The organism is Exiguobacterium sp. s127, assembly GCF_018618695.1.
Classification (GTDB): domain Bacteria; phylum Bacillota; class Bacilli; order Exiguobacteriales; family Exiguobacteriaceae; genus Exiguobacterium_A; species Exiguobacterium_A oxidotolerans.
The window spans coordinates 1-115343 of sequence record NZ_JACSMO010000008.1; the positions used below are offsets into that span (position 1 = coordinate 1).

112 protein-coding genes, 1 pseudogene and 2 riboswitches are annotated in these 115343 nt (G+C 47.8%); of the genes and pseudogenes, 50 read left to right on the forward strand and 63 right to left on the reverse strand.

Annotated elements, in window-relative coordinates; genetic code table 11:
* Positions 1 to 93 (forward strand): LPXTG cell wall anchor domain-containing protein (locus KNP98_RS16255; RefSeq protein WP_214770648.1); only part of this gene is annotated, 93 nt, incomplete at its 5' end.
* A gap of 231 nt (positions 94 to 324) precedes the next feature.
* Here the strand turns inward: KNP98_RS16255 and KNP98_RS10905 are convergent.
* Positions 325 to 909: a DedA family protein gene (locus tag KNP98_RS10905; protein ID WP_088836134.1), complete on the reverse strand. Its 585-nt coding sequence runs from the start codon at positions 907 to 909 to the stop codon at positions 325 to 327.
* Between the two features lie 302 nt (positions 910 to 1211).
* On the opposite strand from KNP98_RS10905, the gene KNP98_RS10910 reads away from it, so the two are divergent.
* Both KNP98_RS10910 and KNP98_RS10915 read left to right on the forward strand, forming a co-directional pair.
* Positions 1212 to 2423, forward strand: coding sequence for a dicarboxylate/amino acid:cation symporter (locus KNP98_RS10910; protein WP_088836133.1), 1212 nt, complete (start codon positions 1212 to 1214; stop codon positions 2421 to 2423).
* Positions 2424 to 2567: 144 nt separating this feature from the next.
* Entirely contained in the window at positions 2568 to 3362 is a 795-nt protein-coding gene (locus KNP98_RS10915; protein WP_214802856.1) for an NUDIX domain-containing protein, read from the forward strand.
* Positions 3363 to 3721: 359 nt separating this feature from the next.
* On the opposite strand, the gene KNP98_RS10920 is transcribed toward KNP98_RS10915, so the two are convergent.
* Entirely contained in the window at positions 3722 to 4573 is an 852-nt protein-coding gene (locus KNP98_RS10920) for a VOC family protein (RefSeq protein ID WP_088836131.1), read from the reverse strand.
* Between the two features lie 121 nt (positions 4574 to 4694).
* Between KNP98_RS10920 and KNP98_RS10925 the strand changes: the two genes are divergently transcribed.
* Positions 4695 to 5051, forward strand: coding sequence for a winged helix-turn-helix transcriptional regulator (locus KNP98_RS10925; RefSeq protein ID WP_214811425.1), 357 nt, complete (start codon positions 4695 to 4697; stop codon positions 5049 to 5051).
* A gap of 172 nt (positions 5052 to 5223) precedes the next feature.
* Complete coding sequence (locus KNP98_RS10930) at positions 5224 to 5997, forward strand: nucleotidyltransferase domain-containing protein (RefSeq protein ID WP_214767724.1); 774 nt, start codon at positions 5224 to 5226, stop codon at positions 5995 to 5997.
* Positions 5998 to 6150: 153 nt separating this feature from the next.
* Here KNP98_RS10930 and KNP98_RS10935 read toward each other — a convergent pair whose 3' ends face one another.
* Together KNP98_RS10935 and KNP98_RS10940 are read right to left on the reverse strand one after the other, a co-directional pair.
* Positions 6151 to 7080, reverse strand: coding sequence for an NADP-dependent oxidoreductase (locus KNP98_RS10935; protein ID WP_088836128.1), 930 nt, complete (start codon positions 7078 to 7080; stop codon positions 6151 to 6153).
* A 104-nt stretch (positions 7081 to 7184) separates the two neighbouring features.
* Complete coding sequence (locus KNP98_RS10940) at positions 7185 to 8660, reverse strand: methyl-accepting chemotaxis protein (protein ID WP_088836127.1); 1476 nt, start codon at positions 8658 to 8660, stop codon at positions 7185 to 7187.
* A gap of 145 nt (positions 8661 to 8805) precedes the next feature.
* Between KNP98_RS10940 and crcB (KNP98_RS10945) the strand changes: the two genes are divergently transcribed.
* Together crcB (KNP98_RS10945) and crcB (KNP98_RS10950) are read left to right on the forward strand one after the other, a co-directional pair.
* Positions 8806 to 9210 (forward strand): fluoride efflux transporter CrcB, encoded by a 405-nt coding sequence (crcB, locus tag KNP98_RS10945; RefSeq protein WP_214811427.1) that lies wholly within the window; start codon positions 8806 to 8808, stop codon positions 9208 to 9210.
* Positions 9207 to 9566 (forward strand): fluoride efflux transporter CrcB, encoded by a 360-nt coding sequence (crcB, locus tag KNP98_RS10950; RefSeq protein WP_214811429.1) that lies wholly within the window; start codon positions 9207 to 9209, stop codon positions 9564 to 9566. The genes crcB (KNP98_RS10945) and crcB (KNP98_RS10950) overlap by 4 nt, the downstream gene beginning before the upstream one ends.
* A gap of 59 nt (positions 9567 to 9625) precedes the next feature.
* Here crcB (KNP98_RS10950) and KNP98_RS10955 read toward each other — a convergent pair whose 3' ends face one another.
* From KNP98_RS10955 to KNP98_RS10980, 6 genes are all read right to left on the reverse strand, one after another.
* Positions 9626 to 10480, reverse strand: a complete 855-nt coding sequence (locus KNP98_RS10955) for a DegV family protein (protein WP_088836124.1) — start codon at positions 10478 to 10480, stop codon at positions 9626 to 9628.
* A 70-nt stretch (positions 10481 to 10550) separates the two neighbouring features.
* Entirely contained in the window at positions 10551 to 11579 is a 1029-nt protein-coding gene (locus tag KNP98_RS10960; RefSeq protein ID WP_214802846.1) for an aldose epimerase family protein, read from the reverse strand.
* 179 nt (positions 11580 to 11758) lie between these two features.
* Positions 11759 to 13453, reverse strand: a complete 1695-nt coding sequence (locus KNP98_RS10965; RefSeq protein ID WP_214767722.1) for a LytS/YhcK type 5TM receptor domain-containing protein — start codon at positions 13451 to 13453, stop codon at positions 11759 to 11761.
* Positions 13454 to 13943: 490 nt separating this feature from the next.
* The gene (locus tag KNP98_RS10970) at positions 13944 to 15257 is read right to left on the reverse strand and encodes a hemolysin family protein (protein ID WP_088836121.1); all 1314 of its coding nucleotides are present in this window, start codon (positions 15255 to 15257) and stop codon (positions 13944 to 13946) included.
* Between the two features lie 36 nt (positions 15258 to 15293).
* Positions 15294 to 15692, reverse strand: a complete 399-nt coding sequence (locus KNP98_RS10975) for a MerR family transcriptional regulator (protein ID WP_088836120.1) — start codon at positions 15690 to 15692, stop codon at positions 15294 to 15296.
* A 140-nt stretch (positions 15693 to 15832) separates the two neighbouring features.
* The gene (locus KNP98_RS10980; protein WP_214767720.1) at positions 15833 to 17968 is read right to left on the reverse strand and encodes a (Fe-S)-binding protein; all 2136 of its coding nucleotides are present in this window, start codon (positions 17966 to 17968) and stop codon (positions 15833 to 15835) included.
* A gap of 400 nt (positions 17969 to 18368) precedes the next feature.
* On the opposite strand from KNP98_RS10980, the gene tnpA reads away from it, so the two are divergent.
* From tnpA to KNP98_RS10995, 3 genes and pseudogenes are all read left to right on the forward strand, one after another.
* Complete coding sequence (gene tnpA, locus KNP98_RS10985) at positions 18369 to 18767, forward strand: IS200/IS605 family transposase (protein WP_088836118.1); 399 nt, start codon at positions 18369 to 18371, stop codon at positions 18765 to 18767.
* A 5-nt stretch (positions 18768 to 18772) separates the two neighbouring features.
* Positions 18773 to 19864, forward strand: a pseudogene (gene tnpB / locus KNP98_RS10990) (IS200/IS605 family element RNA-guided endonuclease TnpB).
* A gap of 128 nt (positions 19865 to 19992) precedes the next feature.
* Positions 19993 to 20217, forward strand: a complete 225-nt coding sequence (locus tag KNP98_RS10995) for a hypothetical protein (RefSeq protein WP_214802840.1) — start codon at positions 19993 to 19995, stop codon at positions 20215 to 20217.
* An 87-nt stretch (positions 20218 to 20304) separates the two neighbouring features.
* Here the strand turns inward: KNP98_RS10995 and KNP98_RS11000 are convergent, their stop codons facing one another.
* From KNP98_RS11000 to KNP98_RS11020, 5 genes are all read right to left on the reverse strand, one after another.
* A complete protein-coding gene (locus KNP98_RS11000) occupies positions 20305 to 21348 on the reverse strand; it encodes a zinc-binding dehydrogenase (protein WP_214767718.1) in 1044 nt (347 codons plus the stop codon).
* 21 nt (positions 21349 to 21369) lie between these two features.
* Positions 21370 to 22689, reverse strand: coding sequence for an APC family permease (locus tag KNP98_RS11005; RefSeq protein ID WP_214767716.1), 1320 nt, complete (start codon positions 22687 to 22689; stop codon positions 21370 to 21372).
* A 182-nt stretch (positions 22690 to 22871) separates the two neighbouring features.
* The gene (locus tag KNP98_RS11010; protein WP_214811431.1) at positions 22872 to 23291 is read right to left on the reverse strand and encodes a hypothetical protein; all 420 of its coding nucleotides are present in this window, start codon (positions 23289 to 23291) and stop codon (positions 22872 to 22874) included.
* Positions 23281 to 23703: a YwiB family protein gene (locus tag KNP98_RS11015; protein WP_239456799.1), complete on the reverse strand. Its 423-nt coding sequence runs from the start codon at positions 23701 to 23703 to the stop codon at positions 23281 to 23283. The genes KNP98_RS11010 and KNP98_RS11015 overlap by 11 nt, the downstream gene beginning before the upstream one ends.
* Positions 23704 to 23942: 239 nt before the next feature.
* On the reverse strand, positions 23943 to 25643 hold the full coding sequence (locus KNP98_RS11020) for a glycoside hydrolase family 13 protein (protein ID WP_214767714.1): 1701 nt from the start codon (positions 25641 to 25643) through the stop codon (positions 23943 to 23945).
* Positions 25644 to 26004: 361 nt separating this feature from the next.
* Between KNP98_RS11020 and KNP98_RS11025 the strand changes: the two genes are divergently transcribed.
* The 9 genes from KNP98_RS11025 (at position 26005) to KNP98_RS16260 (ending at position 35757) form a co-directional block, all read left to right on the forward strand.
* Positions 26005 to 27444: an NAD-dependent succinate-semialdehyde dehydrogenase gene (locus KNP98_RS11025; protein ID WP_088836111.1), complete on the forward strand. Its 1440-nt coding sequence runs from the start codon at positions 26005 to 26007 to the stop codon at positions 27442 to 27444.
* On the forward strand, positions 27441 to 29066 hold the full coding sequence (locus tag KNP98_RS11030; RefSeq protein ID WP_088836110.1) for an acetolactate synthase large subunit: 1626 nt from the start codon (positions 27441 to 27443) through the stop codon (positions 29064 to 29066). Before KNP98_RS11025 ends, KNP98_RS11030 begins: the two co-directional genes overlap by 4 nt.
* 4 nt (positions 29067 to 29070) lie before the next feature.
* Entirely contained in the window at positions 29071 to 29397 is a 327-nt protein-coding gene (gene ytxJ / locus KNP98_RS11035; protein WP_029332401.1) for a bacillithiol system redox-active protein YtxJ, read from the forward strand.
* Positions 29398 to 29623: 226 nt separating this feature from the next.
* Positions 29624 to 31156: a DHA2 family efflux MFS transporter permease subunit gene (locus KNP98_RS11040; protein ID WP_088836109.1), complete on the forward strand. Its 1533-nt coding sequence runs from the start codon at positions 29624 to 29626 to the stop codon at positions 31154 to 31156.
* A gap of 128 nt (positions 31157 to 31284) precedes the next feature.
* Positions 31285 to 31581, forward strand: a complete 297-nt coding sequence (locus tag KNP98_RS11045) for a metal-sensitive transcriptional regulator (RefSeq protein WP_088836108.1) — start codon at positions 31285 to 31287, stop codon at positions 31579 to 31581.
* A 12-nt stretch (positions 31582 to 31593) separates the two neighbouring features.
* Positions 31594 to 33726: a heavy metal translocating P-type ATPase gene (locus tag KNP98_RS11050; RefSeq protein WP_214770633.1), complete on the forward strand. Its 2133-nt coding sequence runs from the start codon at positions 31594 to 31596 to the stop codon at positions 33724 to 33726.
* Positions 33723 to 33929 carry a cation transporter gene (locus KNP98_RS11055; protein WP_088836106.1) on the forward strand — a complete coding sequence of 69 codons (207 nt, stop codon included), beginning with the start codon at positions 33723 to 33725 and terminating at the stop codon, positions 33927 to 33929. Before KNP98_RS11050 ends, KNP98_RS11055 begins: the two co-directional genes overlap by 4 nt.
* Positions 33930 to 34015: 86 nt before the next feature.
* Complete coding sequence (locus KNP98_RS11060; protein ID WP_029332396.1) at positions 34016 to 34240, forward strand: hypothetical protein; 225 nt, start codon at positions 34016 to 34018, stop codon at positions 34238 to 34240.
* A 209-nt stretch (positions 34241 to 34449) separates the two neighbouring features.
* Positions 34450 to 35757: a globin-coupled sensor protein gene (locus KNP98_RS16260; protein WP_088836105.1), complete on the forward strand. Its 1308-nt coding sequence runs from the start codon at positions 34450 to 34452 to the stop codon at positions 35755 to 35757.
* Between the two features lie 86 nt (positions 35758 to 35843).
* Here KNP98_RS16260 and KNP98_RS11070 read toward each other — a convergent pair whose 3' ends face one another.
* The 5 genes from KNP98_RS11070 to KNP98_RS11090 all read right to left on the reverse strand — a co-directional run bounded on the left by KNP98_RS11070 (position 35844) and on the right by KNP98_RS11090 (position 40548).
* Positions 35844 to 36470 carry a class F sortase gene (locus KNP98_RS11070; protein ID WP_239456797.1) on the reverse strand — a complete coding sequence of 209 codons (627 nt, stop codon included), beginning with the start codon at positions 36468 to 36470 and terminating at the stop codon, positions 35844 to 35846.
* Complete coding sequence (locus KNP98_RS11075; protein WP_088836104.1) at positions 36430 to 37224, reverse strand: DUF4397 domain-containing protein; 795 nt, start codon at positions 37222 to 37224, stop codon at positions 36430 to 36432. Before KNP98_RS11075 ends, KNP98_RS11070 begins: the two co-directional genes overlap by 41 nt.
* A 734-nt stretch (positions 37225 to 37958) precedes the next feature.
* Complete coding sequence (gene speB / locus KNP98_RS11080; protein ID WP_214767707.1) at positions 37959 to 38831, reverse strand: agmatinase; 873 nt, start codon at positions 38829 to 38831, stop codon at positions 37959 to 37961.
* A 60-nt stretch (positions 38832 to 38891) separates the two neighbouring features.
* The gene (speE, locus tag KNP98_RS11085) at positions 38892 to 39731 is read right to left on the reverse strand and encodes a polyamine aminopropyltransferase (RefSeq protein ID WP_014969274.1); all 840 of its coding nucleotides are present in this window, start codon (positions 39729 to 39731) and stop codon (positions 38892 to 38894) included.
* Between the two features lie 142 nt (positions 39732 to 39873).
* A complete protein-coding gene (locus KNP98_RS11090; RefSeq protein ID WP_088836102.1) occupies positions 39874 to 40548 on the reverse strand; it encodes an NAD(P)H-dependent oxidoreductase in 675 nt (224 codons plus the stop codon).
* Between the two features lie 397 nt (positions 40549 to 40945).
* Here KNP98_RS11090 and KNP98_RS11095 point away from each other — a divergent pair, with 397 nt between their 5' ends.
* Together KNP98_RS11095 and KNP98_RS11100 are read left to right on the forward strand one after the other, a co-directional pair.
* Positions 40946 to 42502, forward strand: coding sequence for a BCCT family transporter (locus tag KNP98_RS11095; RefSeq protein ID WP_088836101.1), 1557 nt, complete (start codon positions 40946 to 40948; stop codon positions 42500 to 42502).
* A 75-nt stretch (positions 42503 to 42577) separates the two neighbouring features.
* On the forward strand, positions 42578 to 43420 hold the full coding sequence (locus tag KNP98_RS11100; RefSeq protein ID WP_251135175.1) for a metallophosphoesterase: 843 nt from the start codon (positions 42578 to 42580) through the stop codon (positions 43418 to 43420).
* A gap of 40 nt (positions 43421 to 43460) precedes the next feature.
* Here the strand turns inward: KNP98_RS11100 and KNP98_RS11105 are convergent, their stop codons facing one another.
* Both KNP98_RS11105 and KNP98_RS11110 read right to left on the reverse strand, forming a co-directional pair.
* Complete coding sequence (locus tag KNP98_RS11105) at positions 43461 to 43955, reverse strand: YwhD family protein (protein WP_214770625.1); 495 nt, start codon at positions 43953 to 43955, stop codon at positions 43461 to 43463.
* 68 nt (positions 43956 to 44023) lie between these two features.
* Complete coding sequence (locus KNP98_RS11110) at positions 44024 to 44551, reverse strand: hypothetical protein (protein ID WP_214767698.1); 528 nt, start codon at positions 44549 to 44551, stop codon at positions 44024 to 44026.
* Between the two features lie 171 nt (positions 44552 to 44722).
* Between KNP98_RS11110 and KNP98_RS11115 the strand changes: the two genes are divergently transcribed.
* Both KNP98_RS11115 and KNP98_RS11120 read left to right on the forward strand, forming a co-directional pair.
* Positions 44723 to 44908 (forward strand): 2-hydroxymuconate tautomerase, encoded by a 186-nt coding sequence (locus KNP98_RS11115; protein ID WP_029332386.1) that lies wholly within the window; start codon positions 44723 to 44725, stop codon positions 44906 to 44908.
* Between the two features lie 88 nt (positions 44909 to 44996).
* On the forward strand, positions 44997 to 45626 hold the full coding sequence (locus KNP98_RS11120; protein ID WP_088836098.1) for an NAD(P)-dependent oxidoreductase: 630 nt from the start codon (positions 44997 to 44999) through the stop codon (positions 45624 to 45626).
* An 80-nt stretch (positions 45627 to 45706) separates the two neighbouring features.
* Here the strand turns inward: KNP98_RS11120 and KNP98_RS11125 are convergent, their stop codons facing one another.
* The 4 genes from KNP98_RS11125 to KNP98_RS11140 all read right to left on the reverse strand — a co-directional run bounded on the left by KNP98_RS11125 (position 45707) and on the right by KNP98_RS11140 (position 50014).
* Entirely contained in the window at positions 45707 to 46069 is a 363-nt protein-coding gene (locus tag KNP98_RS11125; RefSeq protein WP_251133088.1) for a YciI family protein, read from the reverse strand.
* Positions 46070 to 46557: 488 nt separating this feature from the next.
* Positions 46558 to 47736: a NupC/NupG family nucleoside CNT transporter gene (locus KNP98_RS11130; protein ID WP_029332383.1), complete on the reverse strand. Its 1179-nt coding sequence runs from the start codon at positions 47734 to 47736 to the stop codon at positions 46558 to 46560.
* A gap of 123 nt (positions 47737 to 47859) precedes the next feature.
* Positions 47860 to 48711, reverse strand: coding sequence for a phosphotransferase family protein (locus KNP98_RS11135; protein WP_214767694.1), 852 nt, complete (start codon positions 48709 to 48711; stop codon positions 47860 to 47862).
* Positions 48695 to 50014: an HD domain-containing protein gene (locus KNP98_RS11140; protein WP_088836094.1), complete on the reverse strand. Its 1320-nt coding sequence runs from the start codon at positions 50012 to 50014 to the stop codon at positions 48695 to 48697. Before KNP98_RS11140 ends, KNP98_RS11135 begins: the two co-directional genes overlap by 17 nt.
* A gap of 146 nt (positions 50015 to 50160) precedes the next feature.
* Between KNP98_RS11140 and lipL the strand changes: the two genes are divergently transcribed.
* Both lipL and KNP98_RS11150 read left to right on the forward strand, forming a co-directional pair.
* A complete protein-coding gene (gene lipL, locus KNP98_RS11145) occupies positions 50161 to 50985 on the forward strand; it encodes an octanoyl-[GcvH]:protein N-octanoyltransferase (protein WP_088836093.1) in 825 nt (274 codons plus the stop codon).
* A gap of 13 nt (positions 50986 to 50998) precedes the next feature.
* Positions 50999 to 51847, forward strand: a complete 849-nt coding sequence (locus tag KNP98_RS11150; protein ID WP_088836092.1) for a DegV family protein — start codon at positions 50999 to 51001, stop codon at positions 51845 to 51847.
* A gap of 112 nt (positions 51848 to 51959) precedes the next feature.
* Here KNP98_RS11150 and KNP98_RS11155 read toward each other — a convergent pair whose 3' ends face one another.
* From KNP98_RS11155 to KNP98_RS11190, 8 genes are all read right to left on the reverse strand, one after another.
* Positions 51960 to 52370 carry a hypothetical protein gene (locus tag KNP98_RS11155; protein WP_088836091.1) on the reverse strand — a complete coding sequence of 137 codons (411 nt, stop codon included), beginning with the start codon at positions 52368 to 52370 and terminating at the stop codon, positions 51960 to 51962.
* Positions 52367 to 53890, reverse strand: coding sequence for a flotillin lipid rafts scaffold protein FloT (locus KNP98_RS11160; protein ID WP_088836090.1), 1524 nt, complete (start codon positions 53888 to 53890; stop codon positions 52367 to 52369). Before KNP98_RS11160 ends, KNP98_RS11155 begins: the two co-directional genes overlap by 4 nt.
* On the reverse strand, positions 53887 to 54408 hold the full coding sequence (locus KNP98_RS11165; RefSeq protein ID WP_088836089.1) for an NfeD family membrane protein: 522 nt from the start codon (positions 54406 to 54408) through the stop codon (positions 53887 to 53889). Before KNP98_RS11165 ends, KNP98_RS11160 begins: the two co-directional genes overlap by 4 nt.
* Positions 54398 to 54637 carry a hypothetical protein gene (locus KNP98_RS11170; protein WP_029332376.1) on the reverse strand — a complete coding sequence of 80 codons (240 nt, stop codon included), beginning with the start codon at positions 54635 to 54637 and terminating at the stop codon, positions 54398 to 54400. Before KNP98_RS11170 ends, KNP98_RS11165 begins: the two co-directional genes overlap by 11 nt.
* A 143-nt stretch (positions 54638 to 54780) precedes the next feature.
* Entirely contained in the window at positions 54781 to 55980 is a 1200-nt protein-coding gene (locus KNP98_RS11175; RefSeq protein WP_088836088.1) for a multidrug effflux MFS transporter, read from the reverse strand.
* A gap of 12 nt (positions 55981 to 55992) precedes the next feature.
* Positions 55993 to 57126 carry a YfbR-like 5'-deoxynucleotidase gene (locus tag KNP98_RS11180; RefSeq protein WP_088836087.1) on the reverse strand — a complete coding sequence of 378 codons (1134 nt, stop codon included), beginning with the start codon at positions 57124 to 57126 and terminating at the stop codon, positions 55993 to 55995.
* A gap of 58 nt (positions 57127 to 57184) precedes the next feature.
* Positions 57185 to 57940 carry a TerC family protein gene (locus tag KNP98_RS11185; protein WP_088836086.1) on the reverse strand — a complete coding sequence of 252 codons (756 nt, stop codon included), beginning with the start codon at positions 57938 to 57940 and terminating at the stop codon, positions 57185 to 57187.
* A 149-nt stretch (positions 57941 to 58089) separates the two neighbouring features.
* Positions 58090 to 58947 carry a TerC family protein gene (locus KNP98_RS11190; RefSeq protein ID WP_088836085.1) on the reverse strand — a complete coding sequence of 286 codons (858 nt, stop codon included), beginning with the start codon at positions 58945 to 58947 and terminating at the stop codon, positions 58090 to 58092.
* Positions 58948 to 59253: 306 nt separating this feature from the next.
* Here KNP98_RS11190 and folE2 point away from each other — a divergent pair, with 306 nt between their 5' ends.
* Entirely contained in the window at positions 59254 to 60159 is a 906-nt protein-coding gene (gene folE2 / locus KNP98_RS11195) for a GTP cyclohydrolase FolE2 (RefSeq protein ID WP_029332371.1), read from the forward strand.
* A gap of 174 nt (positions 60160 to 60333) precedes the next feature.
* Here the strand turns inward: folE2 and KNP98_RS11200 are convergent, their stop codons facing one another.
* The 8 genes from KNP98_RS11200 to pta form a co-directional block, all read right to left on the reverse strand.
* Complete coding sequence (locus tag KNP98_RS11200; RefSeq protein WP_214811435.1) at positions 60334 to 60780, reverse strand: GDYXXLXY domain-containing protein; 447 nt, start codon at positions 60778 to 60780, stop codon at positions 60334 to 60336.
* Positions 60777 to 61970, reverse strand: a complete 1194-nt coding sequence (locus KNP98_RS11205; protein ID WP_214811438.1) for a DUF2157 domain-containing protein — start codon at positions 61968 to 61970, stop codon at positions 60777 to 60779. The genes KNP98_RS11200 and KNP98_RS11205 overlap by 4 nt, the downstream gene beginning before the upstream one ends.
* A 129-nt stretch (positions 61971 to 62099) precedes the next feature.
* Entirely contained in the window at positions 62100 to 64079 is a 1980-nt protein-coding gene (locus KNP98_RS11210) for a methyl-accepting chemotaxis protein (protein WP_214811440.1), read from the reverse strand.
* Between the two features lie 186 nt (positions 64080 to 64265).
* On the reverse strand, positions 64266 to 64565 hold the full coding sequence (locus tag KNP98_RS11215) for a rhodanese-like domain-containing protein (RefSeq protein WP_029332367.1): 300 nt from the start codon (positions 64563 to 64565) through the stop codon (positions 64266 to 64268).
* Positions 64566 to 64659: 94 nt separating this feature from the next.
* Positions 64660 to 66036 (reverse strand): amino acid permease, encoded by a 1377-nt coding sequence (locus KNP98_RS11220; RefSeq protein WP_214811442.1) that lies wholly within the window; start codon positions 66034 to 66036, stop codon positions 64660 to 64662.
* A gap of 223 nt (positions 66037 to 66259) precedes the next feature.
* The gene (locus KNP98_RS11225; protein WP_214811444.1) at positions 66260 to 67567 is read right to left on the reverse strand and encodes a nucleobase:cation symporter-2 family protein; all 1308 of its coding nucleotides are present in this window, start codon (positions 67565 to 67567) and stop codon (positions 66260 to 66262) included.
* Positions 67564 to 68148 carry a xanthine phosphoribosyltransferase gene (locus KNP98_RS11230; protein WP_088836078.1) on the reverse strand — a complete coding sequence of 195 codons (585 nt, stop codon included), beginning with the start codon at positions 68146 to 68148 and terminating at the stop codon, positions 67564 to 67566. Before KNP98_RS11230 ends, KNP98_RS11225 begins: the two co-directional genes overlap by 4 nt.
* 76 nt (positions 68149 to 68224) lie before the next feature.
* Positions 68225 to 68324: riboswitch (purine riboswitch) on the reverse strand.
* 59 nt (positions 68325 to 68383) lie between these two features.
* Positions 68384 to 69367 (reverse strand): phosphate acetyltransferase, encoded by a 984-nt coding sequence (gene pta, locus KNP98_RS11235; RefSeq protein ID WP_088836077.1) that lies wholly within the window; start codon positions 69365 to 69367, stop codon positions 68384 to 68386.
* Positions 69368 to 69711: 344 nt separating this feature from the next.
* Here pta and hemQ point away from each other — a divergent pair, with 344 nt between their 5' ends.
* A complete protein-coding gene (gene hemQ, locus KNP98_RS11240; RefSeq protein ID WP_088836076.1) occupies positions 69712 to 70488 on the forward strand; it encodes a hydrogen peroxide-dependent heme synthase in 777 nt (258 codons plus the stop codon).
* A 93-nt stretch (positions 70489 to 70581) separates the two neighbouring features.
* A complete protein-coding gene (locus KNP98_RS11245; protein WP_204251414.1) occupies positions 70582 to 70731 on the forward strand; it encodes a hypothetical protein in 150 nt (49 codons plus the stop codon).
* A 340-nt stretch (positions 70732 to 71071) separates the two neighbouring features.
* Here KNP98_RS11245 and KNP98_RS11250 read toward each other — a convergent pair whose 3' ends face one another.
* Complete coding sequence (locus tag KNP98_RS11250; RefSeq protein ID WP_029332361.1) at positions 71072 to 71440, reverse strand: DUF423 domain-containing protein; 369 nt, start codon at positions 71438 to 71440, stop codon at positions 71072 to 71074.
* Position 71441: 1 nt separating this feature from the next.
* Positions 71442 to 72047, reverse strand: a complete 606-nt coding sequence (locus KNP98_RS11255; protein WP_029332360.1) for a trimeric intracellular cation channel family protein — start codon at positions 72045 to 72047, stop codon at positions 71442 to 71444.
* Positions 72048 to 72212: 165 nt separating this feature from the next.
* Between KNP98_RS11255 and KNP98_RS11260 the strand changes: the two genes are divergently transcribed.
* The 4 genes from KNP98_RS11260 (at position 72213) to KNP98_RS11275 (ending at position 76646) form a co-directional block, all read left to right on the forward strand.
* Positions 72213 to 73841 carry an ABC1 kinase family protein gene (locus tag KNP98_RS11260; RefSeq protein WP_214767680.1) on the forward strand — a complete coding sequence of 543 codons (1629 nt, stop codon included), beginning with the start codon at positions 72213 to 72215 and terminating at the stop codon, positions 73839 to 73841.
* A gap of 132 nt (positions 73842 to 73973) precedes the next feature.
* Positions 73974 to 74825, forward strand: a complete 852-nt coding sequence (locus KNP98_RS11265; RefSeq protein ID WP_204251427.1) for a GRP family sugar transporter — start codon at positions 73974 to 73976, stop codon at positions 74823 to 74825.
* Between the two features lie 21 nt (positions 74826 to 74846).
* Positions 74847 to 75632, forward strand: a complete 786-nt coding sequence (locus KNP98_RS11270) for a glucose 1-dehydrogenase (protein WP_088836073.1) — start codon at positions 74847 to 74849, stop codon at positions 75630 to 75632.
* A 39-nt stretch (positions 75633 to 75671) separates the two neighbouring features.
* Positions 75672 to 76646 (forward strand): cation diffusion facilitator family transporter, encoded by a 975-nt coding sequence (locus KNP98_RS11275; RefSeq protein ID WP_214767678.1) that lies wholly within the window; start codon positions 75672 to 75674, stop codon positions 76644 to 76646.
* A gap of 260 nt (positions 76647 to 76906) precedes the next feature.
* Here KNP98_RS11275 and KNP98_RS11280 read toward each other — a convergent pair whose 3' ends face one another.
* The 4 genes from KNP98_RS11280 to KNP98_RS11295 form a co-directional block, all read right to left on the reverse strand.
* Complete coding sequence (locus KNP98_RS11280; protein ID WP_239456793.1) at positions 76907 to 77653, reverse strand: thermonuclease family protein; 747 nt, start codon at positions 77651 to 77653, stop codon at positions 76907 to 76909.
* Between the two features lie 79 nt (positions 77654 to 77732).
* Positions 77733 to 78086: a thiol-disulfide oxidoreductase DCC family protein gene (locus tag KNP98_RS11285; protein ID WP_214770594.1), complete on the reverse strand. Its 354-nt coding sequence runs from the start codon at positions 78084 to 78086 to the stop codon at positions 77733 to 77735.
* The gene (locus KNP98_RS11290; RefSeq protein ID WP_214767672.1) at positions 78083 to 78733 is read right to left on the reverse strand and encodes an SDR family NAD(P)-dependent oxidoreductase; all 651 of its coding nucleotides are present in this window, start codon (positions 78731 to 78733) and stop codon (positions 78083 to 78085) included. The genes KNP98_RS11285 and KNP98_RS11290 overlap by 4 nt, the downstream gene beginning before the upstream one ends.
* Before the next feature lie 57 nt (positions 78734 to 78790).
* Complete coding sequence (locus tag KNP98_RS11295; RefSeq protein WP_088836068.1) at positions 78791 to 79057, reverse strand: DUF5327 family protein; 267 nt, start codon at positions 79055 to 79057, stop codon at positions 78791 to 78793.
* 56 nt (positions 79058 to 79113) lie between these two features.
* On the opposite strand from KNP98_RS11295, the gene KNP98_RS11300 reads away from it, so the two are divergent.
* Together KNP98_RS11300 and KNP98_RS11305 are read left to right on the forward strand one after the other, a co-directional pair.
* The gene (locus KNP98_RS11300; RefSeq protein ID WP_214767670.1) at positions 79114 to 80079 is read left to right on the forward strand and encodes a Gfo/Idh/MocA family oxidoreductase; all 966 of its coding nucleotides are present in this window, start codon (positions 79114 to 79116) and stop codon (positions 80077 to 80079) included.
* 36 nt (positions 80080 to 80115) lie between these two features.
* A complete protein-coding gene (locus tag KNP98_RS11305; protein ID WP_088836066.1) occupies positions 80116 to 81774 on the forward strand; it encodes a glycerol-3-phosphate dehydrogenase/oxidase in 1659 nt (552 codons plus the stop codon).
* A gap of 88 nt (positions 81775 to 81862) precedes the next feature.
* Here the strand turns inward: KNP98_RS11305 and KNP98_RS11310 are convergent, their stop codons facing one another.
* The 5 genes from KNP98_RS11310 to KNP98_RS11330 all read right to left on the reverse strand — a co-directional run bounded on the left by KNP98_RS11310 (position 81863) and on the right by KNP98_RS11330 (position 88247).
* Entirely contained in the window at positions 81863 to 83152 is a 1290-nt protein-coding gene (locus KNP98_RS11310) for a DUF2252 domain-containing protein (protein ID WP_088836065.1), read from the reverse strand.
* A 69-nt stretch (positions 83153 to 83221) separates the two neighbouring features.
* Positions 83222 to 84169: a peptide-methionine (S)-S-oxide reductase MsrA gene (msrA, locus tag KNP98_RS11315; RefSeq protein ID WP_214767668.1), complete on the reverse strand. Its 948-nt coding sequence runs from the start codon at positions 84167 to 84169 to the stop codon at positions 83222 to 83224.
* 71 nt (positions 84170 to 84240) lie between these two features.
* A complete protein-coding gene (locus tag KNP98_RS11320; protein ID WP_029332347.1) occupies positions 84241 to 84423 on the reverse strand; it encodes a hypothetical protein in 183 nt (60 codons plus the stop codon).
* A 56-nt stretch (positions 84424 to 84479) separates the two neighbouring features.
* Complete coding sequence (locus KNP98_RS11325) at positions 84480 to 86240, reverse strand: solute:sodium symporter family transporter (RefSeq protein WP_214811446.1); 1761 nt, start codon at positions 86238 to 86240, stop codon at positions 84480 to 84482.
* 525 nt (positions 86241 to 86765) lie between these two features.
* Complete coding sequence (locus KNP98_RS11330; RefSeq protein WP_214767664.1) at positions 86766 to 88247, reverse strand: amino acid permease; 1482 nt, start codon at positions 88245 to 88247, stop codon at positions 86766 to 86768.
* A gap of 112 nt (positions 88248 to 88359) precedes the next feature.
* Positions 88360 to 88544: riboswitch (Lysine riboswitch) on the reverse strand.
* A 171-nt stretch (positions 88545 to 88715) separates the two neighbouring features.
* On the opposite strand from KNP98_RS11330, the gene KNP98_RS11335 reads away from it, so the two are divergent.
* Complete coding sequence (locus KNP98_RS11335) at positions 88716 to 89171, forward strand: MarR family winged helix-turn-helix transcriptional regulator (protein ID WP_088836062.1); 456 nt, start codon at positions 88716 to 88718, stop codon at positions 89169 to 89171.
* 156 nt (positions 89172 to 89327) lie between these two features.
* Complete coding sequence (locus KNP98_RS11340) at positions 89328 to 90419, forward strand: GGDEF domain-containing protein (RefSeq protein ID WP_251132085.1); 1092 nt, start codon at positions 89328 to 89330, stop codon at positions 90417 to 90419.
* A 72-nt stretch (positions 90420 to 90491) separates the two neighbouring features.
* Here KNP98_RS11340 and KNP98_RS11345 read toward each other — a convergent pair whose 3' ends face one another.
* Positions 90492 to 91106: a TetR/AcrR family transcriptional regulator gene (locus KNP98_RS11345; protein ID WP_214767659.1), complete on the reverse strand. Its 615-nt coding sequence runs from the start codon at positions 91104 to 91106 to the stop codon at positions 90492 to 90494.
* A 193-nt stretch (positions 91107 to 91299) separates the two neighbouring features.
* Between KNP98_RS11345 and KNP98_RS11350 the strand changes: the two genes are divergently transcribed.
* From KNP98_RS11350 to KNP98_RS11365, 4 genes are all read left to right on the forward strand, one after another.
* A complete protein-coding gene (locus KNP98_RS11350; RefSeq protein WP_088836060.1) occupies positions 91300 to 91956 on the forward strand; it encodes an HlyD family secretion protein in 657 nt (218 codons plus the stop codon).
* A gap of 12 nt (positions 91957 to 91968) precedes the next feature.
* Positions 91969 to 93663, forward strand: coding sequence for a DHA2 family efflux MFS transporter permease subunit (locus tag KNP98_RS11355; RefSeq protein WP_214767657.1), 1695 nt, complete (start codon positions 91969 to 91971; stop codon positions 93661 to 93663).
* Between the two features lie 122 nt (positions 93664 to 93785).
* Entirely contained in the window at positions 93786 to 94328 is a 543-nt protein-coding gene (locus tag KNP98_RS11360) for a hypothetical protein (protein ID WP_159174009.1), read from the forward strand.
* Positions 94329 to 94456: 128 nt separating this feature from the next.
* Positions 94457 to 95014 (forward strand): nitroreductase family protein, encoded by a 558-nt coding sequence (locus KNP98_RS11365; protein WP_088836057.1) that lies wholly within the window; start codon positions 94457 to 94459, stop codon positions 95012 to 95014.
* A 247-nt stretch (positions 95015 to 95261) separates the two neighbouring features.
* Here the strand turns inward: KNP98_RS11365 and KNP98_RS11370 are convergent, their stop codons facing one another.
* The 3 genes from KNP98_RS11370 to KNP98_RS11380 are packed head-to-tail and all read right to left on the reverse strand — an operon-like array spanning position 95262 to position 98234.
* Complete coding sequence (locus tag KNP98_RS11370; protein ID WP_214805681.1) at positions 95262 to 96467, reverse strand: CDP-glycerol glycerophosphotransferase family protein; 1206 nt, start codon at positions 96465 to 96467, stop codon at positions 95262 to 95264.
* 31 nt (positions 96468 to 96498) lie between these two features.
* The gene (locus KNP98_RS11375; RefSeq protein ID WP_159174012.1) at positions 96499 to 97524 is read right to left on the reverse strand and encodes a ribitol-5-phosphate dehydrogenase; all 1026 of its coding nucleotides are present in this window, start codon (positions 97522 to 97524) and stop codon (positions 96499 to 96501) included.
* Positions 97521 to 98234 (reverse strand): IspD/TarI family cytidylyltransferase, encoded by a 714-nt coding sequence (locus KNP98_RS11380; protein ID WP_029332336.1) that lies wholly within the window; start codon positions 98232 to 98234, stop codon positions 97521 to 97523. The genes KNP98_RS11375 and KNP98_RS11380 overlap by 4 nt, the downstream gene beginning before the upstream one ends.
* 327 nt (positions 98235 to 98561) lie before the next feature.
* Between KNP98_RS11380 and KNP98_RS11385 the strand changes: the two genes are divergently transcribed.
* The 3 genes from KNP98_RS11385 to KNP98_RS11395 all read left to right on the forward strand — a co-directional run bounded on the left by KNP98_RS11385 (position 98562) and on the right by KNP98_RS11395 (position 103149).
* Positions 98562 to 100307 (forward strand): CDP-glycerol glycerophosphotransferase family protein, encoded by a 1746-nt coding sequence (locus KNP98_RS11385; RefSeq protein WP_214811484.1) that lies wholly within the window; start codon positions 98562 to 98564, stop codon positions 100305 to 100307.
* Positions 100304 to 101365: an acyltransferase family protein gene (locus KNP98_RS11390; RefSeq protein WP_214805679.1), complete on the forward strand. Its 1062-nt coding sequence runs from the start codon at positions 100304 to 100306 to the stop codon at positions 101363 to 101365. The genes KNP98_RS11385 and KNP98_RS11390 overlap by 4 nt, the downstream gene beginning before the upstream one ends.
* A gap of 587 nt (positions 101366 to 101952) precedes the next feature.
* Positions 101953 to 103149, forward strand: a complete 1197-nt coding sequence (locus KNP98_RS11395; protein ID WP_214811448.1) for an MFS transporter — start codon at positions 101953 to 101955, stop codon at positions 103147 to 103149.
* 99 nt (positions 103150 to 103248) lie between these two features.
* Here the strand turns inward: KNP98_RS11395 and KNP98_RS11400 are convergent, their stop codons facing one another.
* The 3 genes from KNP98_RS11400 to KNP98_RS11410 form a co-directional block, all read right to left on the reverse strand.
* Positions 103249 to 103581 carry a hypothetical protein gene (locus KNP98_RS11400; protein WP_088836054.1) on the reverse strand — a complete coding sequence of 111 codons (333 nt, stop codon included), beginning with the start codon at positions 103579 to 103581 and terminating at the stop codon, positions 103249 to 103251.
* A 172-nt stretch (positions 103582 to 103753) separates the two neighbouring features.
* On the reverse strand, positions 103754 to 104206 hold the full coding sequence (locus KNP98_RS11405) for a DUF4385 domain-containing protein (protein WP_088836053.1): 453 nt from the start codon (positions 104204 to 104206) through the stop codon (positions 103754 to 103756).
* Positions 104207 to 104259: 53 nt separating this feature from the next.
* Positions 104260 to 104886, reverse strand: a complete 627-nt coding sequence (locus KNP98_RS11410; protein ID WP_088836052.1) for a TetR/AcrR family transcriptional regulator — start codon at positions 104884 to 104886, stop codon at positions 104260 to 104262.
* A gap of 110 nt (positions 104887 to 104996) precedes the next feature.
* On the opposite strand from KNP98_RS11410, the gene kynU reads away from it, so the two are divergent.
* Genes kynU through kynB form a run of 4 tightly spaced genes read left to right on the forward strand, consistent with a single transcriptional unit; the run spans position 104997 to position 109164 of the window.
* Complete coding sequence (gene kynU / locus KNP98_RS11415; RefSeq protein ID WP_214811450.1) at positions 104997 to 106274, forward strand: kynureninase; 1278 nt, start codon at positions 104997 to 104999, stop codon at positions 106272 to 106274.
* 10 nt (positions 106275 to 106284) lie between these two features.
* The gene (locus KNP98_RS11420) at positions 106285 to 107667 is read left to right on the forward strand and encodes an amino acid permease (protein WP_214770570.1); all 1383 of its coding nucleotides are present in this window, start codon (positions 106285 to 106287) and stop codon (positions 107665 to 107667) included.
* A 20-nt stretch (positions 107668 to 107687) separates the two neighbouring features.
* Entirely contained in the window at positions 107688 to 108527 is an 840-nt protein-coding gene (kynA, locus tag KNP98_RS11425; protein ID WP_214811452.1) for a tryptophan 2,3-dioxygenase, read from the forward strand.
* A 13-nt stretch (positions 108528 to 108540) separates the two neighbouring features.
* A complete protein-coding gene (gene kynB, locus KNP98_RS11430; protein WP_214802768.1) occupies positions 108541 to 109164 on the forward strand; it encodes an arylformamidase in 624 nt (207 codons plus the stop codon).
* Positions 109165 to 109421: 257 nt separating this feature from the next.
* Here the strand turns inward: kynB and KNP98_RS11435 are convergent, their stop codons facing one another.
* A complete protein-coding gene (locus KNP98_RS11435; RefSeq protein WP_214805670.1) occupies positions 109422 to 110069 on the reverse strand; it encodes a cyclase in 648 nt (215 codons plus the stop codon).
* A 150-nt stretch (positions 110070 to 110219) separates the two neighbouring features.
* On the opposite strand from KNP98_RS11435, the gene KNP98_RS11440 reads away from it, so the two are divergent.
* Positions 110220 to 110723: a hypothetical protein gene (locus tag KNP98_RS11440; protein ID WP_214802765.1), complete on the forward strand. Its 504-nt coding sequence runs from the start codon at positions 110220 to 110222 to the stop codon at positions 110721 to 110723.
* Positions 110724 to 110782: 59 nt separating this feature from the next.
* Here the strand turns inward: KNP98_RS11440 and cydC are convergent, their stop codons facing one another.
* Positions 110783 to 112498 (reverse strand): thiol reductant ABC exporter subunit CydC, encoded by a 1716-nt coding sequence (gene cydC, locus KNP98_RS11445; protein ID WP_214770554.1) that lies wholly within the window; start codon positions 112496 to 112498, stop codon positions 110783 to 110785.
* Positions 112495 to 114225, reverse strand: a complete 1731-nt coding sequence (cydD, locus tag KNP98_RS11450) for a thiol reductant ABC exporter subunit CydD (RefSeq protein WP_214811454.1) — start codon at positions 114223 to 114225, stop codon at positions 112495 to 112497. Before cydD ends, cydC begins: the two co-directional genes overlap by 4 nt.
* A 211-nt stretch (positions 114226 to 114436) precedes the next feature.
* Here cydD and KNP98_RS11455 point away from each other — a divergent pair, with 211 nt between their 5' ends.
* Both KNP98_RS11455 and KNP98_RS11460 read left to right on the forward strand, forming a co-directional pair.
* Entirely contained in the window at positions 114437 to 114919 is a 483-nt protein-coding gene (locus tag KNP98_RS11455; protein ID WP_214811457.1) for an Rrf2 family transcriptional regulator, read from the forward strand.
* A gap of 14 nt (positions 114920 to 114933) precedes the next feature.
* The gene (locus tag KNP98_RS11460; protein WP_214811460.1) at positions 114934 to 115317 is read left to right on the forward strand and encodes a nuclear transport factor 2 family protein; all 384 of its coding nucleotides are present in this window, start codon (positions 114934 to 114936) and stop codon (positions 115315 to 115317) included.
* Positions 115318 to 115343: the final 26 nt, after the last annotated feature.

Sequence of the window (115343 nt, forward strand, 5' to 3'; positions counted from 1 at the left end):
AGCAACAACGCAACAACAGGTGCACTCGCACTCTTCGGTCTTGCACTCGGTGCAGCTGGAATCGTCGTGGCACGCAAACGTCAAAACGCGTAAGTTCACTTAATCAACTTTATTCAAACGAAAGACACGTTCCGCATCGGCGAACGTGTCTTTCAGCGTTTAGACAAACGCTTATGAAGAGTGAACATGCGATATCGAGATGCAATTCGTTCGCGCTGCCCTGTCTCGCTCGAGGAAAGCAACGAAAAAAGACGCTTGATCTCCCGATAGCACTTTGTCTATCGTGTTTTAAGTTATTAGGAGAGTGCTCCCCCATGTTCTTGTTCACTCAGCGATTGCTTCTTCTTTCTCGAGGCGGTGTCGCCGTCTCGCATGTACGATGGAGGCACCCGCAATGATTAATATGACGGCAAGGATAATAAAAATCATACTCGGATTCGTCATAATCCATTCCCAAAGCTCCGACCATGTCACGGCTTGACCAATCCGAACGATGACAAATGTCCAAAGACCCGTATATAAACCGGCGGCTAAAAACGTCATCCCGAGGTATCGTGGAAGTGGGTATGCAAGCAATCCTGCAACATAATGGATGGGATGACGTACCCCTGGTAAAAAGAACGAGAGCCCGATCGCCCACAAACCACGACGATCTAAAATCTCTTCTGCCCGTGTCAAAAACTTTACTTTCATGAATTTCTTGATGAGTGGAATTTCACGGAAGAAACGAGCGAGTAAATAAAACCACGCGAAGGAAATGAAAAAAATTGGCCACGCAGCGAGCCATATGAGGACCGGATGTACCCCTTCTTTGATTCGTAACGCTGTATATCCCATCATCAATACATCATCCGATAGCGGAGTAAACATGATTCCTCCGGCCAGGCGGACGAGTGCCATGATATCCATTAGTTCATCACTTCCTTTTTTCTCTATACAGAGAGTATGCCTGATTTTGACGTTTTTGAGTAATCTTTGTTCACAAAGTATTTTGAACGGAAAACTATTTTACATTTTAATTTTTTCGTAAGTTGATGCAGACACGCACTGTAAAGTGGCTGTACTAAAGCGTTGAAGCGTTTATTGCATAAAATCATGCAACCGATTTCTATATTTCGAATAATCAGAATGATTAAAACGCTGTAGTAATGCCATTTTAGATGTGCGAAAATAGCTTCAATTCAGTTAGACAATTTCATTATTAAGAAAGGATGATTGGTTTGAAGTTTAAAATTGGTCTGCTCGGTCGTATTGTCATCGCCATCGTATTTGGAATTATAGTGGGTAGCCTCGTCACCGAACGCTTCGATTGGATCGTCCGTTCTTTCGTCACATTCAATGGGATTTTTGGTCAGTTCTTATCATTCGCTATACCCTTAATCATCCTTGGTTTCATCATTCCGGGTATCGGTGAACTTGGAAAAGGCGCTGGAAAGCTTGTCGGAATCACAGCTCTCATCGCTTATCTCTCGACAGTCGTCGCCGGTTTACTCGCATATGGTACAGCAGTCAACTTGTTCCCGCGCATGCTCAGTGGTTCATTCGCAAACATGGAGAACCCGGAAGAAGCACTCTTAAAAGGCTTCATGGAAGTTGAAATTCCCCCTGTCTTCGGCGTCATGACCGCTCTTGTCATGGCCTTCGTCTTCGGAATCGGAATCGCAGCAACTAGAAGCGAACGTCTGCTTGAACTCTCGATTGATTTCCGTAGCATCATCGAACTGATTATCGGCAAAGTCATCATTCCATTACTCCCGTTTCACATCGCAGGAATTTTCATGAATATGACATATGCCGGTCAAGTCGCAGAAATTCTTTCTGTGTTCGCACTCGTTTTCGTCGTCATCCTCGTTCTTCACTTCGTGATGATCACATTACAATATACGATTGCCGGTATCGCCAATAAACAGAATCCGTTCCGTCTTTTGAAAACAATGATGCCTGCCTACTTCACAGCCATCGGGACACAATCTTCCGCAGCGACAATTCCTGTCACGCTACGGCAGACAAAAGCAAATGATACCGATGAAGAAGTCGCAAACTTCGTTGTTCCGCTTTGTGCGACCATCCACCTTGCGGGTTCGACGATCACGTTGACGTCAATCGTCATCGCGATTCTTTACTTGAACAACATGCCGGTCACGTTCGGTGCGATTTTCCCATTCATTCTCGCCCTCGGTGTGACGATGATTGCAGCACCAGGCGTTCCCGGTGGTGCCGTCATGGCCGCAACCGGCTTGTTCGTCTCCATGCTCGGCTTTGACCAGACCATGGTCAGCCTCGCGATTGCACTCTATATCGCACAAGACAGTTTCGGTACAGCAGCAAACGTCACAGGGGACGGTGCGATCGCGAAAATGGTCCACGCCATCAAACGCCATACATCAATCCTTGATGACAAAAAAGAACGAGATATCGCTTAATCCCAAAAACGGCTTCGCTCTCCGCGAAGTCGTTTTTTTGTTGTGCTCGATTCGTTTGAAAAAGAAGGGAATCCGCTTACGATAAGAGAAGTGTAATAAAGAACCTGAACGTATATCTGCTTGTATGATAGAGGAGGAATTTTCATGTTACATCGCCGGAAGACCTATACGATTCGCCCGGAACGACTACAGGAATTTACCGAGTTCTTTCACACCTATCTCTTTCCCCTACAAATCAGTCACGGTGCCCGTCTCGTCGGTCGCTGGGTGACGGAATCGGAAGATGAAGTCATCGCCATTTGGGAATATCGCGATCGGGAGCACTATGAGCAAGTCGACCGTGATGTCCGTAACAGCGCCTTACGCCGGGAAGCGATGAAGAAACGCGCCCGCCTCGGGAAAAACCTCTACATCAAATCGACGGAAGATTTCATGACGGCGACAGGTATCTACACACCACCCCGTGCAATCGTCAGCGTCACCGCCTACATCACGAACGATGCTGGTGAAGTCTTGCTTGTCCGCAACCTCCATCGTGGCGACACGTATGAGCTACCCGGTGGACAAGTCGAAAACAATGAATCGATTCTCGATGCCGTCAAACGTGAAGTCAAAGAAGAAACCGGTGTTGACGTCACGATCGACGGCATTACCGGCATCTATCAAAATATATCAAGTCACATCATCTGCGTCGCCTTCCGTGGGACGTACGTCAGCGGTGAATTGCAAGCACAAGAAGGCGAGACGACGGACGTCGGCTTCTTCCCTGTCACGCGTGAGAACGTCGACACCTATATCAAACGTGAGCATTTCCAAATCCGCGCACTCGATGCGATGAATCCCGTTTACCTGCCGCATGCCCTCTATACCGTCCGACCGTATGAACTCGTCAGTCGTTACGATGGCAATGCCCCGTCTGCTTTATCCGGACAAAATTAACTGACAAAAATGGACCCTCTCCAATGAGAAGGTCCATTTAAGCGTGTAGACAAATTCTTATGAAGCGTGTACATGCGATATCGAGGAGCAATCCGTTCGCGCTACCCTGTCTGCATGACTAGATTTCTGTCACGATATTACTTGAAAAGCGTCACGTTTCGTTGACTCCTGCGGGAAAAAGTGCGTTCTTAACGCACTTTCAGAGGCAGGCAAGACCCTGCTCGTTGTCCGTGAGGATCAAGGAGCAACGGCTTGCGCCTCGCCCGAGGAAAGCAACGAAAACAGACGCTTATCTCCCGATGGCACTTTGTCTATAGCCTGAAATGGACCCTCTCTGTGATGAGAAGGTTCATTTTTCATTATTTCGTAACCAGTCGTGCCGTAATGCCGGCATCATCCGTGACGTACACCGCGTCTTCCGTCCGCTCTACTCGGTAGAGCGAAGCATCGATCGCAGCAACCGCTTTTTCTAACACGGATGCACTTGGATAAACGAGCGTCCAATAATCCAGTCCGACGGCGTCGCCCGGTGCCTTTGGCGCGTCCGCTCCTGCCCACAGGTTCATCCCGATGTGGTGATGATAACCACCCGCTGCAACAAATAAGGCTTTCATCCGTGACGCATCGGTCGCCACTTCAAAACCAAGCGTGTCGACATAAAAGGCGCGTCCGGCTTCGAGTGATTTGACATGGAAATGGACATGACCCATGACCGTATCTGCCGGCATTCCGTACCAGTCTTCTTCGCCTGCCTCAACGAGCATGCTTTGCCAATCGACGGGGTCTGTCGTCATCTTGACGTCCCCGTTCGCCTCATAAGACCATGTCTCCCGTGGACGATCGGCATAAATCTCAATCCCGTTCCCGTCCGGATCGGATAGATAAAACGCTTCACTGACGAGATGGTCGCCTTGACCAAGATCAACGTCATTTGAAATCAAGTTGCGGATGACGAAACCAAGTTCTTTTCGACTTGGCAATAAAATCGCGAAATGATACAGTCCCGCGACTGAATTGGGTGCGAGACGTCGTGCATCTTTCTGCTCCTCCAGCACGACGAGTGGTGTCATTTTCGCACCAAGCGTCGCCGTGTTCCCTGTCTGTTCGAGTACCGTTAGTCCGAGCAGGTCACGGTAAAATGAAATCGATTGGTCTAAATCCGTAATCCGTAAGCTGACCGGTCCGAGCGTAATCTCTGAATGGATTGTCATATTGTTATTCCTCCTGTACGTTCACTTCATAGGTTCATTATCCCCCGGAAGCAACGTGAACGGAAGTAGGCACAAAAAAGTGGTATAGTTTCTAAAAAGATACTACGAAGGAGGAACGATGATGCAAGAGACACCCATCTGTCGCGTCGAGACTGCACTCGAGATTTTGACGGGAAAATGGAAACCGTCGATTTTGCTCGAGCTCATTACTCACGGGACACTCCGCTTCAGTGAATTAAAACGACATCTACCGAACATCACCCAAAAGATGTTGACGGCTCAACTACGTGAACTTGAGCTAAATGATATCGTACACCGTGAAATCTACCAAGTCGTTCCACCCCGCGTCGAGTACTCCTTGACGGATTACGGGCGGACACTCATGCCAATCCTCAATGTGATGAACCATTGGGGCGAACAGCATGCCGTGCATATGGAACAAAAAAAACAAGAACAACATACAGCTTCTTTACGCTAAGGGTTTGAAACAGCTGATGATTTAAAGGGATGGCTTTTGAGTCAGGCCCTTTTTGTGTTGTTGATTTTTCTCTGCTCACTCGCTTTAGGAAATCAGTAAAAATGATAATGGAATAATCTCCCTTATTTCACGTATACTGAAGAAATAGACTGCTTGAAGGAGTGACTTACTTATGCACCAGCTATATGCCATCGAACAACTTACAGATCGGCTCAAACAGGATCCGACCGTTGAAGCGATTTTTTTGAAAGGCTCATTCGGTCGCGGCGAGGAAGATTTTCATTCCGACCTCGACCTCTACTGCCTCGTCGCAGAAGGGACTGTTTCGGAGTTCCTGCCTCGTCGTCTGGCGCACCTTGAAGCGTACCGGCCCGTCATTTGGCACGATGACATTTTCATCGTCGCCCCACAAATGATTGCGGTCTATGATGACTTGTTACATGTCGACCTATTTACCGTCACGACCACTTCGTTAAATCAAAAAGATGCCATCCGCGTCCTGTATGATCCAAAAAATCAGTTAGCACCGTTTATCGAAGAAACGTCTCTGACCCTGTCGCAGCAGGAATTCGAAGACGAGGCAATCGATGCCGTCTGGTTCTACTTCCAGTATCAAAAAGCCGCCGCGCGCGGCAACGGCTTATGGGCGGTCGAAATGTTACGCAGTGCGTTGACGAAGTTCGCAAAAGTCCTGTTGCACCACTATCTGCCGGAGCGGGCGCAGCTCGGACTAAAGACGATTTCAGATTACTTACCGGACGACCAGCGTGTCCCGTTCGAGGCCGTTTATGACGTCCTCGTCCCGGCGACGTATCAAGAAGCAGGACGCCGCTATATTGCGTTACTCGAGCAGGAACGCTCTTTTTTGCAGATGACATTACAGAATCAACCGGAGACACTCGTGTTACTCGACCGTCTCCTCCGCTCAGCGTCTGTTTCCCGTTGAACAAGTCGTCGCTTTTGTCGAATATTACTTAACCTACAAACAAAACTCCCTTCGGATATTGAAGGGAGTTTTGTTTGCTGTTCCGGTTATCCTAACGTAAGGTGACGTTTAGAAAACGCCCTGACTCAAAGTTCGAGTCAAGACGTTCCCGCGTCATTTCACTTTAATGACAATTTTACCTTTCGCATGCCCTTCTTCTCCGTAATCATGGGCTTGTTTCGTATCCTCAAGATCAAAGATCCGGTCGACGACGGGTTTCAGTTCACCTTTTTCGACGGCTTCCGCAATTTTTTTCATCCGTTCGCCTGTCGGCTGCATGAAGACATATTCGACGCGTGCCTTCGCCTGTTTTGCTTCCTCTTCGTTCGGCGGCGTTGAAATCGAGACGAGCATTCCATTTTCTTTAAGCATTTTGTATAGTTTGCCCTGTCCGTCTCCCCCCATCGTATCGAAAACGAAATCAAGGTCACGCACGGTTTCTGCCGGATCTTGTTGTTTATAATCGATGACTTCGTCGGCTCCGAGTTCACTGACCCAATCGACGTTCGGGGTGCTCGTTGATGTGACGACATACAAGCCGTGTGCTTTCGCGAGCTGGATTGCGACCGTCCCGACGCCACCTGAACCGGCACCGATGAAAATCCGGTCACCCGGTTTCGCATCCATCACTTCGAACATGACTTGCCATGCCGTATGCGCGACGAGTGGCAATGATGCGGCCTCCTCGAAGCTCAGGGAGGCTGGCTTTTTGACGACGAGATGGGCATCGACCGCAACATACTCGGCATATGTGCCTTGACGGGCAATATCCGGGCGGCTGAAGACTTCATCTCCGACCTTCAAATCGGTCACGTTTGCTCCGACTTCTTTGATGACACCCGATACATCCCAGCCGATGACGAGCGGCATGTCGTAACTGAGCATCTCTTTTAAGTACCCTTCACGCAGTTTCCAGTCAACCGGATTGACACTCGCTGCATGAACTTCAATCAATACGTCATCTGCACCAATTGTCGGTTGCTCAATCTCTCCTACTTTGAACTCATCCGACCCACCATATTGTTCGATATACGCTGCTTTCATCTCATCGTCCTCCTTTAATTTGTTCATTCACCTTTACTATCTTCCCATTCTGCTTATTCCACAAACGAAAAAGCACACCGCGTGTAGGGCGATGTGCTTACTCATTAACCTTCTTTTGTCGTTTCACGGAGCGTCGATGCCGTTGCGTTCAACGCATGAATCGCGTGCTGCAAGTCACGAATCTGTTCGACTTGCGACCGGGTCAGACCTGATAATTGATCACTGCTCGTCAATAACAAATCCATGAAGGCATCCAGCTGTTCTGTCGCCTGCGTGATATCCGTCAAACTACTCGTAATCGTTGCGAATTGCTGACGGGCGCCACTAATCGCTTGGACCGAATCGGATGAGTCTGATGCGATCGTCTGCAAGGCTTGCTGACTCCGCTGCATCCGTTCCTCTTGCTCACGGAGTAACGTCGTGCTCGCATTGATCGCACTTCCCGTATTCGTCACGTCACGTTCAACCCGTTCGATGATTTGATTGATTTCTTTTGATGCCTCTGCCGTTTGTGACGACAGGTTGCGAATTTCCTGTGCGACGACGGTGAACCCTTTTCCGAATTCCCCTGCCCGTGCAGCTTCGATTGAAGCATTTAAGCTCAGCAAATTCGTCTGCGTCGCGATTGCGTTGATGCTCGACGTGATCGTCACGATTTCTTGGAATCGTCCTGCGAGCTGACCGAATGATGTCACGGACTCACCCATGCTGACCGTCAATTGTTGGAGTGACTCGCCCGCTTCACTGATTGTCTCTTGACTGTTCTCGGCCGTGAGTTTTGAAGAAGAACTCCGCTCGAGAGCGCGATCGACGGCTAGTGTGACGTCAGCAATCGATTGGACGTTACTCTCATTCATTTGCCGAATTTGACGGACGGATGTCGCATTTTTCGCTGAGTTTGCCGCAAGCATCTTCATCGCGTCATCGATTTTTTCGAATGAGGCTTTTGCCGTATCGACTGTTTCACTCATATCTTCCGTGAACGTCGTCACGTCTATCGCTGTTGCCGCGGATTGGGCAAGCGTCGTCCGAGAGACTTCTGCATACGTTTCCGCTTTTTCCTGTTGACGCTGAACTTCCGTCATGACATTGCGACCGAACACAGCAACAAAGACGGCTGCTGCAAAAATCATCAAGTAAATGACAAGCGCAACGATCAAGTCGAACAGATTCGTAAACTCAACCGTTCCGATGCTTGTAAACATGACAAGTTCGAGCAGACCGAGTACTCCCGCCATCACGACAATCCGGGGAATCAAGTAGACAATCGACATGACGAGATACAGATAGGCAATCGTCCAAATGCTCTGCGTCGGCAAAGTGACGAGGACGAGCGCCAGGACCAAATAGGTCAATGTGATTTGAATGTACTTCCCAATCGGGTGCTGCCCGAAAAATTGATTCCCGGCCAGTAATGCTATCGTCAAGATGATACCACCGATCAAAAATTGATAAAAAGCTCGCATCGAGACATAATCCATCTGGGCAAAAATGAAAATCAACGGATGGGCGACTGTAATTAACGTTGGGATGAGGCGGGACAATATTTTAGTACTGAGCTGTTCGAGCGGTGACACCATCTGCAAAACTCCTTCTCTCATTCGTATACTCATCTATCGGTTTCAATGCGTGAGAGTTTTAGTGATTTGCCTATTTTACCCACTTGACGCCTTGATTCTGAACAGCGTATGTTGAAAATATGCTATAGGTAGAGGATGGGTGACAATGCTGTATGTTTTAGTCGGCCTCGCCGGTGTACTCGGTGCCTCGGCACGGTACGGTCTTAGTTTAGCAATCGGTCAACTGGCGACAGGAACGTTTCCGATTGCGACGCTCGCGATTAATTTGCTCGGTTGCTTCATTTTAGGATATGCCACACATTTTTTATTTCGGACGAACTTACTCCATCAGTATGCGATGACGGCGCTCGGAACAGGCTTCATCGGCTCGTTCACGACATTCTCGACGTTTAGCGTCGAAGCGGTCACGTTACTGCGGACCGGTCTATATGGCTTCGCCGCACTTTATGTCCTCCTTAGTCTATTCGGCGGATTATTTTGTTCGTACCTCGGTTACGCGCTCGGGACGCGCCGTCTCCGGCAGTTCGCGGCAAGGAGGGACAACACATGACGCTGCTCGCACTCGGAATCGGTGCTTTTTTCGGTGCCATCAGTCGTTTTGCACTCAGCCAATGGGCGAAGACGTTTTGGACACGCGACTTCCCGCTCGCGACATTCATCGGTAATGTCAGCGGTTCTTTTTTACTCGGTCTCGTCATCGGTCTTCATCTCGATTCGACGTGGACGTTGTTTCTCGGGACGGGATTTCTCGGTTCGTTTACGACCTTTTCGACCTTTAAGCTCGAGACGCTCCAACTGCTCCAACATGAAAATATACGGACACTCGCTCTTTACCTCGGGACAAGTTATGTCCTTGGCATCAGTGCAGCTTTTCTTGGTATCGTCTGTGCACTCGCAATAAACTAAAAAGCAGGTCTGCCTCGTCCGCTGAGCGGAGAAGGACAGACCTGCTTTATTTTTTTCATTTAATCATTCAACCAGAAAAGGCCGACTGTTTCTGCTCCGGCATGTGTTCCAATCGCTGGACCGAACGTCCCTTCAAGAATCGTCAATTCCGGAAACTTCGCTGCGACACTGCTCCGCAGATCGGCTGCCATGTCTGGCGCAAGCGTCGTCGCGACATAAATCCGGTTCTTATAGAATGTCTTCTGACGCATCGCATTTTCGATTTGTTTAATCATTTCGATATATGCTTTTTTAAGTGAACGTGCCTTTTTGAACGGAACGATTTTCCCCGCTTCGTCCGTCGTGATGATTGGCTTGATGTTGAGTAAGTTCGCGAGGAATAAATCTCCTGACGAAACCCGCCCACCGCGGCGCATCGTCTCCATGTTCCCGACGATCATATAAAAATGCGTCCGTTTCGATAAGTTCGTCAAAGCTGCTGTAATCTCTTCGACAGTCTTTCCTTGTGCTTCAAGATCCATCCCGTAACGAATGAACTCTTGTTGGTTTTCAAACGCAGTATGCGAATCGATGATATGGACTGGGAAACTTGCCGCTTCTGCAGCTGATGCAGAACTTTGGACCGTACTTGATAATCCATTCGTACAGTGCACAGCAATCGCACAATCATATCCTTCTTCTTTTAGGCGTTCATACGTACCGACGAACTCGCCGAAGATTGGTTGTGATGTCTTTGCGACCAACTTCTTGTCCGCATCAAGTGCGCGGAACAAACGCTCGACAGTGATCGTGTCTTCGTTGTAGGCAGTATCCCCGAGCAAGATTTGAATCGGTACGACATTGACGCCGATTGCGTCTGCCTCTTCCTTTTTGAAATAGGCCATACTATCGGTCACCCATGCTATTTTAGTCATTTTCTTATGCCTCCGTTAGATTCTTCTCGCTTTATCCTACCACATACGAACTTAATATTCGCGAGAAACATCACTGTATTCGGCTAAATTGAAAGGTCGTCCGCTTTTGATATCGATCGCCCGCGCGTAAGACGACGGATGGGAAATCAGGTTGATTGATGGCGTCCGGCAGTCCTTGTGTCTCAAAACAGATGCCAAGGTAAGGCGTCGCGCGACGACCGGCAATCGTAAAGTCTCCCCCTAAATGGTTGCCCGTATAGACAACGACACCCGGTTGTTCTGTCACGACACGTAACGCCCGACCACTGACCGGTTCTTCGAGGACGATTTCGCCCCCCTCTTTCAGAAGGAAGGGATGATCGACTCCGCTTCCGACCTGACGGAGCGCTTCGTCAGGGGCATGCGTCACTTCGTATAACGGCCGCGCTGTCCGAAAATCAAAAACGGTCTCATGAACGGATAAAATTTCACCCGTCGGTAACGCGTCTTGATCGAGCGGAACATAGAATGGCGCATCCATCCGCAAGCGGTGTTGCTCCACTGTCGTCTTCGCGTCTCCTGTTAAATTGAAATACGTATGGTTCGTCGGACTAAACGGTGTTGAAGCCGTCGTCGTCGCATCATACGTCAACGTCAATGCATCCTCATCCGTCCACTCGACCGTCAATCGCACATCGAGCTGTCCCGGATATCCATTCTCTCCATCCGGACTGACAAGTGACAAGTGAAGCAAATCGCCTTCAATCTCATGATCAAAAAAGCGATTCGACCAGTTGACACTCCCTCCATGTAAATGATGATCTCCTTCGTTTTGTTCGAGTAGGTAGTTCATCCCTTCGAGCGCGAATGCCCCATTGGCGATTCGTCCCCCGACACGACCAATCGTCGCACCTAAATGATGGGGATCATCTAAGTATTGGTCGAGCTCGTCAAATGCGAGAACGACATTCTCAATCTTCCCCTGCTTATCAGGTACACGAATCGCCGTGATTTTACCGCCGAGGTTCAACAGGTCGACACTGTGTCCCAATCGATTCATCAATGTAAAAGCGATGATCGGTCGTTCGCCGGATCGTCCGACTTCTTTTTTTGTAATCATCCGCTTCTTCCTCCTATATCTTATCGTTGCCTGCTTTCATTTTTACCCACCTTCTCCTAAAAAAAAACAATCCTCTTGTTGAAACGCTTCCCCGCCTAAAAAAACCGGACTCGACACCTGTCGAATCCGATTTTCACTTCAAGACGATTCCTGCTGATGCAGTCATATTGAGTTCTGAGTCAACCTTCCTCAACTACTGGTAGCGGCAAGGTTAGCACGACACGCGTTCCTTGGTTGAGACGAGAGTGAATCGTACACGTCGCGGCTTCTCCATACTTGATATCGAGCGTCCGTCGTAGTAAAAACAACGTGCTCGTCTCCGTCAAAGCATCTTCTTCGAGCCGTCGTTTCACATCTGGTCCGATTCCGACGCCGTTATCGCTGACTTCTAAGACAAGATCGTTCTCCTGACGAAAAGCACGTACGTTAATTTGTGAACGACGACCGACTTTCGAAAATGCATGCCGTAACGCATTGTCGACTAACTTCGTTAACAGGAATGGCATGATGAGCGTCTCCTCAATCGCCGTCTCGACATCTAAATCAATCGTGATATCCGCATGGGTCAACTGATTTTGACGTCGCCTTGTCCCTTCGAGAGCGAGATAGGCTTTTAAAGTCGTGATTTCGTCACGAAGTGGATGATCTTCGACCCAGCGTGCTGCCGTCAATAGTTGGAGCAAAGAGCCTAGCTGTTGTTTGACCGGCGTCCCCGGATCAGCCGTCTGATGGATTTCGTCCACGATTCCCCGTAAATAATTCGGATGGAGGAACGGTTTCATTTTAGGGAGCGAGCGTTTTTCGAGTTGCTCTTCTCGATACGTCACGAGCTCACGCGCAAACAGCTGAACGAGTTGTTCCGTCGTCTGTTCAATCGTGTCATCAAACAAATGACTCGGAAAATAACATACGATACCGGCCTTGTCTCCATCCATCTGTAAGGGATGAAACGATAGAATTTGGTTTGTCGTCCGGTCTTCGACTTGTAACGGAACCGCTTCTTCAATCCAACGTTGTACATTCGGTTGAAATCTGCCGCCGTACACAGGTGTTTCCCCCGCTTCAATATCGACGAGCACTTTTGCAGGTCCAAGTAAGACGACACGGTCAATTTTAGTTTCTTCCAAAATGGTCGTGCCAATCTGACAGGCGACGTCTGCTGTCATGCCTTCTTTTCGAAGTGGACGGATGACAGCCAACAATCGAGAGGAACGGGCACTTTCGCGAACAAACAATTCCTTTTCGAATCGGAGTTGCGTCCGTAAGATGACGATGAAGACGATAATCCCGATCGTGTTTGCAAACAGCATCGGGAAGACCGCCTGACTCGCAATCACGATGAGTTCCGACGGATCATCTGCGAGCAAGATGGCCAATCCTAAATCAAGGATAACCATACTCATGACGAGAGCAATCGGTTGTAATAATGTATATTTATCTTTCAAGCGCCAGCGACGACTGTAGAGACCACTGAGAGTACCGGCAGCGACGGCGATGAACCATCCTGTCTCTGCTCCCATCGAACCGAGCAAAAAACGATGAAACCCAACAAGGAGACCCGTCAGTCCACCGACGAAGGGACCACCGAGCAGTCCACTCGTGACGATAATCGTTAGACGCGTATCAATCAATAATTGATCATCGGTCACTGCAAGTCCAAGCAACGGATCAATCGTTTGATTCGAGGAGACGACAACTCCGGCATAGTTCATCAAAATACCCGAGACGACGAATATGCTGAGCAAGGCGAGTCGACGCGAGCGACTCGTCGATGTTTTAAAGACGTGCCGTGACGTTCGCCACTGCGACAATAAAAATGCTAGCAACGCCAGCATACCAAGCCGGCTGAGTAAAAACGGGATTAAGTCTAACACAAGGTTCCTCCCTCTAGTGAACGACACGATGAATTCTCTTTTTAGTAGTATTCAAGCCGACACGACGATTTCCCTACTTCCCGATCCGTTATTCACACACTGATATGATTTCTGAAAAATTGATTCCCGCAGCAACAAAAAAATCCCCTTGGTGATCTCAAGAGGATTTTAGACTGTAGACAAACTCTTATGAAACGCAAAAATGTGATATCGAGACGGATTGCGCTCTAAACCATCTGCATGCCCGGCTTTCCGTCACGATGTTACCTAAAAAGCGTCACGTTTCGTTGACTCCTACGGGAAAAAGTGCGTTTTTAACGCACTTTCAGAGGCAGGCAAGACCCTGCTCGTTGGCCGTGAGGACCAAGGAGCAACGGCTTGCGCCTCGCCCGAGGAAAGCAACGAAAAAAGACACTTTTATCTTCCGATATCACGTTGTCTACACGCTAAAATCCCCTTGATTGGCTCAAGAGGATTTTGCATGTTGTTCTTATTCTGCTTTTTCGAGCGGGTGCAACCACAGTTTGATTTGATTGATTTGATAGTTCTCCATTTCCATCACTTCGACAGAGAACGTCTCTGTATCGATATGTTCGCCTGGCTGCAGATCGATGTTGTGCATCTGAATCCAGCCACCGATCGTATCGACATCTTCATCGTTCGTAAACCGCAGACCGAAACGTTCTTCCAAATCTTCTAGTAAGACCGTTCCTGCGACGAGATATTCGTTGTTCGGCAACTCTTGAATTTCTTCGACTTCATCCGTATCAAATTCGTCACGGATTTCACCGACGATTTCTTCAAGTAAATCTTCCATCGAGACGATTCCCGCCGTACCGCCATATTCGTCTACGACGAGGACGATATGTGAACGGGTTTCTTTCATTTTTCGTAACGTATCCTGAAGCGACGTCGATTCTGAGACGACCGGTAAATCCTTCAAGTAATGTGTGACCGGATATTCATGTCCGTTCGCGAAATCTGTCAAGACTTCTTTGACGTTGATATAGCCAAGAATACGGTCTTTATCATTTTCTTCCGTTACCGGGTAACGGGTAAACGGATTGTCCATGAAAATTTCCATCAGCTCCGCTTTTGAGAGACGCTCTGAGATCGTCGCCATCCGCATCCGCGGGACCATCAAATCTTTGACGACGTGCTCGTCAAAAGCAAAAACATTTTGCATCAAGGCAAGTTCCGTTTGGTTGATTTCACCACTTTGGAAGCTCTGTGCCATGATGATTTTCAACTCATCTTCTGAGTGGGCTTGTTCGTGTCCAGCAGGTTTCACACCGAAAAGTCCAAGGAACAGACGTGCCGATCCATTGAGTAACCAAATGAACGGGTACATGATTTTTCCGAAAATGAACAAGGGACGTGCGAAAATCAAAGTCATTTTTTCCGCATACTGGATGGCAAGCGTTTTTGGCGCAAGCTCCCCGATGACGACGTGTAAAAATGTCACGGAAATGAAGGCGATTCCGAACGATAAGAGTGTCGAGACGGCAGCCGAGACGCCGAATTCGTCAAAGACAGGATGGAGAATCTTTTCGACGGTCGGCTCTCCGAGCGCCCCGAGTCCAAGTGCTGTCACCGTGATCCCAAGCTGACAGGCAGACAAGTAATAATCGAGATCACCGGCGATTTTTTTAGCAAGAATCGCACTCTTATTGCCTTCTTGAATCATTTGGTCGAGACGCGACATCCGAACCTTAACGACCGCAAACTCTGACCCGACGAAAAACGCTGTTAACACAATCAACAACACCACTAAAAATAAATTGATGAAAAGTATAGTATCCAAAATCCCCTAAAAAGGGGTCACCTCCAGTTATTAGTTTTACAGCTGGGCGATCAACGATGCAATCAAGGTGAGGCGACGCGATAACTCAAGACGAATCTCTTGTTTTTCGAACTCTGTCGATTCGAGCAGACGTCGCTCTAACCCTTTGACCGTATCTTGAAGCTGCTGTACTTCTTGATAAATGACATCTCCCGTTTTTTCTTCCCGTTCCGTAAATGAAGCAAGAATCTCTTGTAAGGAAAGCCGCTGTGTCTTTAAATATTCAATCTTTTGGACTTGATGGACGACATCTTCCGGATACAACCGGTAACCTGCCGCCGTTCGTTCTGACGTTAAGAGACCGAGCGACGTGTAATAGTCAATCGTCCGTTTTGATAAGCCGGTGGTCTCCGCGACCTGACCGATTTTAAGTAGCGCCTTCCCAAAGATTCTCACCCCCTTTCACAGCAATTTGTATTTTTATCATAGCATGTCAAAACCGTACAGTACAACGTTGTGCTTGCTTTGAAACATGTATTCACAAAAAAAGACCACTCGCCGGTCTTCCGTGACGAAGACGCGCAAGTGGTCATTACTCATACCGTAGCGATTGATTCTTTCATCGGTGTCCCGACGATTGAACGTTCGAGCAATTCGACGACGTCGTATGTTGCGACGGATTCATCGACTTCTTTTGCTTTCGTTCCATCGCTGAGCATCGTCAGACAGTATGGACAAGCAGAACCGATGACAGATGGTTGCACCGTCAACAGCTGTTCCGTCCGAGCGACGTTGACACGGGCTCCGACTTTTTCTTCTTGCCACATCATCCCGCCGCCTGCACCACAGCACATCCCTTTTTCCCGGTTCCGCTCCGTCTCGACGAGCGTGATTCCTGGAATTTTTTCAAGAATGTAACGGGGAGCGTCGTAGATGTCGTTGTACCGTCCGAGGTAACACGAGTCATGATAGACGACACGTTCTTTGACTTCATGCATCGGCGTGATCCGTTTGTCGTCAATCAAGCGCGCCAGTAACTCCGTATGGTGATAGACTTCGACGTCCGGACTGAGTCCGAAGTCCGGATATTCGTTTTTGAACGTGTTGTAGGCGTGCGGATCAATTGTGACGATTTTTTTGACACCATATTTTTCAAACGACTTGATGTTCGCTTCCGCAAGTTCTTGGAACAAAACTTCGTTCCCGATCCGGCGTGGCGTGTCACCCGAGTTCTTTTCATCATTTCCGAGAATCGCGAACGAGATGTTTGCTTCGTTCAGAATGCGGGCGAATGCCATCGCGATTTTTTGACTGCGGCTGTCATACGAGCCCATCGCACCGACCCAGAAGAGGTACTCGAATTCTTCACCAGCTTTTTTCTTTTCTTTCGCCGTTGGAACAACGAGTTCTTTGCGCGTTTTGCGCCAGTTTTCACGTTCTTTCCGGTTCATCCCCCATGGATTTCCTTGACGTTCGATGTTTGCCATCGTCCGTTGTATCTCCGGATCCATTTTTCCTTCCATCATGACGAGATGGCGACGTAAGTCGATGATCTTGTCGACATGTTCATTCATGACCGGGCATTGATCTTCACAGTTACGGCATGTCGTACATGCCCAGATTTCTTCTTCCGTGATGACATTGCCAATCAACGAATCGGGTACGATGTCCATTTGACCGGTTGCAGCAAGGGACGCAATCTGATTCCCTTGTGATCCGTCAAAGGCAAAGGCAGGTGCCCACGGTGATTTTTGTGTGATCGCTGCCGTCTTCATGTTGAGGTGATCCCGCAGCTTGACGATTAAGTCCATCGGCGACAGCATCTTCCCTGTTCCGCTCGCCGGGCACATATTCGTACAGCGTCCGCATTCGACGCAGGCATACAGATCGACCAATTGTTTTTGGTTGAAGTCTTCAATTTTATTGACCCCGAAACTAAATTCGGCATCGTCATCTTCCGCTTCTTCCATGACAGACAAGTCGATCGGTGCAAGGCGGCCGACTTTTGACGTCCGACCGAGCCAGACATTGGCCGTACCGGCGATTAAGTGGGCATGTTTGCCTTGCGGGATGTAGACCATGAAGCTGAGTAAGAACAGTAAATGGGCCCACCAGAAGAAGACGAACAGTCCGAATGCGACTTGTTCCGGTACCCAGCTGAACAAGAAGGCGATAGCAGACGCAACGGGTTCACCGAGTGTCGAATGATTTTCATAGACGAGGAAAAATCCGTTGCCGAATAAAACTGCGACCATCAATCCACCGATAAAGATTAAGGCGAGTCCTGCCATAAAGTTTCGTTTTAAGCGCACCAGTTTCTCGACATAGCGACGGTAGAATCCCCAAACGACCGCAACCAAGATGACGAGCATGACGATTTCCTGGAAGAACGTAAAGATTGGATAAAGTGGACCGAGTGGAATGTGTGGAAAACGTTGTCCGACTGCGAGTCCCTTCCAGATGAAATCAATCGCTCCGAACTGGACAAGTAAGAAGCCGTAGAACATCATGACGTGAATCGTCCCACTCTTTTTATCCTTAAGTAATTTCTTTTGTCCAAAGACGTTCACGAGTACCGAATTGAACCGTTCTTTATTCGTTATATCCCATTCCGCCTTTTTCCCCCGACGAATCGCTTCGTAACGGCTCTTGACGAGCGTCACGAATAGATAACCTGCATACCCGACGATGAGCAGGAAGGCAATCCAGTTAATCAGTAAAAATGTCCCCATGAAACAAGCCCCTTTCCCCCTAAAGCAGTTGTATTGAGATGAGTATAGCATATAATGAATGACTATTCATTCATTATTTTGATATTTTTGGTTACGGTTAAACATTGACTTTTCTATTAAAATTTCAGTTCAAATAGGAGGTATTTGATTATGAAAGGGATTTTGCAACATCCGAATGGTTTAGTAAAAGAAGTAAAAGCCGGTTTCTCATGGACGACGTTCTTTTTTGGGTTTTTCCCGGAGTTTTTCCGCGGTGATTTTAACTAAATTTAGCGAGAATTCTCCCACCTCTAAGCGTCTCGGGGCGAAGCCCAGCGTGTGGGAGATGAATCGCCCGTCTTGGCAAGACTTCAATCGTTTGATACAACCAGTATAACTAATCAAAAGGACTGATATATCAATGAAAATGGACACAAATAAACATTCAGTCTTTCTTCTGAATTATCATCTTGTCCTCGTCGTGAAATACAGATGCAAAGTGATCGATGACGCCATCTCGGAGTTCGCGAGACAGACGTTCGAACGAATCGGCGCGTCGTATCATATCACGCTGAACGAGTGGAATCATGACGGCGATCATATCCATGTGCTGTTCAAAGCACACCCGAACACGGAAATGTCAAAGTTTCTGAACGCCTACAAGAGCGCAAGCAGCCGACTGATCAAACGAGACTTTCCGCACGTCAAGAAACGATTATGGAAAGACATGTTTTGGTCTCGAAGTTACTGTCTGGTGACGACCGGTGGTGCGACAAGCGACGTCATCAGACATTATATCGAAAAACAAGGAAAGGAGTGATTGCTTTGCTGAAGGCGTACAAGTTTCGACTCTATCCGACGAAACCCCAACAAGAATATTTCGTGAAGACGTTCGGTTGTGTCCGTTTCGTCTACAATAAGATGCTCGAAGAACGTATCCGATTGTATGAAGATTCGAAGCTCAATCCTGACACGAAGCAGAAGCTCCCAACCCCAGCGAAGTACAAGCCCGAATTCCCTTTCCTCAAAGAAGTCGACAGTCTTTCTCTTGCGAACGCTCAGATGGACTTAAACAAGGCGTATACCAACTTTTTTTGAGATCGGTCTGTCGGGTTTCCGAAATTCAAATCGAAGCACAATGACCGGGCCTCTTACACGACAAACAATCTGAAGGGGAGCATCCGCATCGAATATCGTAAGGTGAAACCTTCTAAAATCGGTTTTGTGAAGTTGAAACAACATCGTCCGTTTGATGGTGTGATCAAGTCCGCGACGGTCTCGATGACGAAGACCCGGAAATTCTTCATCTCCATCCTTGTCAATCAAGCCGAAGAGCAATGGGTTCTAGCCAAGAATAAAGTAGGAATCGACCTTGGTTTGGAGCACTTCGCCATCATGACAAACGATGAGCGTGTTTCTGAGAAAGTTGACAATCTTCGTTTTCTTCGAAAGTCCGAAGAGAAGATAAAGAAGGCGCAACGCGCCTTGTCCTGCAAGAAAATCGGGAGTCAGAACCGAGAGAAGGCGAGGATGATCCTCGCGAAGAAGCATGAAAAGATTGCAAATCAACGTAAAGATTTTCTTCATAAGCTGTCGAAACGGATCGTTGACGAAAACCAAGTCATCGTCGTTGAGACACTAAAGTCGAAGAACATGATGAAGAACCATAAAATCGCCAAATCGATTGCAGATGTCAGTTGGTATGAGTTCGTCCGACAGTTAGAATACAAATGCAAATTCTATGGCCGAACACTTATCAAAGCGGATCAATGGTACGCCTCTACTCAAATCTGTTCTTCTTGTGGAGTAAAAGGCGAGAAGAAAACGATCGATGTACGCGAATGGACGTGTACTTGCGGCGCTCATCATGACAGAGATATTAATGCGAGTATCAACTTGTTGATATTGGCAGACTGAAAACCCTTCAGGGTGGGAACCACCCGATGAGCTTGGTAAATAACCGTAGCTAGTAAAAGTACGATCTTCCCAAGAAGCTCCCACTTCAATTTGCGAAGCAAATAAGTGGTGAGTAGTTCACATGGGGCTTGATTCAACTTGTTCTCGGTTTCATCGCAGCATTTGCGACAGCCGGCATCCTGAGTATCGTAATCAATATCGCGTTTGCTTTCCTATACAACAAGCTTTACATCAACGATTTAATCGAAAAAGGCTATCGCCCGATTGATCAGTCGTTCCAACAATCGTTACGCCAACGCGGCATCCACGCTAAACTCTTATCCGAAACAGAACGGACAGAAGCTGCGTTTTGATTTTTCTTTTTAACACATACAAAAAAACCGACAGCTTCTCACTTTCCAAGGAAGGTCAGAATCCGTCGGTTTTTTGTATAAAGTTAATTATTCGCCCGTTGGCAACAAAACGATTTTCCCAAGCTTCCCCGCTTCCTTAAAATACGTCTGCGCTGCCCCCGCTTCCTCGAGCGGAAACGTCCGGTCGATGACGGGTTCGAGTTTCCCGGCGGCAATCGCTTCAAGCATCCGTCCGTATTCTGCGCGCGTTCCGAGAACAGAACCATACAGCGTCAAGTGCTTCAAGTAAACCGTCCGGAAGTCGAGCTGTGTCTGCTGACCCCCGGCTGAACCGGAGATACAGAACTTCCCGCCATTTTTTAAGACGGCGAGTGAGGTCGCGAATAACGCGTCTCCGACGACATCGAGGACGGCATCAATGGGTCCACCGTTCGCCGCTACAATATCATCTGCCAGCTGCTCTGATTTATACGAGAGGACATGTGTCGCCCCAAACTGTTTTAACTGGTCGCTTAGTGCAAGATCTCCGACAAGGGCGATGACGTTTGCCTGAAAGACACGTGCGGCAATTTGAACGTTCAGTGAACCGACACCACCATTCGCCCCGGTCACGAGTACCGTTTGTCCCGGTTCCAGTTGGAGCTGCTCGACCATGTGCCACGCCGTCAAACCACTGACGGAGAAGACGGCACTTTTCGTGTAGTCGTCAAGCGGCATATCGTAACAGAGTTCAGCCGGCCAGACGACGTAATCCGCGTAACCCCCGTCGTATTCCGAGCCGATAAACGACATATCCTGCGCGATATGCTCCGTTCCGTCCGGTCCGCTTGAGGTAAAGGGAAACAGGACGACGTCCCGCCCGATTTGTGTTTCTTCTACTCCCGTCCCGACTTTCACGATCCGTCCGCTAATATCAGAACCCGGGACGCGTGGAAACTGAACGCCTTCCGGTTTCCAACCCGATTTTGCGTCCGTCCCGTAGGCCCCTTCACGCATCCAAATTTCTGTATTGTTGATCGCGCACGCTTTGACTTGTACGAGTACTTCTCCTGGACCGGGCTCAGGAATCGGACGCTCGACGACGGCGAGCTGGTCCACGTCCCCGTATCCTCTGACTTCGACTGCTTTCATGATCATCTCTCCCTTTCAAACTCACTCTGATTTATCGTTTGACGCATCCTCTTCATCGACATGCTTCAAGAACAGCCGTTCACCAAAGAAGACGACGGCGATGACGATCAGTGACACGACGACGACGAGCCAATCACTTGAGGCTTTGACGTAGACGAAGGCACCAAGGACAATCGCGTCAAGGATGATTGCACTGATGACGATGAATGGATTAACGCTCAACTCTTTCCGAAGATGTTTCAGCACACCGACATGAATGATGATATCCATGACGAGATATAAAATCGCGCCCATCGAGGCGATGCGTGTCAAGTCGAACAGCACCGTTAAGACCATCGCAATGACGATCGTATAAACTAACGTATGCTTTTGCACCGACCCCGGCATCCCGAAGTGTCGGTGCGGAATCAACGTCATGTCCGTCAACATCGCGAGCATCCGTGAGACAGCAAAGACACTGGCAATGATTCCGGAAATCGTCGCGAGGAGCGCGATTGACACCGTGAACCAGACACCGGCGTCACCAAGTGCCGGACGTGCCGCTTCCGCCAGAACATAATCCTTCGCATCGATAATTTCTTGGAGCGATAGACTGCTTGACACCGAGAAGGCGAGCAAGAGGTAAACGACCAGACTGATTAAAATCGACACGATGATTGCGATGCCGACGTTGCGTTTCGGATTGACGATTTCAGACCCGCTGTTCGTAATCGTCGTAAACCCTTTAAACGATAAAATCGTTAAGGCGACTGCCGCAATATAGCCGGTGATTGTGACATCGGGTGCACTCCCCGTCGTCTCCGGGACGAATGAAAAGCCACCGATGGATAACGCAATAATCGCAAAGACGACGAGTGCCGCGACCTTCAAGACCGAGGCGACAAGTGAAAAGGATTGAATGAAGGCATTCCCTGCGATATTGACTAAAAAGGCGAAGACCAACAAACCGACACCAAGTAAGGGAACGAGATAGTCGGCTTGATCCCCCGGGAATAATTGCAGTAAGTATGTCCCGAACGTCCGGGCGACCAAGCTTTGATTGATGACCATCGACAAGGCCATCAGTAAGGCGGCACCTGCTGTAATCGTTCCTTTCCCGTACGCTTTGACGAGGAACATTCCGATTCCGCCGGCAGACGGAAAGGCATTGCTCAGTTTGATGTAGGAATAGGCACTGAATGCCGTCACGATTCCACCGATGATGAAGATGAACGGAAACCATGTCCCGGACAGTTCTGCGACTTGCCCAAGCAAGGCAAAGATTCCGGCACTAATCATGACGCCTGTTCCGAGTCCGATGGCTCCTGTTAACTTGATGCTGTCTTTCTTGTATTCTGCCATTTTCCCCACTCCTCTCTATTGCAATCATTACCCTGAAAATTCTTAGGTTTAAACAGCGATCGAGAAATAGCGTGTCTGCAAACAATTTTTTGAACACAAATAGAGAGGGGGGCATCAAAACCCACCTCTCTATTTCGTCATCACCTTTAGCGTGGTAAAAAGCAATTCTGTCTAACCCGCCGTCATTCGAGACCTAACGCTTGCGGCAACTTGACTGCTTTTGTATACGCCGTCTGGTAATCTTTTTTCGCGACAGCTTTTTCGACTTGACGGAGCGCCGGGTGGTTTTCTTCTGCGAACGCACCGAGAATTGCGAGGTAGCGCTCGTAGACCGTTTCGTCCTCTTTTCGGGCGTGAAGTAACGCCGTATACAACATGACTGTATCTTCTCCGTACAGAACCGGCAATTCTTCATTGATTAACAACAATGAATCGATTGCGTCCGTCTCGACTTTCGGATTGTATTCCGTCATGACTTGTTCTGCGAGTGTCTCGAGCTGATCGCGCCACGCATTGTATTTATCCTCATCATTTTCCAACCACTCGAACCATTCCTCGTCGAGCATCTGTTCCATCTCTTTTACCGTTTGTTCAAACGCCATCTGTCTCACTCCGTTTCCATGTTAGTTCAATCGTATACGTTCCGACCGCCTGATGATTCATCATCAAGTCGTAGGTGAAGCGCATCTGTTGGTCGCGCATTTCAATCGTGTGGGTCTCCGTCTGCATCAACATCTGACCAAACTGACTTTCATATCCACTCTTTGTTTGTTGTCCTAAAATGAACACGTGGTGCATCGAGACAGGACCTTTACGGTTCAATGCAACTTGGTCATGCGACCATTTGATCGTCGTATCAATCGGTTGCTCGTCTTCTTGTACGAATTTTACCGCAAAACCGTCCTTCGTCTCGAATAGCATACCTTCTGCTTCGAGATCGACGGATTCACGCATCGCGTCATCTTGAATCGTCGTCACTTGCCGCAGCAGGACGGGATAACGTTTTGGTTTCACTTTTTATCACCTCATTGTCTAGCGTACACGATTTTTTCCTCATGCGCACGGTCGCAAACTGACAATCTACACAAAATAGCCTGACTCAAAAAGGATTCACTCTTTTCCAAATGTATCTTAGATATGTCTTAGAGCGTCAGGACCGAGATGAGGAGACATAGAAAATGCCAATGAACCCGTATCATAAACGGGATCATTGGCATTCGCTGCGTACAGGTCGGAACGTTCATCCCCGTTCCTTAACGTACCCGGTACAGACGTGCTTCGAATGGACGAAGCGCCAGTTCTGTTCCTTCGTGATAAGCCGTCACGTAGTTACCGAGAACGAGATTATCCGAATGGAGGATGATGTCCGTGTCGATGTCCGCTGCTTCACCTTTTAAGTTCGTGACGATTAAGAATTGTTCGTCACCGAGTGTCCGGGTGTAGGCGTAGACTTTTTCGTCGTCCGGTAAAATCAAATCATATTCTCCATAAATCAATGTTTCTTCTGCTTTACGAATTTGAATCATCCGTTTGTAGAAGTTAAGAATCGAATCTTCATCTGCTTGTTGCGACGCGACATTGATGTCAGCGTAGTTTGGATTGACACCGAACCATGGTGACTGCGTAGAGAAACCGCCGTTTTGCTCATTCGTCCACTGCATCGGTGTCCGTGAGTTGTCACGCGATGAGTTCCAGATGACTTCCATGATTTCTTCATGTGTCTTCCCGGAGCCCAGTTGCATGTCGTACATGTTTTTCGTCGCGACGTCATCATAATCCGTAATGTCCGGGAATTGAACGTTCGTCATCCCGATTTCCTGCCCTTGGTAGATGAATGGTGTGCCTTGCATGAAGAAGTACATCATCGCAAGCGACTTCGCACTTTCCTTCCAGTACTGCTCTTCATCTCCCCAAAGTGAAACGGAACGGACCTTATCGTGATTTTCAAGATAGAGTGCATTCCAGCCCGTTTCTTCAAGACCTTTTTGCCACTTCGTCAAAACTTGTTTCAGTTTGACGACGTCGACACCTTTTTCTGCATCTGACCGCCATAAGTCCATATGCTCGAACTGAAAGACCATGTTCATTTTTCCGTTCTCTTCGCCGACCCAAAGATCTGCTTCTTCCGGTGTAACACCATTCGCTTCACCGACTGTCATGATGTCGTACTTCGAAAACGTTTCGTCTTTGAGTTCTTCCAAGTACTCGTGGATGCCCTCAACGTTCATGTGCATCTCAAACGATGGCACGTGTGGCATCCCGAGTGGATTCGGTAAATCGGCAAATGATTGGTCTTTATTGATGTGGCTGATGGCATCGATTCGGAAACCATCAATTCCTTTATCGAGCCACCAGTTAATCATCGTATAGATCGCTTGACGCATGTCTTTGTTTTGCCAATTCAAATCCGGTTGGCGACGCGAAAAGACGTGTAAGAAATATTGTTCTGTCTTTTCATCATATTCCCACGCGGATCCGCCGAAAATGCTTTCCCAGTTGTTCGGCTCCCCACCATTGACGGCATCTTTCCAGATGTACCAGTCGCGTTTCTCATTCTCTTTTGAAGAACGGGATTCTAGGAACCAAGGATGCTCATCTGATGTGTGGTTGACGACAAGATCGAGTAAGACTTTAATATCACGTTTGTGCGCTTCTTCCATTAAGAGGTTGAAGTCTGCCATCGTCCCGAACTCATCCATGATATCTTCGTAATCACTAATGTCATAACCATTGTCGTCATTTGGCGATTTAAACATCGGACAAATCCAAAGAACGTCGACACCTAAATCTTTCAAATAATCAAGTTTTGCGATGATACCCGGAATATCGCCGATTCCATCGTTGTTTGCGTCATAAAAGCTTCGTGGGTAGATTTGGTAAGCGACAGCTTCTTTCCACCAAGCTCGTGTTAAGGTTTTTTGGGCCGTTTCTGGGCGCGGTATCATTTGTGTCATCGTATATAAATCCTCTCATCGGTCTGTCTTAGTCCATTGATTTTTTTCATCATAATTGCTCATTTGTTATAAGGGTGATCGATTCATTTCTTTTAGCGCAATCGATTGCGCAAATACTCTACCTTCATCTTATCAAATACATATGCAATGTCAACGTTCCCGGTCTGTTTCCGGCACTTCAAAGTGATGACGTTTGTTAACAATATTTCAGTCATGCATACATTACAGTTACTGAATTATCCTACACTCTTTATCGGTCGATTTCTAGCCTTTTGCATGAAGTTCTGTCGAAAGATGAATCTTTTTTTCCTCGTTCGGGTATATTCTTAACAATGCAAATAAAAAAGGGGGATTTTGTAAGATGGACGGACAATTTTTGATTGATGGAAAGTGGCTTGATCATAATCGTGAACGGACGGACGTCAAAAATCCCGCAACCGGGGAAGTCGTCGGGAGTGTCCCGAACGGAACGAAATCGGATGTCAATGACGCCGTCGAAGCGGCACGCGAGGCGTTTCCGGCTTGGTCGAAACGAAGTGTCTATGAACGGGCTGAACTGCTTGAGAAGCTTTACGAGAAGATGATTGAGAAAAAAGATGAACTCGCCCGCTTGATGACACTTGAAATGGGGAAACCGCTCGCAGAATCTGAAGGTGAGGTCCAGTATGCGGCAAACTTCGTCAAGTGGTTCGCTGAAGAAGGAAAACGTGCTTATGGACGCATCATTCCCTCGCACGATACGAACAAACGGCTTCATGTCATCACACAACCGGTCGGTGTCGTCGCTGCCATCACACCCTGGAATTTCCCTGCTGCGATGATTACACGGAAAATGGCACCGGCACTCGTTGCAGGCTGTACGTTTATCCTGAAGCCACCTACTGCGACACCACTGACTGCCCTGCGCCTGCTTGAACTTTGTCAGGAAGTCGGGATACCGGATGGCGTCGTCAATGCCGTCACAGGAAGCGGTAAAGAGCTTGGGGAATCGCTCGCAACGCATCCGCATATCGACAAAATCACATTTACAGGCTCAACAGAAGTGGGTCGGACATTGATGGCCCAAGGTGCTGAGACGATCAAAGCGATGTCACTCGAACTCGGCGGACACGCTCCGATTCTTGTTTTTGACGACTGTGACCTTGATCTCGCCGTCGCGGAAACGATCAAGTCGAAATTCCGTAATGGTGGACAAACGTGCGTCTGCGGGAACCGGATCTACGTCTCCGATTCAATCTATGATACGTTCGTCGAAAAACTGGGCGAAGCGACAGCGAAGCTCAAAACCGGGAACGGACTCGACGAAACAACGAACATCGGTCCGATGATCAATCAAGCCGGTTATGACAAAGTCAAAAAACACGTCGACAATGCGACGTCAGCCGGTGCCCGTATCGTCACAGGTGGGACTGGAACGACAGATGAAGAAAAAGATGTCTACTATTATGAAGCAACGGTCCTCGCCGATGTCACACCGCAAATGTTAATCATGAATGAAGAAACATTCGGTCCCGTTGCTCCCGTTCAACGTGTCAGCTCTGACGAAGAGGCCATCCGTTATGCAAACCAAACGCCGTTCGGTCTTGCATCTTACGTCTTTACGAATAACTATGCCCGCGCGATGCGGACGATTGAACAATTGAACTACGGTATCGTCGGTTGGAATGATGGTGTTCCCTCTGCCGCACAAGCACCATTCGGCGGTATGAAGCAGTCAGGAATCGGACGCGAAGGTGGATCGGAAGGTCTCGAAGCGTACCTTGAAACCAAATATGTTTCGATTGGAGGAATGGACGCATGAATGCGGCAGAACGGTTCGTCGCCTGCCTCGAAGCAGAAGGGGTCACGCACATCTTTGGCGTCCCGGGAGAAGAAAACATTACGTTACTCGACGCCATCAGTGAATCGGATATTACGTTCATCACGACACGCCATGAAACAAATGCTGCGTTTATGGCAGCGATGTTCGGTCGCTTAAGCGGTCGTGCCGGTGTTTGCTTATCGACGCTCGGACCAGGTGCGACGAACATGATGACGGGCATCGCAAGTGCAACGATGGACCACTCGCCTGTTGTCGCGATTACGGGACAAGGAGCGACATGGCGCCAGCACAAGGCATCCCATCAAATGTTCGATTTAGTCGAGATGTACCGACCGATCACGAAGTCGAGTACATCGGTCGTCTCAGGAGAAGTCATCCCGGAAATCGTGCGTCAAGCGTTCGCCCAGTCTTGTTGTGATAAGCCGGGTGCGACACATATTTCTTTTCCGGAAGATATTGCAAAGGCAGATGTCGATGCCAAGACACCACTTTTACGCGACAGTGAACCGGATACGTTACACCCGACATCCGTCAAAGACAGCGCGGTCTTAAAACAAATCGAACAAGCGGAACGGCCCGTCGTGATTGCCGGATTTGGAATCAACCGGAGCGAAGCGACCGCTGTGTTCCGAACGTTCGTTGAAAAGCTTGGAGCACCTGTTGTCGAGACGATGATGGGTAAAGGGGTCATCTCCTCGCAACATGCGCTCGCCGCCCATACAATCGGTTTACCGAATACCGACTACAATCAACGGATTCTTGACCAAAGCGATCTCATCATCGCCATCGGTTACGATATTACCGAGTTGCCGCCTTCGAAGTGGAATCCGGACCGGACACCTGTCATCCACATCGACACGAACCGGCATGAGATTGACCAGTATTATCCTGTCGTTGCGAACTTGGTTGGTCCGCTGTCTGATTCGTTACGTCTGTTAGCAGAAGCGATTCCGACGCGGGCCTGGGAAGGTTGGCAGGCGGACCGTGATAAGTTGCGACAAGAAATTCAAGCAACCTATTCGATGGCATTGCCCCTCCACCCTCAAAGTATCGTTCGTGCCCTCGAGACGGCGACGGGTGAAGACGGCATGTTGTTCTCAGACGTCGGGGCCCATAAAGTTTGGCTCGGTCGTCATTTCCAAACGACACGCCCTAATCAATTATTCATCTCGAACGGCTTTTCTTCGATGGGCTATGGTCTGTCGAGCGCGATTGCTGCAAAACTGCTGCACCCGGAGCGTCGGGTGCTCTGTGCTTCTGGTGATGGTGCATTCTTAATGAATGGTCAAGACCTCGAGACAGCAGTTCGTTTGAAACTCCCCATCACTGTCGTCATTTGGCGTGATGGCACGTACGGCTTGATTGAATGGAAACAACAGCAGGCTTATGGCCGGGCACCGTTTACAGAATTCGATAACCCTGATCTCGTCGAACTCGCGACGGCTTTCGGTGCACTCGGACTTCGTGTCGGAGAACACGGCAGTCTCTCAAACTGTCTCGAACAGGCTCAGAACAGTGACGGACCTGTTTTGATTGACTGTCCGGTCGATTACAGGGAAAATCTAAAGTTAAGCGAACGTCTACGGACGTATGGAGGATGATACTATGCCACAACTTAGAAAACTTCAATCGATTTCTGACTTTGATCAATTCGTTTCCGAACACGACTCGTTCGTGATTTGTAAACACAGTACGACCTGTCCAATCAGTGCCGCCGGTTTTTCTGAATACACGAAATTTGCTGACGCGACGTCAGTACCGACTGCCTACTTGCTCGTCCAAGAAGCACGGACGCTGTCGAATCACATCGCCGAACATTACAATGTTCGTCATGAATCACCACAAGTCATCTTCATCGAAAAAGGACGTGCGACTTGGTCCGCAGCTCATTATGACATTACAAATGATGCCCTAAACACGCATGTCGGCTGAGACCTTTCATCACTACTGACGGTTTACAAAAAACATCCTACTCTTTTTTAGAGTCGGGTGTTTTTTTACTTTCAACAAGCTTCAGAGCCATTCGTTCTTCATTAAAAATAAAATTACCTTTCTTAGTTATTAATGTTTGTATTTATCTTGAAATCAGATTAAGATATACAACAGATATAACGACCGTATAGAAATGTGTACCGTCAGTTCATTAAGGAGGAAAATCATGCAACACAAAAAAACTGCTTCTAATCGTCCCCCCTACGGTATCCTTTCCGTATTGATGATTGGAGCCTTCATCGCTTTTTTAAATAACACGTTACTTAACATCGCCCTTCCTTCGATCATGAAGGATCTCAACATCGAAACATCGACCGTCCAGTGGCTGTCGACTGGTTTCATGCTCGTCAACGGGATTTTAATTCCGACATCTGCTTTTCTGATTCAAAAATTTTCTGTTCGTCGTCTATTCATCCTCGCGATGACATTATTCTCACTCGGTACAATCCTTGCTGGGTTCGCAAGTGAATTCCCCGTCCTGTTGGCAGGACGAATGATTCAGGCTTCTGGTTCAGCAATCATGATGCCGCTCTTGATGAACGTCATGCTCGTCAGTTTCCCGATTGAAAAACGCGGGACGGCGATGGGCTTCTTCGGGCTCATTATGATGGGTGCACCCGCAATCGGACCGACTTTGTCAGGCTGGATCATCGAACACTATGATTGGCGGATGTTATTCCACTTCATCACACCAATCGCTTTAGTCGTTCTCGTTGCCGGAATCGTCTTACTCCGTGACGTCAAAGAACGGTCGGATGCTAAACTCGACTTCATGTCAGTTGTTTTATCCTCATTCGGTTTCGGTGGACTCCTATACGGGTTTAGTTCTGCCGGTTCTAAAGGGTGGGATAGCCCACACGTCACAATCGCGCTGACAATCGGTGTGATTGCGCTCGTTTCTTTCATCCTGCGTCAGTTACGGATGGAGCGTCCGATGTTGAACTTCAAAATTTATCAGTATCCGATGTTCGCTCTCTCATCTGCCATTTCAATCGTCGTCACGGTGGCGATGTTCTCCGGGATGCTGCTCTTACCGATCTACGTCCAAAATATCCGTGGCATTTCTCCACTCGATGCAGGGTTGATGTTACTACCGGGAGCCATCCTCATGGCAGTCATGTCACCGATCAACGGGAAGTTGTTCGATAAGATTGGCGGACGCCCACTCGCAATCACCGGTCTCTTCATCACTGTCGTCACGAGTTATTTCTTCAGTCAACTGAAGATGGACACGACGTATACACACTTAATCATCTTGTATTCACTCCGGATGTTCGGGATGTCGATGGTCATGATGCCCGTCTCGACAAACGGCTTAAACCAGTTACCGACGCGCTACTATCCGCACGGAACGGCAATGAACAATACGTTGCAGCAAGTATCCGGCGCCATCGGAACGGCATTACTCGTTACGATCATGTCGACGCATGCGAAGACACGTGGGACGGAACTTGCCGAAGAGGCCGCTAAAAACATGACAAGTCAACCGACAGCAGAGGCTGCTGCTGCGTTGAAACAACAAATCATGATGCAAGCGACACTGGACGGCATCAATTACGCCTTCCTCATTTCGACGTTCATTGCGGGTGTTGCGTTCATCCTTTCGTTCTTCATAAAACGAGCGACGCAAGCGGAAGATATCATCAGTGGTCGTTCGCGCAACGAACAAATCATCAAACCTCAAGTGTCTAATCAATAAGGTCCGACTGAATACGCCATCCCATTCGGGTGGCGTATTTTTTTAATCCTGCAAATCAATATACTTGTACCCCCTACCCCTATATGATACAGTGTAGACATCAACCAACAACAGAAAGAGGTGTTCCTATGCAACACGATCATCCACTCGTTCCCCGCTCTTCTGAAGAGCAGGACGCATTGACTAAACGTTTGAAGCGTATCGAAGGGCAAGTCCGTGGTATCGCCAACATGGTCGCTGAAGATCGGTATTGTATCGATATTTTGACACAGACGGCATCGATTCAAGCCGCTCTTCGTCAAGTCGAACTGCAAGTCATCGAACGTCATGTCAAGATGTGTATGCATGATGCAGCTACCGGACAGAAAGACACAGATCTTTATGTCGACGAACTGATGTCCGTCATCGCCCGACTCAAAAAGTAAGGAGGTATACGTATGTCAAAAACAATCGAATTGAACATCGAAGGCATGACATGCGCCGCCTGTTCAGCCCGAATCGAAAAAGTCCTGAACCGGATGGACGGTGTCGATGCGACGGTCAACTTACCACTCGAGACGGCGCGGATTGCAGTCCCCGACGAACTCGATGAACAAGCAATCATTGATAAAATCAAGAAGGTCGGTTACGGCGCGACCATTAAGTCGGCCCCTCATGAAACAGTGCAAGATCGGCGGATGCTCTATCGTTTTTTCATCGCCGCCTTGTTGTCGTTACCGCTCTTACTCAGTATGGTGTCGCACATTCCAAATAGTACGGTCCATCTGACGTTCCTGATGAATCCGTGGCTCCAGTTCGCACTGGCTACACCCGTTCAATTCATTATCGGGGCGCCATTCTATGTCGGTGCCTATAAGAGTCTCCGGAGCGGTAGTGCCAACATGGATGTCCTCGTCGCACTTGGGACGTCTGCCGCTTACTTTTATTCGGTCGCAGAAATGCTCATCCATCCGGCAATGCCGAACCTTTATTTTGAAACAAGTGCCATCTTAATCACGCTCGTCCTTCTCGGTAAAGTACTCGAAGATCGGGCAAAACAACAAACAACCGGTGCAATCAAAAGTCTCTTGTCCCTGCAGGCAACGGATGCCGTCGTCCTCGACAATGGCACGGAACGAACTGTCGCGATTGATCAGATTCAACCAGGCATGCAGATCGTCGTCAAACCGGGACAGAAAATTCCGATGGACGGGATGATTTTATCCGGTGATGCCTATCTCGATGAATCGATGCTGACCGGTGAACCGCTTCCTGCGCATAAAGGTGCCGATGATACCGTCATTGGTGGAACCTTGAATACGAATGGGAATTTGTTGATTGAAGCAACGAAAGTCGGTCAGGAGACGATGCTTGCGAACATCATCCGCGTCGTTGAACAAGCGCAGACAGAAAAAGCGCCAATCCAACGACAAGCCGACCGGATTTCAGGCATCTTCGTGCCAATCGTCGTCGCCATCGCCCTCATCACACTTGGTGCCTGGTGGTTGACGACTGGCTCATTCGCTGAAGCAATTCGTCCTGCAATCGCTGTTCTCGTCATCGCTTGTCCCTGTGCATTAGGACTCGCGACCCCGACATCGATCATGGTCGGAACGGGTAAAGGTGCTGAGCATGGTGTGCTTTTTAAAGGCGGTGCCCAGCTTGAATCGTTACAACATGTCGATGCCGTCGTTTTCGATAAAACAGGTACACTAACCGTCGGACGCCCTGTCGTCGTCGAGACGTTCGGGAACGAACAAGCACTCGACTTCGCAGCAGCCATCGAAAAAAAATCAGAGCATCCGCTCGCTCATGCCATCACGGAAGAACGTGATGTCGTGTTCGATATCGAACAGTTTCAAGTCGATGCCGGTCGTGGTGTCAGCGGGATGATTCTCGGTCGCAACATCCTGGTTGGTTCTGAACGAATGATGCGGGATCAACAGTTCGATGTCCCGGACTGGTCTTCTGCCGGCGCGACATTCGTCTATGTCGCCGTCGACGGGCACGTTGAAGCCGGTTATGCGATTCGCGATGAACTGAAGCCGACGACGAAACACGTCATCACTCAAATTCAACAGACAAAAGCAGTCTATCTCTTGACGGGTGACCGAAAAGACGTTGCCCTCAATCTAGCGACGGAACTCGGTATTCCAACAGACCATGTGTTTGCAGATGTCTTACCCATCGAAAAAGCCGATCACATCAAAGCCCTTCAAGATGCGGGACACCGCGTCGCCATGGTTGGTGACGGAATTAACGATGCGCCAGCGCTTGCGACGGCTGACGTCGGAATCGCTCTTGGTAGCGGGACGGATGTCGCCTTAGAAGCAGCTGACGTCACACTGCTTGGACACGATTTACAACAAGTCGCGACGGCGATTCGGTTGAGTGAACAGACGATGAAGAACATTCGCCAAAATCTCTTTTTCGCACTCGCCTATAATACGATCGGAATCCCCGTTGCTTTTCTCGGACTGCTCGCTCCGTGGCTCGCCGGAGCAGCGATGGCATTTAGCTCTGTTTCCGTCGTCACGAATGCGTTACGCTTAAAACGTACCCCACTCACTAAAGGAGGAACTCACTCATGAAAGAAACGACTTTAAACGTCATCGGTATGACATGTAACCACTGTAAAGCAAGTGTCGAATCAGCACTGAACGAACTGGACGGCGTCACAACGGCGACTGTTTCGCTCTCTGACAATTCAGTCACTGTCGTCCATGAGGATGTCACACAAGAACGTCTCGTCGAAACCATCGAAGAAATCGGCTATGACGTCGCGCCCGCTTAATTTTCTCAAGTCAAACTGTTGCTACCGCACAGTTTGGCTTTTTTAATTGCGGAAAAAGGGGAATGGACTAACAAGGAGGGGTTCGTATGGTACCGAAAATCGAATTCGTACAACACTTCGACGACAACAAAGGAAAACGATTTAAAATCGAACTTTGGAATCTCGGAACCTTCACATTTAGTGCCGAATCAGCCAAAGGCCCCGTCACGCGGTTTAGTTCGATTGATATCCAGTTCATTCAATCGTGCGTTAGCCGGATGCGGGCACTTAACGATGCAAAACAAGCCTTCCAAGAAGATCAACCGGTCTAACTTTCTTTCACTTTCTCTTTAAAAATACATGATGTACGATCGAACACGCTTCCGCTCATGATCCAGGATCATGAGCTTTTTTCGTTTAAGGTCAATATTTTTTAACTTCTAGAGAGTTTCCTTCTAAAAAAGATACTGTTTTTTCCTTTAGCAACCGATAAAGAATAAGACTATTACATTCTTAATTTGAAGAAAATCGGAGGCTTACTGTGCGCAACCCATTTAAAACTAAATCATCAAGCTCAACCTATCAGGCAAAAATCGGATTTCCCGATAAAAAATTCATTACAAAAACAAGTGATCCCACTTTAGCAGGACGCCTTGAATATATGGGCTACACTGAAGAACAATTGCAAACGTTAAAAGCGATGGCTCCTGTCGTCAATTCTGTATTAGACGAAGTCCTCGAACAAGTACTTGACCAACTCCTTCTCCACCCGGAAATGGTGCAGATTGCTGAAAATGCTTCGACACGTCAACGCCTGAAAAAAGTATTTGCCGACTATTTCGGTAGCCTCTTGACCGGAAATATGGACGAGAAGTTTCTTGCGATGCGAAAACGCATGGGTAAAACGCATAACCGGAATTTCGTCCCTGTTACGTGGTTCATCGCTTCTTACGCAGCATTCAACACCTTACTGATTCCTAAAGTCGTCGAGCATTTCCAGGAAGATCCGGAGCAACTTGCAACAGCAATCCTCGCGTTGACTCATGCGATGAACTTGGATGCGCAAATCGTTACAAGTCAGTATGTCGACGCACGATTAGAAGAAGTAGGTGCAGCCAATGAAGCACGCACACGACTTCTGCAAGACGTCGTCCGTGTCAGCCAGGAGGTCGCGAGTACGGTCGAACAAACAGAAGGGGCCATTCTCGAAACGAGTCAACGGGCGACACAAATCTTATCCGAGACGGATCAGACCGAGAAAACAAGTCGCAATCTCGTTGGCTTAACATCAGAAAATGAAGCACAGATGGACAAAATGGAACAACAATTCGTCCAATCGACGGGTCAAGTCAATACATCATTAACAAGCATCCAACAGTTAAAAACGACATCTGACGAAATCGTCAAGATGACACAAGGTATCGAAGACATCGCGAACCAAACGAATCTCTTAGCTTTAAACGCCTCAATCGAAGCAGCACGTGCCGGTGAGCATGGGAAAGGATTCTCTGTCGTCGCAATCGAAGTCCGTAACCTCGCTGAAAATGCGAAATTGTTAAGCAGCAGCATTAATACGCTCATCCAAAAAAATAATGTCAACATTACTCAACTCGTCTCACAGATGGAAGACATCACACGTTCGAACTCCGCCTCTCGGACAGAACTGCAACAAGTGAAGAGTGGGATTCACACAGTGAAAAAAGAGATGGAGAATTACTTGGAGATGTTCGGGCGCAATAAGAACGACTTAGGCCAAATCGTTCAGACGATTCAAGGAATCAGTCAAACGACACAAGGTCTCTCGGCTTTGACAACGAACCTCGTCGCAGCATCGGAATCGAACGCGTAAGTTTTTTTGATTTGTTCAGGTTGAGCTTCATCTAAAAAAAGACCAACCCATGACGGATTGGTCTTTTTTTGATTCCGTATTGCTTGTTACTCTTCCACTTGATCGGCGGTTACGACTAACCGTTCATCATACCCTTTTGATTTCGTAAACGTTCCGATACACGAAATCAACGTCAGGCGTTTAGCGACCGTTGCCCCAAAAATCGAACCAACGGGTGCTTCATCTACAGGATAGGAGGTTACGTTTGTCACCACGTAAGATATCGTCTGCCCTGCTTTTGATCGTAACTCGATTCGTTGTCCTTGTTTCATCTTTGCTAAATCGTAAAATACAGCGGGACCTTCCGTGTCATCTAAATGACCTGCGAGGATGACATTTCCGGTTTGGTTCGCCTCCGCGCCGTATCGGTACCAACCCACTTGATCGGTTTTTTTCGGAACATCCATCCGCCCTTGCTTGTCTTTACCCACGATTTCAACCTTTGCTTGCACGTCAATCGCATCAATCGATAGTGTCGCCGGGATAAAACTAGCCGTTTCACGACTTTCTTGTACGGATTCAGGTATTGCTTGCTCGATTGCAGGTGTCGCTTGCTCGACTGGCTTCGAAGGAGGAACAGATTCTTCTGTTCCTCCACATCCAGCGAGAATGAGAAAGATCAGAAAGAAACTGTTACGCGTTTTGTTTACGGCGAATGACATAACTTGTTCCAACTAGGGCCGCTCCAGCAAGTGCTACAAGTGCCCAAGTCGTTGCCATTGAAGATGTGTCTGCTGATCCACCAAGTCCTGTGTCTGGCATCGCAGCCATTTCACCGCCATCTGGAATCAAGAGCACATCAAACGCGGGTTCTCCTTCAAGAAGACCGATTGCAAGCGCTGTATAGTTTTTACCGCTATCTAATTTAACACCGTCGAGTGCTTTTACAACATCCATCGCGCCCGCTGGTCGTACTTCAAGATCATACGTGCCGGCATCGAGTGTTCCATAGTCTGAGACTTTCGAGAATTCAAGGTCACTGAAGAGTGCGTCTCCACCTTTAGGGGCGACATCAACAGCTGGTGCGTCCGGTGCAAAGTGCGCGACACGAACCATTGATTTTCCATCTTCACCTTGACCATTGTCTTCCATGACAGCGAGTTTAATATCTGCTAATTTACCGATTGCCGCGACTGAGTAAAATTTTCCGGCTTCAATGTTGAGTGTTTGAGAAAGTACAGGATCTTCTGTTGTTCCTGCAGCGAAGACTTCAACTTTATGTTCTCCTGCCGGAAGAGTGAGATAGTCTGTGACAGCTTTGAATTCCGCTCCTGAGACAGCTGTTTCGCCATCGACGGCAATATCAACTGCCGGAGCATCTGGTGAAGCGTGAATTACACGCACCATTGCGTCATCTGCTGCACCTACCGGTAGCACGAATAGTGCAAACAAAAACGCAGCGGTAACGAACGATATGAATTTCTTCATCATTTTTTCCACCTCTCGTGTCATAATGTATTTCGCTTCTCAAGCCAACCTTTCATTCTAGAATAAAATATTTCATTCGCGGTGACATCTTGAATTTAAACTAATTTGCAGTACTTTGTAAATATTCCGATGTGCTGAGAGTAACAGTTGTACGCTATCCCCTTTCGGAGTCTCCAGCATCTCACTACCGTATTCCATTCACCCCACCTTCTTTAACTGAAACTGATAAACTGTACAAATGAAGAAATGTACTGCCCATCCTATGTCTTTTTAGACGCATCATGTTTTTCAGCACCACATGGATCGGTTTATCGATCATATGATTCAAGCGGCAATCTTTCGGGATGTTGTAAAAAAAAACAGGCAGGCGTCTATATGATTACACTACCCTTTGCTAAGCATTTGTAACGTCCGAATGTAGATTCGAGACGGATTGCGCTCTAAACAATCTACATGCCCGGCTTTCCGTCACGATGTTACCTAAAAAGCGTCACGTTTCGTTGACTCCTACGGGAAAAAGTGCGTTTTTAACGCACTTGCAGAGGCAGGCAAGACCCTGCTCATTGTCCGCTAGGATCCAAGGAGCAGCGGCTTGCGCCTCGCCCGAGGAAAGCAACGAAAAAAGACGCTTTATCTCCCAATAGCACGTTGTCTACAGTCTGAAAAAAGTAGCGTACAAGGACAACCCCTTGTACGCTACTTTTTTACATATCCCGCAATCATTTCAGACAAATTTACTTAATGAAACCAATCATCATTTCACGTAAGACTTTCGCAGCGGCAATCGCTGTCATGTCAGACTGATCATATGCCGGGCAGACTTCAACGAGATCGGCTCCGATGACGTCGACGTCAGCACGTGAAATCATGTGGACGACTTCAAGTAACTCTTTTGTTGTCACGCCGCCGATTTCCTGTGTACCTGTTCCTGGTGCAGCAGACGGATCGAGGACGTCGATATCAATCGTCACATAAACTTTTTTACCGGCAAGCTTCGGCAAAACAGTCTTTAACGGTTCAACGATTTCATACTTGAACAAATTGTAACCGGACGTCTTCGCCCACTCGAATTCTTCTTTCATCCCTGAACGGATGCCGAATGAATAGCAGTTTTCCGGTCCAATCAAGTTGGCGATTTTTTTGAGTGGTGTCGAATGCGAGAGCGGTTCACCTTCATACTCGTCACGTAAATCCGTATGTGCGTCAAAATGTAAGACGACGAAATCATCGTAGTGTTTATCAAAGGCTTTAACGACCGGCCACGTCACGAGGTGTTCGCCCCCCATACCGAGCGGGAACTTACCTGCCGTCAGTAACGAATCGACATACTCTTCAATCATGTCGAGTGACTTTTGGGCATTGCCGAACGGCAACGGAATGTCACCCGCGTCAAACAATTTCGCATCGGCGATATCGCCGTCTAAATACGGACTATATTCTTCGAGACCAAGTGATACTTCACGAATCCGCGCCGGGCCAAAACGTGATCCCGGGCGGAAACTGACCGTCCAGTCCATCGGCATGCCGTATAACACACCTTTTGCATCTTCGTGAGTCGGTTGACTCGCAATAAAGACTTTACCTGAATATGCTTCATCAAAACGCATTTCTATTCCTCCAGTCATAGAAAGGAGTGTCCCTGAAAACGGAACACTCCTACTTTGAAATTAAATCGTTAAATCTTTGACGAACTTTGGCAACGCGAACGCTGCTGTATGAAGTTCCGGTGTATAGTACTTCGTTTCGATTTCATGGAAACGCTCTGGTGCAACAGCGAGTGGATCATGTTTTTTCGATCCAATCGTAAATGTCCACAGACCGCTCGGGTACGTCGGAACGTTCGCGATGTATAGTTTTGTGATTGGGAAGATTTCTTTGACGTCACGTTGTACATCACGGATCAAGTCTGGTGTAAACCATGGGTTGTCCGATTGTGCGACGAAAATACCGTCTTCTTTTAATGCTTTCGAGATTCCAGAGTAGAATCCTTTTGTGAACAGGTTGACGGCAGGACCGACCGGCTCTGTCGAATCGACCATGATGACATCGTATTCGTTGACCGCTTCCGCGATGTGCATGAATCCGTCACCCACAATGACTTCGACGCGTGCGTCGTCTAAACCACCTGCGATGTTCGGAAGGTATTTCTTCGAGTACTCGATGACCTTGCCATCAATTTCGACGAGAACTGCTTTTTCGACCGATGGGTGTTTTAAGACTTCACGGATGACTCCGCCGTCTCCCCCACCTACGACGAGAACCGATTTCGGGTTCGGGTGTGTGAACAATGGGACGTGTGCGACCATTTCGTGATACACGAACTCATCTCTGTCCGTTGTCATGACCATCCCGTCAAGTAACAACATTGTACCGAACTCGTCCGTCTCAACCATCTCCAGGCGTTGAAACTCCGTTTGTTCGCTCTCATAAACGTGGTTGACACGGAATGTGATACCGTAATCTTCCGTTTGGTGTTCCGTGAACCATAACTTTAATTTTTGTTCCATTTGCGATAGAACCCCTTTCTTTCTCAAGACAAAAGTTGTTCGTATGCGAGTGGCGTTTACGGCGCTTCTTAATCATACAAATGCGAGTATACCGAATTTTGAAAGAAACTTCTATATAATTCGAAAAAAACTATCTGAGTGTTTACTCGACGAAAGTGACGATTTCATCCAAGTCACGGCGTTGTTTCGCACGTTTCGGTTCATCCGCCCGGTAACCGAACGCTACCATGACAGGAACCGTAAATACAGTCCGGTCGAGTAAATCATGGTCGACTAAGATTTTTTCAATCGCCTCTTGATCAAATCCTTCAATCGGACATGAATCGATTCCGATTTGTGCTGCCGTCGACATCATGTTTCCGAGCGCGATATAGGCCTGTTTCGCTGACCAGTCTTCCATCGCTTTTTCATTATTCCCGATTTTAAAGTCTTCTTCGAGGAAAAGACCATACCGCGTCGTCCGCCCTTGTTTTGCCTCGTCTGACAAACCGAGTGCGTCCATCATGTGCGTGACATGCGGACCATCTGGTTGCATTTGCGCACCTGTCCGTGCAAGGAAAATGACATAATGGCTCGCTGTCGGCAATTGTCCTTGGGCACCCCACGAGACGGCACGAAGTTCTTCACGCAATGCTTCATTTTGGATGACGAGCATGTTCCAAGGCTCATAACCAAATGAACTTGGGGAGAGACGCGCGGTTTCTAAAATAAATGCGAAGTCTGCTGGTGTGATCTTTTTCGAAGGATCAAATGCTTTCGTCGCATGACGTGATTGAAAGGCTGCTAAAATAGCTTGTTTTTTCTGTTCGTGACTCATTGTTCGATTCCTCCAGTGATTTTGATCGATTATTTCACAACGATAGCAAATCTGAAATGACCCGTCTGCTATTCTGCTTGATATTAAATGTTACAAATCAATCTTTTCGGGAAATACTAGAGAAACAAAAGAAAAATTAGATTTTTTCATTTTTTTCAAAAATCGCTATGCAAAGCCAGTTCAAACGACTTTACCACCCTTTTTTTCTAGAAATCCCCATCTTTCATTACCCACAGCATTTGCCATCCTTACTATAAGTTTGTTACGGTAGTAACTTGCGTGATAAGGTTTTGTTTTTGAAGTTACGGGTATTACTAATCGTTGTATAGCAATTTTTCAGTATTTACAACATGAAACAAAACAAACATGTAAAATTCGAAAGAAGGTGTTGACCACGATGGAAAATAATCGAAAAAGCAAGATCACGAACGTCTTTATTGTATCCGTCATTTTCTGTGTGCTCTTTACCATATGGGGAATCTTACCTGAATCACTCATTGGTGCCGCAAATCTTGGCAACGTAACAGCAGTCGCACAAAACTTTGTTACAAATGGCTTCGGCTGGCTCTACTTATTCGGTATGAGCGTCTTTTTATTAGTTGCAATCTTCCTCGTCTTCTCGCGTTTCGGTTCTATCCGACTCGGAAAAGACTCTGATCGCCCTGAATATAACCTGATTTCTTGGTTCGCGATGCTCTTTAGCGCCGGTATGGGGATTGGGCTTGTCTTCTGGGGTGTTTCAGAGCCATTGACACACTTCCATACACCACCGGTTGCGACGAGTGACCCGACTGAAGCAGCACGTCTTGCGATGCGCTATTCATTCTTCCACTGGGGACTTCACCCATGGGCACTTTATGCAATCGTCGCTTTAGCAATCGCTTACTCGACATTCCGTAAAGGACGTCCTGCGACAATCGGCGATACTGTCGCTTCACTTATGAAACCGAAATATGAAGCTGCAGGTAAAGGGACAGTTGAAGTTCTCGCGATCGTCGCAACAGCATTCGGTGTTGCCACTTCACTTGGACTTGGCGCCCAGCAAATCTCGGGCGGTTTACATTTCCTCGTCGGAGGTATTCCAAACTCGTTCATGACCCAGCTCCTGATCATCCTTGTTGTTTCAGTCCTTTATATGATTAGTGCTGCTTCTGGTCTCGATAAAGGAATTGTTCGCCTCAGCCACGCGAACCTTGTTCTCGCGGCGCTCTTGATGGTCGGCGTCTTGTTCCTCGGACCATTCAGTTTCATCATGGATTTATTCGTTCAAACAACAGGTGCCTATTTACAAAACCTGCCGATCATGAGTTTCCGTGCCTCAGCCTTCAACCCGGACGAACGTTCATGGATTAACGGCTGGACGATTTTCTACTGGGCATGGTGGATTTCTTGGTCACCATTCGTCGGTACGTTCATCGCACGTGTTTCAAAAGGACGGACGATTCGTGAATTCGTTCTCGGTATCTTGCTCGTCCCAACAATTTTCGGACTGCTCTGGTTCTCTGTTTTCGGTGGATCAGCAATCTGGAACGAACTTTTCAACAGCGTAAACTTAATTGATACAGTTAACGATAAAGGTGTCGAAACAGGTATGTTCGCCTTGTTCGAGACATTTGGTACACTTGGTACGATTCTTAGTATCGTAGCTGTCTTCTTGATTACGACATTCTTCATTACGTCAGCTGACTCAGCAACATACGTACTCGGAATGCTCTCTTCAGGCGGTAGCTTGATGCCAAGCCTTCGAATCAAATTGACATGGGGTGTCATCCAGTCTTCAATCGCAGCTGTTTTACTTTATGCCGGTGGGCTGAGTGCTCTCCAAGCTGCCGCGATTTTAGCCGCCTTCCCGTTCATCTTCGTTGTCGGGATGATGGTCATTGCCTTGTTCATTGATTTGTATAACGAACCTGAAGAAAAGAAAGCATCTGATGATTTAAAAAAAGAAGCATAATCATGTCAGGCACCTCTTCCGCGATGCGGACTGAGGTGCCTTTTTGGTATGCTTAGTGAAGAGAGGAGTGAGGTCTTGCGCGTCAGAAAACGTTGGTTCGTTTCATTAGGGGTTCTTGTCATAGGCGGTTGGTTTTTATATCAAGAAAATAATGTGATTGAAACGACCGCAATCACGATTGAAACAGAACGACTGCCAAAAGCATTCGATGACTATACAGTCGTCCAAATCGCTGACTTACATGGGAAATCCTTCGATCCAAAACAAACGAAGCTACTCAAAAAAATTACTCAAGCACAGCCTGACCTCATCGTGATGACCGGGGATTTAATCGACTCTCGCCGAAACGGAGAAGCCGCTGCGCTGACTTTGATGAAACAATTGACTGCGAACTATCCTGTCTATTTCGTCACGGGAAACCATGAAGTTCGTCGCAACTTGACCCTTTTACCAAAACTCGAAGCGATTGGTGTACAAATTTTACGGAATACGGCAGTCCCGCTCGAATATAACGGTGCAAACATTGCTCTACTCGGCATCGACGACCCAACGACGACACGCTGGAGCGAAGGTCTCCAAGAGTCTGACGGAACTCGGAAAAGCCTCGCCTCCGCACAAGAAGCTGTCGATCGATCGACGTTTCAACTCTTACTCGCCCATCGTCCGGAATATGTACCGCTCTATGCGGAGCGGCAAATTGATCTCGTTCTGTCCGGTCATGCTCACGGCGGTCAAATCCGACTTCCCTTCACAGATGGCTTGTATGCACCTGGACAAGGATTTTTCCCGAAACGGACGGCCGGTCAATATACAGTGGATACGACACAACTCATCGTCAGTCGCGGTCTTGGCAACAGTCTCTTCCCGTTTCGGTTGTTCAATCGTCCCGAAATCGTTGTCATCACTTTAAAGTCATGATAAAAAATCGCCGCCTCCTAGGAGACGGCGATTTTTTTAGTTATGCGAGTGCATCATGTAACTCAGGCTCTGCGTTCGCCCACATTTCCGGTTTATGTGTCATCAGGAATTCACGAAGCAGTCCTTTTGACGTATCGTCCATCTGATCGACGACGATGCGTCCCTTGAGTGACTTGTCCATCTTATTGACGTGATCAGCTAAGATTTTAAACCCGCGCCGTGTTTCGACATCGACTAATAAATCGCATGCTGCGACGCCTCCATAATAAAACCCTTCTGGCTTACGTCCTACCGTGACCCAAACGATCCAGTACAGTTTCCCATTCGGTGCGTCCGCTCGATCCGTCGTGAACTTAATCCGCTTCTCAATCGCTGCTTTCGCATGCATGGCACCCATATCGATGTATGCTTCGCCGTCCTCTGGCGAGATGATGACCGGTGACATACTGTTCAAACTGAGTGTCCCGACGCCAAATCCACCATGTCCGTCTGTTGAATTATCTGAAATGATATTGAAGTTAATCTTCTTTTCCATCTTTACTCGACCCCTTTTACAGCTGTTGCCTCTATCATACCGCATTCAACTGCTGACGCAAGTCCCGCTTAGCGTTTCACTTGTTCCAGCTGTTCTTTCGTCACACGCCGAATCGTCGGCAGACGGAGACATTCAAGTGAGGTCAATTCTTCATGCACAGGTGGATTTGATTCTTCCAAGCGTGTCAATGCCCGGTCGTAAAGTGTCTGTGCCGCACGACCAAACAAAATCACGCGTTCAAGCGACGAGCAACGAGACCGAATCGCCCGCAGTTGTTTAGCAAGCTCCCGGACACGCTCCTCGACTTCTGTTTCAATCTCAGGCGGTAACTTCCGATTTTGGAACAAGGGCTTAAAGCGGTCATCCTCTTCAAGCAACGTCACCATTCCATACCGTTTCGCTTCCGGCGTACCAACGAGTGCCGCTAATTCTTTATCCGTCACAAGTCGACCAAACGGAATGCTTTCATCAAAAATGACTTCTGCGACTTCCAAACCCTTCGTCCCCGATAGTGGATACGTCGTGTCCTCTGGTAATGCCCGGTCGAAAATAAGCAATGTATGAATCTTTTTTCGTATAACAGATTCCATTTCCATTGGTGTCACCTCTTCATCCTAAGTTTTCCTCTCGACTACTTCTCTTTTACATGCCCCCACTCCTGTCTTATACCCGTCTTTTCGTGTTTCGATGTCGCTGTTTGACGGCTCCCCTGCTCCATACGGTATACTGAGGGCGTATTGCCATTATGTTTTTAGGAGGAACGATTTATGCCTTACGTTACCGTTAAAATGCTTTCAGGACGGACTGTCGAACAAAAACGTGCACTGATCGAAAAAGTAACAGAAGCTGTTTCAGAAACAGTCAATGCTCCAAAAGAAAACATTACCGTCTTCATCGAAGAAATGGAAAAGACGGACTATGGACAAGCAGGCGTCATGTTTGCCGATAAATAAGGAACTAAAAAAGGATGGACGATGCGTGTTGCTCGACCATCTTCTTTCTTATACCTATAACACCATGAACGAGAGAGGATGAATTATGATGGCAACGCTTAGCCTTTTAGGGGCAACGGGACGGACAGGGCGCCCATTGCTCGATTTATTGTTACAAGCCGGTCACAATGTCCGTGCGCTCGTCCGCTCGACCGATCACATGTTACCGGAGCACCCGCAATTGACGATCATTCAAGGAGATGCAACGGAAGTAACAGATTTAGAGAACGTCATTCAAGGTTCATCTGCCGTCTTCAGTTGTCTTGGTACGGATCAGCAACATGTTCTTTCAACAGCGATTCCCCATCTCGTCACGAAAATGAAGGAACAACAGATCGAACGGATCATCTTCATCGGGACGGCTGGCATTCTCGATGCCTCAGAAGAACCCGGGAAGTACCGCTTCCAGTCAAGCGAATCGCGCCGCCGTTCGACAGTGGCTGCTGAAGATCATTTGAAAGCTTATTTGACATTAAAGGATGCTGACGTTGACTTCACTGTCATCTGTCCTACTCAATTGACGGAAGACGATGAAATCAATGATCTCTTAATTGAAGCACCCCGCTTCACACAGGAGACAGGACCGATTCCTCGCCGCAACGTCGCCCGTTTTGCTTTTGAAGCCTATAACGAACATCTCTTCAGTCGTAAGCGCGTGGGGATTGCTTCCCATCAATGATTTCAAAAATCAACATGACGATGAATCCCGTGCGCCGTCAGGCATGCTGGATTCATCGTCATGTTTTAGTTTGCTTACTTTCAATCAAACACTTGTCGTAGTTCAATTTCCCCTTCACCGTGCCCTTGCGGATCCGGCATCCGTAGTGCCCAGTCGATTGCTTCTTTTCGTGACGCGACATCGATCAAAATAAATCCAGCAATCAATTCCTCTATTTGCATGAATGGTCCTTCCGTAACGATCGGTCGATCTCCAGGTCCACGATAAGAAAAGCGCATCCCGTTCGAGCTCGGATAGAGTCCTTTCGCCATCACATGTACCCCTGCATCGCGTAACGCTTGATTGTACTCGGACATCGCTTCCATAAGCTCAGGACTTGGACGCTCACCCGCTTCTGCACGCTTTGATCCTTTAACGATCAACATAAATAGCACGTTCAGCATCTCCCTTTCTCGAAAGTCGCTAAAATGATGTATTAACCAATTCCACCATCCCCTTCTCCGCAAACCAAGATGAGTCTAACCAAATCAATTCTTGTGGCGGATGTTTCCGACATCCTCGCTTTCCAGGTAAGCCTGGAGAGAGCAACGAAAATAGATGACGCTTGTCTGGTCCACAATTTTTTTCTACAATCTAAAATACCCGCCGACAAAAATGTCAGCGGGTAGAAAAACTCTTATGAAGCGCGAACATGCGATATCGAGACAGATTGTACTCTAAACCGTCTTTCCTGATTTCCCACATGGTATTCCCTAAAAAGCGTCACGGTTCGTTGACTCCTACGGGAAAAAGTGCGTTTTTAACGCACTTTCAGAGGCAGGCAAGACCGAGGAAAGCAACGAATAAAAACGCTTGCAGTTCCCAATATCGACTTTTTCCACAATCTAAAATACCCGCCGACAAAGATGTCAGCGGGCATGTTAAGTTCTCATTAGATGATGACACTGACGACGATTGCTGTCAGAACACTGACGAGCGTCGCACCGTACAATAATTTAAGACCGAAGCTCGCAGCGACACTGCCTTGGCGATCGTCGAGTCCTTTAACTGCACCCGCGATGATCCCGATTGACGAGAAGTTCGCGAATGAAATCAAGAAGACCGATACGATTCCGAGTGTACGCTCTGAGAATTCTTTCGTGTACTCAGGAAGACTGAGCATCGCGACGAATTCGTTCGTGATCAATTTCGTTGCCATGATGCTACCAGCACTGACTGCTTCTGCCCATGGAACACCCATGATAAAAGCGAATGGCGCAAAGATGTACCCGAGAATTTCTTGGAACGAGATACCAAGAACCATCAAGAAGATGTCGTTGACCATCCCAATCAATGCGTTGTATCCGATTAACATCGCACCGACGATGATTGCGACTTTAAATCCATCCAAGATGTATTCGCCGAGCATCTCGAAGAACGTTTGTTTCTCTTCGACGATTTCTAAGATATCTTCGTTTGGATCGACCGTATACGGATTGATGATTGAAACAATCATAAATCCACCAAAGAGGTTTAAGACGATGGCCGTAACGACATATTTCGGTTCCACCATTGTCATGTAAGCACCGACGATTGACATTGAAACGGTCGACATCGCCGAAGCACACAATGTATAGAGACGGTTTGCCGGTAATTTACCGATTTGTTTTTTGACTGTGATGAAGACTTCAGATTGACCGATCGCTGCCGAGGCGACGGCGTTGTATGATTCAAGTTGTCCCATGCCGTTAATCTTCGACAAGACAAATCCGATTCCGCGCATTAAGAGCGGGAGGATTTTCGTGAACTGTAAAATTCCGATTAATGCTGAGATAAAGACAATAGGAAGAAGAACGTTGATGAAGAATGGCTGTGCCCCTTCATTCGCAAGTCCACCAAAGACAAAGTTAATTCCGATTGCTGCATAACCAAGTAACTTTTCAAAGACACTCGCTACACCGCGGATGATAATATAACCGAACGACGTGTTCAATAAGATGAATCCGAGAACGAGCTGAAGCACTAGCATGACCGCAAGCGGTTTCAATTTGATACTTTTACGATTGCTGCTGACGAGTAGAGCTAGTCCAAAAACGACGACCAGTCCGAGTAACGCGATTAAATATTTCATGAAGTACCCCTCAATCTATTAGTTGTTTATCAGTTGTACATAAGTACGATGTCTGACGTTTAATCTCTGTCCCAAGTACTAGAATAATCAACATTCGTCAGAACTGCAATAGGTAAAGTTCATTTAGTAACCGCTTTCGTTATTTTCATAAACTTTCAAGACAAAGTTTTCCAGGCGTTTCCGAACATTGTCCTGACTGAGGTTTCGCTTTCCATATGCTTCCCACCCCGGATATACAGTAATTGTTTCGGGTCCAAAATCGAAAACAGCATTTAAGTCCCATCTCCGATCGTAAGTAAGCCCGCTCATCGCCTGATAAAATTTTAAAAACCGGTCCGCAACTTCGACGGACTCGAGTAAAGCAAGGTTCAGCCGGCAATGCGCCACGTCTGCTTCAATCGGTCCAACACATGCACTCACCCAATCAACTACGTTATACTTTTCCCCTAAATCGTATAACACATTAACCGGATGGAAATCACGATGGATGAATCGAATCTGTTCACTAGGCGCTGGTGCTGGTGCACTTGCCCAGTCCCAGGCGGCGATTTCGGTTGCCCAGGTCGGAACGACACGGGTTTTACTATAGGGTTTATATACATACGAAGTTTTTGGGACCGGTAAGCGATGAATTGCGACTAACGTCCGTGCCAGTCGCTCCACATACAGATCGTCAAGTGGCGTAAGTTGCACCACCCCTTGGACATACGTCATCTGAAGCCAAGGTGGAATCTCGCCGATCCACGCTTCTTGATACTTGAGGACGCGCGGTGCAAGCGGCCCCGCCGTCTTTAGCGCAAAGACCTCGTGCGCGACGAGGTCCTGTTCTTGTTGCAACCAGTTTGGATTCGTATGGATTCGGATAACACTGTCGCCCGCCCGTACGACGAGCGACGAGGTCGCCCCGGGTAAAACTTCCGTCTCAATTCCGGACAACCCGACCTGTTCTAAAATCTGCTCAATGACTCGTTTCATTTGAGTATCCTCCGAGCAACAGTTGATCAATCTGCATCTTTTCATTAGCGAACTCACGTAAGTCATACAAGATTTCTTGCGGATAAAACAACTTTTCATCCGTCTGTCTTGAATTCGCGATCGCTTCGACGAGTGGGGAGACTTGTGAGATTTCTTTTTTCTGCCCGTCTTTCATTTGGAGCATGATCGGCTGTTTACTGATTTCTCCGTTCTCTCCATATAAATCATACGGAAGGCGACTTAATTTATCTTCTAACAAGTAATATGCCGGATCGAGTCCGATTTTATTGAACAGTTCTGCTAGTTTTTCATGGATTGCTTCCCGCTTTTCTGGTGGGTAGTCGACGTACTTAAATAATTTTCGATTGACGAACCGACGTGACAAGTCACTAAGAATCGCATCGTGTTCTTCCATCCATTGTTGGAAATAGAAATAAACAATCGTTTCATCAAGCGCGAGGTAATTCTTCAACGCCATCGTTTGGTCAAATAACGGAATCAAATGAACCGGATGGATGTCAAACACATAACCCGAGGTATACAGTTCCTTCGCCCGCTCGAGAATCGCTTTTAATAAGTAATCGCTCGATCGTGTGACCGGGTGCAGATAGACTTGCCAGTACATCTGATACCGGCGCATGATGTAGTCTTCAATCGAGTGCATGCCTGATTGTTTGACGACCATCTGATTGTGTGCGGGACGTAAGACACGCAACATGCGTTCTAAATCAAACTTCCCGTAACTGACACCGGCGAAATGGGCGTCACGCAATAAGTAATCCATCCGGTCGACGTCGAGTTGCGAACTGATCATCGTCACGAGCAACTGGTTCGGATGCGTCTTATTGATGACGGAGGCGACTTCTTCCGCAAAGCCTTCGCCAACTTGATCGAGGACTCGTTTGATTTCCGTATCCCCGAGAATGATTCGTTCCGTCCACTCCTCGTGATCGACACCAAAGACATTTTCGAAGGCATGGGAAAAGGGTCCGTGCCCGACGTCATGAAGCAAGGCTGCGACGAGCGTCAGCTCGCGGTATTGGTCATCCCAGTCAGCACGACCGTTAAAGACGTCAATCAGTTGGCGTGTAATCTCATACACACCAAGCGAATGATGAAACCGTGTATGCTCCGCTCCGTGAAACGTCAAAAAGGATGTCCCGAGTTGTTTGACCCTGCGAAGCCGTTGAAACTCCTTTGTTCCAATCAGTTGCCAAATCAATTGGTCGCTGACATAAATATAACGATGAACCGGATCTTTAAAGACCTTAGTTTCTCTTAATTGACCTAGTGACTGATACATGTCATTCTCCCCTTCATCTGGTCGTTCTCTTCGTTGTTTTCAATTTAGGGGCAGTCTGTTCCTGTCAGACTATCCGCTTCTTACATAAAGTTTACACTGGCTATGCTATAATGATGTCGCAAATCTACAAAAAAAGGAACGAGCCAATGGGAATCGAACTCTTAAAACAAGAACAATATCGTATTTTTGATCAAACGTCACTCGGAACGACATTTCATGCCACCCAATCGTTCGCGATGGACGACACGCTTTGTGCCTCCGTCGCAACAGAAGGTGCGGCACTTCGTTCTTGGGTGCACCACGAAACGGTCGTCCTCGGGATTCAAGATGCCCGTCTGCCTCACTTAACAGAAGGAATCGACGTCTTGAATACACACGGCTTTCACCCCGTCGTCCGAAATTCGGGCGGACTCGCGGTCGTCCTCGATGCAGGTGTCTTGAACATTTCGCTTGTCCTACCAGAACGGGGCGGCATTGATATCGACAGCGGCTACGAAGCGATGCTCGCCCTTGTGCAGCACATGTTCAGAGACGAAACCGATGCGATCGTCGCTGGCGAAGTCGTCGGCTCATATTGCCCCGGCTCTTACGACCTTTCGATATTCGGTAAAAAGTTCGCCGGGATTTCGCAACGACGTGTCCGCGGGGGGGTCGCCGTTCAGATTTATTTATGTGTCAACGGAAGCGGGAGTAAGCGCGCAGCACTCGTGCGCGACTTTTATGAAGCCGCCCTGCAAGGCGAGGAAACAAAATTCACGTATCCTGTCATCATTCCGGACACAATGGCCTCTCTTGAGGAGTTACTTCAACTTCCGCTTACGGTCGAACAGTGTTTACTCCGTGCTTACCGTGCCTTGATGGCACTCGGCACAAATTTAGTCCCGTCCGTCCTCGATGAAGTCGAAAATGAACGATTCGGTGTAAACCTGGGCCGGATGCTCGAACGAAACGAAAAAGCCCTAGGTAAGTAAAGGAGAGAACGCAATGGTACGATTCATTACCGATAGTGGTGCCGATGCACCGCAAGAATTATTAGATGCCCATGACATCACAATCATGCCGTTCGGTGTATTGATTGGAGACGACACGTATTTTGACGGCGAAACGATTTCGCCGGAGGAGCTCTATGCTAAAATGCGTGACGGTGCTGCGCCAAAAACTTTCCAAGTCGAGGTCACGCGGATCGCGGAAGTCTTCAAAGCACACTTCGAACAAGGGGAACCGTTCCTCTATCTCGCTTTTTCAAGTGATCTATCCGGCACCTATCAAACGGCAACGATGCTCGCAGAAGAACTCGCCGAACAATATCCCGATGTTCCGTACGCCGTCATTGATACGAAAACAGCATCGACCGGTCAAGGACTCTTCGTCCTTGATGTCGCGACCTTCGCGAAAACACATACGTTTGACGAAACAAAAGCCTATGCAGAACAAAAAGTGAATTCGATCCGTCACTTGTTCACGGTTGAATCACTCGAGTACCTGATGCGTGGTGGTCGTGTGTCACGTGCGAGTGCCTTCATCGGTGGATTATTATCGATTCTGCCGCTCTTGACGGTCGAAGACGGTAAGTTGATCCCGAAAGAAAAGATTCGTGGTCAGAAAAAGGTCATGAACCGGATCGTCGAATGGATGGAAGAAGCGCGTCCGATGATTGACGGACACCGCATCATCATCGGTCACGGTGACTCGATTGAACGGGCCGAGATGCTCAAACAATTGATTGAAGCCCAGTTCTCTCCAAGCGAAGTCTTGATTACGATTGCCGGAGCGGCCATCGGTTCGCACACCGGACCGGGACTGCTTGTCATCGGCTATGATTTGCCGGCCTGACAGCCGCTTGATTTTATCCACACTAAAAAATCCGAATGATTCCCCTCTTCTTTATCAGAAAAGGTTGGATCATCCGGATTTTTTTGTTTTTAAAACCTGTCATTTCACGGTTTCATCGTCTCGATGCATACGGTGTCCGCTCTGTTCTCGGTTCAAAAAGTCCGAGCAACAAAAAGCGGAACAATACATACACAAACAAAAGCAATGTCACCAGTTCAAAGAACAAATAGCCGACATCTTGCAAGGACAGTCCTGTCCGGATTCCGTTCCACAAGTAGGCCAGATCTATTGTCAACAGACCGATTAGACCGGCAGCGAGCGCTTCCGCCCGTGTCAGCGGATGGTGAAGCGAATAGGAAACCCGCTTGACGTTGAAGATGTTCTGGATTCCGTCCTCTGATGTATAGCCTTTATACAGCGCGAACGCCGAACCGATTGCTACGAGGAAAAGTGCCGAAAGCGGGGCAACCAGATTTACGATAACCAGCAGAAACAGCATCGGCAAGACAACGTTCGGTTTCATTCAGACTTCGTTCCCGACGCGACCGGTTCCCCTTGATTCAAGTTGACCGTCAACGGTTTGGCTGTCCCTTTTCCAGAAAAGTTCTCAATCAATTCTTTGACATCGATTCCGGAAGAAGCCTTCAACGTCTCTTGGAGTGACGCCATCAAGTCCGTCGCATAACCCGTCACACGGTTCGCACCGCCACCTTCACCGTTCCCTGTATCGACGACCGTGATCTTGTCGATGTTACCGAGTGGTGCTGCGATTTCTTTCGCATACTCCGGCATCATGCGAATGACCATGTCGAGAATCGCCGCTTGTCCGAATTGTTCGAAGGCTTGGGCAATCTTCTCTTTTGCTTCTGCTTCCGCAAGACCTTTCAGGCGGATGATGTCCGCCTCGGTTTCCCCTTGTGCCCGCTCGGCGTCGGCTTTTGCGAGACCATCAAGGCGAATCCGTTCCGCATCGGCCTTCGCTGACGCTTCAATCCGGTATTTCGTCGCATCGGCTTCTGCATATTGTTTCGCCCGGTCCGCTTGTGCTGCCTGTTCGATCGAGTACCGATCGGCATCGGCACGTTTTTTAACTTCTGCGTCGTACTGTTTCTCGCGACGGAGAATTTCACGTTCTTCGAGTTCGATTTGTTTTTGCCGTTCGATGATTTTGATTTGCATTTGTTGCTCTGTGACTTCTTGTTGCGCGCGTGCATTTTCTAAGTCGTAGGCTTGGTCGGCTTTCGCCTTCGCGATGTCTTGTTCGCGACGATAGTCTGCCATCTTCAGCTGGTTTTCTTTTTCCGCTTCCGCGATTTCAGTCGCGCGCTCGAGCTCTGCTTTTTTCGCATCTTTTGAAGCTTCCGCCCGCTTGATCCGCGTTTCTTTTTCAGCATCCGCCGTCGCGATATCAGCGTCACGGCGTACTTGCGCGATGCGTGGTTTCCCGAGTGATTCGAGATAACCGTTTTTATCGCGGACATCTTTAATCGTGAACGAGACGATGATCAGTCCCATTTTCGCGAGATCTTGTGACGCGACACGTTGCACTTCTTGCGAAAATTTATCGCGGTTCTTATAGATTTCTTCGACCGTCATCGATCCAAGAATCGACCGCAAGTGACCTTCGAGGACTTCCCGCGCCTCACTTTCACGGTCTTCCTTTGATTTCCCGAGGAATTGCTCGGCTGCCGTCGCGATTTCCGAAATCGAGCTGCCGATTTTAATGATTGCCGTTCCATCCGCCATGACCGGAACACCTTGTTCCGTATAAACTTCAGGCGTTGTTACTTCGAGCTTGCTCGACAGTAAACTGAGCGGTGTCGCCTGTTGGAAGACAGGCAAGATGAATGCCCCGCCACCGCGAATGATTTTAACGCGGTTACCGGATTCATCCGTATTGACACTTGGACTATTTCCGAGATAACTCCCCGACACGATTAACGCTTCTTCTGGCCCAACTGTCCGATACTTCGTGATAAATAGAGCAACAAGCGCTAAAATGAGCGCGCCGGCGATAATCGCCACAATAATAACTGGATTCACGTAAACATCTCCTCTTTCCATTGGTTCGGGTAGGTCATGACGTGCGCCACCCCTTGTTTGATTTCAATGATGATGACTTTCGTTCCTTGATCGAGTGGCGGTCCTTCAAATAAAACGGCTGATTTTGAAATCCGTCCGGAGACATCATCGACTAAAATTTCTCCATATCCGTCACTCGGGATCGATAAAATGACCGTTGCACTTCTTCCTTCTAGCATCTGCTCGGAAAAACCCAGCGACTGCTCGGCTTCGGCAAGCGGTACAAAAATGAACAAGTGCACTAAGGTCGTCAAAATAAGACTGATGAATCCACTGAGCAATAAGATCATCAATGAGCTCATGGCTGTTAAATGCTCAAGTCCGAATCCGAAAGCCGACGTTAAAATGACGAATGATAAAATCAACGTCGGATGAAAAATTTGATCGACGCCCGGAACCAGGTCCGAGAACACGACCGATAACAAAACGCCACATCCTGCTGCTGCCAGTGCATAGAGATACAACGTACTAACGTCCATCTTCTGTCACCTCGATAAAAGCACTCGAGCCATAAAGCTGATGATAAATCCGTTTGTATTCATGCCGGTTTTCTTCATACAGCAGGTGTGCCAGCTCACGCTCACGCGGACTGGTGTCTTCTTGCAAACGCCGTGCATACTTTTTCTGTGCCGCGTAATGACGCGCTAGCAAACTTTCGAGTGCTCCTTGACTTGGCGTGGCCGCGACAGGTTGACGTCGTTTTCTCATCTTCGTGCTCCTTTCCTGTTTAATCCGTTCAGTTTTATGTACGCTAGTTTTTGGAAATGGTTTCAAAAACCAATTTCCTTTTTCCATTTTTCATGCGGATAAACAAAAAAACCGAAGAGCAATGCTCCTCGGTTTTAATCCGTTTACTTTTTCCGTTTAACAATCAAAACATAGTAGATGACGAGTGCTGCACAATCAAGTGTCATGATAATCAACCCCATCGGTAAAGCCGAGTCCTCGCCCATGATTCCGACGAGTGGTGAAACGAGTGAACCGACGAGCATCGGCAAGAGACCGAGCAAAGCAGATGCGCTCCCTGCCGTCTTCCCGTAGTTTTGCATCGCAAGTGTAAAACCAAGCGTTGAAATCAGACCGACGCTCGACACAACGAAGAAAAGTGGAATCATGACAAAAATCAAGGCATCGGATAAGGTCAAGCCGAGGAACAACAAGATGCTTGCCGTCGCAACAATCATTAAGGCAATCCGCATCAATTTCTCACTATCGACGCGACCGGCGAGTCGTCCTGCGATTTGAGCCGCGATGATGATTCCAATCCCGTTCAAGCCGAACAGGAAACTAAACTGTTGCGGACTCGCACCGTAAATGTTTTGTAAAACGAACGGCGAACCGGAGATATAGGCGAACATCGCACCCATGACGAACGCTTGTGCAAAGGCGTAACCGATGAACACGCGGTCCGTCAATAAACGACCAAACGTCCGAACCGTCGTCGCGAGATTCCCTTCGACCCGGTGATGCACCGGCAGTGTTTCCGGTAACCGGAAAGCAACGGCAAGCAGCATCATCGTACTTAAGATGGCCAGTAAATAAAACACCACATGCCAATCACCGAAACGTAAAATTTGTCCACCGATGACTGGTGCTAAAATAGGAGCCGTCCCGTTAACAAGAGATAAAGCAGCAAAGAACTTCGTCAATTCCGGTCCTTCAAACAAATCACGAACGATCGCGCGCGAAATGACGATGCCGGAAGCACCAGCCGCCCCTTGCACAAAACGAAGTGCAATCAACACTTCGATCGTCGGAGCAAACGCACATGCAAGCGAGGCGAGGAGATAGGCGACGAGTGCGAGCATTAAGGGACGTTTCCGTCCGCGGACATCGCTAAGCGGTCCGACAATCAATTGACCGAGCGCCATGCCAAGCATACATGCCGTCAAACTCAATTGAATCATCGACGCACTCGCCCCGAATGAACGGGACATGTCGGGGAAAGCAGGTAAATACATGTCGATCGAGAGCGGACCGAGTGCTGCCAATGAGCCTAAAATTAAAATCAAGGTAAGTCGTTTCGTTTTCACGAGTGAAACATCTGCCATCCGATTTCCTCCTTAAGTCGTTACGTAATCCAAGTCGTGCAAGACATAGGCGAGGAAAAAGACGACAGATGGATTTTCGTAAGCCGTCTGGACTTTCTTCAGTTGCGCCCGGTAGCCTGTCTCATATTCCACTCCGTTCAACTTGCGTTCCATATTCATTTTAATCAACGCATCGAGCTTATCGACGACATCTACCATCTGTCCTTCATACGTATCATCTTTCGCTTCGACGAGAAAACGATAAAATTCTGTTCGCATCACGTCAGGTAATAATCCAATCAACGCCTCCCCTTCTGCCCGTTCATAGGCCTCAAAGGCAGCTGCCGTGACCGGCGTCGCATGTTTGACCGGTCCGAGGACGTCCCCTGTCGTCCCTTCGACTAAATCGTGACAGAGCAAACGCGAAACGACTTCAGCCGTATCGATCGTAACCCCGTACTTTTTCGACTCGATCAGACCGTTGAACAAGCCGAGGGAAGCCGCCCGAAACGCATGTGTCGCGTCATTGTCATCAATCGTATTGAAGCGCCCTTTCCAGCGTCGAATCGTATCCATCATCAATGCATTGTCAATGAAATGTGCCATCTCGTCTTCGGCAAAGACGGATGTCGTCAAGCGACGGATGGCATATAACGGGTGTTCGAGTAAATAGTTTTTCAGTTCAAGCGTTTTTGCTTCAAAGAACGGTGACGCCGTCATCCGTGCTTCCCGTCTTGCGAACAACATCGCGTCGAACGTATCGATCGCTTTAACGATTTGCCCTTCAATCGTGTCATCTTCGGCATGGACGAGATAGTCTGTAAATTCTGTTTGAAGCGATTTTGACAATAAGGCGACGAGTTTCTCACTCGCCTGTTGCTCCATCGCCTGAATGTGATCATGAAGTGTCGGCTCTTTTTTCGTCCGGTGTTTGATTGGACCGGTGATCACTTCGTTCATATCGTGAAACAGTGCCTTTCCTAATAAGCGGAGGCGATCGATTTCAACGGGTTGCTGCTCTTGTTCGATATAGCTCGCCATTAAACTAAATAGAGCGACGCGAAAACTATGACTTGCGGCGTTGTCTTGAAAACGCGGAGCATACTCATCCCAACGTGGTACGTTCTGCATCCGTGTCAGCATTCGAATAAAGTTACCGTTTTGCATGAAATCTCCCCCAAAATCAAAAAGGACAGAGGAGTTGTGACCCTGTCCAATTTTTGTATTATTTTTCTTCTTTGACACCACTTCTAAACCAGCCGATGACAAGAATCAGTCCGAGAACGACCCAGAAAATCGTCTGCCAGAGCGTGCTTTCCGGAAACTCGTGCGGTAAGACATGAATGGTCGGGTGTGCAAGCGTCATGATGACGAGCTTAACCCCGACCCAAGCGACGAGCCAAAATGCTGCTTCTTCAATCCCTGGTCGTTTTTGGAGTAAAACAACGAACCAGCTTGCGAAATATCGCATGATGACAAGTCCGATGATCCCACTGAAGAAGACGACCCAAAATTGTCCCGTGTTCAGTCCACCAATCATCCCGCCGACCATCGGTAATGTCGTCGCCATGGCAACGGCCGCGAGTGTCGAATCGACGGCAAACGCTAAATCAGATAATTCGACCTTGACGACCGTCCACCAAAAATTCGGCGATTCTTTTTTGGATGCCATCGCATCCGGTATTTGATGTTTGTTTGATCGTGCCTCGACGATTCCTTTAAAGGCGACATAAAAGAGGTACGCTGCACCAAGTGCCTGTAACTCCCAAACAGTCGCTAAGTACGACGCAAAGAAAATCGCGATGAAACGAAGGACGAGTGCCCCGATTAGTCCGTAAAACAACGCTTTTTTTCGTTGATCGTCCGGTAAAGGACGAACGAGTACCGCCATGACCATCGCATTATCAGCCGACAGCAATCCTTGTAAGATGATCAGGACGAGCCCGACCGTCGCATACTGCGTAATTAATCCAATATCCATAAAAACGAATCCCCTTTTTGTTCACTAGGTTCATTATAATCTTTGTACCTGTAAAAGAAAAAGACGGAAGCTTGAACCTTGTGTTTCTATCTTCCCCCTTTTTTCGGAGTTCACACTAAAAAAGACCCTCCAGTCGGAGAGCCTTTCGCTTAAAGATGTTGATCCACTTTTTTCTCAGCATCTGGATTTGGTTTTGTTTTCGGTGAAGAGAACCAACCCCAAACTGCGAGACCGACCATGACCGTCCAGAAGAACGCTTGCCATGGCGTACTGTGAGCAAAGCCTTCCGGTAACTTCATCGCTTCAAAGATTGTTCCTTCAATCGATGCGTGATATTTCGGATGCTCAAGGGCAAGAACGGCGAGCTTGACTCCGACCCAAGCGACGATTGCGAATGCCGCTGTTTCAAGTCCAGGACGTTCTGCGAGTAGTCTGACGAAGACGCGCGCTGCGAAACGCATCAAGACGACACCCATCAAACCACCTGTCAGGATGACGACGAAATGTCCGGCATTCAATCCACCAATTTCATTTGTCCCCCAGTCAGGTAATGCGACGGCGAGTGCGACCGCTGCAAGAATCGAATCGACGGCGAATGCAAGATCGGCGAATTCAATTTTAGCGACTGTTTTCCAAAACTCCGCTTTTGAGACGGGCTCATCCGATTTCGGTTCTTGATCGAGCTCACTGTCTGCCCCATGGTTTTCACCGAGCCGTCGTGCCTTGACCGTTTTATAAATATGCCGTAACCCCATGATAAGCAGGTATGCTGCACCAAGTGCTTGAATCTGCCAAATATCAACGAGGAACGAAATCGCGAACAATGCCGCGAAGCGGAGGACGAACGCTCCTGCCAAACCATAAAATAAAGCCTTTTTCTGTTGTTCGCCTGGTAAGTGTTTTACCATGACGGCGAGGACGAGTGCATTATCTGCTGAAAGTAGTCCTTCGAGTGCGATTAAAACGACGACTACCCAGGCATATTGTAGTACTAACTGCCAATCCATCTACTTCATTCCTTCCTATCTTATAAGTTTCACAAAGGCATTAACTAAAAAAAGATTTACGCGTTCATATGAACATATACTATCCGATTCAGTACAGACTTGCAAGTGTCCCTTATGATGAGTTTAGCAAACTGTTGATTCTGAGCCTTGCTAGTTTCGTTTTGCTAGCAGTTCATGATAAAATTCATATCAACAGTTCAACATAGTGCAAACACATTTGCGGAATCATCAGAGTTGCTCGTCTCTAGCATTCCTGTCATGTTATTACTATTGATAAAATACAAAAGGACAAAGGGGCCAATTGAAATGTCTACCTACCCGATTACACTACCAACAAAAGAAGAGCGTCATAAGCTTTTCGGTTCTGTTCCCCCTGTTAAAGGAACAAAACCTACTGAAAAAGATAAAATGGTTGATCTTCAAAATACACCAAAGAATTTCTTGTTTGCACTTGATGCAGTCGGTATTTCAAACGTCAAACATCCTGTCGTCATCCAAGATGGTGACAAAACGCAGGCCACTGTCGCGACGTTCGAGCTTTCGACATCACTCGTTCAAGACCGTAAAGGCATCAACATGAGTCGCTTAACGGAGCAACTCGATCAGTACCATCAAGAAGGATGGGTCGTCACGAACGAATCACTGATTCAGTTCGCGCGCGATTTAGCCGAGCGGATGGAGCAGTCTGAAGGTCAATTAACGATTCGCTACCCATGGTTCTTCACGCGTAAAGCACCGGCAACTGGACTCAGCGGTCTGATGAATGCCGAAGTCTGGCAAACGGTCAGTGTCGATACGGAAACGAATGAAGCAACGTTGACGGTCGGGTTAACGATCAATGTCACGACACTCTGCCCATGTTCAAAAGAAATCAGTGAGTACAGTGCCCATAATCAACGTGGTTACGTCACGATGGAAGCATCGCTCCGTGACGAGGCAGATGACTTTGACTGGAAACAAGAATTACTGGATGCGGCTGAATCAAATGCATCAGCACCACTTCACCCGGTCCTCAAACGTCCGGATGAAAAACGTGTTACGGAGATGGCTTACGAAAACCCACGTTTCGTCGAAGATATGGTCCGTTTAATCGCGGCTGATCTCTACGAAATGGATGCGATCGCAACGTTCTTCGTCGAATGCCGAAACGAAGAAACCATTCACCAACACGATGCCATCGCTCGAATCACGTTCGATAAAGACGCACAATAAGTCCTATACCACCCTCGCCCTAGATGACCTCTTCGTTGTCTAGGGCGTTTTTTCATTAACCGGATGCACTTTTTTGAAACGCCTGGAAGCAATGAAGAAATCGGCATGACTTGAAACAATATTAAAAATGAGAGGAAGGACCTAGTAACGGTCCATCCTCTCATTTTGTTTTTTTTACTCGTTTCGGAGCAATAAGTCCGTCGCCCGGATGGTTCCCCATGGCGAAACATCGGCTTTGACTTCTAATTTTTCCGCATCCTCATACCCTTTTCCTGTACCTTGTTCGACATAATATTGAGTCAGCTGAGAAATCGTCACGTATTCATCGTAATACTCACCAGCAACCGAACCGAAAAAGCGGTCATTCGAGATTTTATCAATTCTTGCATATCCATCTTCCCCCGTTATAAACGTAACGTAGACAAGTCCTTGTTTGACAGAAGCATCCGGTTTTAAATCTGGATACTGCAACATGACGTACTCCCCGTAAATCGGATCAAATGGATCAAACGGCTCTGCCCGGAAGCGATAACTCTCTCCGAACCACGAAATCGCATAAAAACTGAGTACGACAAGCAAAACAATCAGTGTCTGAATAAACGCAAACCCGTACTTTTTCATGCCGACTGACCTCCTTCACGACGTCGTTGCATCCACCAGAGCACACCGGCAATCAAGAACACGAGTAAGGCCCCGCCTAGGAAAAAGAGTGACATATTCAGACGATTCCAAGCATAAATGAAGTAAACCGTCAGTTGAACGGTAATGAAATAAACGAACGGAATCAGTAAGCGATGACCGGTTCGTTCTCGCTCAATCAAATAAACGAATGCCATCACTTCAACTAAAATCGCCATCAAGATCGCTTGTTCCTCGAACCATAAGAGTCCGACCAAACCGAGCGGGACGATGAAAAGGAGCGGACGGTAACGTACATAAATCAAACTTCCGACCGCGGCTGCGGCAAGTACAAGTAAAATCGCTTCGACGAGCGAAATCGGAGCAGTTGTCGTTTCTGCGCGGACAGATAGATAGATTAGTGAGTTAATGGCTGCCGTGACTAAATAGAGCGCGTAGAGGAGCGGGCGCTTTTGCTCCTCCCGAACAAGTAACAGTAATGGAACGAGGAAAAATAAAGTCCAAATCGGCCAAAGAATACCTTCGTAGGAAACGAGGAAAAACAATTCCAACCCTGCGAAGTAGAGGAGCAACCAGCTAAAAATCAGTGATGGAAACGTTTGACTGAAATAGAACCAGGCTACGGATATCAGAATCAAACAAACAAATGATGTCCAGTCGAGAAACGTAGCGTACTCGCTCCCGAAGCTGCCGATTCCCGTAAAAATATTCAATCCCGCCAAAAAAGCGACGACAGCGTAGGCAGCGTGACGCCAAACGAAAAAATGACCGAGTGCCATAAGAAAGATTACCCAGGCAATGAATGAGCTTTCAAGCGACATATGAAAACTTTGGACCGTGACAATCAATGCACCGAGCAACGCGAGAATCCCGAGTATCCGGAACGCCACCGGATTCCAAATCGTCCGGCGTTCGGAAATATCAGCTAGCACATAACAACTGATCATGATGACAAGAACGAGTCCGATTTTGACCAATGCCGGAATGACTTGCCAATTGGCCGCTAAAAAACTGAGTAAGGCCAAGCCGACAAACGTCAAGCCGACAATCAACAGTAAGGGCGTCCGCTTTTTGACTTGGTGTTTGTGTTCGTACGCTTCAATCCGATCGACGGTTTCTGCATCAAGCAATCCTGCTTCCTGCCATTCTTTCAACTTTGTCAATCGCGCCATCTTTCCACCTCCTAGGACTCAACATTACACTTATATTTTTCCCGTTTTCCTATCGCTTCAAGCAAATTCACAATAAAAAAAGCGACTACGTCCAGCTCAGTTTCGCTGACGTAGTCGCCTTCTTCTGGTTTAAACGCGGAATTGCGTCACCATTTCTTGTAGTTCTTCTGCCATATCCGACAATGCTTTCGCGGATTGCGAAATTTCTTCCATCGAACCGAGCTGTTCTTCCGTCGTCGTCGCAACACGTTCGGATGCTGTCGAATTTTCATCCGCAATATGAGCGATTTCCGTTGCCGAAGCCGACACTTCTTGGACGTTCGCCGCGATTTCTTCGACCGTCGCTGTGACATCTTCGATTCGTGGCGTCATCTCTTGTGTCCGTAACATAATTTTCTTGAAACGTTCCGCTGAATCTTCTGTCGTCTCAAGTCCGGCTTTCGTATGATGCGATACTTCTTTCATCAAGGAAACCGACCGTTCTGTTTCCTGCTTGATGTTTGTAATCAGGCCCGAAATTTGTTTTGTCGACTCTTGTGACTGTTCGGCTAGCTTCCGAACTTCACTCGCGACGACCGCAAATCCTTTGCCATTTTCGCCGGCCCGTGCTGCTTCGATCGCTGCATTCAAGGCAAGCAAGTTCGTTTGGGCTGCAATCCCGTTGATGACATCGACAATCTTTCCGATTTCGTTTGAGCGATGAGCCAAGGATTGAATGACTTCACCGAAGTTTTCGACCGATGCATCAATCGCTTTCATCTGTGTCACATTTTTCCCGACCGCAATCGTTCCGTCTTCTGCTTCGAGTGCTGTTGCCCGTGATAGCTCGGAGACGTTCGTCGAACTCTCTGCGATTCGCATGACACCTGACGTAATCGCTTGGAGTGATACAGCATTTCCTTCGAGTTGACGTTTCGAGTGGTCAGCACCTGCTGCCATCTGTTGGACGGAACCTGCGATTTGCTCGGAAGCTGCTGTCGTTTGCGCTGCGTTCGCCATCAATTCTTCTGAAGACGCCGCAACTTGCCCAATCGATTGATCGAGGTTCGTCACGATCGACCGGAGTGATGTGACCATGACATTAAAACTTTGGGCCACCTGACCGATTTCGTCATTGGATTCGACGATGACTTGCTCCGTCAAATCACCTTCTTTAATCCGATCGGCACTTTCCGTCAAACGACTTAACGGACGGAGGATCGAACGGAGAATAAAGTAGAGTAAGACAGCTGCTAACAAGAACGTTCCAGCGATAACGGCAAGCGTCGTCCAAAGAATGCCCGATGTTTCATTTGCAATTTCTTTATCGTACAGTGTTCCGGCGACTTTCCATCCCGTCAGACTGTTCGTCATATAGTCCATTTTCTTTCCTTGATTCTCAAACTCATAAGAAAACTGACCATTTTTTCCGGCATAAAGGGATGTGACCCAGTCTCCAGATGCCTTTTCTCCAGCCTTCTTCGTCGGATGTGTGACGAAATTCTTATCGGAGTCGAGAATCGTGACATAACCTTCTTGACCGATTTTAACTTTTTTAGCAATTTCAGAAATTCGATCGACATCCACGTCGACAGCAATGACGCCACGTCCATTCCCACCTGTTTGTGAAAGGGTGACCATCATCTTCCCTGAAGCTGCGTCGACGTATGGATCAGTAATGACGACTTTCCCACCGGCGTCCTCCGCCGCCTGATACCACGGACGTTCTCGTGGATCATAGTCATCTTCAAATGACTGCTCCGGATAGATAGTCATATCACCTTCCGTCGTCGCGTAATAAATATTTGCCGCTTGCGGATGTATATCGAGATATTCCATCATCTTTTCTTTCAATGCTAAATTTTGTTTCCCTTTTTGATAGAGGATTCCATCAATCCGGTCCGCAAAGAACGCGACATCTCGTCGTACGGGATCAATGATATTGGTGATTTCATCGTTCATCCGGTCAACACCGGCATGTGCTGATTGCAGGATTTGATCTGTGATTTTCTGTTTCGCTTGATTGTATGCAACAAAACCAATCAATAACGATGGAATCAATAATAAGAGTAAAGATGTAATAATTAGTTTCTGCTTGATGCTAATCGTTCGTTTTTTTGTCTGTTCCATACATGACTCCTCTTCCCGATATGTAAACTCATTGTTCTAATCTATATATCGGTCAGAACGTGTCATTTTTCACAACTAAATGAAAAAGAAGGTAATCCATTTTCATGAATTACCTTCTTGGACTACCTATAAAGTGATGCGGAATAACTTCGCGAACAGAACGTTTGAGAAAAGAACACTATCGCTTTACGCTTCTTGATCGCCCTTCCAGTTCATCATCCCGCCTTCGACGTTGACGATGTCGTAGCCATACTGTTCGAGGAAACGTCCGACGTTCTCGCTGCGTCCACCTGCTTTGCAAATCAGGTAGTATGTTTCACCTTCTTGCAGCTCTGTATAGCGTTCACCGATTTCAGACATTGGTAAAAAACGGACGTTCGGGATATGACCCGCGTCATATTCATCCTGCTCGCGCACGTCCACGACGTGGAGTACTTCACCGGCTTCAAGCTTTTCTTGTAACTGATCGACATGGATTGTTTTCATCGTAAGTTCCTCCTCTTGTTTCATCTTTGTTCAGTGTAGCAAAACTGACGTCGAAACAGAACAAAAGAGACCGGCCGAAGCCGGTCTCCCTGATTCATTCCCCTGATGCCCGGTCGAACGAGCGTCGTGTCTGTTTATGCATCCCCCGCGCATGGTAGACCGCAATCAAAATCACATACCAGAGTGGTCCGACGATGAGCGCAATGCGTGTACTCGCATCAAACGCCATCAAGACGATGACGCCAGCTAGCGCGAGCAAGGCGATGTAGTTCGCGACCGGGAAGAACGGAACAGCAAATTCTGCCGTACCATAGACTTTCCGAGCCCGCATTTGCGAAATCAAAATCATCGCCCATGTCCAGACGGCTCCGAACGTCGCGATACTCGTCACGATTGCAAAAACACTTTCCGGTAAGAAGTAGTTTAAGGCGACACCGACGAGCAGCGCGATTCCTGAAAGAATCGTTGCGATTGCTGGGACTCCGTTCTTCGAAATCTTCGCGAACCGTTTTGGTGCTTCTTCATTTTGTGCCAGGTTCATCATCATCCGTGCCGTCGAGAAAATACCCGAGTTACATGACGACAATGCCGCTGTCAGGACAACGAAGTTGATAATGCCGGCAGCTGCCGGAATGCCCAGTTGATCAAATAGTAAGACAAATGGGCTACTGTTATTTTGTCCGACTTGATCCCATGGATAAATCGACAAGATGACGAATAGCGCACCGATGTAGAAAATCAAGATCCGTAAAAAGACGTTGTTGACTGCCTTACGAATCGTTTTCTTCGGATTTTTAGCTTCCCCAGCTGTGACCCCAATCACTTCAATGCCTAAGAACGCAAACATGACCATTTGCATCGCCAGCAGGACTCCCCCGAACCCGTTTGGCAAAAATCCACCATGCGACCAAAGATTAGAAATCCCGACCGGTGTACCCCCGTTGCCAAGTCCGACGACAATCGTCAATGTCCCAAGAATAATCATCGCAACAATCGCGACAATCTTAATCAAGGCGAACCAAAATTCGAATTCGCCATAAAATTTGACGGCAATGAAATTAATGCTCGTCATAAGTAGTAATGCTGCAAGCGCCCAAATCCAGCGTTCCGACTGCGGGAACCATTCCTGCATATAAATTCCGACTGCTGTGATTTCTGCCATACATGTAAAAATCCACAGAAGCCAATAATTCCACCCGGTCAAAAATCCAGCGAGTGGACTGACATATTTCCGGGCGTATTCAGCAAAGCTTCCCGCCACCGGTTCACGTACCGCGAGCTCCCCAAGTGCCCGCATGATGATGAAGATGATGATACCGCCGATTAAATAACCAATCAGAATCCCTGGTCCTGCCAACTGAATGGCTTTTGCCGAGCCTAGGAAAAGTCCAACGCCGATTGCCGCCCCCAGCGACATCAACGTAATATGACGCTCTTCCAGTCCCCGATTTAGCTCTGTCTGTTGCTTCATTTGTACGACGTCCTTCCTGTCTCTCTATCGTTCTTAGCAGTTCCCCAAACCGCTACGTTGTCAGTATAAAGAAGAGGTGTCTGATTTGTAAACGTTTTCAAGTGAGATTTACCACTTTCTTCCCATACTCGAAATATTCTGATTTGTGTAACGTTCTCTCATCACAAAAAAGAGACCTCCATCCGAAGATGCAGGTCTGCTCGTAACACAATCGTTCTACTATTTACTCAGCTTTTGCGAATTGTTCGTCTTCTGTACGCTGCTTGCGATCAGCCAAACGGAACAAACCATTGAGAAGCAATGCCGTCAACGAACCGGCGACAATCGGACTATCCGTCAAGACGCGGATTTGTTCCGGTAAACCGGATACGATCGCTGGGTTCATACTGATGCCGAGTCCGACGCCAAGCGATAAGGCGACTGTCAAGACGTGGTCGTTTTTTGCGAAGTCGACGCGAGACAGAATTCGAATTCCGCTTGCGGCAACCGTCCCAAACATGATGAGCATTGCCCCACCAAGCACTGGTTTCGGAATCAGTGTCGTAAAGGTGGCGACTTTCGGCAAGAAACCGAGAATCACTAAAAACAACCCGGCAAAGATGATGACTTTTCGTGTTTTGACGCCCGTCAGTTGAACAAGCCCGACATTTTGACTGTAGGTCGTGTATGGAAAACTGTTGAAAATCCCGCCGATGATTGTCGCAGCACCCTCTGCCCGGTAACCGCGTGCTAAGTCTTGCTTCGAGAGTTTTTTATCCGTGATTTCACCAAGCGTCAAGAAGACGCCTGTCGATTCAACCATTGAGACGAGACCAACGAGCGTCATCGTCAAAATCGCCGTGATATTAAACGTCGGTGCACCAAAGTAAAACGGTGTAATCATTTGGAACCACGAGGCGTCAGCGACTGGACTAAAATCAATCATCCCCATGCCGAACGCGACAAGTGTTCCGATGAGTACCGCAATCAAGACAGCGGCTGCCTTCGAAAAAACGGTGCCGTAACGATTTAAAATCAAGATTAAAGCAATCGTTAATCCGGCGAGACCGAGGTATCGGAAGTCACCAAAATCTTTAACGCCTTGTCCGCCACCGATATCATTGATGGCCGCCGGAATGAGTGATATTCCGATAATCGTCACGACGGATCCGAGCACGACCGGTGGAAATAAAATCGCAATCCGGCTAAAGAGTCCGGAAATCAATAAAATGATGATGCCGCTTGCGATTAATGCGCCGTAAATCGCCGTGATGCCCTGCATGCTACCGATCGCAATCATCGGTCCGACTGCCGTGAACGTACATCCGAGCACGACCGGCAGTCCGACACCGGTATACTTCGTGACGAAGACTTGGAGTAACGTCGCGATTCCACACATGAATAGGTCAATCGCGACAAGATACGCGAGGCCTTCTCCGGATAGTCCGATTGCACTGCCGACGATCAACGGAACGATGGCTGCTCCTGTATACATGGCAAGGACATGTTGGAGTCCGAGCCCTGCCGCTTTAAAATTCGATAAGGATTTCATACGTTCACCGAGCGGACGAACGTCGCTTTCCCGTTCTCTAATTTTTCAATTCGCGCGAGCGATTCAACACGGAATCCTGCATCAAGTAACTTCTCTCGCCCCGGTTGGAATGATTTTTCGATCACGATTCCGATACCGACGACTTCTGCTCCTGCCTGCTCGACTAATTTAGCAAGACCGAACGCCGCTTCCCCGTTCGCTAAAAAGTCATCGATGATCAGCACACGTTCACCTTGCTGTAAGTATTTTTCAGCGACCGTGATCGTACTCGTCTGCTGTTTCGTAAACGAGTAGACTTCTGCTGAAATCGTTCCTTCGTTTAACGTCAGTGACTTCGTTTTTCGTGCATAGACCATCGGTACACCGAGACGAAGCGCCGTCATCATCGCCGGTGCGATTCCACCTGCTTCAATCGTTAAAATCCGCGTAATGCCTGCGTCTTGAAACCGATGCATGAATTCATAAGCAATTTCCCACATCAATGTCGGATCGACTTGATGGTTAAGGAATGCATCGACTTTCAAGACTTGATCGGACAGGACGATTCCTTCTTTGTTAATCATTTCTTCTAAACGTTTCATAGCTGAGTTCTCCTTTATTGACGAAAAAAAACGTACAGCGCTACCCCCGGGGGCAGCCACTGTACGCCAAAAAAGAGAGCAGTAACTCACCACCCGTAGTCGGATCGTTACGGCGATCCGGTAGAGACTCGTGGGCCAATTCCCACTATTATACGAGCGTTGCTATACGTTTATGATTCGTGCATGATGTGTTTCATTTTACGATGTTCTCTGAAAAAGTAAAGACTTTTCCGTTTTATGCGTTTGCTTCAACTGCTTGAGCTGCCGTGATGATCGCAAGTTTGTAGACATCTTCTTCGTTACATCCACGTGAAAGATCGTTGACCGGTTTGTTGAGACCTTGGAGAATCGGTCCGATCGCTTCGAATCCACCAAGACGTTGTGCGATTTTGTAGCCGATGTTTCCTGACTCAAGGCTTGGGAAGATGAAGACGTTGGCTTGACCGGCAACATCTGATTCTGGTGCTTTTGATTTTGCGACGCTCGGGACGAACGCTGCATCAAATTGTAATTCTCCATCGATTGCAAGTTCAGGCGCACGTTCTTTTGCGAGACGTGTTGCTTCGACGACGCGTTCTGTTTCAGGTGATTTTGCTGAACCTTTTGTCGAGAAGCTGAGCAATGCCACTTTCGGCTCGATGCCGAATGTTTTTGCTGTTTTTGCTGATGCGATTGCATTTTCTGCTAAGTCGTTTGCGTCAGGTGCGATATTGATTGCGCAGTCAGCGAAGACATACTGCTCATCATCACGAACCATGATGAAGACACCCGATGTTTTCTTATAGCCTTCTTGCATTTTGATGATTTGAAGTGCCGGGCGGACTGTATCGCCAGTCGCGTGCATCGCACCCGAGACGAGACCTGCTGCTTTACCTGTATGCACGAGCATCGTTCCGAATGTGTTGACGTCCTTTAAGATGACTTCACGTGCTTGTTCTTCTGTCGCTTTTCCTTTACGGCGCTCGACGAATGAAGCAACAAGTTCTTCCATCGCATCGTACGAAGCCGGGTCGATTGTTTCAAGATCCGTTACGTCGATTCCGTTCGCCGACGCCGTCTCTTCAATCTTCACGCGTGGTCCGATAACGACTGGTGTGACGAGACCATCTTTTTTCAGGCGGACAGCAGCACCAAGAACACGTGCGTCGATTCCTTCTGGGAAAACGATTGATGGTTGGTGTGCTTTTACTTTTGTCTCAAGCATTTCGAATAATTGCATGATTTTCTCTCCTTTTATGTCAATCAAGTGTCGGTTTCTATTCCTTATACATTCCATCGTTCATTATACACAGTTCTGTTTCGTTATTAAAACAATTTGCAAAAAACTTCTTTTACCCATTACACGGAGCGATTTTTTATCACTATTACAGTTATTTCTAGGAATAGTACAGAAGGCGCTTAACGCGTTTTAGCACACCCTTTTACTTCATACCCCGATTCGTGTTACTTCATGTCTCTATCCCTAATGAGAGACGGTTGTTTTGTTGCGATGAACCGTCCGATCTATGATAAGATTAGCAATGGAGAATGTACTTTTCATTATAGATTTCAGGAGGTTTTTTCATGGAACATCGAACATCAGAACCAACTGCTACACAGCAAGCCGCCGAAACTCTCGACGGTTGGTATACATTACATGATTTCCGCCGGATTGACTGGTCGCGCTTAAAACAAGTCGAAACAACTGTCCGGACGAAAATGATCAACGAATTCCAAACGTTCTTAGCTGAGCTCGGACAAGTCGAAGAACAAAAAGAAGGCAGTCATGCCCTCTATACGATCATCGGTCAAAAAGCAGATCTCGTTTTGATGGTCCTTCGTCCGACAATGGAAGACATCCAAGCCGTCGAAGTGAAGATGCAAAAACTCGACTTATATGACTATCTCATCCCGACGTATTCATATGTCTCCGTCGTCGAACTCGGCACATACCGTGGATCTGGCGAAGGGAACCCGTATGAGAACCCGTATGTACGCGACCGTCTCTATCCAATCTTGCCAAAATCGAAGCACATCTGTTTCTATCCGATGAGTAAATCTCGTCGCGATGGCGATAACTGGTACACGCTTTCGATGGAGAAACGGAAAGAGCTCATGTACCGTCATGGTATGATCGGGCGGAGCTACGCTGGGAAGATTCAACAGATTATCGGTGGATCAACTGGCTTTGACGATTGGGAATGGGGCGTCACCTTGTTCGCGAATGATATCCTCCAGTTCAAAAAAATCGTCTATGAAATGCGTTTTGACGAAGTGAGTGCAAAATACGGTGAATTCGGTGAGTTCTTCATCGGCAACCGTCTTGAGTCAAGCGAGCTCGAAACACATTTCGCGCTTTAATATGCTAAAAGACGTTTCATAGAAAAACCCTATGGGAATATACTCTTTGCGGCCATAAAAGATGTACGTTTTATACGTTAAGGAGGAATGATCATGGGGAATGCTATGAACCGGTCAACGCGATCGCGTGAGTTGCAATTCGCTGTGCTTTCAAAAGAGCTAAAGCCAGTCGCACAACGTGTACTGGATCGCTATGAGCAAGCATTATCGAAGCTAAATAAAACACAACCAATAAAGCATTGAGGCAGTTGCTTCAATCGTAATCGGTCAAGAGGCAGTGATGTCTCTTGACCGTTTTTTTTATTTCGATGGCGTAATCGTCGTAAAAAGACAAAAAAAAGAGAGTGGATATACATCCACTCCCAGTGTGTAGACAAACTTTGAACATGCGATATCGGGAGGCAAAACCCTGCTCGTTTTCCGTGAGGATCAAGGAGCAACGGCTTGCGCCTCGCCCGAGGAAAGCAACGAAAAAAGACGCTTTCAACTCCCGCTAGCGCGTTGTCTACATCCTAAGAGAGTAGCTATAAAATCCACTCCCTTACTTTCGTTTAACGACCAACTTTTCAAGTCAGTCGATGGATCATAATCCCTTATACGCACCAATCGCAACAAAAATCCATGCTGCGATGAACAGAACGCCGCCAATCGGTGTGATTGCACCGAGTTTTGTAATCCCTGTCAGCGCCATGACATATAAACTGCCGGAGAAGAAGACGATTCCGGCGAGCATCAACCAACCTGCAAGCGAAAATTGTGAAATCGAAACTTTCAGTAACATGCCACCGAGTGCCAAAATCCCAAGTGAGTGCACCATCTGATAGAGGACACCCGTCTGCCAGTTCGCAAGCATCCGCTCAGATAACATATCTTTTAGCGCATGCGCTCCGAACGCACCGAGTGCGACCGCTACCATCATCGATAAAGAACCAATCATGATTAATACTTTCATGTCATTCTCCCCCTAAACGTCGTGCCGGTAAATTCCATTCATAATAATAAGATAGCATACGTAAAATCGTAATGAGTCCCAGCAATGTGAACAAATGCAGAGGATTCGTCAGTTGGAACCGATCGATGACGAGCGCGGCCATGACGGCCCACATCGCATAGATTTCCTTATGCAGGACAAGCGGTTTGCGTCCGGCGAGTAAATCCCGGATGACACCACCGCCGACACCCGTTAAAACAGCTGCTGAAATCGTTGCTGAAAGAGGTAAGCCTTTTGCAGATGCCATGAGTGCACCCTGGATCGCAAATGCGGATAAACCGAGTGCATCGGCGAGCACGCCCCACCGTGACCAATGTGGTAAAAATAATTGTGGTAAAACAAAGATTAATAATGCGACTAAAATCGCGATCAAGAACAATCCGCCTTGCGACCAAAGTGCCGAGACGGGTACACCAATCAACAAGTTCCGGATTGCACCGCCTCCGAACGCCGTAATCAATGCCAATAACCAAACCCCAAACAAATCATATTTTTCTTCCATCGCGACGATCGCGCCACTCATCGCAAATGCGACCGTTCCGATGATATTTAATAAGTCCCAGGACATGCACACATTTCACCTTTCCACATTGAAATTCCATTACTTACTATACTCTCTTTTTGCGTCGCGTCCACCTTATTTTTACGATTCTTTTTTCAGCCGTTTGTAAGTGACGTTTTTAGGTAAAGTAACCTATACTGAAACAAACTGTACAGGAAGCTAGGTGACCGTATGAAACGTTGGGCGCTCTACCGGATTTTCGTCATCGTGACGATGTTCGCTCGTTATATTTGGACTATCTATCGATTCACCCGGAAAAACCGACCAGGTACGAATACTGAAGAATTCGAGCGCATCATGATCACGATTGCGCGTGATTATAAGAAGAAAGCACTGCGTCTCGAAGGACTCCTGATTAAACTCGGGCAGTTTTTATCGATTCGTGCCGACTTATTCCCACCAACCGTTTTAATGGAGTTAACTGAACTCGTCGATAAGGTCCCATCGAGCAAACTCGGGGAATCTCGAAAAATCATCGAGGAAGACTGGGGCATGCCGATCGAAGACGTCGTCGATAATATCAGTCCTCGCCCCATCGCATCTGCTTCAATCGGAGAAGTATATAGTGCGACACTCAAATCGAACGGGCGAAAAGTCGCAATCAAAGTCCAGCGTCCTAACATCGAACGAATCATTAAAACGGATTTCCGCGCGATGCGTCTCGTCATCGCGATGCTTCGACGGACGTCACTCAATAAATCGACTGATCTCCAAAGTCTTTATCGCCAAATGGTCTTCGTCATCGGAGATGAACTGAATTATCGGACCGAATTAAAAAATGGTCTCTACTTTAAAAAGATGTATGAAACGAACCCTGTCATCTACATTCCAGACTATTATGAAGAACACTGTACGAATCGCGTCTTGATGATGGAGTGGATTGACGGTACACGGATCACGGACCTCGAGTTTTTAGCAGAACATCAAATCGATCGTGACGAACTCGCGCGTAACCTCTTCCTGAATGCGGGTGAACAGTTGCTGTTCGGCGGGAAATTTCATGCCGATCCCCACCCGGGCAACGTCCTCGTCCAGGCAGACGGAAAAATCGTTCTGCTCGACTTCGGGATGATTGGTGCGACGACCCCGGACGACATGCGGGCGATTCAAGGAATCTTACAGTCGTTCGTCACACTCGATTACGATGCAATCGTCGACGGTCTGGAAGACTTACGTTTCTTATTACCGAACGCCAACAAACAAAATATCCGTCAAGCGATTGAAAAAGCCGTCAACTTTTACCTTGAAAGCGATATGGAGAACGTCGATACGAAATTAATTGAAAAAGTACTGTCTGATATTGAATTACTCGTTCGGAATGAACCGATTCAATTACCGGCCGAGTTTGCCTTTTTCGGTCGTGCCGCTTCAACGATCCTGGGTATCCTGCAAATCCTCTCACCAAAAATCAACTTGCTTGAACTTGCTAAACCGATGGTCCGCCGTTGGCTGGACGAAGAAGGGAAAAATCAGAATCGTTACTTACAGATTGCAGGGTCTTACGGCGCACGTCTTCTCGCCTTTCCTCGCCTAGTCAATGATGCCCTCAGTGAACCAACACGCTGGCGGTTGTTCGAACAGCAAAAATTCTCACGCGTCGCGAATATGGAATCGCTTAAAATTCGTCAGTGGACCAGTTCACTCGTCGGAATCGTCAGCTTACCTGTCAGTTACGGTGGCTATTTCTTAAGTCAGTATGACTTGATGGGGATTTCCTTAACGATTGCTGTCGTCGCCCTCTGGAACGCTCGACGAATCGGACGACACATCGTCCGCATCGCTGACGAACCCTTTAAATAATAATTTTCACGTCCCATTCGTGGGGCGTTTTTTATTTTAAGATAATATTCGTTAGCCATTAGAGGTTTTTCGGCGGGATTCCCGGGGTACATCTTCAAGTAGATAGAACAAATGGAAGAGGTGAATCACTTGATTGATATTTTAATTGCCATCGTTCCTGCATTGATGTGGGGGACGTTGCCTCTCGTCGTTTCAAAAATCGGCGGTTCAACAGAACAACAAATTATCGGGACAACACTCGGTGCGTTAGCATTCGCCCTCGTGACGTTCTTATTTATCAGTCCAGAACTGTCGATGACGGCCTGGATTGCCGGTCTTTTCTCCGGTGCTTTTTGGGCACTTGGTCAAATGAACCAATTTGCTGCTTTTAAACAAATGGGTGTTTCGAAAACGATGCCGATTTCGACCGGGATGCAACTCGTCGGAACATCCTTGTTTGGCGTCCTCGCTTTTGGTGAATGGTCAAATACATCCGCACTTATTCTTGGAATTAGCGCTTTAGTACTGATTGTCGCCGGTGCTGCTTTTACATCGTATAAAGAAGATAAGAGCAAGAAGGATGAAAACATCGGAAAAGGATTGCTTCTACTCGTCATCTCGACGATTGGTTATGTCGGCTATGTCGTCATCGCCCGTTGGTTCAACATCAATGGTTGGGAAGCCGTTTTACCACAAGCAATCGGGATGGTCGTCAGCGCCATTTTACTTTCATTACGCAAAGGGAATTTGTTTGCGAAACAGACGTTCACAAATGGCCTTGCCGGTATCATGTGGGCTGTCGGGAATATTGCCCTATTGCTCGCAACGGCACGTGTCGGCGTCGCAACAAGCTTTTCGTTATCACAAACCGGTGTCGTCATCTCGACAATCGGCGGCGTTCTGTTCTTGAAAGAAGCTAAAACGAAAAAAGAAATGACGTTCGTTATCATCGGCTGTACTCTCGTCGTAGCGGGCGGTATCATGATCGGGTTTACAAAACAATAATCTAAAAGGGAGTCGATTTTCATGTATAATAGTCTAAACGGAAAAGTAGCTATCGTCACAGGCGGTTCAATGGGAATTGGCGAAGCCGTCGTCCGCCGTTACGCGGAAGAAGGTACAAAGGTCGTCATCAACTATCGGAGCCACCCGGAAGAAGCGGATCAGATTGCTGAAGACATCAAGCAAGCCGGTGGAGAAGCCATTACGATTCAAGCTGACGTATCGAAAGAGGACGACATGATTCGTCTTGTTAAAGAAACAGTTGACCACTTTGGTCGACTCGATATCTTCGTCAACAATGCCGGTGTCGAAATGCCATCACCGTCGCACGAAATGTCCCTCGAAGACTGGCAAAAAGTCATTGATGTCAACTTAACCGGTTCATTCCTCGGCGCACGTGAAGCCTTGAAATACTTTGTCGAGAACGACATTAAAGGGAACATCATCAATATGTCGAGCGTTCACGAAATCATTCCATGGCCAACATTTGTTCACTATGCGGCAAGTAAAGGTGGCGTCAAACTGATGACGCAGACGCTCGCGATGGAGTACGCACCAAAAGGCATTCGAATCAATGCGATTGGGCCGGGAGCGATCAACACACCAATCAATGCAGAGAAATTTGAAGACCCGGAACAACGTAAAGAAGTCGAAAGCATGATTCCAATGGGGAACATCGGGAAGCCTGAAGAAATTTCCGCTGTCGCTGCATGGCTTGCTTCTGACGAATCCAGTTACGTGACCGGCATCACACTATTTGCAGACGGTGGCATGTCACTTTATCCATCATTCCAAGCAGGACGCGGTTAATTCCGCTTTCCTGCTTTTTTAAAAGGAGAGGATCACACTATGGCCAACTTTTTCTCACTAATGAGGCGTGGTAACAAATCTGCTTTAGCTGCCGCTATCGTCAACACGATTATTGCCATTATTAAATTCATCGCTTATATCTTAACCGGTAACATCGCCATGTTCGCAGAAATGATGCATACGATCGGTGACGCTGCCAATCAAATGTTCGTTTATGTCGGATCTGCGTTAAGTAAAAAAGCACCAACAAAACGATTCCCGAATGGATTCGGTCGACTCGTCAATCTCGTCCTGCTCGCAGCAATTATCGTCGTCGCCATTTTAGCGTATGAGACGATCCGTGAAGGCGTGTTGCATATTCTACATGCTCCAGGAGAAGAAACAAGCGGACTGTGGATCATCTTAACAGCGCTTGGAATCGGCGTTGTCCTTGAAATGGGTGTCTTTTATAAAGCGATGATTGAAATCGCTCATGAAACCGGTCTGAAATCGCGTGGATTCACGCTCGTTCGCGAAAGTTTCTCGAAGCTTGGACAAGCAAAACCAGCGACGCGACTCGTCTTTATGGAAGACTTAGTTGCGACACTAGGTGGTCTCATCGCCATTATCGCCGTCCTCATTTCGCACTATACATCGTTTTATCAAGCAGAAGGGATTGCTTCTGTTTTAATCGGATTGATGATGTTTTACGTCGTCTATAACGTCTTCATTCAAAATGCAGCCGGTGCGCTCGGTGAAACTGATGAAGTCTTGACGGCAAAAATCGCAGAGATTTTACTCCGTGATAAAGATGTCCGTGATATCGAAAAACTTGAAGTCATCAAAGAGGGCGATCATTTCCACGTTGATCTTGAAATCGAAGTCGACCGTGGCATGACAATCGCGCAAGCCGATGACATCAAAGACCGTCTCGAACTGCAAATCCGGATTTTAAAAGGCGTGACCGACGTCACGATTGCCTTTGATGAGGATGATCAAATTCCGCATTATAAACCCTCCCCGCCTTCAGAATAAGAGGGAGTAACCACAAACAGTGGGCACCTGTTAGGGTGTCTCAGACTGTAGACAACGTGCTATCGGGAGATACGCGTGCTTCCCTAGGGCGAGGCGGACATGCAGACCGTTTAGAAAACGCCGATGATTCCATGAAAAACGGGATCATCGGCGTTTCGTGCGTACAGGACGGAACCGTCCGTCATGAGTTTGAGTTTGAAGCGCCTTTAACATCGGCCCCTTCAGACAATAAAGGACAAACTCTCATGGGGCGTGCATCATTAATTCGCAGCGCGTCGAAAACCCGCTTGTTTCGCTTCCTGTTCGCTACAGAACATTTCCTCTGGCTTGACGTCCTCGTATGAACGACCGCCTCTGACATGATAAATCTTATTCCCTTGCCGGTTGATATTTCCTTTGATGTCTTCACACTGACCTTTTGCAGAAGAAGTCGATTCCTTCGTCAAGACCGTTTCGTCAAATCCACGATTCGTCGCATAGCCTTCCGTTTCCCAAATCCCTTTTTTCGCTGCTTTTGCTTCTTGTTCAATGTCTTCGAACGTTTTGACATACCGCGTATCCGGTTCGTACACATAGGCGACACGCGCAAGCCCTTGACGTAACAGCTCTTGATTAACCATCTTGCCATCAATCCAGACGTACGCTAGGAGACGACCGTAACGATCCGCCTTTGAGTGATCTCGCTCGATGACGATTTTGCTCCCTTTCGGTAAGAGGTCTTTCGTAAAGCTTGAAGCTTCCGGTCCGAACGGTTGAACCGGTTTTTCCGGGTTTACCGTTTCTGGCGTATCGATTAACAAAAAACGGACGTCTTCAATCTTCCCATCCGGTAACCGGACTTTAATTGTATCCCCGTCGACGACCCGCTCGACGGTCACTTGTGTGGCCTTTGTATCATCCGGTTGTGCGATACCGAACTTCGTTTCTGTTTCCGGATCTGCCTCTAAGGCACAGCCTGTACTGAATACTAGTCCGACTAGCATCAATGCCTTCATCCAAAACTTCATCATGCTCCTCCTTTTTGTTAGTGAGCCCGTCCATTCAAAAAACGCCGACCTTGCTTGCGTCGGCGCTTCGCTACATGTATTAATTGATGGAACACTCCGTCGTACAGCTCATCGGAATGACGCGATTTTTCGCGACTCGGTCATAGAGTGGTGCTCCGATTCGTAAAACAATCGCTAACGAGACCACTGGAGAGGCAGGTAAAAGGACTGGCAAGGTTTTCGTCAACAGACGAATTCCTTCGATTCCCGGGTACCGGACCCCTCGCTCGGTTTCGACATGCATCCGTTCGAGCAATCGCGGTTGTTGTTCCACCGGCATCCGTCGCGCATCGGAAAACGTCAACTGCTGAAAACAATCAATCCGTTCAAGCAGCCGTTTCGATTTTTGACAGAGTGGACAGAGACCATCGTAGTAGACGATTAACTGTTTCATTCTGCAGACAAGACTTTTTCGACATCCGTCCGGTTCGAATACAGTGTGTAGAAGGCTTCAGCGACATTCGCCGGATCGAGCGCCGTCCCCCGCTTCACTTCTCCTGCAATCGTGACCGTCCCGACGTAAACGTTATTTTCTTTTAGCGTGTCATGCAGCATGTGTGTCAATTGACGGACACCCGCTTTTCCAATCGATAGTCCGGGTAATGATTTAATCGCATGAATTCCAGCCCCGCCACCTGTGATTAAGATGGCGCCGTCTTTTCGTTCCACCATATCCGGTGCGACGAGCTGCGCAGCATCGAGTGCCCCGAGGACGTCGATTTCAAATTCTTTCGTGATTTGTTCTGCTGAGACGTCGAGAACCGATGACTGATGCAGAATCGATGCATTGTAGACAAGGACGTCGACTTGTCCGTATTGTTCCTTCGTCCATTCGACAAGGGATGCGATATCCGTTCGGCGTGATGCGTCACACTCGACACCGACTGCTTCGACCCCATGCTCTTTCAATTCCGTGACGACAGCAGCAAGTGTGTCTTGCGTTCGCGCTGCACAAACGATTTGGAAGCCTTCTTTCCCGAATCGTTTACTGATTTCGACACCATTTCCTGGACCTGCTCCAATGATGATTGCTGTTTTCATACTGTTTCCCCCTCTGGCTTGTCTGTCTTTTCTATTCCCAAAAAGTTACGTATCTAGTCAAAAATCAAGCAATGACGGACCTTTTTGTTCATCTTCTTGTGCAACGCCCATGAAGCGTGCGAGCATCGGATCGACGTCCGGTTTTGCTGCCGGAGCTGTCTGTGAACGCACGACGTTTGCTGCCGGTGTGCCCGGTTGCTCAAGCAACAGCTCACAGTATGCTTTCATTGTCGCCAGTTGTTCGACTTGCGCCGTACCGCTCGTCTGCTCGATTTTTGCCATCGTCTGCCGCATTTTTTCAATGACATGTTGTTCTGAAATCATCTTCTTCACCTCACTTGTGCTAAATTGAAGGGACTAACCGAAAAGGAAGTGTCCTTATGATTCGTACTGCTTTAGTTGGATTTGGTCTTGCTGGAGAACACCTGCATGCCCCCTATATTACATCGCCCGATTATCAGCTCATTGCTGTTCAGTCGAGTCGTCCGGATGCAGTTGCAAAAAGCTACCCAAACGTGCCTGTATATCCATCGCTCGAAACATTACTCGCCGAGGAAACGATCGATCTCGTCGTTATCGCGACACCGAATTCTGAGCATTATCCTCTCGCACGCCTTGCGTTAGAGGCAGACTGCCATGTTCTCGTCGAAAAACCGTTTACCGTGACGTTCGCTGAAGCAGAACGATTAACTGAACTGTCTCGTCAACAAAATCGCTTACTGACAGTCTATCATAATCGTCGTTACAAAAAAGACTTCGAAACGCTACTGGAACTCGTCCGGACCGATCAGCTCGGCGACGTTCAGACGTTCGAAGCCCATTATGACCGCTACCGTCCGACCGTCCGTGAACGCTGGCGGGAACAGGACGTACCCGGTGCCGGACTCTTGTACGATTTAGGATCGCATTTAATCGATCAGGCTCTGACTTTATTCGGAGAACGACCGGATCGTGTCTTTTGTGACCAAACGATTCAGCGGATCGACGGTCCGGTTGACGATTATACGCACCTCATTCTCGCCTTCGGAACACGGCGTGCGATTCTTCACATCGGTTCGCTCGTTCCGATGTCTGGACGTTCTTTGAGCGTGCACGGAACGAAAGCAAGTTACTTCGTTGACATGGTCGATACGGAGAATGCGACCTATACATTCGGCCTTCCGGAACAACCACCTGAAGAACGCCCTTTCTTAAAGCCGGCTTCTACGTATTACACGGATCTTGCACGGGCAATCCGAAACGAAATTCCGCTCGTCGTGACGACAGAACAAGCGTTATTTGTCATGAAAATCATTGATTATGCTCAAAAGAGTGCAAAAGAGGGTACATGGATATCAGTAGAGTAATTCAATCCAATTCATAACGAACAGGGGGAACTATTCATGTTTTCAAGTACAGAACGCACGGCATGGTTAGAAGAGATGGGACAAGAACTGCTCGATGTATTAGTCATCGGAGGCGGAATCACGGGCGCCGGGATTTTGCTCGACGCACAAAGCCGCGGTATGCGTACCGGTTTAATCGAAATGCAAGACTTTGCTGAAGGCACATCAAGTCGCTCAACGAAACTCGTTCACGGGGGACTGCGTTACCTCAAACAATTCGAAATCAAGCTCGTCGCAGAAGTCGGAAAAGAGCGGGAAATCGTCTATGAGAATGCGCCCCACGTCACGACACCGGAATGGATGATGTTACCGCTCGTCGAAGGGGGAACATTCGGAAGTTTTTCAACTTCTATCGGTTTACGTGTCTACGACCAACTCGCTGGTGTACGACGCAATGAACGCAGAACGATGTTATCAAAAGAAGAAACACTCGGTTATGAACCACTCCTGCGCTCAGAACACCTCGTCGGTGGCGGGCGCTACGTGGAATACAAAACGGATGATGCTCGCTTGACGATGGAGGTCCTAAAATCCGCTATCAGTTATGGGGGACGTCCCGTCAACTATACGAAAGCAGAATCACTCGTCTATCATAACGGGAAAGCTGTCGGCGTCGAAGTCCGTGACCTCTTAACAGACCGGACGTATACGATTCGGGCGAAAAAAATCATCAATGCGACGGGTCCATGGGTCGATGAATTACGGGAACAAGATGGTTCAAAATCTGGTAAGTCGCTCCATCTGACAAAAGGAATTCACCTTGTCATCGATCAAGCTGATTTCCCGCTCCGTCAAGCCGTTTATTTTGATGTCTCAGACGGACGGATGATCTTCGCGATTCCACGCGAAGGGAAAACCTACGTCGGAACAACCGACACGAACTATAAAGGTGACATTCTCGAGCCTGGTGTCACGGAAGAAGACCGCGACTATATCTTAAAAGCGACAAATGATATGTTCAATATCGAGCTTCGTCCGGAGCACGTCGAGTCGACGTGGTCTGGTCTCCGTCCATTGATTCATGAAGATGGCAAAGATCCGAGTGAACTGTCTCGTAAGGATGAAATCTTCATTTCGAAATCCGGCTTGATGTCGATTGCTGGTGGTAAACTAACCGGTTACCGGAAAATGGCGGAACGCATCATCAATATGGTCGCCGAACAATTCAAAAAAGAAGAAGACCGGATCTATCTTGAATCACGGACGCGTCATATCTTACTTGGCGGCGGACATAAAGATGGTAGTAAAGGATTCGCCCGCTACTTGAAAGAGCAACAACCGAAAGGAGAAGCCCTCGGTCTCTCGCCAGACGAGACGACATGGCTCATCCAACGCTACGGAACGAACGTCGAACGGGTGTATGAACTCATTCGTTCACGTGGCAGTGAAGCGGAACGTTACCAGTTACCACTTCACTGGTTCGGTGCACTGCTTTACGGACTCGAAGCCGAGCTCGTCATGCAACCCGGTGATTTCTTGAATCGCCGTGCGTCCGCCGTATTCTTCGATTATCCAAATGCCGAGAAATATGCGGACGGCGTACTCGCTCTCATGCGTAGCGAACTCGGTTGGTCGGCTGAAGAAGAAGCAAAAGCCAATGAAAGCATCAAACGTGAGTTTGACGCTGTTCGTGTAAAAAGTTCAGTTCCCTCTTAAATTAAGAAATTAGCCTAAAAAAGGCAGGAGACGCCGAAGTTCAATTCGGTGTTTCCTGCCTTTTTCCGATTCCCAAAAGACCATTTTCTTATCGGTTCGTCATCCAGTTCAAAAACACGTGGAAGTCTAGCTTCGTTCTTTCCGCATAGGCGTTTGACCAGCGTTGAATTTGCTGAAGGAAAACTTGCTCTGACTGTCCGATTGCTTCGATAATCGCGACATCCGCATGATGAGTGAGAACCGTCGCCTTAATTCCTGCATCCATATCGGCTCGCGCATGGATTTTCGCCGTAATCCGACCTTGAAGAGCTAATACATTTTCAAGATCATCCTGGCTTTTAATATGCTTTGCTTTTAATTTCTTTTTGTACGGAGAGCGCTCTCGAATGTAATACTCCTTTTGATGCATCGTCACGTATCCAAGGTGAGGATCTTCATGCGCTTGCATCGCTTTTTGAGACGCGATGACCCGTAATCCTTGATGGACGGTCTCGACATCTTCGCGGTAAACAGGAACGAATAAGGACGGCACAGCCGTTTGTGCTTGTTTCATCTCAAGGATGACGTCCGGCTCTTCCTTCCCTTCCCCATTGATCAAAATGTAATAGCGTTCCAGACCAATCGAGGCGGTTCCGCTATCCAGTTTGTGGACGATGTCCTTGATCGTATAAAACGCGTCGTCTCTTCGATCGTTCTCATCGACTGATGCAATGTAATCCGGCCAGATCGCTTCGATTGCTGCGTACGTCTCTTTTTCGACACGCTTCATATCCGGTAGATCAAGAAACTTCCGGTGTCCATCAATCACAGTAGTTCGTTCACCAAGCAAGTCTGCTTTCTTCTTTTCAGCTTTTTTAATTAATTTTCGAATCGGTCCTTTCGTATTCTTGACCGTAAAACAGATGTCACTCGGATTTTTACCATTCGCGTATTCATGAAGGTCGTGTAAGTAGTTTTCAATGTAGGCTTTAATTGCCGGTTCCGCATCATAAGCGACCTCGTCTGCAAATAGACGGACCGAAACGGCCATCCGGATGACATCGTAAAGATAGGATCCGAGATACCCTTCATCAAAGTCATTAACGTCATAAATGATTTCACCCTTCGCATTTCCATGAACACCGAAGTTCTCAAAGTGGAGATCGCCTTGAATCCATGTCGGTGTCTCAACCGGTGTGTCGAACCCTAATGGAATACGGGTCAAATCATAGTAAAACAGATGGGAACTGCCGCGGAAAAACAGAAACGGACTTTGGCTCATCTTGTCATACTTTTTCCGTCGAGCCGTTTCATCGAGTCCTCGCACTTTATCATCATAAAAATCCAATACTTTGGCAATCGTCATCTGTCGAATGTCATCATAAACTGCTGTAAACAAAACATGACCTCCTTTCGATTCTAAAAAAGGCAGCCAAAACGAATTCGTTTTGCTGCCTTACGATTTGACTTACTCGAAGTGTTTTTTATATTCCCCATATCCGGCAGAGTCAAGCTCTTCTAACGGAATAAATCGAAGAGCAGCGGAATTGATGCAGTAACGCAGACCACCGAGCTCTTTTGGACCATCATCAAAGATATGACCGAGGTGACTATCGGCATCAGCTGAACGAACTTCTGTCCGCGTCATGCCGTGCGTCGTATCAAGATTTACTTCCATCTTGTCTTCTGCGATCGGCTTCGCGAAACTCGGCCATCCACAACTTGAGTTGAACTTGTCTTTTGACGTGAAGAGTGGCGTTCCATCGACGATATCGACATACAGTCCCGGACGTTCTTCATCCCAGTATTCATTTCGGAAAGCCGGTTCTGTCCCGCTCTCCTGTGTCACTTTATACTGGATGGGTGTTAAGCGTTGTTTCAATTCCTGTTCCTTACCGTGATCTTTCCAAGCTTCTTTGACGAACTTGGCACGACCCGATCCGACACTATACATTTGATAGCGGAACGGATTCTTTTTGTAGTAGTCCTGATGGTATTCTTCCGCTGGCCAAAATGGTGCTGCCGGACGGATGTCGACGGCAACCGGTTTTGAAAAACGACCAGAAGCATCAAGCGCTGCTTTTGATTGTTCCGCCGCTTGCTTTTGCGCTTCATCAACATAAAAAATAGCGGGTTCGTACGATTGACCTCGGTCATTAAACTGACCGCCACCGTCCGTTGGATCAATTTGACGCCAAAATACTTCAAGTAATTCTTCATATGTGATGACAGACGGATCATACGTCACCTCGACTGCTTCGAGATGTCCCGTCGTCTCAGAACAAACTTCTTTATAGGTCGGGTTTTCTGTATGACCACCGGTGTAGCCGGAAATCACCTGGTCGACACCATCATACTTATGAAACGGTTTGACCATACACCAGAAACAACCACCTGCAAATATTGCTTTTGCCATCTATCTTCCCCTCCTCTTTCTATCTCTCTAGTCTACTGCTTTTTAAAGCATGCCCCTACTATCTTGCTCACTCAATCTTCTGGATTTGCCTTCAGGCGTCGCATGACAAAATAAATCGCTGCAAAAACTAAAATCAATCCGCCGAGCGAATACCAAATGTTGTTCATGCGATAAATCATTTGATAAATCGCTAATGTAATCAATAAAATCGCAATCGGGATGAATGCCCGTTTAAAGTGGTACCAGTAGTTCACGATGCTCGCCTCCATTTTTCTTTAATCTTAATCGATTTGAGCCGTCAACTGTGAACTTATTCCGCTCGTTTGTACTCTTCCTCGAGATAAGTCGTATACCGCGTATGCCACGACTTCAAGGCAAAGCGCCAGAGGAAGACCGTCCCGACAAGCAAGACAAGCGTGATTGGCCAGAACCAGCCTGAAACGATACCATCCGGATAGGCGAGTCCTATTTTCGAGAAGAGGACATACATCAAGATGATACTCGACACGAGTAAGACCGAGACAGGCATCGCATATTTCCACGGCGTCATCCCCGTCGTACGTATCGGTCGACGACGATTCACCTGCATAACAGGACGATATTTTCCCATGAACCACATGAACAGTACTTCGATCACCAATAAAATACCGTAGCCATGGATAAAGCTGATTCCGTGATCGATTCCGAACAACTGTCTGAGTCCAAAAACAAAGAAGTAATAGGCAATGACATGAAAAACGATGACGATTTTGGCAGCAATCGGTGGAATCGTCCGCACGAGCATTCCCATCATGACGATGACGAGAATCGGAATGTTGAAAAATCCTGTGAACTGACGAATCAACGTCCAAAGACCGTCTGGTGCATACATTAAGAATGGAGCGACGACAAATGAAATCAAGGCAACGATCGTTCCGAAGATTTTACTGACACGGATCAGCTGCCGATCGGTCGCTTCTTTCGCAAAGACCGGGCGATAAATGTCGAGTACGAACAACGTCGCGATACTATTCAAGAGTGAGTTGAATGAACTAAAGACTGCTCCCAGCAAGACGGCCAAGAAAAATCCCATCAATGAGACAGGGAGCAACTCCGTGATTAATTTCGGATAGGCCAAATCTCCACTTGCTAGATTATCTCCATACAAATGGTACGCAATCACACCCGGAATCAACATGAATACCGGGACGAGTAGTTTCAGGAAGCCTGTCATCAAGACACCCTTTTGTCCCTCTTTTAAGTCCTTTGCTCCAAGCACGCGCTGAATCACATATTGATTGAGTGACCAATAGAAGAGATTCGCAAACAGAATCCCTGTAAAAATCGAAAAGAACGGAACGGCGTCGGTTGACGACCCAATCGCATTCAATTTTTCAGGGTGTGTCGTTGCGAGACGCTTCATTCCGTCGACCATGTTTCCGTCCCCGAGTGCAAAAAAACCAAGAATCGGAACGAGGAAACCGATGATGACAAGGCCGACTCCATTTAATGTATCGGAGACGGCGACAGCCCGTAGTCCTCCGAAAATTGCATAGATGGCCCCGATGATCCCGACAACCCAAATGACGAGCCACAGCGACTGCGTATAACTCAATCCAAATAACTCCGGTACGTTAAACAGCTGTAAGACGGCAATCCCGCCGGAGTAAAGCATCGATGGAATCGTCACGCACATGTAGCCAAGTAAGAATAAGAGCACCGTCATCCGCCGGACCGTTTCATCATAGCGCTGACTTAAAAATTCAGGTAACGTCGAAATCCCCATCCCCAAAAACTTAGGCAACAGGTAGATCGCCATGATGATGGCAGCAAACCCTGCCGTGACTTCCCACGCCATGCTCGACATATTCCCCATGAACGACTGACCGTTCAAACCAATCAGTTGTTCTGCCGAAAGGTTGGTCAGAAGCAAGGAACCGGCAATAAAGATTCCGCTTAGTCCACGTCCTGCCAAAAAATATTCGTCAACTCCCTGTTCCTTTCCTCGTGTCATGCGATAGGACACATAAGCAACGAGCGCCATGAAGAACGCGGCCGAACCCAGTGTCAAAATCAATTCATATGTACTCATTTCACACTTCCTCCATCTCAATCGTTTTAGTAGGTTTACCGTAAAGAATTTATTCCTTATTTTTACTTTATTGAAACAATATTTTTAGATAAAAATAAAATTATTAAAAAGAAATAATCCAATTACGGATTGACATACTTGAAGGGACATATCATGGAAAGAAACCGAAAAAATCTTTCGGGAATTATTCGCTTCTTCTATACAGAAAAACCCTCTCGCAAGTGAGAGGGTTTTGGTGTGTAGACAAACTATTAATAAGCGTAAACATGCGATAACGAGAGACAATCCGTCACGATACTACCTAAAAAGCGTCATGTTTCGTTGACTCCTAAGGGAAAAGTGCGTTTTCAACGCACTGTCAGAGGCAGGCAAGACCCTGCTCATTGTCCGTTAGGATCAAGGAGCAACGGCTTGCGCCTCGCCCGAGGAAAGCAACGAAAAAAGACGCTTGATCTCCCGATTCCCGATAACACTTTGCCTATAGTCTGACCTCTCGTAAGCGAGAGGGTCCTTTAGCTTATACTATTATTTTTTCGGATGCTTCGGAAACTCCATCTCATCATACCGGACAACCGATGTCCGGTGTTTGACTTTATGTCCGAGCCAGAAGACCAAGAATAACGGAATTCCGATATACGTTGCTGCAATCCCAACCCAGTCGATTTGATCAGCGAGGAACGCGGCATAGTTTTGCCCAACGATAACGAGGAAACACAGGCCAAATGCGAATAGCGGACCAAACGGGAACGCCGGTGCAACGTACGGTAAGTCACGTAACGCATGCCCTTGGGCGACGAAACCTTTTCGGAAACGGTAATGACTGATCGCGATCCCGAGCCACGCGATAAATCCTGTCATTCCGGAAGCATTCAGTAACCAAAGATAAACTTGTCCACCGAACATCGACGTCAAGAAACAAAGCGCACCAATCGCCCCTGTCGCGAGTAACGCATTCCGCGGCACACCGTTTTTTGAGACTTTTGCAAATAGTTTCGGTGCATCACCTTGTCGTGCCAGTGTGTAGAGCATCCGGGTTGAAGCATACATCCCGGAGTTCCCGGCAGACAAGACGGACGTCAAGATGACCGCATTCATCAATGCTGCTGCAAACACGAGTCCTGCTTTTTCGAAGACGAGTGTGAACGGACTGACGGCAACATCCGTAATATCATTTGAGACAAGGCTCGGACTTGTGTATGGAATCAACATTCCGATGACGAAGATCGCAAATACATAAAATAATAAAATGCGCCAAAACACCTGTTTAACTGCTTTCGGGACATTTTTTTCCGGATCTTCCGACTCGCCTGCTGCGATTCCGACGAGCTCCGTCCCTTGAAAGCTAAAACCTGCGACAAGAATGATACCGATGACAGCTGGAATCCCTCCGACAAACGGTGCATCACCTAAGCCAAAGTTTTTGAAGCCTGCTGGTGGCTCCGAAGTAAAGATACCAAAAATCATCGCGACTCCTACACCAAGAAACACGATGACCGTGACGACTTTAATCATCGCAAACCAGTACTCGGCTTCACCGAATCCTTTGACCGAAAAATAATTTAATCCAATCATTAAAAGTAAAAACAGCGCGCTAAAATAGACGCCCGGAATGTTCGGGAACCAGTAATGCATGACGATTTGTGCTGCGACGAGCTCGACGGCAATCGTGACGGCCCAGTTGTACCAGTAGTTCCATCCTAAGGCGAACCCGAATGAAGGGTCGACGAACTTCGTCCCGTACGTCGAGAACGATCCTGCGACCGGCATATAGGCGGCCATCTCCCCAAGGCTCGTCATCAAGAAGTAGACCATCAATCCGACGATTGTATAAGAAAGTAACGCACCGCCCGGTCCTGCCGCTGCAACAGAGGCACCTGACGCGATGAATAAACCGGTCCCAATCGCTCCGCCAATTGCAATCATCGACATATGCCGGGCTTGAAGCCCTCGTTGTAGCCCTTCTGCTGTGGAATCAAGGGGTTGTTGTTGCTGTTGTAAATTGTTCATGTCTGTCGCTTCTCTCTTTTTATAATTTTTGAGAGGGCGTAAAAAAGCGCCCTCACCTTCCAAGAGGAAGATGAGAACGCAACATATCGATGATGCGTCTCATTCTACCGTCGTGAAAGATAGCTCCCCATAAACCGCAAACGGTTCATGACAGTATTAGACCTGTTTGATCTAATCCCAATCGCTGACTTTCAAAGTAGTCTACGATTTCGGCAATTCTTCCTTTTGAGCTATTTCATCTGCCGCTTGACGACATCCGTAACCCGACTCATAAGAATCGCAACCTCCATCCCACTGGTTGAGTGAGAACTAATTAAGTTGATTTACTAATTCATTACTTCGACATAGTACATAATATGTTTCTTGTTTGTCAATTTATATTTTTGAATCCTACCGTGCTCATAGTAAAATTCCGATATTTTTAGTACACTAAATGGTAGAAGGTAGTACAGAAAGGATGTTGCTCAGATGGGACAAGAACAACATGACCAATTGACATATCGATTAGAAGAACAAATGCGCGTGATTCTCCGGACGTTGCGCCGTGAGTTGAATCAACTGTTTGAAGGTACTGCCACGCGAAGTGAATTCTTCATCTTACGTAGCTTATCTGAAAACGGCCCCCAGCGTCCGACATTACTCGCGGAACAGTTCGAACTTGCGACAAGTCAGGTCACCGCTTTGACAGATAAACTTTATAAGACCGGTTTTGTGACACGGACACGTTCGACGGAAGATCGTCGTTCAATCGTCCTTGCCTTGACTGACGAGGGAGAGGCCGCTTTTCGGAATCTCGAAGTCGTCCGTCGCAAATATCTTCAGGAGCGATTCGGCACTTTGTCTGAAGAGGAACTGAACGTGATGATCCATGTATTTGATAAAATTCTCGCGACAATGGATGAAGAAGTCGTCTCATCCAATTAATAAATTAAAAATCAAGAGAAGGACAGAGGTTTTATTCTGTTTTTCTTTTTTTATTCTAAACATTCAGACCTCCTATACCGTTAGTAGAACGAGTATACTCAAAGTATATAATTGGAAGTATACTGCAGGGGGAGTTGGGAGGATTTGTTGTCTATTATGAATAACTTCATCATAAATTTTTGTCTCTTATTCACGACGATCACGCTTTTATTTTTACCTTTTCGAAATCAACCAAGAATTACACCAAAATCAAAGCTTGAATCACGCCTTATTTTAGGTTGTGTAGCTGGTGCAATTGCTGTACTCCTCATGTTCAACAGCATTCAAATTGATATTGCCCGGATTGACTTACGTATCATTCCTGTCGCGATTGCCACATTATTTGGCGGATTGCCTAGTGCCTTCATCACGGGAGTCATGATTATCGGAACGCGTTTTTTAATTACACCTGCTGATCAAATCGAAGGAGCGATTCTCGCTTCCGTCATCATGATTTTATTCATTTTGACAATTGGCATAGCACGCAGATTTTTACGTAATACATTGCTGACTTTTGAATTAATGATCGGAATCGGTATTCTCTATTCGTTACCAGCTATCTATGCACTGACAAACAGTTGGGAAACGTTTTTCAAAGTATCGGTTACGTACATTTTCTTTAATTTATTAGCCGGCCTCGTCACCTATCGCTTATTAGCCGAACTGCGACGACATTTTGAAAATATCCAGTACCAGCAAAAACTTGCGATGACCGACGCCTTGACGGGTCTCGCTAATCGCCGACGTCTGGACGACTCCCTATCACTCGTCGGATCGGATGACGATGGATATTCACTTATCCTGATCGATATCGATTTCTTCAAACACGTTAACGATACATATGGTCATGATGCCGGCGACGATGTGTTGCGGCAACTCGGAACGACACTTGCCTCTATTGTACGTCCGGATGATTTAGTCGGTCGGTACGGTGGAGAAGAATTTTTGATCATTTTACCGAACACATCATTGAAGGATGCGAAAAAAATCTCTGAATTAGCGCGGACGACAGTCGCCCGTAACCTGTTCCCGACTGCACATGTACCTGATTTGAAGATTACGATTTCGTTAGGAATTGCCCATTCGGGTGGATCCCATACATCACTCGAAGCATTGCAACAAGCGGATAAAGCACTCTATGCTTCAAAAGAGCACGGACGTAACCAAAGTACGATTTATACGAAACAGCTGGAATTCCGTCAAGCGTAATCTAACGTTATATCCGACTAGCACAAAAAGTGCCATTCCCTCACATCGGAATGGCACTTTTTAGTTCATTTTTTAGACAGTCCCAGGGCCTGTCTGAGGAAAACCAATACTTTCAACTGTTCCGAAGACGATCATCTGACTAAGCTGATTTGCCATATACTCGGAGGAATACGGACGATCATTTCGTAACCACGACATCAAGAGCCCGAGTTGACCACCAATGACGTAGTTCAGTAATAAATCCCGATCCACCGGAACAGAGACACTTGTCGTCTCCCGGAAAGCAAGACGGTAGTTTTCTTTTAACGTATCCAAGAAACGGGAGATGAACGTCTTGACTGTTCCTTGGAGCAGCATCGTCCGGTAAAAGCGCTCGTTTTGCTCAATGTGGATGAACAAACGTGCAAAGTAACGACTGACGCGTTCGACTGTCGGAGGCTCGGTCGATTGTTTTCCTGTAATCCGAATCGCTTCTGCGAGCAACGTCATGTGTTCCTCAACGATTTGATCCAGCAAATCGTATTTATCTTTATAGTGCGCATAGAAGGTCGAACGATTGACCTCAGCACCATCCGTCAACATTTTGACGGTGATCGTCGAAAAGGAATGGTGTTCAAGTAAATGAAATAGCTCTGTCGTAATACGTTCACGTGAACGTTTAGGACGTGGATCGCACGACTGATTCATTTAAAATTCAGCTCCTTTTCACGTATTGTATCCGTTAACAAAGACTTTTCCAACATTTCGTCGGAAATTGTTGGTTGTTTGTTTGTTATGCACCCATATAATTAACTGTATTAACTACTCCTCCCCAGAGGAGTCTTTTTTATGAGACCGCACTGGGGCGATCAGCTAGTAACAGAAAGGATGCAACTTACTCATGAACATGAAGAAATTATTAATCATCAATATTTTAACGCTCGTCGTTTTAATTGGTGGTGGTGCGATCGGTTATTATTACTACGATCAAGCAACAAGTTACGTCAAAACAGAAAATGCCAAAATCGACGGTAAGATGATTACAATTGCTAGTCCTGGCGCTGGAAAACTCACTGACTGGACGGCAAAAACAGGACAGACACTCGATAACGGGGCGACACTTGGTCACGTCATGATAGCACAAACTGGTCAAAAACCGGTTGATGCGTCAATCGAAATGCCAGCAAAAGCAACCGTCGTTCAGTCGATGGCGACAGAGAACGGCTTTGTTGGTGCCGGTACGCCGCTCGCTTACGGATTTAACTTAAATGAATTATGGGTCACAGCAAACGTCGAAGAAACAGAAATCGATGAAGTCAAAGTCGGTCAAGCCGTCGATGTCTATGTCGATAGCTATCCTGATACAACACTTTCGGGTGAAGTCGAACAAATCGGGATGACAACAGCAGGCACGTTCTCGATAATGCCGTCATCGAACGGAAACGCAAACTATACAAAAGTCGCGCAAGTGATTCCCGTGAAGGTATCGCTCTCACAAGAAAAATCACTCGACATTCGCCCTGGTATGAATGTGACCGTCCGCATTCATAAGGATTAAGGAGGGACGCTTATGTCTACGACCTTCCTCTTTGGATACATTGTGTTCATGCTTGTCACGTTCCTTGCAGTCAATTTGATTGCACGCCGGGCACGGCAACCGCGGGTAGCTGGCGCAGGAGGTCCGGCGCTTGATGAAACATTGATTGAAGCAGAAGCGGTTGGCGCGATTCCAGCCGCCCCTGCTCCGCAAGCGCAAGCGACGATTTCAACGGAAAACATCAGTATCCCGAAAGTCATCACTGTCCTGTTAATTGGAATGTTCATCGCGATTTTGAATCAGACATTAATCAACGTCGCTCTTCCTGTCTTGATCAACGACTTCAACGTCACGACGTCGACAGCACAGTGGTTGACGACCGGGTTCATGCTTGTCAACGGAATCTTGATTCCAATCAGTGCGTTCCTCATGCGAAGCTATACGTTTCGCCGCTTGTTTCTTGTCTCGATGACGTTGTTCTTCTTCGGATCGATCATTTGTTCGATGGCGATGAACTTCCCGGTCATGATGATCGGACGTGTGGTCCAAGCAGCCGGAGCCGGTGTCTTGATGCCGCTCGGTACGAACGTCTTCATGACATTGTTTCCACCCCATAAACGGGGAGCTGCGATGGGCATGCTCGGGATTGCGATGATTCTTGCACCGGCGATCGGACCAACGATCACAGGATATGTCATTCAAAACTACGATTGGCACGTCATGTTCTATGCAATGGCCTTCTTTGGTCTCTTAACACTTTTACTTGGATTTGCCTGGTTCAAACTCGTCCAACCGTTATCAAAACCAAAGTTCGATGCTCTCGGTGTTGTCTTTAGTACGATCGGGTTTGGTAGTCTCTTATACGGATTCAGTGAAGCCGGAAACGACGGTTGGGACAGCCCTGTCGTCATCAGTACGATTGTCATCGGGCTACTTGGTATTGCCGCCTTCGCTTTGCGTGAGCTTGCGATGGACGACCCGATGCTTAACATCCGTGTCTTAAAAGTACCGGAATTTTCATTCACCCTCTTCATTAACGTCATCGTCACGATGGCCTTGTTCGGCGGGATGTTGCTGCTGCCGATTTACTTGCAGAGCATCCGTGGTTTTTCACCCGTCGACTCAGGTCTCTTATTACTGCCTGGTTCATTGATCATGGGAATCACCGGTCCTTTCGCCGGTCGACTGTTCGACCGGTTCGGCATTCGACCGCTTGCCATCTTCGGTCTGACGTTGATGACGTACGGAACATGGGAATTGACGCAACTTGATTTGAACACGTCTTACTATTCCATCATGGGCATCTATATGCTCCGGTCCTTCGGGATGGCGTTCATCATGATGCCGATTATGACAGCTGGCATGAACGCTCTGCCGATGAAGATGATTCCTCACGGAAACGCGACACAAAATACATTACGCCAAGTCGCTGGATCAATCGGGACGGCCATCCTCGTCACGGTCATGACCCGTCAAACGACAGCTCATCTCGCGGACGATGCCAACCAGTTTACGACACTTGACCCAACACTCTCGCAACACCTTGGTGAGCTCGGACAACAGCTTGGTAGTCCACAAGCCGCATCCGTTAGCTGGTTGACGCAATTGACGAAACAAGCGACGATCAGTGGAATTACAGATGCCTTTTGGGTGGCGACTGTCTTGTCTGCTCTTGCACTCGTATTGTCATTCTTCCTTCATGGAAAAAAAGAACCGAATTTAGATTAACGTGTCTTATCCAGCCAGTTGACGGCACATCGTCAGCTGGCTTTTTAATCGTTCACCTTTGCACTTCTTCTCTAATATCGATACACTAGGTTCATTGAGTTCATATCAAAAGGAGATGCTTTATGGTTGCCTTCCTTCAATTTTACGCGTTCATTTTCGCCTGTTGCTTCGCGTGGCAGGTCGGACGACCATCTCTTTCCTGGTCGCAAAAAATCTCGCGTGCGTTTTTAACGAGTATCAACAGTCTCTTCGTCTTTTTCCGTGCTTCGGTCTCGATTTTCTTACTCGTCGGTCCGTTAGTGCTTGTCTCGTACTATGTCTTTCCGAACCTCTTACAGTTTGAAGGTGGTCTCGCAATCGTCATCAGCGTGCTCGTGATTGGTCTAATTGATCGGCTCGTCAGCCTCGTCATCTTACCGCTTATCCGCTCGTTTTTCTTGAAGCGTAAACGCATCATGCCGCAGTTGCTTGAAGCAACTTTTTATACGTTGTCCATGACGGTCTTGCTTTACATTAACTTGACGGCTGTTCCGGGTGTCGAACTCGGACTTGCGATCCCGATTTTCTTTGGTTTCACAATTTATTTTGCACATTATTTAATGGCATTACTGCGATTACGCCAAGTCAAAAAGAAACTCGCTACGACAGCAAGCAAAAAACAATAACCACATGAAACGAACGATGACTTCCATTGAATTCTAGTCACCGTTCGTTTTATTTTTCGGATTACCATTGACAATGATAATCGTTATCATTTATATTTTAAGAGTACTTAGGTCAGGAGATGATAGTGATGAATGCACGACAACTCATTTTAGAACGACGTTCGGTTCGTTCCTACACCGATCAACCTGTTCCATCCGAAATGATTGAAGAAATCTTAGAAGCAGCAATTTATGCACCGAATCATAAGTTACGCGAACCATGGCGTTTTGTTCTCGCGATTGGTGAAGGACAAGTCCGGTATGTCGAACAATTGATGGAGCTCCTTGAAGCACGTGGTCAATTCGATCAAAAAACGGATGAGCAACGCCTATCATTTAAAGAAAAAATAAGTGAAGTCCCGGTGTTCTTGACGGTCCTTTATCACGTTCAAGGAACAGACGATCAACAGACAGAAGATTTACTTGCGACTGCTGCGATGATTCAAAACATCCAACTGCTTGCATCGGAACTTGGTTTAGGAAGCTGCTGGAAAAGCGGGAAACATTGGTTTACAGACGAATATGCGACACTCGTCGGTGCCCATGATGAAGAACGTGTCGCCGGTGTCATCCAACTCGGTTGGCCTGCGATGATTCCACCACTAAAAAAACGGACACCTGCCCGCGAAAAGTTAACGCACTTTTAAGGAGTGCGCATCCTGCGAGCTACCCCTGCTCGCACCAATCAAGCCCCATTTATAGAGTCATAAGCGATTATTTTGCAACTTCCTCCCCAAACGAAGTTGATCAAATAATCGCTTTTTCTTCTGCACGCTTCCCTCATTCCTGTCAGAAAACCGATTAAAAAAACCCGGATGATTCTCACTTTTTTTTAAAAGCAGAATCGTCCGGGTTTCTCTATATACTGTGTGATGTCCTTCAAAATGATCGTATTTACACGATTGTCGTTTTTTCAGGTGACACTGCAGGCGACTGCACATGATCTAACAGATGATCCACGATGCGTTTTGTCGCTTGCCCATCTTGATACGTGAAGAATTGACGGGCGAATTCCTCAATCTTCTCTGATTCGAACTGCCCTTGTTTCACCCAAGCGATGACTTCGTTGAACGAGGAAACAATCGGCCCCGGGACAAACGATTCATACGGGAAGTAAAAATCACGTTCTTCCTTATAGGATGTCAAATCATTCACGAGGAAGATGATTGGTTTTTTGAGTAAAGCGAACTCAAAGATGACGGACGAATAATCCGTGACCAAAATGTCTGAAATCTGCATCAAATCATTGATATCCGGATAATCCGTCATATCGATGATTTGGTCCGAAAATTCAGCCGGGACGACAGGACGATTAAGCACGAACGGATGCATCCGTAACAATAAAATATACTCGCTCCCGAGTTCTTGGCGGAACTGTTCGAAATCGAGTTCCTCATCATAATGTGCCGTCGTCTGACCGTTACCCCGGAAAGTCGGAGCAAGAAGAATGATTTTCTTCGAACGCCACTCCGGATGGTCAGCATACAGTTTTTGTTCGACATGTGCTTGGCGCGCCGGATTCAAGAGTTGATCCGTTCGTGGGACACCGAGTGGATGAACACGGGCCGCGTCCATCCCGAATGCTTCAGCATACGGTTCGATACAGGCTGTTCCCGAGACATAGACTTTCGAGTAGTTTCGGTGAATTTGAACCATCTTCAAGTAATCATCGTCCGGTGAATAGGATTTATCGAGCACACTGTAGCCGAACTTTTTAAAGGCGCCACATGCATGCCACAGTTGAATGACCTCAGTCCCTTGACGCAGTGACGAGACATAGACCGGATAATAGTAGTCATCGATGATGAAATAGCGGGCAGTCGCGAGTTCATACGTCGCCCGCATCATGTGGAAGACGTATTTAATCTGACCGAAAAGACCTTGTGGGAACCGCTTTAACAGGAACACATAGCTGAATCCAAGATCGCGGCTCTCAAGTTCGTCATAAACGGCACGGAAGTTATCAACGAGCTTGTCTGAACGATATGTCGCAAACACGACTTTTTGCTTGTCAATCGGCAAGCGTCTCGCAAGCCAATACGTCATGACCAGTAAATAATGAACTGTCCGCCGCTGAATTAAACGTATTTTTTGTTTCATGAGTGACCCCTTCTGTTGCACCTACTAATTTTTACATGCACCATTCCATGACGGTTTTTCCGAAACGGTTCGTTAAATCGCTTTCGAACGCTTGATGGATGTCCTCGATTTGACGAATTTGGAATACACCTGCGACTAAGTTCGACAAGTATTCTGGAATATCCGGGTACGTTTGATACAGTTCCATCGTCCGAGCGAAGTCCGTTGGTGTACTGCGACTCGAACCATAGACACGTAATCCTTTTTCGAGAATCATCCGTGTATTGACAGAAACAGGCTCCTCAGATACACCGAGCAATGCCATCGTTCCTTCTGGAATGATATAGTCAATCATTTGATTGATTGCATATTGACTGCCGATGCCGCCTACACACTCAAACCCGTGATTGAAGGCAACACCTTCTGGAATTTGGTCGATATGATACGTCTCATCCGCGAACGAGAAGTAATCGAGCTTCGATTGTGTTTTTCCGAAGACGAGTAATTTTGCTTCCGGATACAGTTTACGTAACAACAGTGCTGTGATGAAACCAAGGTTTCCGTCACCCCAAATTCCGAACGTTTCCCGACGCGCATGTGCGATTTGGTCGAAACGTGTCACGGCGTGTACAGCGACACTGACGAGTTCTGTAAAGGCTGCGACTTCCGGGTTAAGATCTGCCGGTACTTCGACGAGACGATCGGCTTGAATGAAAACATAATCTTGCATGTAGCCATCATAACCGCTTGAACGGAAACGACTTGTCCGCAAGTAGTTTTCGCCGATGATGTCATCCGTCTCAGACGGCGTATTCGGTACCATCGCAACGAGCGTCCCTTTTGTGAATGTTCCTGACGGGTCATGAACGACTTTTCCGATTCCTTCGTGAATCATCGCCATCGGTAATTTTTTCGCGAGTACTTCTGCACTACGGCTTCCTGTGAAGTAACGTTGATCCGCGTGACAGATTGACAAGTAAGTCGGCCGGACGACGACGCGATCAGATTTTAACGACCGCTCATCATACGTCACCTCGATTTGACGAGGTGCAACGAGTTGATAGACTTGGTTAATCATTGGTTAATCCGCTCCTTCAGGATTGCGTTAGCAATACGTAAATCATAAGGTGTCGTGACTTTGATGTTGAAGAGTTCTCCTGTGACGAGTGCGACATCTTCACCTTTGAGCAATAGAATCTTACACGCATCCGTTAAGATGGCACGCTCTTCAGCAGACAAGGCTTCATAATGTGATTTCAGCTTCGTGATTTGGAAGCTTTGTGGTGTTTGCCCTTGATACATCTGGTCACGGACCGGAATGTCTGTGATTGTTTTTCCGTCTGTCGATGCAACGATTGTATCGATGGCTGAAATGACAGTATCACATGCACCATACTCAAGTGCTGTCGAGATATTTTCTTTAATGATCCGGTGTGTCAGGAATGGACGGACCGCATCGTGCGTTACGATAATATCTTCATCTGTGATGCCATTCTTTTCGTCGATCCAGTTGATCGCCGCCATGATGGATTCGTTCCGGTCATTTCCACCAGCCGTGATGACGATGCGCTCATCTTGTCCGATGTATTTTTCTAAGATATCGCGTGTATAGTTAATCCACGCTGTTGGTGTGACGATGATGACACGGTCAAAATCATCGTTCAGTAAGAATTTTTCGACCGTATGGACGAGAATCGGACGTTCCCCAATTGAAAGAAATTGTTTTGGACGATCGACGTTCCCCATGCGTGTTCCTTTTCCCCCAGCTAAAATTGCTGCATAAATCATCTTGTATCGCAGATGTCTCATCCGTCGCGTGACGGCGCTGTCATGAAACAACCTGCTTCCCTCCCTTATCAAAAATCTTTTTTGGTTTCCACCTACCAGCGATGTGGGTATATCTTCGAATAGAGTCGGATAATCGGATCACACTTGACGAAAAAAACAAAAAAAATATACAAAGCACTATTTTTTTTACTTTGTCACGATATAATGATTGGTGATTTCTAATACAACTATACTATGTTCCTGGTGATTTTAAAAACCTATTACTTTTGTGTAAATACATTGTAATCATTTACGTGAGGAGAGATTGTTTTGACAGAAGAAACACTGATGCCGACTTTACAAGCGAAAGTCGACTATTTAGAGCTTGCCGGTACGACATTCCGCTTTGAGGCACGCTTGTTTGGATTAACTGAATTCTTGCAAGCAGAACAATTACTTTTCGAAAACCCGACAGCACAAGAAGGACAGGAAACAGAACGAGAAGATGACTACATTCAATCGGAAGCACCAGAAGCACCCATTCCGCTTGAACGTGCCATCGTCTTCCGCAATAAACGGAATAAACGGACGTTCATCCTCCGCTTCCCATTTGAAGGGGACTGGACAGAAGAGACCTTTACCGGCTCATTGAACCTCAATCACATCACACCAACGGGACGTCCTTTACCAATGGGCTATTTTGATGCCTTCTTCGCAATCGTCCAGGGCAACTCGATTTTACACGAAGCCCCATTCGGCGACACACGTGCACTGATTCCGGTCATTTTCCGTGTCGATACGAAACATAGCAATCTGTTATTGAAACTCGAATATGAACTGGTCGTCCAACATTCTGAGTATAGCAACACCTTAAGCTTCCATTCCCTAAAACGCGGGGAGTCAAAACGTTTCATCCGGATGATTGACCGGTACAACAAATATAAAAAGGACTTCCGCAAACGCGCCTTTAAATTCCGTCGGTTTACGTTTAAAGCCATCTACAACGTCACGAAATGGACGCAGCCGATTGCGGAAGACAAAGTCTTGCTCGCTTCCGACTCACGGAGTGATGTCAGCGGAAACTTCGCCTACATTCTCGACGAAATCGAGCGACGCGATTTGAACCTCGACGTCAAGACATTCTTCAAACCGAATCTTCAATCCCGACGCGACTGGCGTGATAAATTCACATTGCCATATCACCTGGCGACAGCCAAAACGATTCTCGTCGATGATTTCTATCCGATGATCTATCCACTCAAAATCCGTAAAGGAACGGACCTCGTCCAGGTATGGCATGCTGTCGGAGCATTCAAGACATTCGGTTACAGCCGCCTCGGTAAACCGGGTGGTCCAAGCGCCAACTCGCTCAGTCACCGGAACTATACGAAAGCAATCGTCAGTTCACATAATGTCGCGCGCCACTACGCTGAAGGATTCGGTCTCCGCGAAGATCAAGTCATCGCAACAGGTATTCCGCGGACGGATATGTTCTTCGACCAGGACTACATCGCTACTGCGAAAGAACGTATCTATGAAGAATATCCAACATTCAAAACGAAAAAAGTCATCATGTTCGCGCCGACCTTCCGCGGTAATGGTGCGAAAAGTGCTTATTACGACTTCGACCAACTTGACTTAGATGCTTTGTACGAAGCGTTCCACGAAGAGTATGTCTTCGTCTTAAAAATGCATCCATTCGTTCGTCGTCGGATGGAAATTCCAGAACTGTACGCTGATTTCTTCATCGATTTGACGGATCACCGTGAAATCAATGAGTTGTTGTTCGTCTCAGACATTTTGATTACGGATTATTCTTCGACGTGTTTCGAATTCTCACTCTTGAACCGACCAATGTTGTTCTTTGCTTATGACTTAGACGACTACATCTCTAAACGCGATTTCTATTATGACTTTGAAGAATTCGTGCCCGGACCAATCGTCAAAAATTCGGATGAATTGATTGAACGGATTAAAAATGAAGACTTTGAAATGGACAACGTCAAAGCGTTCGCTGAGTACTTCTTCGAGCATCAGGACGGGAAATCAAGTGCCCGGTTCGTCGATCAAATCATTCTTGGAGAAAACAAATGACGGTTGCTCCAAAGCCGATTCCCGTGCCGGCTTACGACCACTGGCTCGGGAATTACAAAGTCTTGTTGATTTTCACGGTCGTCTTCGGTCACTTGATCGAGACGTTCCGTAATCTTGACGGCAATGATTCGGTCCAAATCGCTTACAATGTCATCTACTTGTTGCACATGCCGGCCTTCATCTTCATGAGCGGATACTTCTTCAAACAAGTCCGACCAAAACGAATCATTTCGTTTGTCGTTCTCTATTTTATTTGGCAGTCGATTCATGAAGTCTACCTGGCTTATGCGAATGATAAGACGCTCGAAGGACTGATTGACGGATTACTTCATCCGCTCGTCCCAAGCTGGACATTGTGGTACTTGCTCGGCATCATCATCTGGCAAATCGTCACGCCCGGGTTTCTGATTTTACGGTTCCCGCTCTTAATCAGTGTCGCTGTTGCGCTTTTAATCAATGCAGACCCGGGTGCGATCACAAACTTCCTGTCGCTCCAAAAGGTGATTAGCTTTTATCCGTTCTTCTTGATGGGCTATCTTGTCAAAGAACGAGGATGGTTAGCGAATGACGGTTTCCGCGATCGGTTGACGGGGCCTGCCGGACGACTCGTCGGTCTCGTCGTTTCACTGACGATTGCGATTTTTATGGGTCTCTGGACAAAAAACGGTTTTGATACGGCATGGCTCTTTTACCGGGATACGTACGGTGAATTTGAAGTATCTCTCCTTAAAGGAGCGGCGACGCAACTATTCCTTTATGCAGTCAGTACGGTCATGATTTTCTCCGTCCTCCTGATTGTCCCAAGACGATCTTTCGGTGAACGGTTTGACGAAATCGGGATTCAGACGTTAGCGATTTACTTACTCCATTCGTTCATCGTCCGTCTCTTCCGGGATTCCTTACCACCGGCCATCGCAGAATCACCGTTCCTGTTGATCGGCTTAGGGCTCTTGCTCGCGACAGTTCTTGTCTTTGTCCTGTCGAGTCGCCCGGTCGTCCGGATTTTGCGACCGTTGCTATCGCCGAATGTGAATTGGTTATTCAAGAAAACAAGCTGATGCTTTACCTGATACGTGTAGAAGCAGGTGACTTCATCTAAAACATCCAAAAAGGGATTGTCCATCGATTTTCAGATGGCAATCCCTTCAGACTGTAGACAACGTGCTATCGGGAGGTCAAGCGTCTTTTTTCGTTGCTTTCCTCGGGCGAGGCGCAAGCCGTTGCTCTTTGGTCCTAACGGACAACGAGCAGGGTCTTGCCTGCCTCTGAAAGTGCGTTGAAAACGCACTTTTCCCCCTAGGAGTCAACGAAACGTGACGCTTTTTAGGTAACACCGTGACGGAAAGCCGGACATGCAGACGCTTTAGAGTGCAATCCGTCTCGAGCCGCTTTGAAGACGAGGCGAGACAGGGAAGCGCGAACTGATTGCATCTCGATATCGCATATTCATGCTTCACAAGAGTTTGTTTACACGCTGAAGGGATTGTCCATCGATTTTCAGATAGCAATCCCTTTTTCCGTATCCATTTCAAAATCAATCCGGTCTTTTCAGCCCTCTAAATTGACACAGTCTTTCTCTTGAAACTAAGATGATAAGGATGACACAATAATCGCTTACATAAGCGCGCAGAAAGAAGGGGTCCCCTTGCAAGCGGATCAACGTAAAAAATTAACGGTCTTGATGATCAACATGTTCATCGCCGTCGGGAGCTTCGGGATCATCATTCCGATTCTGCCTGCTTATCTCGCCTCCATCGGACAAGGTGGAACGGCTGCCGGGCTGATGATTGCCATCTTTGCCGGCGCCCAGCTCGTCATGTCTCCCGTTGCCGGAAAATGGGCCGATCAATACGGCCGTCGCAAGATGATCATCTATGGACTGATTGGTCTGACACTGTCGATGTTCGTCTTTTACTTCTCGAACTCGGTCGCAATTCTTTATCTGTCCCGTGCAATCGGTGGTATCGGTGCTGCCTTACTGATTCCGGCAATCTTTGCTTACGTCGCCGATATCACGACGATGGATCAACGGGCGAAAGGAAACAGTTATGTCTCGGCCGCGATGTCGCTTGGAATCGTCATCGGACCGGGAATCGGTGGGTTCCTCGCCGAATATGACTTAAAGTTGCCGCTACTCGTCTCAGCTCTCGTCTCGGGACTCGCCGTCTTGTTCAGCATCTTGTTGCTCAAAGAAAGTGATGTCCATGACGCAACAGCGATGGCACCGGACGAAGGATCGATGCTCAGTAAAATCGGTGCGTCGTTCCAAAAACCGTACTTCGTCCCACTCGTCATTACACTTGTCATGAGTTTTGGTCTGATGGCGTATGAATCCGTCCTTGGTCTCTTCATTGATAACCAATTCGGTGCTTCACCGAAGGATATCGCCGTCATGGTGACATCGACGGGTATCATCAGCGTTATTGCTCAAATCTTTATCGTCGACAAAATCACCCGGAGTCTGGGTGAAGGCAAAGTATTGAATATCTTTTTATTGATTGCGACACTCGGGTTTCTCGTCTCACTCTTCGCCTCGAGTTACGGCGGCTTCTTCGCCGTCACGCTGGTCATCTTCCTCGCGACGTCGATTTTACGACCTGTCTTGAACACGATGATTTCAAAACTCGCCGGGAACGAACAAGGCTTTGCGATGGGGATGAACAATGCCTATATGAGCATCGGAAACGTCCTCGGACCAACACTCGCCGGTCTGCTGTATGACGTCAATATCTTATATCCGTTCATGCTGGGACTTGTCTTCCTCGCCGTGACGTTAGTCGGCTCTGTCGTATGGCAACACCGCCAGTCCCGGTTGATTGAAAAAATCGAACGTACGTCTTAAGTTTCACCCACTAAAAAAGAGTAGGACGACTCCGGATATATAGCGGAGACCGCCCTACTCTTTGTTTATCGTACGGCATCTAAATGAATCGGTCTTTTCTTAACGTTGCAGCTCTTTTCGAAGACGGAATTCGGTCGCAATTAAACGAAGTCCTTTCACACTGACTTCTACCGCAAGCAAGACAAACAAGAAAGCCGTCCATTCTAACCAAAGAACATGATTGAAGAGCAGTCCGCAGAGCAGTGTCGTCAGAAAAACGCGACGCGTCGTAAAAAAGCTCGCTTCCTGTATTTCGCCTACGAAACTAAGTCCCACACTGCTTACGAATAACACGAGCAAAATAGAATACGCAACGGTCTCGATGTAATAATCCGTCACTGCATACATACTCAATCCGAACAGGATTAACACGACTTGCTTCAGCTTTTTCATCCTTTCACACTCCATGATTGATTTGTTTCATAATAACAAATCGTTCCCCTTCAAATCCGTCTTTTTTAGTGCAATATGGAAACTGATTTTTAAGAAAAATCGGAGGAAGCGTCGTCAAAGATACATGCATCGCTGCAAGGTTACTGACGTATTGGATCCTATTCGATTCATTTTAACCATATGCTTTTTGATGGGCTTTTTTTAACTTCAGGTAGTCTTCATCGGCCCGGATCAAGTCCCACTTCTCTTGAAAGATTTCAGCGGATTTTGCTTTTTCCGGGTCAATGTCCCGTTCGTTCAACTCGCCTTTTTCTTTATCCTTATATTTCCGCCCTCCCGGATAGTTCGCATAACGACGGGCACGTGTGTGTCCCATCTGAATGAACTTCCGTGCCATATCCATCCCGACGAAATCACCCGCCGCTTTATAGGCTAAGTACATTTCATAGATTTTTTCAGAGGACTCCTTTGCAATCTCCGGTGTCTTGAACCGCCAGTGCGGCAGGATTTCACCTTTATACGGTTCGACAAGCAGGACACCTTGCTCCCCCCGTCCGACGCGGTATTTTTCCGGTTCCTTCCGAAAGTCCGTCGTCTCGAAATCGATCTCATAATCAAATGCCACGGTTCCCACATCCCTTTAGTTAATTACAGGACAATTCCCCGCCATGCCTTCACTTAATCTTCTCGATACAATCCATGTGCATACACTTCCGTCAGCGTCCGCGCAATCTCATCAATCGTCGCCGTCGTTTCTGACCGGACGACTTCAAACAAATACATTTCATTTGCGAAAAACCACCCGCGTGCGACGAGTTTCGGATCAAGATCCATCCGGGCAAGCCCTTGCTGCTGGGCATATAAAATGTCTTGGCTGATTTGTTCAATGAACCGTTCCCGAATTTGTTTCCACTTCGTCCGGACGACGTACGATACGCCAATCGCTTGCTCGACGATCCGAAGCATCGCCCGCTCCTCATCCGCTAATCGAAGAAAGGCCGTCGCCTGTTCCAAAATCTGCTGTTTTGCGTCCGCACGCGAACGCGGCTCAAACACTTGCTCGGCAATTTTGTAAAACCGGTCCATGACGTCTTCCATCAGGACGATCAACAATTCATCCTTCCCTTCAAAATGAACGTATGCCGTTCCGTAACCGACACCTGCTTGTTTGATGATTTGTGAGATGGTTGCCGTTTGAAAGTCTTGCGATAAAAAGACGTCACGTGCTGCAACGAGCAGCTTTTCACGTGTTCGCACCGTCCGTAGATGACGTTTGTCGACTTTCGCCTGTCCTGGTTCCTTCATCCTCACACCACTCCTTTTGATTCGTTATTCGATAATATTGACACAGTGTCAATTTGTTTGCTACGCTTTTGTCAAAATTGATTGAGGATTCAGTTCGAGGAGGAACCGAGATGACACTTACCGCAAACCGTGAAGATGCAGTCCGCATGGATCAGCAAGACCAACTTGCACCGTACCGTAATGAATTTTATCTCCGTGAAGGGTCGATTTATATGGATGGCAACTCGCTTGGTCTCTTATCCAAACGTGCCGAACAGACATTGCTTGAGTCGCTGGCCGATTGGCGCGAACTCGGAATTGACGGCTGGATGCAAGGACGCCATCCTTGGTTCGAATTGTCGGAAAAACTCGCTGCCTTAAACGCCCCACTCGTCGGCGGGCGGGCAAACGAAGTCATGGTGACAGGCTCGACGACCGTCAACCTGCATCAACTCGTCTCGACGTTCTTTGCGCCGAGCGGACAACGGACAAAAATTTTAGCAGACAGTCTGACGTTCCCGTCAGACATTTATGCACTGCAAAGCCAGCTTCGCTTACGTGGACTCGACCCAGCCGAGCACCTTGTCCAAGTCGAGAGTCGTGACGGACGTTTCCTTGACGAAGAGGATTTAATTGCTGCAATGACAGATGACATCGCCTTGATCGTCCTCCCGACCGTTTTATACCGGAGCGGGCAAGTCCTCGACATGGAGCGCTTGACGAAAGCCTCCCATGACCGGGGAATCCTGATCGGTTTTGACGGCTGTCACTCCGTCGGTGCCGTCCCCCATGCGTTTCACGACTGGGGCGTCGACTTTGCGTACTGGTGCAACTATAAACATTTAAATGGTGGACCGGGAACCGTCGGTGGTCTATTCGTCCATGAGCGGCACTTCGGGACACTCCCCGGTCTAACCGGGTGGTTCGGTTCGCGCAAGGACAAACAATTCGACATGGATCACACATTGACACCGGCAGAAGATGCGGGTGCCTTCCAGATCGGAACACCACATGTCTTAAGTCTTGCGCCGCAAATCGGTGCCCTCGAACTGTTCGCAGAAGTCGGAATCGGTGCCGTCCGGGAAAAATCGCTCGCCTTGACGGATTATATGATGCGCCTGGTCGATGAAGAACTTGCGCCTTACGGCTTCTTTATCGGAAGTCCTCGCGATCATAAGCAGCGTGGTGCACACTTGAGCCTCGAACATCCGGAAGCGGCGCGGATCTGTAAAGCGTTAAAAGCCCATCACATCATTCCCGACTTCCGTGCACCGAACATCGTTCGCCTCGCACCGGTCGCATTGTACAATACGTTTAGCGATGTCTACGACGTCGTTGCGACACTGAAGACCATTATGGAAGAGAAGGAATACGCGCAATTCGCAAATGAACGCGAAGTCGTCGCGTAAGGAGGTCATCATGAAAGAACACCCTACTGAACTACGACGTGACTTAAAAACACGTCAACTGACGATGATAGCGATGGGGTCTGCCATCGGGACGGGACTATTTCTCGGAAGCGGTCTCGCGATCAGTCTCGCCGGACCAAGCGTGCTGATCAGTTATGCGATCGGCGCCTTCATCGTCTTATTACTGATGGGCTGCCTCGCCGAAATGACGGTCGCCCATCCGACTTCCGGTGCGTTTGGAACAATTGCCGAACGCTATATCAGTCCCTACGCCGGCTTTCTCGTCCGCTATTCGTACTGGGTCGCGAACGTTCTCGCCATCGGGGTCGAGGTCAGTGCGATTGCAATTTACATGAAATACTGGTTCCCGGACGTTCCCGGTTACTTATGGATTTTATTGTTTGCCGGTGCACTCATTTATATCAATGCTACGACGGTCCATACGTTTGCGACGTTTGAATACTGGTTCTCCGTCATCAAAATCAGTGCCATTCTCATGTTCATCGTTCTTGGTGCGTACTTGATCATCGGTAGTCCGGCACCGGAAATCGGCCCGCAAAACTTCACGAATGATGGCGGATTCATGCCGTTCGGAATTTCCGGTCTGTGGGTCGCCGTCTTTATCTCGCTCTTTAGTTTTATCGGAACAGAATTAATCGCGGTCACGGCGGGTGAAGCAAAGGACCCGGACGTTGCCGTGCCGAAAGCATTAAAAGCGACGGTCTTCCGTCTCTCGACGTTTTATGTCCTGACGATCGCCGTCATGTTGATGATCGTCCCGTGGCAACAGGCCGGCGGGATTGACCAAAGTCCGTTCGTCAAAGTGATGGAGCTCCTGTCGATTCCGTATGCAGGCGGCATCATGAACTTCATCATCCTGACAGCAGCCTTGTCAGCGATGAACAGTCAACTGTACGCCTCGACGCGGATGATGTACTCGCTCTCGAAAGCGACCTACGCCCCGCGAATCTTCAGTCGTTTGAACGCAAAAGGTGTTCCGCTGTTCGCACTCGGAATCTCGACACTCGGTATCTTCTTAGCTGCCGTCATCAGCAGCCAATCGAGCGTCTCCTACCCGTTCATGATGGGCATTTCGATGTTCGGTGCGATTTTCACATGGTTCATGATTTTCATTTCCCACCTCTACTTCCGCAAAGCCTGGGAACGGGACGGCGGGCGGAAACTACCTGTCCGGATGATGGGGTATCCGTATTTGACGGCACTCGGCGCCATCTTGTTAGTCGCGCTCGTCATCACGACATGGTTCACGGACTTCCAAATTGTCCTGAAGTTCGGAATCCCATGGTTGATTTTCTTGACGATCGCCTACGCGTTTTGGAAACGAAATCATCCACCGCAAGCAGATCAACAGAAACGTTCACAATCACTTTAACGTAAAGGGGATCGATTGGAATGGAACAGACCGGTCACAATGGAATCGAATCAACGATTCAAACGGATTTCAAGAAAGACATGTCGTATGGGGATTATTTACAGCTTGATCCACTACTCAGCAGCCAACACCGCTTATCGGATCATCATGATGAAATGCTGTTCATCATCATCCACCAGACAAGTGAGCTTTGGATGAAGTTGATTTTGCATGAGATGACGGCTGCGACAAAGGCAATTGCGGACGATCAGCTTGAACGTTCATTCAAGATGCTCGCGCGTGTCTCAAAGATTCAGCAACAATTGATTCAGTCCTGGTCCGTCCTCTCGACGTTGACACCGGCAGAGTACCTCGAATTCCGGGATTCGCTCGGGCACTCGTCCGGTTTCCAGTCCTATCAAAACCGGCAAATCGAATTTGCACTCGGCTTTAAAAACGCGCAGATGTTGCGTGTTTATGAACATGAAACAGAATTATTCGCTCAACTGAACACTGATTTAAAAACACCCAGCATCTACGATGAGACTGTCCGCGCGATGGCACGACGCGGTCTCGCGATTGATTCTGCAATCCTTGAGCGCGATGTCACACAGGACTGGGAAGCTAATGCCAGTGTCGAAGCAGCCTGGGGTGAAATTTACCGTGACGTCTCACAATACTGGGACCTGTACGAACTCGGTGAGAAGTTACTCGATATCGGCAGCCAACAACAAATGTGGCGCTTCAATCACATGAGTACGGTCGAACGGATCATCGGACAAAAACCGGGTACGGGCGGCTCGTCCGGCGTCAGTTATCTCCGGCGTGTCCTTGACCACCGCTTCTTCCCGGAACTCTGGTCCGTCCGTACAAAATTATGAGGGGGAATTCCTGATGAACCGCTGGATTGATGTTTCACAACCACTGTCTTCGTCCGTGACGACATGGCCGGGAGATACGAAGTTCGACTATACGATCAGTTGGAGTAAGGCTGACACCGGGTCCGTCAACGTCGGTAAGGTCACGATGAGCTTACACACGGGCACACATATCGATGCGCCGTTCCACTTTGACGATGCAGGCAAAAAAGTCATCGAACTCGACCCCGATCTTTACATCGGTCATGCACGGGTCATCTACTTACCCGGTCGGACGGAACTCGTCGCAAGTGACCTTGACAGATTCGATTTGACGGATGTCCGCCGTCTCATCATCAAGACGGACGGCTGGGTCGATAAATCGGTTTTTCCTGAGTCGATTCCCGTCCTGACACCCAGTCTCGCCGAGCGACTCGGTACTCTCGGCGTCGAACTGATCGGTCTCGATCTTCCGTCCGTCGATGCGATCGACAGTAAGGAGATGGCTGCCCATCATGCCCTTGCGACACATGGTGTGCATATTTTAGAAGGCCTTGTCCTCGATAAAATCGCACCTGGGGACTATCACCTGAACGCGGTCCCGCTCCCGCTCGTCGATGGTGACGGCAGTCCGGTCCGTGCGTTATTACGTCCGTATTGAACAGAAAAAAGAACGTTCTCGTTTTTTCGAGGACGTTCTTTTTTGACTGTAATGAAGTAACTTTCGGACAAACGTTTCACTTTTCGTGACTCCTACGGGGAAAAGTGCACGATTTTTGCGCTGTCAGAGGCAGGCAAGACCCTGCTACTTGGTTCGTTAGAACCAGGTAGCAACGGCTTGCGCCTCGCCCGAGGAAAGCACGAGAAGGAAGACACGTTTGTCAGTCACTCACTTCTAGAAACGATAGACAACACCGTTCAACGAATTACCGTCACGGGAAAGAGTGTTTCTTCAATCCGTTTCGTCACATGCGCAACCGTCGCAAGCGACTGATCGACTTGAAAACCGATATCTAACGAATGATTCGCTCCAGGAATCAGCTCAACCATTAAGTGACTGGCCCGGCACCGTTCGAGTGCCGACGTTTCATGAAAGCGGTCCGCATCGCCGATGACGAGTAATCCCCGTTGCCGACTTGCCGCAATTCCTTCCGCGATGAAAGGCACGGTCAAAAGCGGCGTCAGTAAAATGACTGTCGCTTCCGAAAAAACCGGTCGTTGCATCAACGTAACGAGCGGACCCGTTCCAAGGGATTTCGCGATGAACTGGTGCGTCAGATAGGTTTTTTCTTGTAAGACTTTCGCGATGACGGCCTCGATCCGGCGAAGGATTTCGTCGTCCGCTTCCTCGTCCGGCAACTCATAGATGTCGTCCGACATATAGTGAATCTCAATGATATTGACATCATGGTTCAGCAACATCATCCGACTATAGTAAAAGTAAGGATGATCGTAAATATAACTTGCGCCTGACAACAAAAAACAGACCTGTGACGACTCGGAATAATAATGCGTATATGAAACCAGCTGCTCTCCGACTGCGATTGTTTCGTGACGGATATCCATTGAACTCCCCCTTTTTAATTTTCCTTACTTTACCATCGATACATTATAAGGTCCATTAAAATTCCATTTCCATTCTGTAGGAAAACGGTCACCTGGCACTGACGATTCTTTTGTACACTGAATCCATCACATATCCTCTGGAGGTGCAGAATGGATTCAAAACGAAATGATGGGTTGATTGCTGTCGGTCTCCTGTGCGTCGAAGCCGGTCTTTTTGGTTTCGGTCATGCGATGTCCGTTTCACCTGAAGTCAGTTCCGGTAACGGCAATCCGGCCATTTTATTGGCAATGCTGTTAATCTTCTTATTCGTCACCAGCGTCCGTTCCGTCATCCGTTTCCTGCACCGTCTTCAAGTCCGTCCACCCGGACTGACGATTTTGCTGCTGCTCAGCGGGAGTTCCGCGCTGTTCGGTTCAATCTATCAAATCCATCACTACCGGACGTACCGGGCTGACTTGATTGATCATTTGATGCATCGCGAAGGAACGACACGTGATTTAGAATACATTCGTTCCATCACATCCGTCTTCGACATCCATATGAATGATCAGACTTTCAATAGTACGACTTTTTTTATTTTTACTTGTGCCATCCTTCTCGTCAGCAGCTCGTTCCTGCTCCTCCATCACTGGTGGCTCAACGTACCCCGTTAAACCACACGAAAAAACAGGATCCGCTGGCGCCGTTCGTGGCACAAGTGGATCCTGTTTGTTTAACGTGCGATTTGATCCGGCGTAAAGACGGATTGTTCGACTTGTTTTAATGCGTAGAAGGCACCTTGTCGGTTCATCAACTCATCATATGTCCCGACTTCGATGACTTGTCCCTGTTCCATGACGACGATTTGATCCATCTGTTCAAGGCCTGCGAGACGATGGCTGACGAGTAACACGGTTGCGTCTGTCGCACGTGCGAACAGTTGACGTAAAATCATCTGTTCCGTCAAGGCATCGACGGACGATGTCGGTTCATCCAGCAAGTAGAGCGGTGCTTCGCGTAAGAAAATCCTGGCAATCGCGAGGCGTTGTTTTTCGCCTCCCGATAGATTTTCCCCTTTCTCGAGCACCTTGTCAGCCAGACTAAACGTCAAATCAACCTGCCGCAACGCCAATTCCATCGCTTCATCCGTCGCTTCCTCATGTGCGAGCTGCAAGTTTTCACGAATCGTTCCGTAAAAGAAATGATTCTGTTGCAAAACGACATTCGTTTGTCGCCACAAGGCTTCCGGATCGATTTCCGCTCCATGGACACCAGCAATCGTGATTCCGTCTACCGGATACATCCGGAGCAACAGTTGGAGCAAGGTCGATTTTCCGGAGCCACTCGCGCCGACGATCGCCGTCTTCGAGCCACGAGGGAATGTCACGCTGACGTTACGGAGGACGGGCCGGACTTCACCCGGAAATGAAAACGTGACGTCCGTTGCCGTAAGCGTCGGGGCAGCGTCCAGTTCAAACGGAGGATATGTCGGCATGACTTCGTCCGTTACGACGTCATCGAGACGCCGTGCAGCATGGCGGCTATCTTCGAAGAAGCCGGGTAAAATCGCCATCGGTGCCGCATTTTCGAATACCGTCAGTGATGTCATGACGAGCAACGCAAGGAAGACACCATCGAGTTGACCATCCGCGACGAGGTAAGCGCCCAGTCCGAGGACGAGCCACGAGATGACTAACGTCACCAGTGTATTGAGCGCCAGGTTCGAGACGGCATGCAGTCCGTTTCGCCGTTCTTCTGCAACATAGCGGGCTGCGACTTCGTTCAGTTCCGTCTCTTTGTTCGCGAGTTGCTGATAGATTTTTAAGTCACGGTAGCCTTGGAACAACTCTGTCACTTCCGTCGACAGTTCCCCGCGCCGCGCGCGAACGGTCCGCGCGAAACGCTGTTCCCGGTAAGCGAACCAGCCCGGGATGATAAATCCCGTCAAGAGCAGTCCGAACACGAGGACGAGCGCGACACTGAGTGAGAAGAAGCTGACAAAAAAGATTGTACACAGAAAGACGAGGACGAGAATGATCGGCGGATAGACGACACGTAAAAACGTGTTCTGCAGACTCTCGACATCGCCGACGATTCGCGCGAGCAAGTCACCGCTCCGGTACTTCGCGAAGATGCCCGGCGCAAGCGGTTCGAGCCGTTTGTAAAACGTCGTCCGTAAATCACTCAAAATCGTAAACGTTGCCCGGTGCGAGTAATAACGCTCCGCATACCGACTGACGGCACGCGTCAGGCTTGATATTTTTTGCAAGGCAATCAGTACAGCGAGTGTTTGAATCGGTGGCAACAGTGCCGCCTTCGAAATCAGGAAGCCGCTTGCTGCAAACAGACCCACCGCCGTGACGCCGGCAAGAACACCAAAGACAATCGAGAGGACGATATCCCGTTTCTGGTGCAGCATCAATCGAAAAATACCCATCAATTCTTTCATCGTGTTTCCTCCCCTCGTTGGACGGCACGCATCCGTGCGTATTCCGAATCCCGTGCGAGTAACGCCTCATGTGTGCCTTGGTCGACGATCCGGCCAGCCTCTAAAATGACGATGTTGTCCGACTGTTCGATCGTATGCAGACGGTGTGCGACCGTGATGACGGTCGCCGTCCGTCCGAGTTCCTGGATTGCCTGCTGTAACAGGTGTTCCGTCTTGACATCGAGTCCCGTCGTCGGTTCATCGAACAGGATGACGTTCGGCCGTTTCAAGAAGGCACGGGCGAGTGCGACCCGTTGTTTTTCGCCACCCGATAGACCGCGCCCCCCTTCACCGATTCCGGTGTCGAGCCCGTCCGGTAAACTCGCAATCAGTTCCCCGAGTCCTGCGGCAGCTGCCGCACGCTCGATGTCTGTCCGCGTCGCCTCCCGTAATTCACCAATGGCGATGTTGTCGGCGAGTGTCCCCGCATACAGGTAAGGATGCTGCGAGATATAGCTGAGCTGTTCAAACCAGCTCGTTTCCGTGATTTGTGCGCGTGGCTGACCATTCAGGAGCACTTCGCCGTTCTTTGGATCGGTCAGTCCCGCGAGTAACTGCAGGACGGTCGACTTCCCGGCACCACTTCGTCCGATCAAGGCGACTTTTTGGTACGGTTCGATGCGCAGCGTGACGTCGGTCAGTGCAAACCGCTCGTCCTGATACGTAAAGTCCACGTCTTTCAGTTCAATCCGCGGTGGTGTCGCGGACTTTAACGCCTCCGTTCCGAACGTTACGCCCCGGTCGTCTTGCGTCAGTTCAGACGCAATCTGTTTCGCCGCCGCAACACTGCCCCGTCCGGTATGGAACGCCGCCCCCATCTCTTTTAAGGCCAAATAATACTCCGGTGCAAGCACGAGCATCAGGAAGGCTGGAACAAAGGTGATGCTTTGAAATAAAATCAACCGGAGACTGACCTCAAGCGCAATCATCCCCATGCTGAGCATCGAGATGAACTCAAGCATCAACGACGACAAGAAGGCAAGCTTCAGAACGGTCAAGGTCGCATCGCGGAAGTCGAGACTGCTCCGTTCGATGACGTCCTGCTGTGCTTTCGCGCGACCAAACAACTTCAACGTCGTGATGCCTTGCAGCGTATCGAGGAAGGTTCCGGAGAACGCCGTCATCTTCTCGAGCTGCGTATCGGCACGCTTTTGCGTCATGATTCCGATGACGATGTAGAACAGTGGAATGAATGGTGCCGTGATCATCATGACGAGTCCCGTAATCCAGTCATAACTGAATGCTGCGATCAGCACCATCAAGGGAACGATCGACGTCTGGATGACTTTCGGCAAGTATTGGCTGTAATAGCTGTCCATCTCATCGACCGCGTCAAGCAACACACTGACCTTTTGTCCCGACTGTCCTTGCGACATCACTTCGACGGAACTCGTCGTATACTTCGCGACGAGCGCCTGGCGAATGTCTTGTTTGACACGCGCCGCGAGAACCGTCCCGAGCCGTCCGTTCCAGTACGTGACAGCGACCCGTAACATCAGCATGAGCAGTAAGACACCGAGTAGCGGAACGATTGCCGCAAAGGCGTCCCCTTGGAGAAAAATGCGGTCGACGATGATGACGATCAAGTACGATTGACCGATGACCGCAATCCCCATCAGGACAGCCGCCAGCATCAATTGCAACATGATCGTACGTGGAATCGAGATGATTCCTTTAAGTGGATTCATATAAAAACGCCCCTTCACAAATTGTGAACGACTTTTAGTGAATATTTTCACATATCGTACATTCAGTATACCGAATCCTTCGTTTAGTTGCCATGAGAATGCCGCTCCAAAGGTGTGACGGTTTTGTGAGAAGCGTTTTACTCGACAAAATTGCTAACGTCCACTATTATAGACAATAGTTATCTACGTTATACAGAAAGGGCGAATTACCATGCAAATGAAAACCGGAGTCGAACAATCCGTCTACGCGATGCTGTTACTGACCTTTTTGCCGGAGAAAGGACTTTTACCCGGTGAGTTCATCAGTCAGCAGCTCGGCGCGTCACCGACGTACTTTCAAAAACTATTGCGTAAACTCGTCAGTGCCGACCTCCTTCTGTCTGTCCCGGGGGTCAAAGGCGGTTTCCGACTGAATCAACCTTCCGATCGGATTCGTATCTTTGACGTCTACGAAGCCATCGAAGGAAAACAATCCCTTTATGCTTCAAGTGGTGTCTTTGAGGACTTGATGGGCATCGAAGAACAGAACGTCCGCCTCTTATCGAACTTGATGACGGAAGCGGAAGATGCTTGGCAATCGACCTTAAAACGTGAAACGATTGGATCGCTCCGACAGGAAATCGACCGGAACTGTCCCCCTGACCACTTAACGACATTGCAAGCCTTGATTGAACAACAAATGATTCGCAACTAAAAGGAGACTTACGCATGACTACACTTGACCGCTACTTTGAGTTATTTGACGCTTCCCGGACCGATGAACAGGCTTTTAGTGACCTCGTTTCACTCTTTTCGGACGACATCACGTTCGTCCTGAATGGACAGGAACAACACGGGATCGACGCCTGGAAAAACTTCGTCCGGCTGGTCTTCACTGCCAATCAGGACATCAAACACATGTATGAAGCCTGGCTCCCGTCAGCAGATGGCGATACATTCGAGACACGCTGGGCCGTCTGCGGCAAGCGGGCTGACGGAACGGTCTTCACGCAGGACGGAACGGATATCGCCCGCCTTGATGCGGACGGTAAAATCGTCTACCTCGCCAATGTGCCGGATGATGCGAAGATGTTCAACAATTACAACGACTAACAAAAAGAGAGACCGTTCCCCCATTC

Bases quoted from the DNA above. Each gene is read 5' to 3' on its own strand.
- KNP98_RS10905 (WP_088836134.1), bottom strand. From the start codon at position 909: ATGGATATCATGGCACTCGTCCGCCTGGCCGGAGGAATCATGTTTACT.
- KNP98_RS10910 (WP_088836133.1), top strand. From the start codon at position 1,212: ATGATTGGTTTGAAGTTTAAAATTGGTCTGCTCGGTCGTATTGTCATC.
- KNP98_RS10915 (WP_214802856.1), top strand. From the start codon at position 2,568: ATGTTACATCGCCGGAAGACCTATACGATTCGCCCGGAACGACTACAG.
- KNP98_RS10920 (WP_088836131.1), bottom strand. From the start codon at position 4,573: ATGACAATCCATTCAGAGATTACGCTCGGACCGGTCAGCTTACGGATT.
- KNP98_RS10925 (WP_214811425.1), top strand. From the start codon at position 4,695: ATGCAAGAGACACCCATCTGTCGCGTCGAGACTGCACTCGAGATTTTG.
- KNP98_RS10930 (WP_214767724.1), top strand. From the start codon at position 5,224: ATGCACCAGCTATATGCCATCGAACAACTTACAGATCGGCTCAAACAG.
- KNP98_RS10935 (WP_088836128.1), bottom strand. From the start codon at position 7,080: ATGAAAGCAGCGTATATCGAACAATATGGTGGGTCGGATGAGTTCAAA.
- KNP98_RS10940 (WP_088836127.1), bottom strand. From the start codon at position 8,660: ATGGTGTCACCGCTCGAACAGCTCAGTACTAAAATATTGTCCCGCCTC.
- crcB (WP_214811427.1), top strand. From the start codon at position 8,806: ATGCTGTATGTTTTAGTCGGCCTCGCCGGTGTACTCGGTGCCTCGGCA.
- crcB (WP_214811429.1), top strand. From the start codon at position 9,207: ATGACGCTGCTCGCACTCGGAATCGGTGCTTTTTTCGGTGCCATCAGT.
- KNP98_RS10955 (WP_088836124.1), bottom strand. From the start codon at position 10,480: ATGACTAAAATAGCATGGGTGACCGATAGTATGGCCTATTTCAAAAAG.
- KNP98_RS10960 (WP_214802846.1), bottom strand. From the start codon at position 11,579: ATGATTACAAAAAAAGAAGTCGGACGATCCGGCGAACGACCGATCATC.
- KNP98_RS10980 (WP_214767720.1), bottom strand. From the start codon at position 17,968: ATGGGGACATTTTTACTGATTAACTGGATTGCCTTCCTGCTCATCGTC.
- tnpA (WP_088836118.1), top strand. From the start codon at position 18,369: ATGAAAATGGACACAAATAAACATTCAGTCTTTCTTCTGAATTATCAT.
- KNP98_RS11000 (WP_214767718.1), bottom strand. From the start codon at position 21,348: ATGAAAGCAGTCGAAGTCAGAGGATACGGGGACGTGGACCAGCTCGCC.
- KNP98_RS11005 (WP_214767716.1), bottom strand. From the start codon at position 22,689: ATGGCAGAATACAAGAAAGACAGCATCAAGTTAACAGGAGCCATCGGA.
- KNP98_RS11010 (WP_214811431.1), bottom strand. From the start codon at position 23,291: ATGGCGTTTGAACAAACGGTAAAAGAGATGGAACAGATGCTCGACGAG.
- KNP98_RS11020 (WP_214767714.1), bottom strand. From the start codon at position 25,643: ATGACACAAATGATACCGCGCCCAGAAACGGCCCAAAAAACCTTAACA.
- KNP98_RS11025 (WP_088836111.1), top strand. From the start codon at position 26,005: ATGGACGGACAATTTTTGATTGATGGAAAGTGGCTTGATCATAATCGT.
- KNP98_RS11030 (WP_088836110.1), top strand. From the start codon at position 27,441: ATGAATGCGGCAGAACGGTTCGTCGCCTGCCTCGAAGCAGAAGGGGTC.
- ytxJ (WP_029332401.1), top strand. From the start codon at position 29,071: ATGCCACAACTTAGAAAACTTCAATCGATTTCTGACTTTGATCAATTC.
- KNP98_RS11040 (WP_088836109.1), top strand. From the start codon at position 29,624: ATGCAACACAAAAAAACTGCTTCTAATCGTCCCCCCTACGGTATCCTT.
- KNP98_RS11045 (WP_088836108.1), top strand. From the start codon at position 31,285: ATGCAACACGATCATCCACTCGTTCCCCGCTCTTCTGAAGAGCAGGAC.
- KNP98_RS11050 (WP_214770633.1), top strand. From the start codon at position 31,594: ATGTCAAAAACAATCGAATTGAACATCGAAGGCATGACATGCGCCGCC.
- KNP98_RS11055 (WP_088836106.1), top strand. From the start codon at position 33,723: ATGAAAGAAACGACTTTAAACGTCATCGGTATGACATGTAACCACTGT.
- KNP98_RS11060 (WP_029332396.1), top strand. From the start codon at position 34,016: ATGGTACCGAAAATCGAATTCGTACAACACTTCGACGACAACAAAGGA.
- KNP98_RS11075 (WP_088836104.1), bottom strand. From the start codon at position 37,224: ATGAAGAAATTCATATCGTTCGTTACCGCTGCGTTTTTGTTTGCACTA.
- speB (WP_214767707.1), bottom strand. From the start codon at position 38,831: ATGCGTTTTGATGAAGCATATTCAGGTAAAGTCTTTATTGCGAGTCAA.
- speE (WP_014969274.1), bottom strand. From the start codon at position 39,731: ATGGAACAAAAATTAAAGTTATGGTTCACGGAACACCAAACGGAAGAT.
- KNP98_RS11090 (WP_088836102.1), bottom strand. From the start codon at position 40,548: ATGAGTCACGAACAGAAAAAACAAGCTATTTTAGCAGCCTTTCAATCA.
- KNP98_RS11095 (WP_088836101.1), top strand. From the start codon at position 40,946: ATGGAAAATAATCGAAAAAGCAAGATCACGAACGTCTTTATTGTATCC.
- KNP98_RS11105 (WP_214770625.1), bottom strand. From the start codon at position 43,955: ATGGAAAAGAAGATTAACTTCAATATCATTTCAGATAATTCAACAGAC.
- KNP98_RS11110 (WP_214767698.1), bottom strand. From the start codon at position 44,551: ATGGAAATGGAATCTGTTATACGAAAAAAGATTCATACATTGCTTATT.
- KNP98_RS11115 (WP_029332386.1), top strand. From the start codon at position 44,723: ATGCCTTACGTTACCGTTAAAATGCTTTCAGGACGGACTGTCGAACAA.
- KNP98_RS11120 (WP_088836098.1), top strand. From the start codon at position 44,997: ATGGCAACGCTTAGCCTTTTAGGGGCAACGGGACGGACAGGGCGCCCA.
- KNP98_RS11125 (WP_251133088.1), bottom strand. From the start codon at position 46,069: ATGCTGAACGTGCTATTTATGTTGATCGTTAAAGGATCAAAGCGTGCA.
- KNP98_RS11130 (WP_029332383.1), bottom strand. From the start codon at position 47,736: ATGAAATATTTAATCGCGTTACTCGGACTGGTCGTCGTTTTTGGACTA.
- KNP98_RS11135 (WP_214767694.1), bottom strand. From the start codon at position 48,711: ATGAAACGAGTCATTGAGCAGATTTTAGAACAGGTCGGGTTGTCCGGA.
- KNP98_RS11140 (WP_088836094.1), bottom strand. From the start codon at position 50,014: ATGTATCAGTCACTAGGTCAATTAAGAGAAACTAAGGTCTTTAAAGAT.
- lipL (WP_088836093.1), top strand. From the start codon at position 50,161: ATGGGAATCGAACTCTTAAAACAAGAACAATATCGTATTTTTGATCAA.
- KNP98_RS11150 (WP_088836092.1), top strand. From the start codon at position 50,999: ATGGTACGATTCATTACCGATAGTGGTGCCGATGCACCGCAAGAATTA.
- KNP98_RS11155 (WP_088836091.1), bottom strand. From the start codon at position 52,370: ATGAAACCGAACGTTGTCTTGCCGATGCTGTTTCTGCTGGTTATCGTA.
- KNP98_RS11165 (WP_088836089.1), bottom strand. From the start codon at position 54,408: ATGGACGTTAGTACGTTGTATCTCTATGCACTGGCAGCAGCAGGATGT.
- KNP98_RS11170 (WP_029332376.1), bottom strand. From the start codon at position 54,637: ATGAGAAAACGACGTCAACCTGTCGCGGCCACGCCAAGTCAAGGAGCA.
- KNP98_RS11175 (WP_088836088.1), bottom strand. From the start codon at position 55,980: ATGGCAGATGTTTCACTCGTGAAAACGAAACGACTTACCTTGATTTTA.
- KNP98_RS11180 (WP_088836087.1), bottom strand. From the start codon at position 57,126: ATGCAAAACGGTAACTTTATTCGAATGCTGACACGGATGCAGAACGTA.
- KNP98_RS11185 (WP_088836086.1), bottom strand. From the start codon at position 57,940: ATGGATATTGGATTAATTACGCAGTATGCGACGGTCGGGCTCGTCCTG.
- KNP98_RS11190 (WP_088836085.1), bottom strand. From the start codon at position 58,947: ATGGATTGGCAGTTAGTACTACAATATGCCTGGGTAGTCGTCGTTTTA.
- folE2 (WP_029332371.1), top strand. From the start codon at position 59,254: ATGTCTACCTACCCGATTACACTACCAACAAAAGAAGAGCGTCATAAG.
- KNP98_RS11200 (WP_214811435.1), bottom strand. From the start codon at position 60,780: ATGAAAAAGTACGGGTTTGCGTTTATTCAGACACTGATTGTTTTGCTT.
- KNP98_RS11205 (WP_214811438.1), bottom strand. From the start codon at position 61,970: ATGGCGCGATTGACAAAGTTGAAAGAATGGCAGGAAGCAGGATTGCTT.
- KNP98_RS11210 (WP_214811440.1), bottom strand. From the start codon at position 64,079: ATGGAACAGACAAAAAAACGAACGATTAGCATCAAGCAGAAACTAATT.
- KNP98_RS11215 (WP_029332367.1), bottom strand. From the start codon at position 64,565: ATGAAAACAATCCATGTCGATCAGTTACAAGAAAAGCTTGAAGCCGGT.
- KNP98_RS11220 (WP_214811442.1), bottom strand. From the start codon at position 66,036: ATGAAGCAACAGACAGAGCTAAATCGGGGACTGGAAGAGCGTCATATT.
- KNP98_RS11225 (WP_214811444.1), bottom strand. From the start codon at position 67,567: ATGAAATCCTTATCGAATTTTAAAGCGGCAGGGCTCGGACTCCAACAT.
- KNP98_RS11230 (WP_088836078.1), bottom strand. From the start codon at position 68,148: ATGAAACGTTTAGAAGAAATGATTAACAAAGAAGGAATCGTCCTGTCC.
- pta (WP_088836077.1), bottom strand. From the start codon at position 69,367: ATGCAATTATTCGAAATGCTTGAGACAAAAGTAAAAGCACACCAACCA.
- hemQ (WP_088836076.1), top strand. From the start codon at position 69,712: ATGGAACATCGAACATCAGAACCAACTGCTACACAGCAAGCCGCCGAA.
- KNP98_RS11245 (WP_204251414.1), top strand. From the start codon at position 70,582: ATGGGGAATGCTATGAACCGGTCAACGCGATCGCGTGAGTTGCAATTC.
- KNP98_RS11250 (WP_029332361.1), bottom strand. From the start codon at position 71,440: ATGAAAGTATTAATCATGATTGGTTCTTTATCGATGATGGTAGCGGTC.
- KNP98_RS11255 (WP_029332360.1), bottom strand. From the start codon at position 72,047: ATGTCCTGGGACTTATTAAATATCATCGGAACGGTCGCATTTGCGATG.
- KNP98_RS11260 (WP_214767680.1), top strand. From the start codon at position 72,213: ATGAAACGTTGGGCGCTCTACCGGATTTTCGTCATCGTGACGATGTTC.
- KNP98_RS11270 (WP_088836073.1), top strand. From the start codon at position 74,847: ATGTATAATAGTCTAAACGGAAAAGTAGCTATCGTCACAGGCGGTTCA.
- KNP98_RS11275 (WP_214767678.1), top strand. From the start codon at position 75,672: ATGGCCAACTTTTTCTCACTAATGAGGCGTGGTAACAAATCTGCTTTA.
- KNP98_RS11280 (WP_239456793.1), bottom strand. From the start codon at position 77,653: ATGAAGTTTTGGATGAAGGCATTGATGCTAGTCGGACTAGTATTCAGT.
- KNP98_RS11285 (WP_214770594.1), bottom strand. From the start codon at position 78,086: ATGAAACAGTTAATCGTCTACTACGATGGTCTCTGTCCACTCTGTCAA.
- KNP98_RS11290 (WP_214767672.1), bottom strand. From the start codon at position 78,733: ATGAAAACAGCAATCATCATTGGAGCAGGTCCAGGAAATGGTGTCGAA.
- KNP98_RS11295 (WP_088836068.1), bottom strand. From the start codon at position 79,057: ATGATTTCAGAACAACATGTCATTGAAAAAATGCGGCAGACGATGGCA.
- KNP98_RS11300 (WP_214767670.1), top strand. From the start codon at position 79,114: ATGATTCGTACTGCTTTAGTTGGATTTGGTCTTGCTGGAGAACACCTG.
- KNP98_RS11305 (WP_088836066.1), top strand. From the start codon at position 80,116: ATGTTTTCAAGTACAGAACGCACGGCATGGTTAGAAGAGATGGGACAA.
- msrA (WP_214767668.1), bottom strand. From the start codon at position 84,169: ATGGCAAAAGCAATATTTGCAGGTGGTTGTTTCTGGTGTATGGTCAAA.
- KNP98_RS11325 (WP_214811446.1), bottom strand. From the start codon at position 86,240: ATGAGTACATATGAATTGATTTTGACACTGGGTTCGGCCGCGTTCTTC.
- KNP98_RS11330 (WP_214767664.1), bottom strand. From the start codon at position 88,247: ATGAACAATTTACAACAGCAACAACAACCCCTTGATTCCACAGCAGAA.
- KNP98_RS11335 (WP_088836062.1), top strand. From the start codon at position 88,716: ATGGGACAAGAACAACATGACCAATTGACATATCGATTAGAAGAACAA.
- KNP98_RS11340 (WP_251132085.1), top strand. From the start codon at position 89,328: ATGAATAACTTCATCATAAATTTTTGTCTCTTATTCACGACGATCACG.
- KNP98_RS11345 (WP_214767659.1), bottom strand. From the start codon at position 91,106: ATGAATCAGTCGTGCGATCCACGTCCTAAACGTTCACGTGAACGTATT.
- KNP98_RS11350 (WP_088836060.1), top strand. From the start codon at position 91,300: ATGAACATGAAGAAATTATTAATCATCAATATTTTAACGCTCGTCGTT.
- KNP98_RS11355 (WP_214767657.1), top strand. From the start codon at position 91,969: ATGTCTACGACCTTCCTCTTTGGATACATTGTGTTCATGCTTGTCACG.
- KNP98_RS11360 (WP_159174009.1), top strand. From the start codon at position 93,786: ATGGTTGCCTTCCTTCAATTTTACGCGTTCATTTTCGCCTGTTGCTTC.
- KNP98_RS11365 (WP_088836057.1), top strand. From the start codon at position 94,457: ATGAATGCACGACAACTCATTTTAGAACGACGTTCGGTTCGTTCCTAC.
- KNP98_RS11370 (WP_214805681.1), bottom strand. From the start codon at position 96,467: ATGAAACAAAAAATACGTTTAATTCAGCGGCGGACAGTTCATTATTTA.
- KNP98_RS11375 (WP_159174012.1), bottom strand. From the start codon at position 97,524: ATGATTAACCAAGTCTATCAACTCGTTGCACCTCGTCAAATCGAGGTG.
- KNP98_RS11380 (WP_029332336.1), bottom strand. From the start codon at position 98,234: ATGATTTATGCAGCAATTTTAGCTGGGGGAAAAGGAACACGCATGGGG.
- KNP98_RS11385 (WP_214811484.1), top strand. From the start codon at position 98,562: ATGCCGACTTTACAAGCGAAAGTCGACTATTTAGAGCTTGCCGGTACG.
- KNP98_RS11390 (WP_214805679.1), top strand. From the start codon at position 100,304: ATGACGGTTGCTCCAAAGCCGATTCCCGTGCCGGCTTACGACCACTGG.
- KNP98_RS11400 (WP_088836054.1), bottom strand. From the start codon at position 103,581: ATGAAAAAGCTGAAGCAAGTCGTGTTAATCCTGTTCGGATTGAGTATG.
- KNP98_RS11410 (WP_088836052.1), bottom strand. From the start codon at position 104,886: ATGAAGGAACCAGGACAGGCGAAAGTCGACAAACGTCATCTACGGACG.
- kynU (WP_214811450.1), top strand. From the start codon at position 104,997: ATGACACTTACCGCAAACCGTGAAGATGCAGTCCGCATGGATCAGCAA.
- KNP98_RS11420 (WP_214770570.1), top strand. From the start codon at position 106,285: ATGAAAGAACACCCTACTGAACTACGACGTGACTTAAAAACACGTCAA.
- kynA (WP_214811452.1), top strand. From the start codon at position 107,688: ATGGAACAGACCGGTCACAATGGAATCGAATCAACGATTCAAACGGAT.
- kynB (WP_214802768.1), top strand. From the start codon at position 108,541: ATGAACCGCTGGATTGATGTTTCACAACCACTGTCTTCGTCCGTGACG.
- KNP98_RS11435 (WP_214805670.1), bottom strand. From the start codon at position 110,069: ATGGATATCCGTCACGAAACAATCGCAGTCGGAGAGCAGCTGGTTTCA.
- KNP98_RS11440 (WP_214802765.1), top strand. From the start codon at position 110,220: ATGGATTCAAAACGAAATGATGGGTTGATTGCTGTCGGTCTCCTGTGC.
- cydC (WP_214770554.1), bottom strand. From the start codon at position 112,498: ATGAAAGAATTGATGGGTATTTTTCGATTGATGCTGCACCAGAAACGG.
- cydD (WP_214811454.1), bottom strand. From the start codon at position 114,225: ATGAATCCACTTAAAGGAATCATCTCGATTCCACGTACGATCATGTTG.
- KNP98_RS11455 (WP_214811457.1), top strand. From the start codon at position 114,437: ATGCAAATGAAAACCGGAGTCGAACAATCCGTCTACGCGATGCTGTTA.
- KNP98_RS11460 (WP_214811460.1), top strand. From the start codon at position 114,934: ATGACTACACTTGACCGCTACTTTGAGTTATTTGACGCTTCCCGGACC.